This is a genomic window from Citrobacter sp. CK198, from assembly GCF_030333295.1.
GTDB classification, from domain to species: Bacteria; Pseudomonadota; Gammaproteobacteria; order Enterobacterales; family Enterobacteriaceae; genus Citrobacter_B; species Citrobacter_B koseri.
Genome location: NZ_JAOWGE010000027.1, coordinates 1 through 115,343, shown reverse-complemented (window position 1 = coordinate 115,343; position 115,343 = coordinate 1). Strand labels below are relative to the sequence as shown.

General features: G+C 54.4%; 105 protein-coding genes, 1 other RNA gene and 3 pseudogenes (1 of these 109 running past the window's edge). 68 read left to right on the top strand and 41 right to left on the bottom strand.

The features are described 5' to 3' along the window. The 3 genes from uhpC to OGY62_RS05580 form a co-directional block, all read right to left on the bottom strand. Positions 1–568, bottom strand: the 5' portion of a protein-coding gene (uhpC, locus tag OGY62_RS05590; RefSeq protein ID WP_024130613.1) for an MFS transporter family glucose-6-phosphate receptor UhpC. It extends 737 nt beyond the left edge of the window; only the first 568 of its 1,305 coding nucleotides appear in the window; it begins with the start codon at positions 566–568; the stop codon falls past the left edge of the window. Between the two features lie 85 nt (positions 569–653). Next, positions 654–2,195 carry an MASE1 domain-containing sensor histidine kinase gene (locus OGY62_RS05585; RefSeq protein ID WP_012133636.1) on the bottom strand — a complete coding sequence of 514 codons (1,542 nt, stop codon included), beginning with the start codon at positions 2,193–2,195 and terminating at the stop codon, positions 654–656. Then, positions 2,195–2,824 (bottom strand): response regulator transcription factor, encoded by a 630-nt coding sequence (locus OGY62_RS05580; protein ID WP_230011876.1) that lies wholly within the window; start codon positions 2,822–2,824, stop codon positions 2,195–2,197. The genes OGY62_RS05585 and OGY62_RS05580 overlap by 1 nt, the downstream gene beginning before the upstream one ends. Positions 2,825–3,167: 343 nt before the next feature. On the opposite strand from OGY62_RS05580, the gene tauA reads away from it, so the two are divergent. From tauA to tauD, 4 genes are read left to right on the top strand one after another with little or no spacing between them, the layout of a single operon-like run. Further along, positions 3,168–4,130: a taurine ABC transporter substrate-binding protein gene (tauA, locus tag OGY62_RS05575; protein WP_012133631.1), complete on the top strand. Its 963-nt coding sequence runs from the start codon at positions 3,168–3,170 to the stop codon at positions 4,128–4,130. Positions 4,131–4,140: 10 nt separating this feature from the next. After that, positions 4,141–4,908 (top strand): taurine ABC transporter ATP-binding subunit, encoded by a 768-nt coding sequence (tauB, locus tag OGY62_RS05570; protein WP_012133630.1) that lies wholly within the window; start codon positions 4,141–4,143, stop codon positions 4,906–4,908. Further along, complete coding sequence (gene tauC / locus OGY62_RS05565; RefSeq protein ID WP_199976779.1) at positions 4,905–5,732, top strand: taurine ABC transporter permease TauC; 828 nt, start codon at positions 4,905–4,907, stop codon at positions 5,730–5,732. The genes tauB and tauC overlap by 4 nt, the downstream gene beginning before the upstream one ends. Continuing rightward, positions 5,729–6,580 carry a taurine dioxygenase gene (gene tauD, locus OGY62_RS05560; protein ID WP_286459300.1) on the top strand — a complete coding sequence of 284 codons (852 nt, stop codon included), beginning with the start codon at positions 5,729–5,731 and terminating at the stop codon, positions 6,578–6,580. Before tauC ends, tauD begins: the two co-directional genes overlap by 4 nt. Positions 6,581–6,688: 108 nt before the next feature. Here the strand turns inward: tauD and olsF are convergent, their stop codons facing one another. Continuing rightward, positions 6,689–8,404 (bottom strand): bifunctional ornithine lipid synthase OlsF, encoded by a 1,716-nt coding sequence (gene olsF, locus OGY62_RS05555; RefSeq protein ID WP_115609559.1) that lies wholly within the window; start codon positions 8,402–8,404, stop codon positions 6,689–6,691. Between the two features lie 168 nt (positions 8,405–8,572). Continuing rightward, positions 8,573–9,547, bottom strand: coding sequence for a porphobilinogen synthase (gene hemB, locus OGY62_RS05550; protein WP_012133626.1), 975 nt, complete (start codon positions 9,545–9,547; stop codon positions 8,573–8,575). Positions 9,548–10,041: 494 nt separating this feature from the next. Here hemB and ehaB point away from each other — a divergent pair, with 494 nt between their 5' ends. Next, complete coding sequence (gene ehaB / locus OGY62_RS05545; protein ID WP_012133624.1) at positions 10,042–12,963, top strand: autotransporter adhesin EhaB; 2,922 nt, start codon at positions 10,042–10,044, stop codon at positions 12,961–12,963. A gap of 86 nt (positions 12,964–13,049) precedes the next feature. Continuing rightward, the gene (gene iprA / locus OGY62_RS05540) at positions 13,050–13,673 is read left to right on the top strand and encodes a hydrogen peroxide resistance inhibitor IprA (RefSeq protein ID WP_047458555.1); all 624 of its coding nucleotides are present in this window, start codon (positions 13,050–13,052) and stop codon (positions 13,671–13,673) included. Here the strand turns inward: iprA and ampH are convergent, their stop codons facing one another. Continuing rightward, positions 13,674–14,831 (bottom strand): D-alanyl-D-alanine-carboxypeptidase/endopeptidase AmpH, encoded by a 1,158-nt coding sequence (gene ampH / locus OGY62_RS05535; protein ID WP_049011959.1) that lies wholly within the window; start codon positions 14,829–14,831, stop codon positions 13,674–13,676. A gap of 392 nt (positions 14,832–15,223) precedes the next feature. Here ampH and sbmA point away from each other — a divergent pair, with 392 nt between their 5' ends. Both sbmA and OGY62_RS05525 read left to right on the top strand, forming a co-directional pair. Further along, the gene (gene sbmA, locus OGY62_RS05530; RefSeq protein WP_049011958.1) at positions 15,224–16,444 is read left to right on the top strand and encodes a peptide antibiotic transporter SbmA; all 1,221 of its coding nucleotides are present in this window, start codon (positions 15,224–15,226) and stop codon (positions 16,442–16,444) included. An 18-nt stretch (positions 16,445–16,462) separates the two neighbouring features. Beyond that, positions 16,463–17,557, top strand: a complete 1,095-nt coding sequence (locus OGY62_RS05525) for a DUF1615 domain-containing protein (protein ID WP_012133619.1) — start codon at positions 16,463–16,465, stop codon at positions 17,555–17,557. Between the two features lie 36 nt (positions 17,558–17,593). Here the strand turns inward: OGY62_RS05525 and OGY62_RS05520 are convergent, their stop codons facing one another. Then, on the bottom strand, positions 17,594–17,902 hold the full coding sequence (locus OGY62_RS05520; protein WP_024130611.1) for a YaiY family protein: 309 nt from the start codon (positions 17,900–17,902) through the stop codon (positions 17,594–17,596). Between the two features lie 267 nt (positions 17,903–18,169). Between OGY62_RS05520 and OGY62_RS05515 the strand changes: the two genes are divergently transcribed. Next, positions 18,170–18,382 carry a DUF2754 family protein gene (locus tag OGY62_RS05515; RefSeq protein ID WP_024130610.1) on the top strand — a complete coding sequence of 71 codons (213 nt, stop codon included), beginning with the start codon at positions 18,170–18,172 and terminating at the stop codon, positions 18,380–18,382. A gap of 105 nt (positions 18,383–18,487) precedes the next feature. Here the strand turns inward: OGY62_RS05515 and ddlA are convergent, their stop codons facing one another. After that, positions 18,488–19,585, bottom strand: coding sequence for a D-alanine--D-alanine ligase (gene ddlA, locus OGY62_RS05510; RefSeq protein WP_047458545.1), 1,098 nt, complete (start codon positions 19,583–19,585; stop codon positions 18,488–18,490). 106 nt (positions 19,586–19,691) lie between these two features. Here ddlA and OGY62_RS05505 point away from each other — a divergent pair, with 106 nt between their 5' ends. The 9 genes from OGY62_RS05505 to adrA all read left to right on the top strand — a co-directional run bounded on the left by OGY62_RS05505 (position 19,692) and on the right by adrA (position 28,798). After that, the gene (locus OGY62_RS05505; RefSeq protein ID WP_286459299.1) at positions 19,692–20,375 is read left to right on the top strand and encodes an extensin-like domain-containing protein; all 684 of its coding nucleotides are present in this window, start codon (positions 19,692–19,694) and stop codon (positions 20,373–20,375) included. Positions 20,376–20,544: 169 nt separating this feature from the next. After that, a complete protein-coding gene (locus OGY62_RS05500) occupies positions 20,545–21,738 on the top strand; it encodes a multidrug efflux MFS transporter (protein ID WP_286459298.1) in 1,194 nt (397 codons plus the stop codon). Between the two features lie 172 nt (positions 21,739–21,910). Further along, on the top strand, positions 21,911–22,675 hold the full coding sequence (idnO, locus tag OGY62_RS05495; RefSeq protein WP_112002465.1) for a gluconate 5-dehydrogenase: 765 nt from the start codon (positions 21,911–21,913) through the stop codon (positions 22,673–22,675). Between the two features lie 23 nt (positions 22,676–22,698). Then, on the top strand, positions 22,699–23,988 hold the full coding sequence (locus tag OGY62_RS05490) for an MFS transporter (RefSeq protein ID WP_024130608.1): 1,290 nt from the start codon (positions 22,699–22,701) through the stop codon (positions 23,986–23,988). 83 nt (positions 23,989–24,071) lie between these two features. Next, a complete protein-coding gene (gene idnR, locus OGY62_RS05485; protein WP_024130607.1) occupies positions 24,072–25,064 on the top strand; it encodes a DNA-binding transcriptional regulator IdnR in 993 nt (330 codons plus the stop codon). 230 nt (positions 25,065–25,294) lie between these two features. Beyond that, complete coding sequence (gene iraP / locus OGY62_RS05480) at positions 25,295–25,555, top strand: anti-adapter protein IraP (protein ID WP_012133608.1); 261 nt, start codon at positions 25,295–25,297, stop codon at positions 25,553–25,555. Positions 25,556–25,714: 159 nt separating this feature from the next. Next, positions 25,715–27,130 (top strand): alkaline phosphatase, encoded by a 1,416-nt coding sequence (gene phoA, locus OGY62_RS05475; RefSeq protein ID WP_286459297.1) that lies wholly within the window; start codon positions 25,715–25,717, stop codon positions 27,128–27,130. Positions 27,131–27,272: 142 nt separating this feature from the next. After that, on the top strand, positions 27,273–27,593 hold the full coding sequence (gene psiF, locus OGY62_RS05470) for a phosphate starvation-inducible protein PsiF (protein WP_012133606.1): 321 nt from the start codon (positions 27,273–27,275) through the stop codon (positions 27,591–27,593). Positions 27,594–27,700: 107 nt separating this feature from the next. Then, positions 27,701–28,798 carry a diguanylate cyclase AdrA gene (gene adrA / locus OGY62_RS05465; RefSeq protein WP_286459296.1) on the top strand — a complete coding sequence of 366 codons (1,098 nt, stop codon included), beginning with the start codon at positions 27,701–27,703 and terminating at the stop codon, positions 28,796–28,798. Positions 28,799–28,813: 15 nt separating this feature from the next. Here adrA and proC read toward each other — a convergent pair whose 3' ends face one another. Continuing rightward, positions 28,814–29,623 carry a pyrroline-5-carboxylate reductase gene (gene proC / locus OGY62_RS05460; protein ID WP_047458533.1) on the bottom strand — a complete coding sequence of 270 codons (810 nt, stop codon included), beginning with the start codon at positions 29,621–29,623 and terminating at the stop codon, positions 28,814–28,816. Between the two features lie 138 nt (positions 29,624–29,761). On the opposite strand from proC, the gene OGY62_RS05455 reads away from it, so the two are divergent. From OGY62_RS05455 to ppnP, 5 genes are all read left to right on the top strand, one after another. Further along, positions 29,762–30,220 carry a YaiI/YqxD family protein gene (locus OGY62_RS05455; protein ID WP_012133603.1) on the top strand — a complete coding sequence of 153 codons (459 nt, stop codon included), beginning with the start codon at positions 29,762–29,764 and terminating at the stop codon, positions 30,218–30,220. 181 nt (positions 30,221–30,401) lie between these two features. After that, complete coding sequence (gene aroL, locus OGY62_RS05450) at positions 30,402–30,947, top strand: shikimate kinase AroL (RefSeq protein WP_114847702.1); 546 nt, start codon at positions 30,402–30,404, stop codon at positions 30,945–30,947. A 26-nt stretch (positions 30,948–30,973) separates the two neighbouring features. Then, positions 30,974–31,165: a protein YaiA gene (gene yaiA, locus OGY62_RS05445; RefSeq protein WP_012133601.1), complete on the top strand. Its 192-nt coding sequence runs from the start codon at positions 30,974–30,976 to the stop codon at positions 31,163–31,165. Between the two features lie 261 nt (positions 31,166–31,426). Continuing rightward, the gene (locus OGY62_RS05440; protein WP_012133600.1) at positions 31,427–32,104 is read left to right on the top strand and encodes an AroM family protein; all 678 of its coding nucleotides are present in this window, start codon (positions 31,427–31,429) and stop codon (positions 32,102–32,104) included. A 70-nt stretch (positions 32,105–32,174) separates the two neighbouring features. Next, positions 32,175–32,459 (top strand): pyrimidine/purine nucleoside phosphorylase, encoded by a 285-nt coding sequence (ppnP, locus tag OGY62_RS05435; RefSeq protein WP_024130605.1) that lies wholly within the window; start codon positions 32,175–32,177, stop codon positions 32,457–32,459. 37 nt (positions 32,460–32,496) lie between these two features. Here ppnP and rdgC read toward each other — a convergent pair whose 3' ends face one another. Next, entirely contained in the window at positions 32,497–33,408 is a 912-nt protein-coding gene (gene rdgC, locus OGY62_RS05430; protein ID WP_024130604.1) for a recombination-associated protein RdgC, read from the bottom strand. 125 nt (positions 33,409–33,533) lie between these two features. Between rdgC and mak the strand changes: the two genes are divergently transcribed. Continuing rightward, positions 33,534–34,442, top strand: a complete 909-nt coding sequence (gene mak, locus OGY62_RS05425; protein WP_047458524.1) for a fructokinase — start codon at positions 33,534–33,536, stop codon at positions 34,440–34,442. 278 nt (positions 34,443–34,720) lie between these two features. Here mak and sbcC read toward each other — a convergent pair whose 3' ends face one another. Together sbcC and sbcD are read right to left on the bottom strand one after the other, a co-directional pair. Continuing rightward, positions 34,721–37,864 carry an exonuclease subunit SbcC gene (sbcC, locus tag OGY62_RS05420; protein ID WP_286459295.1) on the bottom strand — a complete coding sequence of 1,048 codons (3,144 nt, stop codon included), beginning with the start codon at positions 37,862–37,864 and terminating at the stop codon, positions 34,721–34,723. Further along, entirely contained in the window at positions 37,861–39,069 is a 1,209-nt protein-coding gene (gene sbcD, locus OGY62_RS05415; RefSeq protein WP_049009678.1) for an exonuclease subunit SbcD, read from the bottom strand. The genes sbcC and sbcD overlap by 4 nt, the downstream gene beginning before the upstream one ends. 187 nt (positions 39,070–39,256) lie before the next feature. Between sbcD and phoB the strand changes: the two genes are divergently transcribed. From phoB to malZ, 5 genes are all read left to right on the top strand, one after another. Then, positions 39,257–39,946, top strand: coding sequence for a phosphate response regulator transcription factor PhoB (gene phoB / locus OGY62_RS05410; protein WP_012133591.1), 690 nt, complete (start codon positions 39,257–39,259; stop codon positions 39,944–39,946). A 67-nt stretch (positions 39,947–40,013) separates the two neighbouring features. Then, entirely contained in the window at positions 40,014–41,309 is a 1,296-nt protein-coding gene (gene phoR, locus OGY62_RS05405; protein ID WP_012133590.1) for a phosphate regulon sensor histidine kinase PhoR, read from the top strand. A gap of 408 nt (positions 41,310–41,717) precedes the next feature. Beyond that, positions 41,718–43,037 carry a branched-chain amino acid transporter carrier protein BrnQ gene (gene brnQ, locus OGY62_RS05400; protein WP_012133587.1) on the top strand — a complete coding sequence of 440 codons (1,320 nt, stop codon included), beginning with the start codon at positions 41,718–41,720 and terminating at the stop codon, positions 43,035–43,037. A 76-nt stretch (positions 43,038–43,113) separates the two neighbouring features. After that, positions 43,114–44,487, top strand: a complete 1,374-nt coding sequence (gene proY, locus OGY62_RS05395) for a proline-specific permease ProY (RefSeq protein ID WP_049009677.1) — start codon at positions 43,114–43,116, stop codon at positions 44,485–44,487. Positions 44,488–44,677: 190 nt separating this feature from the next. After that, a complete protein-coding gene (malZ, locus tag OGY62_RS05390; protein ID WP_048902404.1) occupies positions 44,678–46,495 on the top strand; it encodes a maltodextrin glucosidase in 1,818 nt (605 codons plus the stop codon). On the opposite strand, the gene OGY62_RS05385 is transcribed toward malZ, so the two are convergent. Beyond that, entirely contained in the window at positions 46,489–47,391 is a 903-nt protein-coding gene (locus tag OGY62_RS05385) for a LysR family transcriptional regulator (RefSeq protein ID WP_024130600.1), read from the bottom strand. The two genes, malZ and OGY62_RS05385, sit on opposite strands and share 7 nt — an antisense overlap. A gap of 304 nt (positions 47,392–47,695) precedes the next feature. Between OGY62_RS05385 and OGY62_RS05380 the strand changes: the two genes are divergently transcribed. Together OGY62_RS05380 and OGY62_RS05375 are read left to right on the top strand one after the other, a co-directional pair. Beyond that, the gene (locus OGY62_RS05380) at positions 47,696–50,326 is read left to right on the top strand and encodes a DUF2339 domain-containing protein (protein ID WP_286459294.1); all 2,631 of its coding nucleotides are present in this window, start codon (positions 47,696–47,698) and stop codon (positions 50,324–50,326) included. Further along, positions 50,323–51,717 carry a DUF3999 domain-containing protein gene (locus OGY62_RS05375; protein ID WP_248622856.1) on the top strand — a complete coding sequence of 465 codons (1,395 nt, stop codon included), beginning with the start codon at positions 50,323–50,325 and terminating at the stop codon, positions 51,715–51,717. Before OGY62_RS05380 ends, OGY62_RS05375 begins: the two co-directional genes overlap by 4 nt. Positions 51,718–51,868: 151 nt before the next feature. On the opposite strand, the gene OGY62_RS05370 is transcribed toward OGY62_RS05375, so the two are convergent. Further along, positions 51,869–52,471: a peroxiredoxin gene (locus OGY62_RS05370; protein WP_286459292.1), complete on the bottom strand. Its 603-nt coding sequence runs from the start codon at positions 52,469–52,471 to the stop codon at positions 51,869–51,871. 149 nt (positions 52,472–52,620) lie between these two features. Then, positions 52,621–53,202, bottom strand: coding sequence for an ACP phosphodiesterase (acpH, locus tag OGY62_RS05365; protein WP_049009713.1), 582 nt, complete (start codon positions 53,200–53,202; stop codon positions 52,621–52,623). Positions 53,203–53,438: 236 nt separating this feature from the next. On the opposite strand from acpH, the gene queA reads away from it, so the two are divergent. The 6 genes from queA (at position 53,439) to yajD (ending at position 59,415) form a co-directional block, all read left to right on the top strand. Beyond that, positions 53,439–54,509: a tRNA preQ1(34) S-adenosylmethionine ribosyltransferase-isomerase QueA gene (gene queA, locus OGY62_RS05360; RefSeq protein WP_012133575.1), complete on the top strand. Its 1,071-nt coding sequence runs from the start codon at positions 53,439–53,441 to the stop codon at positions 54,507–54,509. A gap of 53 nt (positions 54,510–54,562) precedes the next feature. Continuing rightward, positions 54,563–55,690, top strand: coding sequence for a tRNA guanosine(34) transglycosylase Tgt (gene tgt, locus OGY62_RS05355; protein ID WP_012133574.1), 1,128 nt, complete (start codon positions 54,563–54,565; stop codon positions 55,688–55,690). Between the two features lie 22 nt (positions 55,691–55,712). After that, on the top strand, positions 55,713–56,045 hold the full coding sequence (yajC, locus tag OGY62_RS05350; protein WP_012133573.1) for a preprotein translocase subunit YajC: 333 nt from the start codon (positions 55,713–55,715) through the stop codon (positions 56,043–56,045). A gap of 27 nt (positions 56,046–56,072) precedes the next feature. Continuing rightward, positions 56,073–57,920, top strand: coding sequence for a protein translocase subunit SecD (secD, locus tag OGY62_RS05345; protein WP_102987559.1), 1,848 nt, complete (start codon positions 56,073–56,075; stop codon positions 57,918–57,920). A 10-nt stretch (positions 57,921–57,930) separates the two neighbouring features. Beyond that, complete coding sequence (gene secF / locus OGY62_RS05340) at positions 57,931–58,902, top strand: protein translocase subunit SecF (protein ID WP_024130598.1); 972 nt, start codon at positions 57,931–57,933, stop codon at positions 58,900–58,902. A gap of 165 nt (positions 58,903–59,067) precedes the next feature. Then, positions 59,068–59,415 carry an HNH nuclease YajD gene (gene yajD, locus OGY62_RS05335; RefSeq protein WP_047458501.1) on the top strand — a complete coding sequence of 116 codons (348 nt, stop codon included), beginning with the start codon at positions 59,068–59,070 and terminating at the stop codon, positions 59,413–59,415. Positions 59,416–59,492: 77 nt separating this feature from the next. On the opposite strand, the gene OGY62_RS05330 is transcribed toward yajD, so the two are convergent. Both OGY62_RS05330 and OGY62_RS05325 read right to left on the bottom strand, forming a co-directional pair. Further along, complete coding sequence (locus OGY62_RS05330; RefSeq protein WP_012133569.1) at positions 59,493–60,347, bottom strand: nucleoside-specific channel-forming protein Tsx; 855 nt, start codon at positions 60,345–60,347, stop codon at positions 59,493–59,495. A gap of 300 nt (positions 60,348–60,647) precedes the next feature. Next, entirely contained in the window at positions 60,648–61,187 is a 540-nt protein-coding gene (locus OGY62_RS05325) for a SadB/YajI family lipoprotein (RefSeq protein ID WP_024130597.1), read from the bottom strand. A gap of 152 nt (positions 61,188–61,339) precedes the next feature. On the opposite strand from OGY62_RS05325, the gene nrdR reads away from it, so the two are divergent. The 6 genes from nrdR (at position 61,340) to pgpA (ending at position 65,437) form a co-directional block, all read left to right on the top strand. Further along, positions 61,340–61,789: a transcriptional regulator NrdR gene (nrdR, locus tag OGY62_RS05320; protein ID WP_012904816.1), complete on the top strand. Its 450-nt coding sequence runs from the start codon at positions 61,340–61,342 to the stop codon at positions 61,787–61,789. A 3-nt stretch (positions 61,790–61,792) separates the two neighbouring features. Next, positions 61,793–62,896: a bifunctional diaminohydroxyphosphoribosylaminopyrimidine deaminase/5-amino-6-(5-phosphoribosylamino)uracil reductase RibD gene (gene ribD / locus OGY62_RS05315; protein ID WP_286459288.1), complete on the top strand. Its 1,104-nt coding sequence runs from the start codon at positions 61,793–61,795 to the stop codon at positions 62,894–62,896. An 85-nt stretch (positions 62,897–62,981) separates the two neighbouring features. Then, positions 62,982–63,452, top strand: coding sequence for a 6,7-dimethyl-8-ribityllumazine synthase (gene ribH, locus OGY62_RS05310; RefSeq protein WP_001021161.1), 471 nt, complete (start codon positions 62,982–62,984; stop codon positions 63,450–63,452). A 19-nt stretch (positions 63,453–63,471) separates the two neighbouring features. Further along, positions 63,472–63,891 (top strand): transcription antitermination factor NusB, encoded by a 420-nt coding sequence (gene nusB, locus OGY62_RS05305; protein WP_000801129.1) that lies wholly within the window; start codon positions 63,472–63,474, stop codon positions 63,889–63,891. Positions 63,892–63,966: 75 nt separating this feature from the next. Continuing rightward, positions 63,967–64,944 (top strand): thiamine-phosphate kinase, encoded by a 978-nt coding sequence (gene thiL, locus OGY62_RS05300; RefSeq protein ID WP_012133565.1) that lies wholly within the window; start codon positions 63,967–63,969, stop codon positions 64,942–64,944. Continuing rightward, a complete protein-coding gene (pgpA, locus tag OGY62_RS05295; RefSeq protein WP_012133564.1) occupies positions 64,922–65,437 on the top strand; it encodes a phosphatidylglycerophosphatase A in 516 nt (171 codons plus the stop codon). The genes thiL and pgpA overlap by 23 nt, the downstream gene beginning before the upstream one ends. Before the next feature lie 93 nt (positions 65,438–65,530). On the opposite strand, the gene yajO is transcribed toward pgpA, so the two are convergent. From yajO to xseB, 4 genes are read right to left on the bottom strand one after another with little or no spacing between them, the layout of a single operon-like run. Continuing rightward, a complete protein-coding gene (yajO, locus tag OGY62_RS05290) occupies positions 65,531–66,505 on the bottom strand; it encodes a 1-deoxyxylulose-5-phosphate synthase YajO (RefSeq protein WP_104868998.1) in 975 nt (324 codons plus the stop codon). A gap of 56 nt (positions 66,506–66,561) precedes the next feature. Then, positions 66,562–68,424 carry a 1-deoxy-D-xylulose-5-phosphate synthase gene (gene dxs / locus OGY62_RS05285; protein ID WP_112002118.1) on the bottom strand — a complete coding sequence of 621 codons (1,863 nt, stop codon included), beginning with the start codon at positions 68,422–68,424 and terminating at the stop codon, positions 66,562–66,564. Positions 68,425–68,456: 32 nt separating this feature from the next. Then, complete coding sequence (gene ispA, locus OGY62_RS05280; RefSeq protein WP_286459286.1) at positions 68,457–69,356, bottom strand: (2E,6E)-farnesyl diphosphate synthase; 900 nt, start codon at positions 69,354–69,356, stop codon at positions 68,457–68,459. Further along, the gene (gene xseB / locus OGY62_RS05275) at positions 69,357–69,599 is read right to left on the bottom strand and encodes an exodeoxyribonuclease VII small subunit (protein WP_012133560.1); all 243 of its coding nucleotides are present in this window, start codon (positions 69,597–69,599) and stop codon (positions 69,357–69,359) included. It lies immediately after the preceding gene. 195 nt (positions 69,600–69,794) lie between these two features. Here xseB and thiI point away from each other — a divergent pair, with 195 nt between their 5' ends. Next, positions 69,795–71,243 (top strand): tRNA uracil 4-sulfurtransferase ThiI, encoded by a 1,449-nt coding sequence (thiI, locus tag OGY62_RS05270; RefSeq protein ID WP_049008398.1) that lies wholly within the window; start codon positions 69,795–69,797, stop codon positions 71,241–71,243. A gap of 105 nt (positions 71,244–71,348) precedes the next feature. Here thiI and yajL read toward each other — a convergent pair whose 3' ends face one another. Both yajL and panE read right to left on the bottom strand, forming a co-directional pair. Further along, positions 71,349–71,939 (bottom strand): protein deglycase YajL, encoded by a 591-nt coding sequence (gene yajL, locus OGY62_RS05265; protein WP_286459285.1) that lies wholly within the window; start codon positions 71,937–71,939, stop codon positions 71,349–71,351. Then, positions 71,902–72,813 carry a 2-dehydropantoate 2-reductase gene (gene panE / locus OGY62_RS05260; protein WP_012133557.1) on the bottom strand — a complete coding sequence of 304 codons (912 nt, stop codon included), beginning with the start codon at positions 72,811–72,813 and terminating at the stop codon, positions 71,902–71,904. The genes yajL and panE overlap by 38 nt, the downstream gene beginning before the upstream one ends. 124 nt (positions 72,814–72,937) lie before the next feature. Here panE and OGY62_RS05255 point away from each other — a divergent pair, with 124 nt between their 5' ends. After that, positions 72,938–73,429: a YajQ family cyclic di-GMP-binding protein gene (locus OGY62_RS05255; RefSeq protein WP_012133556.1), complete on the top strand. Its 492-nt coding sequence runs from the start codon at positions 72,938–72,940 to the stop codon at positions 73,427–73,429. Between the two features lie 91 nt (positions 73,430–73,520). Here OGY62_RS05255 and OGY62_RS05250 read toward each other — a convergent pair whose 3' ends face one another. The 8 genes from OGY62_RS05250 to OGY62_RS05215 all read right to left on the bottom strand — a co-directional run bounded on the left by OGY62_RS05250 (position 73,521) and on the right by OGY62_RS05215 (position 82,495). Further along, positions 73,521–74,885: an MFS transporter gene (locus OGY62_RS05250; RefSeq protein WP_115626434.1), complete on the bottom strand. Its 1,365-nt coding sequence runs from the start codon at positions 74,883–74,885 to the stop codon at positions 73,521–73,523. 253 nt (positions 74,886–75,138) lie between these two features. After that, positions 75,139–76,029, bottom strand: coding sequence for a heme o synthase (gene cyoE, locus OGY62_RS05245; RefSeq protein WP_072025291.1), 891 nt, complete (start codon positions 76,027–76,029; stop codon positions 75,139–75,141). Positions 76,030–76,040: 11 nt separating this feature from the next. Beyond that, a complete protein-coding gene (locus OGY62_RS05240) occupies positions 76,041–76,370 on the bottom strand; it encodes a cytochrome o ubiquinol oxidase subunit IV (protein WP_012133553.1) in 330 nt (109 codons plus the stop codon). Beyond that, positions 76,370–76,990, bottom strand: a complete 621-nt coding sequence (locus OGY62_RS05235) for a cytochrome o ubiquinol oxidase subunit III (protein WP_115609541.1) — start codon at positions 76,988–76,990, stop codon at positions 76,370–76,372. The genes OGY62_RS05240 and OGY62_RS05235 overlap by 1 nt, the downstream gene beginning before the upstream one ends. Continuing rightward, entirely contained in the window at positions 76,980–78,971 is a 1,992-nt protein-coding gene (gene cyoB, locus OGY62_RS05230) for a cytochrome o ubiquinol oxidase subunit I (protein ID WP_012133551.1), read from the bottom strand. The genes OGY62_RS05235 and cyoB overlap by 11 nt, the downstream gene beginning before the upstream one ends. A gap of 19 nt (positions 78,972–78,990) precedes the next feature. Then, positions 78,991–79,938 carry a cytochrome o ubiquinol oxidase subunit II gene (gene cyoA / locus OGY62_RS05225; RefSeq protein WP_012133550.1) on the bottom strand — a complete coding sequence of 316 codons (948 nt, stop codon included), beginning with the start codon at positions 79,936–79,938 and terminating at the stop codon, positions 78,991–78,993. Between the two features lie 458 nt (positions 79,939–80,396). Then, positions 80,397–81,872 (bottom strand): muropeptide MFS transporter AmpG, encoded by a 1,476-nt coding sequence (gene ampG / locus OGY62_RS05220; protein WP_286459281.1) that lies wholly within the window; start codon positions 81,870–81,872, stop codon positions 80,397–80,399. Between the two features lie 44 nt (positions 81,873–81,916). Continuing rightward, positions 81,917–82,495: a lipoprotein gene (locus OGY62_RS05215; RefSeq protein ID WP_012133548.1), complete on the bottom strand. Its 579-nt coding sequence runs from the start codon at positions 82,493–82,495 to the stop codon at positions 81,917–81,919. Between the two features lie 304 nt (positions 82,496–82,799). Between OGY62_RS05215 and bolA the strand changes: the two genes are divergently transcribed. The 9 genes from bolA (at position 82,800) to fadM (ending at position 93,168) form a co-directional block, all read left to right on the top strand. Then, complete coding sequence (gene bolA / locus OGY62_RS05210; protein WP_012133546.1) at positions 82,800–83,117, top strand: transcriptional regulator BolA; 318 nt, start codon at positions 82,800–82,802, stop codon at positions 83,115–83,117. 347 nt (positions 83,118–83,464) lie between these two features. Beyond that, the gene (gene tig, locus OGY62_RS05205; RefSeq protein ID WP_012133545.1) at positions 83,465–84,763 is read left to right on the top strand and encodes a trigger factor; all 1,299 of its coding nucleotides are present in this window, start codon (positions 83,465–83,467) and stop codon (positions 84,761–84,763) included. Positions 84,764–85,009: 246 nt separating this feature from the next. Then, a complete protein-coding gene (gene clpP / locus OGY62_RS05200; protein ID WP_003021624.1) occupies positions 85,010–85,633 on the top strand; it encodes an ATP-dependent Clp endopeptidase proteolytic subunit ClpP in 624 nt (207 codons plus the stop codon). Between the two features lie 129 nt (positions 85,634–85,762). Next, positions 85,763–87,037 (top strand): ATP-dependent protease ATP-binding subunit ClpX, encoded by a 1,275-nt coding sequence (gene clpX / locus OGY62_RS05195; protein WP_012133543.1) that lies wholly within the window; start codon positions 85,763–85,765, stop codon positions 87,035–87,037. Between the two features lie 184 nt (positions 87,038–87,221). Next, positions 87,222–89,576, top strand: coding sequence for an endopeptidase La (lon, locus tag OGY62_RS05190; RefSeq protein ID WP_012133542.1), 2,355 nt, complete (start codon positions 87,222–87,224; stop codon positions 89,574–89,576). Positions 89,577–89,785: 209 nt separating this feature from the next. Next, complete coding sequence (gene hupB / locus OGY62_RS05185; RefSeq protein WP_003021629.1) at positions 89,786–90,058, top strand: nucleoid-associated protein HU-beta; 273 nt, start codon at positions 89,786–89,788, stop codon at positions 90,056–90,058. 223 nt (positions 90,059–90,281) lie between these two features. Further along, positions 90,282–92,153 carry a peptidylprolyl isomerase gene (gene ppiD, locus OGY62_RS05180; RefSeq protein WP_286459279.1) on the top strand — a complete coding sequence of 624 codons (1,872 nt, stop codon included), beginning with the start codon at positions 90,282–90,284 and terminating at the stop codon, positions 92,151–92,153. A gap of 149 nt (positions 92,154–92,302) precedes the next feature. Then, positions 92,303–92,677, top strand: a complete 375-nt coding sequence (locus OGY62_RS05175; protein ID WP_049008409.1) for a helix-hairpin-helix domain-containing protein — start codon at positions 92,303–92,305, stop codon at positions 92,675–92,677. Between the two features lie 92 nt (positions 92,678–92,769). Then, entirely contained in the window at positions 92,770–93,168 is a 399-nt protein-coding gene (gene fadM / locus OGY62_RS05170) for a long-chain acyl-CoA thioesterase FadM (RefSeq protein ID WP_012133539.1), read from the top strand. 82 nt (positions 93,169–93,250) lie between these two features. Here the strand turns inward: fadM and queC are convergent, their stop codons facing one another. Beyond that, the gene (gene queC, locus OGY62_RS05165) at positions 93,251–93,946 is read right to left on the bottom strand and encodes a 7-cyano-7-deazaguanine synthase QueC (RefSeq protein ID WP_286459277.1); all 696 of its coding nucleotides are present in this window, start codon (positions 93,944–93,946) and stop codon (positions 93,251–93,253) included. 27 nt (positions 93,947–93,973) lie between these two features. Then, positions 93,974–95,710 carry an SgrR family transcriptional regulator gene (locus OGY62_RS05160; RefSeq protein WP_286459275.1) on the bottom strand — a complete coding sequence of 579 codons (1,737 nt, stop codon included), beginning with the start codon at positions 95,708–95,710 and terminating at the stop codon, positions 93,974–93,976. Positions 95,711–95,810: 100 nt separating this feature from the next. Between OGY62_RS05160 and cof the strand changes: the two genes are divergently transcribed. After that, complete coding sequence (gene cof, locus OGY62_RS05155; RefSeq protein ID WP_024130593.1) at positions 95,811–96,629, top strand: HMP-PP phosphatase; 819 nt, start codon at positions 95,811–95,813, stop codon at positions 96,627–96,629. Positions 96,630–96,681: 52 nt separating this feature from the next. Here the strand turns inward: cof and OGY62_RS05150 are convergent, their stop codons facing one another. Next, on the bottom strand, positions 96,682–97,737 hold the full coding sequence (locus OGY62_RS05150) for a PLP-dependent cysteine synthase family protein (RefSeq protein WP_114847714.1): 1,056 nt from the start codon (positions 97,735–97,737) through the stop codon (positions 96,682–96,684). Between the two features lie 112 nt (positions 97,738–97,849). Between OGY62_RS05150 and decR the strand changes: the two genes are divergently transcribed. The 5 genes from decR to amtB all read left to right on the top strand — a co-directional run bounded on the left by decR (position 97,850) and on the right by amtB (position 103,809). Beyond that, positions 97,850–98,308, top strand: coding sequence for a DNA-binding transcriptional regulator DecR (decR, locus tag OGY62_RS05145; protein WP_012133534.1), 459 nt, complete (start codon positions 97,850–97,852; stop codon positions 98,306–98,308). A 44-nt stretch (positions 98,309–98,352) separates the two neighbouring features. Beyond that, on the top strand, positions 98,353–100,125 hold the full coding sequence (locus OGY62_RS05140) for a SmdA family multidrug ABC transporter permease/ATP-binding protein (RefSeq protein WP_024130591.1): 1,773 nt from the start codon (positions 98,353–98,355) through the stop codon (positions 100,123–100,125). Next, positions 100,118–101,896, top strand: coding sequence for a SmdB family multidrug efflux ABC transporter permease/ATP-binding protein (locus tag OGY62_RS05135; RefSeq protein ID WP_286459271.1), 1,779 nt, complete (start codon positions 100,118–100,120; stop codon positions 101,894–101,896). Before OGY62_RS05140 ends, OGY62_RS05135 begins: the two co-directional genes overlap by 8 nt. 256 nt (positions 101,897–102,152) lie before the next feature. Further along, entirely contained in the window at positions 102,153–102,491 is a 339-nt protein-coding gene (gene glnK, locus OGY62_RS05130; protein WP_012133530.1) for a P-II family nitrogen regulator, read from the top strand. Between the two features lie 31 nt (positions 102,492–102,522). Further along, complete coding sequence (amtB, locus tag OGY62_RS05125; RefSeq protein ID WP_024130590.1) at positions 102,523–103,809, top strand: ammonium transporter AmtB; 1,287 nt, start codon at positions 102,523–102,525, stop codon at positions 103,807–103,809. 48 nt (positions 103,810–103,857) lie between these two features. Here amtB and tesB read toward each other — a convergent pair whose 3' ends face one another. Continuing rightward, positions 103,858–104,718: an acyl-CoA thioesterase II gene (tesB, locus tag OGY62_RS05120; RefSeq protein ID WP_286459269.1), complete on the bottom strand. Its 861-nt coding sequence runs from the start codon at positions 104,716–104,718 to the stop codon at positions 103,858–103,860. Between the two features lie 215 nt (positions 104,719–104,933). Between tesB and OGY62_RS05115 the strand changes: the two genes are divergently transcribed. After that, entirely contained in the window at positions 104,934–105,503 is a 570-nt protein-coding gene (locus OGY62_RS05115; RefSeq protein WP_012133527.1) for a YbaY family lipoprotein, read from the top strand. Between the two features lie 35 nt (positions 105,504–105,538). Here OGY62_RS05115 and OGY62_RS05110 read toward each other — a convergent pair. Beyond that, positions 105,539–105,928 (bottom strand): annotated as a pseudogene (locus OGY62_RS05110) (MGMT family protein). Positions 105,929–106,012: 84 nt separating this feature from the next. On the opposite strand from OGY62_RS05110, the gene ffs reads away from it, so the two are divergent. Next, positions 106,013–106,109, top strand: an RNA gene (gene ffs, locus OGY62_RS05105) — signal recognition particle sRNA small type. A gap of 109 nt (positions 106,110–106,218) precedes the next feature. Then, on the top strand, positions 106,219–107,307 hold the full coding sequence (locus tag OGY62_RS05100) for a site-specific integrase (protein WP_058668704.1): 1,089 nt from the start codon (positions 106,219–106,221) through the stop codon (positions 107,305–107,307). Between the two features lie 45 nt (positions 107,308–107,352). On the opposite strand, the gene OGY62_RS05095 is transcribed toward OGY62_RS05100, so the two are convergent. Beyond that, positions 107,353–107,745, bottom strand: coding sequence for a hypothetical protein (locus OGY62_RS05095; protein ID WP_130028814.1), 393 nt, complete (start codon positions 107,743–107,745; stop codon positions 107,353–107,355). 1 nt (position 107,746) lies between these two features. After that, positions 107,747–109,180 (bottom strand): PAAR domain-containing protein, encoded by a 1,434-nt coding sequence (locus OGY62_RS05090; RefSeq protein ID WP_286459265.1) that lies wholly within the window; start codon positions 109,178–109,180, stop codon positions 107,747–107,749. Positions 109,181–109,557: 377 nt separating this feature from the next. Here OGY62_RS05090 and OGY62_RS05085 point away from each other — a divergent pair. The 3 genes and pseudogenes from OGY62_RS05085 to OGY62_RS05075 form a co-directional block, all read left to right on the top strand. Next, positions 109,558–109,854, top strand: a pseudogene (locus OGY62_RS05085) (hypothetical protein); the annotation flags it as partial. A 349-nt stretch (positions 109,855–110,203) separates the two neighbouring features. Further along, on the top strand, positions 110,204–110,455 hold the full coding sequence (locus OGY62_RS05080; protein ID WP_012133525.1) for a hypothetical protein: 252 nt from the start codon (positions 110,204–110,206) through the stop codon (positions 110,453–110,455). Continuing rightward, positions 110,452–110,667, top strand: a complete 216-nt coding sequence (locus OGY62_RS05075; RefSeq protein WP_012133524.1) for a hypothetical protein — start codon at positions 110,452–110,454, stop codon at positions 110,665–110,667. The genes OGY62_RS05080 and OGY62_RS05075 overlap by 4 nt, the downstream gene beginning before the upstream one ends. 20 nt (positions 110,668–110,687) lie before the next feature. On the opposite strand, the gene yczR is transcribed toward OGY62_RS05075, so the two are convergent. After that, on the bottom strand, positions 110,688–112,115 hold the full coding sequence (yczR, locus tag OGY62_RS05070; RefSeq protein WP_286459263.1) for a MocR-like transcription factor YczR: 1,428 nt from the start codon (positions 112,113–112,115) through the stop codon (positions 110,688–110,690). A gap of 86 nt (positions 112,116–112,201) precedes the next feature. Between yczR and yczE the strand changes: the two genes are divergently transcribed. Next, positions 112,202–112,816: a membrane protein YczE gene (yczE, locus tag OGY62_RS05065; protein ID WP_112002130.1), complete on the top strand. Its 615-nt coding sequence runs from the start codon at positions 112,202–112,204 to the stop codon at positions 112,814–112,816. Between the two features lie 79 nt (positions 112,817–112,895). After that, positions 112,896–113,249 (top strand): DUF1428 domain-containing protein, encoded by a 354-nt coding sequence (locus OGY62_RS05060; RefSeq protein WP_012133521.1) that lies wholly within the window; start codon positions 112,896–112,898, stop codon positions 113,247–113,249. A 39-nt stretch (positions 113,250–113,288) separates the two neighbouring features. Here OGY62_RS05060 and OGY62_RS05055 read toward each other — a convergent pair. Together OGY62_RS05055 and OGY62_RS05050 are read right to left on the bottom strand one after the other, a co-directional pair. Next, positions 113,289–114,026, bottom strand: a pseudogene (locus tag OGY62_RS05055) (EAL domain-containing protein); the annotation flags it as partial. 25 nt (positions 114,027–114,051) lie between these two features. Then, positions 114,052–115,253 (bottom strand): IS3 family transposase gene (locus OGY62_RS05050; RefSeq protein WP_096913407.1). Its coding sequence is split into 2 segments (ribosomal slippage): positions 114,052–114,938 and positions 114,938–115,253, totalling 1,203 coding nucleotides; the frame shifts between segments, so codons are not numbered across the junction. Positions 115,254–115,343: the final 90 nt, after the last annotated feature.

Genomic DNA, 115,343 nt, shown 5'->3' with positions numbered 1-115,343 from the left:
GCCAGATACCTAATGCCATGCTGATGATCCCCGGCGCCAGCATCGCCGCCTGCCAGCCCCACCAGTGGGCGGCGAAAGCGCTAATCAGCGGGATAATCGCCCCGCCGATGTTGATCGACATATTCCAGCAGCCCCACCAGAAGCCGCGCTCGTTGCGCGAATACCAGTGGGTCAGCAGTCGGGCGCAGGGCGGCCATCCCCAGCCCTGAAAGAAACCGTTCAGCGTCCAGACCGCCAGCAGCAGCGTCAGCGACTCGCCAAAGGCGAACACCACATTCAGCAGGCCGGTGGCGAACAGGCCAACGCCCATAAACCAGCGCTGCCCGTGGCTGTCGTGCCACAGCCCGGCGGTAAACTTCGACAGGCCGTAGGTCAGGTAAAACAGTGAACCCAACAGGCCGATATCGCCTTTATCGAGTCCCAGATCCGTTTGCAGCGCCGGAAGCACGTAATTCACGCTTTTTCGCGTCAGGTAAAACGCGGCGTACCCGATGACCATGCACATCAGCAACCGCAGGCGTAGCGCCCGGTATCGTTGGTCTGTTTCGTTTACTGGGCGTGGATGCATGGCCGTCTCCGTTTGTGCTGACTATAGGAAAGTGAAAACCAAAGGGGATGAGAGAAAGTCCGCAGTGACTAAGACTTTTTCCTGGTCAGGACGTGGTTTGTTGCAAAATTGTGGGCAAGTTAACAATTACCCGCGTGCCGTGCAGCGATTCGAGCGTCAGTTCGCCGCCCAGCGCGCTGACCCGTTCGCGCATCCCCTGAATACCGAATCCCGGCATTTTTTCAGGCTGGATGCCGGTGCCGTTGTCCCGAACTTCCAGATGGAGGGTCTGTTTCTGCTGGCTTAACAGAATCGTGACCTCGCTGGCTTCGGCATGTTTACAGACGTTGTTCAGCAGTTCCTGCAACAGGCGGTAGAGAGTAAACCTGACGGTTTCATTTTCCGGGGTAAGCGTAAGGCGATACTCAAACTGGCAGCGAATCCCACGTTCGGGGAACGCGAATTCGTTGACCAGATGATGCAGCGCCTCTTTGAACGACAGCTCATCCAGCGCGGGGGGACGTAGCTGGCGTAACAGCTGGCGGGTAGAGTGGTGAATACGGCGGGCGAGATCGTTTATCTGGCTGGCGGCGGCCTGCGTCTGCGCCGGATCGCGCGCGCGTTTCACGAGCTGTGACTGGATCTGAATGGCGGTGATGTTCTGCCCGATCTCGTCGTGTAGCTCGCGCGCCAGGTTTTTGCGCGTATCCTCTTCGGTATGGATCAGCTTTTCGGTCAGCGCCCGGCGCGCCGCCAGCTCCGCCTCCAGACGCTGGCGATAGTGGTGCAGGTTTTGCGCCAGATGCTGCTGGCGGCTGATGGCGATCCCAAGACCTATGCCGAGTAGCGCCTGGGTGGCGAGGAAAATCTCCAGCTCGACCAGGTTGTTAAACCCGACGCCGACCTGGCGGGCGATGGTGATCATCATGCTGCCCAGCAGCCCGGAGAGCACGCCGCCCTGCCAGCCAAACTTCCACGCCATCACTACGTTAGGCAGGAACACCACGATCAGCAGCAGGCGTTCAATTTCCGGCGACAGCACCATTTGCGTGCCGATGCCGATAATAAAGAACAGGCTGCACCAGATGATCAGCGAGGTGCGCAGCGGCGGGTTGTTGGTATCCAGCCCCAACAGGTGATAACGGTGCTGCTGGCGTAAAAATTCAAATACCAGATAAACAAAGGGGGTGAGCAGCACGCCGCCGGTAAACGACGCCAGGCCAGTCAGCATTGCCGGGCTTTTTATAAAGGGCGACAGCAGGGCGGTATTCAGCAGCGAGGCCAGCGTGACGGCGGCCAGCAGCAGCGTGAGACGCTGCCAGTACAGGGGAAAACGGTGCCAGAATTTTTGTCCGATGCTGGCCGGGATCAGGCAGATCAGCGGCGCCGCCAGCAGGACGTAGCCGCTGAGCAGTTGCTCGCTATGGAGCCATAACGGCATCAGCACCGGCGGCAGTATCAGCGCGGGCCAGTAACGGCGGGAGAGTAAAATCAACAGCGCAAGATAAACGCCGTGCGGTAAAAAGAGCGCCGCCTGTTGGCCGTTATGGGTCAGGTAAAAGCCCAGCGTCCATAGCATCAGCCAACCTGTTCCCCAGGCCAGCAGGATAAACAGTGAGATCACCCAGTAACGCACGCCGCGAGACATCAGTGCCCCGTCAGCAACTGGTGGTCGAGGGCGAAATGCACCAGCTCGATGGTACTGTGGCACTGCAATTTACCCAGTACGTTAGCACGGTGGACGTGAACGGTTTTATGGCTGAGGTCGAGCTTAAATGCGATCTCTTTGACGCTGTCGCCTTTGACCAGTAAATCAAAAACTTCTCGCTCACGGGGGGTTAATACCTCCAGAACTTGCGCCGGCCGTTCACCGCCGCGCAGCGCCCGTAACGCATCGGCGCACAGATAGTGGCCGCCCATACCGACGGAACGCACCGCCTGAACCAGCTCTTCCGGCCCGCAGCGTTTGGTCAGATAGCCGCTGGCGCCTGCATCCAGCGCGCTTTGCACAAACGCTGGCGTGTCGTAAATGCTGAGGACGATGGCGCGAAACGTGGGTTTTTGCGCGCGTAGCCGCTTTAACAGACTCAGCCCGTTTTCGTCCGGCATCGCGATATCCAGCACCGCGACGTTAACGTCATCGCGCAATAATGCGGGCCAGGCTTCCGCCGCGCTGCTGTACTGGCCTGCTACGTCCAGATCGTCTTCAAGACTTAATAATTGCGCAAAGCCGGAACGCACCACCACATGGTCATCAACCAGCACCACACGAATCATATGCTTACTCTCTTGCCGAATAATGCCTCTATGATGCCTACCCCCGCTGCGCTGGCAATCATCCGGGTGTGGTTATGGAATGAATGTAACAAAATCGCAATAATTTGCAGGGTGTTGTTGTCGTGGTAGGCCTGATAAGCGTAGTGCCATCAGGCATGGATTGCCGGATGGCGGCGCAAGCGCCTGATCCGGCCTGCAACTCAATGCTAAATACATTTCCACACTAACCATTCCCGTTTTTTTTCTAAAAACGCTTTGCTATTAGCAAGAATTTTTAATTCCTTTATCAAACACGGCCGCAACGAAATACTGCCCCCATAACAAGACAGGGGAGCAGACAATAATGGGTATTTCATCGCGTAACACACTTCTCGCCGCACTGGCGTTTATTGCATTCCAGGCGCAGGCGGTTAACGTCACCGTCGCGTACCAGACATCCGCCGAACCGGCGAAAGTGGCGCAGGCGGATAACACCTTCGCCAAAGAGAGCGGGGCGACCGTTGACTGGCGTAAATTCGACAGCGGCGCGAGCATCGTGCGCGCGCTGGCTTCCGGCGATGTACAGATCGGCAACCTTGGCTCCAGCCCACTGGCGGTCGCCGCCAGCCAACAGGTGCCGATTGAGGTTTTCCTGCTGGCGTCAAAACTGGGGGAATCCGAAGCGCTGGTGGTGAAGAAAACGATCGCTAAGCCAGAGGATCTCATCGGCAAACGCATTGCGGTGCCGTTTATCTCCACCACCCATTACAGCCTGCTGGCGGCGCTGAAACACTGGGGCATTAAGCCCGGGCAGGTCGAAATCATCAATCTGCAACCACCGGCGATCATTGCCGCCTGGCAGCGTGGCGATATTGACGGCGCTTACGTCTGGGCGCCCGCCGTTAACGCGCTGGAAAAAGACGGGAACGTGCTGACAGACTCGGGGAAAGTCGGCGAATGGGGCTCGCCGACGCTGGATGTGTGGGTAGTGCGTAAAGACTTCGCGGAAAAACATCCAGAGGTGGTCAAGGCATTCGCGAAAAGCGCCATCGACGCGCAGCAACCCTACATTGCCAATCCTGAGGCGTGGCTTCAGCAGCCGGATAACATCAGCAAACTGTCGCGCTTAAGCGGCGTGCCGGAAACGGACGTGCCGGGGCTGGTGAAAGGCAATACCTACCTGACGGCGCAACAGCAGGCCGTTGAGCTGAACGGGCCGGTCAATAAAGCGATTATCGACACCGCGCAGTTCCTGAAAGAGCAGGGCAAAGTGCCCGCCGTCGCGACGGATTATAGCCAGTACGTCACCGATCGCTTTGTGCAATAAGGAGGCGCGGATGCTGCAAGTTTCCCATCTCTTTGCTGATTACGCCGGTAAACCGGCGCTGGAAGATATCAATCTGACGCTCGACAGCGGTGAGCTGTTAGTGGTGCTGGGCCCGTCAGGGTGTGGGAAAACCACGTTGCTGAATCTGATCGCCGGTTTTTTGCCTTATCAGCACGGCACGATCCAACTGGCGGGCAAACGGGTCGATGGGCCGGGTGCGGAGCGCGGCGTCGTTTTTCAGAACGAAGGGCTGCTGCCCTGGCGCAACGTGCAGGATAACGTCGGACTTGGCCTGCAACTGGCGGGAGCGGACAAAACCCGGCGTCAGCACGTTGCGCAGCAGATGCTGAAAAAAGTCGGGCTGGAAGGGGCGGGAAAACGCTTTATCTGGCAGCTTTCCGGCGGGCAGCGCCAGCGTGTCGGCATCGCCCGCGCGCTGGCGGCCAATCCTCAACTCCTGCTGCTGGATGAGCCTTTCGGCGCGCTGGACGCTTTCACCCGTGAGCAGATGCAAACGCTGCTGCTGAAACTCTGGCATGAGACCGGCAAGCAGGTATTGCTCATTACGCATGATATTGAAGAGGCTGTGTTTATGGCGACGGAGCTGGTGCTGCTTTCTCCTGGCCCCGGTCGCGTGCAGGAGCGGCTGTCGCTTGATTTCGCCCGCCGCTTTGTGGGGGGCGAATCCTGCCGCAGCATTAAATCCGATCCGCAGTTTATCGAGACGCGGGAGTATGTGTTAAGCCGCGTCTTTGAACAACGGGAGGCCTTCTCATGAGCGTGGTCATCAACGATAAGCTGCGTCAACGCGGGTTGAAATGGCGCTGGCCGTTCTCTCGTCGCATTACCCTGAGTATCAGCACATTAGCGGTGATTCTGGCCGTGTGGTGGAGCGTAGCGGCGTTGCAGTTAATCAGCCCGCTGTTTCTGCCGCCGCCGGGGCAGGTGCTGCAAAAACTGATCGCCATCGCCGGGCCGCAAGGGTTTATGGACGCCACGCTGTGGCAGCATCTGGCGGCGAGCCTGACGCGCATTCTGCTGGCGCTTCTGGCCGCCGTGATTATCGGCATTCCGGTGGGCATTGCGATGGGGCTAAGCTCAACGATACGCGGCATTCTCGATCCGATCATTGAACTCTACCGACCAGTCCCGCCGCTTGCGTATTTACCGCTGATGGTGATCTGGTTCGGGATTGGCGAGACCTCCAAGATCCTGCTGATCTATCTGGCGATTTTCGCCCCGGTCGCCATGTCGGCGCTGGCGGGCGTCAAAAGCGCGCAGCAGGTTCGCATTCGTGCGGCGCAGTCGTTAGGCGCCGGACGAGTACAGGTATTGTGGTTTGTGATTCTGCCCGGCGCGCTGCCGGAGATCCTCACCGGATTACGCATTGGCCTGGGCGTGGGCTGGTCAACGCTGGTGGCGGCTGAGCTGATTGCCGCCACCCGGGGTTTAGGGTTTATGGTGCAGTCCGCCGGGGAATTTCTGGCAACCGACGTGGTGCTGGCGGGGATCGCGGTGATTGCGGTGATCGCGTTTATTTTAGAACTGGGTCTGCGTGCGCTTCAGCGCCGCCTGACGCCCTGGCATGGAGAAGTACAATGAGTGAACGTCTGAGCATTACCCCGCTGGGGCCGTATATTGGCGCGCTGGTTTCCGGCGCGGATCTGACCCGCCCGCTGAGCGATAATCAATTCGAACAGCTGTATCACGCGGTGCTGCGCCACCAGGTGGTTTTTCTGCGTGAACAAGCCATTACGCCACAGCAACAGCGCGCGCTGGCACAGCGTTTTGGCGATCTGCATATTCATCCGGTCTATCCCCACGCCGAAGGCGTCGAAGAGATTATCGTGCTGGATACCCATAACGATAACCCGCCGGATAATGATAACTGGCACACCGATGTGACCTTTATTGAGACGCCGCCAGCAGGGGCGATTCTGGCGGCAAAGGAACTGCCCTCTACCGGCGGGGATACGCTATGGGCCAGCGGTATTGCCGCATATGACGCGCTTTCCGAACCGTTTCGCCAGTTGCTGAGCGGTTTGCGGGCGGAGCATGATTTCCGTAAATCGTTCCCGGAATACAAATACCGCAAAACTGACGAGGAGCATCAGCGCTGGCTTGAGGCGGTAGCCAAACATCCACCTTTGCCGCATCCGGTGGTGCGTACCCATCCGGTGAGCGGCAAACAGGCGCTGTTTGTGAATGAAGGCTTTACCACGCGGATTGTCGATGTGACGGAAAAAGAGAGCGAGGCGCTGCTTGGATTCTTGTTTGCGCACATCACAAAACCGGAGTTTCAGGTGCGCTGGCGCTGGCAGCCTGATGACGTAGCCATCTGGGATAACCGCGTCACTCAGCATTATGCCAACGCTGATTACCTGCCGCAGCGGCGCATTATGCACCGGGCGACGATTCTGGGAGATAAGCCGTTTTATCGCACACCGTAATAGATAATCACACTATTCGGTTAGGGAACGGTTAGGGAAATGCAGGCCTGGTAAGCGCAGCGCCATCAGGCACGATGTGGCACCGTGCCGGATGGCGGCGTAAACGCCTTATCCTGCCTGGAAACCCAAATGCGCGCCAATATAGCGCTGATACCTGTTTGCCTTCAGATAGGTTAAATCGACCAGCACCAGACCATCCACGCAGTTGCTGAACGCCGGATCGTTACCGAAATCAATAAACTGTACGCCGCCGGGGTCGCAAAGTTCGGAGTACTGTTTGTAGAGCGGGGGAATACCGCAGCCCAGATTGCCGAGCAGCGATTTCAGCCGCGTCAGATCGTCGTTGTAGCTTTTGCCTTCAAACTGCGCCAGTACGTCCGGCAATGACGCGGGGTAGGGCTGGCGTGATATCGCCAGCGGGTGCGTCGGCGGGAACCACAGGCGATAAAAGGCCACCAGTAAATCCCGCGCATCCGCAGGCAGACCGCCGGAAATAGACACCGGGCCGAACAGGTATCGGTATTGCGGATAGCGCGCCAGATAAGCGCCAATGCCAGACCAGAGATAGTCCAGCCCGCGACGTCCCCAGTAACGCGGCTGGATAAAACTGCGACCCAGCTCAATGCCGTGCTGCATCACTTGCGCCATCTGCTCGTCGTAATGGAACAAACTGTAGCTGTAAAGCCCTTCTATGCCGCGTTTTTCCTGCTGCTGCGCGCAGGGAATGAACCGATAGGCGCCAACAATTTCCAGATCGTCTTCGTCCCATAAAATCAGGTGCAGATAGTCGTCATCATAGCGGTCGGTGTCCCGACGCTTTCCGCTGCCTTCGCCAACCGCGCGAAAGGCGATTTCACGCAGCCGCCCCAGTTCCCGCAGGATGGGGACATCCTCTTTGCCGTTGCGCTGCCAGAGGTAAATGTGCTTCCCGTCGGCGGTGTGCCCAAGGCATTCCGCCTGGGCGAGATCGCGTTTGAGGTGCGCTCTGTCTTCTGCGCGGGCTATCGTACTTTCGGTGGTGAATAACCCAGGGCGTCCTTTACCTAATGCCGCGACGTGCTGACGGCATTTTTCGGCCTGCTCGCGGACGTTGGTTTTCGTGGCGGACCACTGTGTCCAGGCGATTTGTTGGCCGATGCGGAGCGGCAGGCTGCTGCGACGCCGACGAAACATCTGCTGCATCAGGAGTAGCAATGCGAAGGTGGGGGACACCAGGCTGCTGGCGTAAAACAGCGAGCTGTTACGCGCGTTGATATGTACGGGAAGCAACGGCGTGCGGTATTTCTCCGCCACCCGGATAAACCCGGAATGCCATCGGCCTTCCCTGATTCCCTGCGTTGTGAAGCGCGCCACTTCGCCCGCCGGAAAGAAAATTAACGCTCCGCCAGCCTGTAAATGCGCATCTATCTGTTGTAGCGATGATTTTGGCGTGCGCCCGCCGATGTTGTCCACGGGAATGAAAAGTGAGCTGAGCGGTTGCAGATGCGAGAGCAGGCGGTTGGTCACTACTTTCACGTCACGGCGCACACGCGAGATGGCATACAGCAGGGCCAGCCCATCAAGCGTGCCTGTCGGGTGGTTGGCAATGATGACCAGCGGGCCATGTGCGGGGATGTTTTCGAGGTCGTGTGCGGGGATATCGCAGCGTATTTCAAGGTGTTCGAGAACCTGTTCCACCATGTCCACCCCTTTCAGATGGGGATGGCGGGATGCAAATTGCTGAAATTCTTCTTCATACAGCAACCGCCTGAGCAGATTTTTTTGCCAGGGTGTCGGCCTCGCCTGAGGCCACAGGTCGTCGAGTACGTTATCGAGACTAAACATAGCGGCTCCTCCTCCCGTCCTGTGCTGACAGTAGAAGGTACAAATGTCGTTTGTATGACGATGAGGTGACGTTTTGTGACAGTGCCGGATGGCGGCACCCGGCCTACAGATGTCAATCCCGTAGGCCGGATAAGCGCGGCGCCAGCAGGCACCGCAGGTCAGAAAGGATTAACGCAGGATTTTTTTCTCCGCCAGATCCAGCGCGAAGTAGCTGAAGATCAGATCCGCGCCCGCGCGTTTGATCGAGCCTAAGCTTTCCAGCACCACTTTCTCTTCGTCGATTGCGCCCGCCATCGCGGCGAATTTGATCATGGCGTATTCGCCGCTGACCTGATACGCGCCGAGCGGTAATTCGGTACGATCGCGGATATCACGCAGAATATCCAGATAAGCGCCAGCAGGTTTCACCATCAGGCAGTCCGCGCCCTGCGCTTCGTCGAGCAACGACTCGCGAATCGCTTCACGGCGGTTCATCGGATTCATTTGATAGGTCTTACGATCGCCTTTCAGTGCCGTACCGGCCGCTTCACGGAACGGGCCGTAGAAAGAGGAGGCGAACTTGGTGGAGTAGGACATGATGGCCGTATCCGTAAAACCGGCGGCATCCAGCGCCTGGCGAATAGCCTGCACCTGACCGTCCATCGCGGCGGAAGGGGCAATAAAATCAGCGCCCGCAGCGGCGGCGACCACCGCTTGTTTACCGAGGTTCGCCAGGGTTGCATCGTTGTCGACGCCGTGTTCGCACAGCACGCCGCAGTGGCCGTGGGAGGTGTACTCACAGAAACAGGTGTCAGACATCACGATCATTTCTGGCACGGTTTGCTTGCAGATGCGCGACATGCGCGCCACCAGGCCGTCTTCTTTCCAGGCATCGCTGCCGGTGTCGTCGGTATGGTGGGAAATGCCGAAGGTCATCACTGAACGAATGCCAGCGTTGGCGATGCGTTCAATCTCGCGTGCCAGATGTTTTTCAGGAATGCGCATGACGCCAGGCATGGCGTCGATCGCTTTGTAGTCGTCGAGTTCTTCTTCAACAAAAATCGGCAACACCAGGTCGTTTAAACTGAGTGTTGTCTCTTCAAACATGGCGCGCAGCGCAGCGGATTTGCGCAGGCGACGGGGGCGTTGGATTAGGTCTGTCATGGTATGCCTGATGTTTGTGGAATCGAAACGTCGAGTATACCTGAACCTGCCGCGAGGTGTTTTACGAAAGTTGTCCTTATGTGAAGTATTGCGGGTTGCTGTTAATGAAGCGATTAAATATTCGCAATTAGTATTTCTATGAATAAGATTATTTTTGTTAGTGATACATTTATTTCTGGTTTTAATTTTATTAAATGTTGTTTTAAGCTCTTCTGTCCTTTATTTATTGGTGATTTCTTTATTTCTTCATCATATATCATTCAGTTAAATAAGTAACTTCTATTTCCCTTTCTAATTTATTGAAAACTGGCGATTTAAAAAATATCTGTGATTTTGCTGGTGGTTTTTTAATTGTCCGCTTTCGGACATTAAACAAAGAATAATTGAACCTTTCAATGCTGACGCCGCATAATCGACCTGCGAAACATAAAATGTTTTCTATGCATTGATAATTGATGGATCAACTATATTACGTCCCTGAGGAGGGATGACAAATGCACTCCTGGAAAAAGAAACTTGTAGTCTCACAATTAGCACTGGCCTGCACTCTGGCAATCACCTCTCAGGCAAATGCTTCTACGGATATTTCTGGAACCACCTACACAACATTCAACCACTATAACGACGCAACCTACGCTGATGGTGTTTATTATGATGGTTACGTAGGCTGGAACAACTACGCGACCGATAGCGTTTATAACGGTGATATTTATCCGGTTATCAACAACGCTACCGTTAACGGCGTAATCTCAACCTACTATCTGGATGATGGTCTTTCTACCAACACCAACAGTAATAGTCTGACAATCAAAAACAGCACCATTCACGGGATGATCACCTCTGAGTGCATGACCACCGATTGTGTGGGTCGTGATGCGACCGGTTATGTTTATGACCGTCTGGCGCTGACTGTTGATAACTCAACCATCGATGATAACTACGAGCATTATACCTATAATGGCACGTACACTGATGGTACGGCGGATACGCATGTTGTTGACGTTTACAACCTGGGTACTGCGATTACGCTGGATCAGGAAGTTGACCTGGTCATCAAAAATAATTCCCACGTTGCGGGTATTACGCTGACTCAGGGTTATGAGTGGGAAGACATTGACGATAATACCGTTAGCACCGGCGTCAACAGCGCTGAAGTGTTCAACAACACCGTCACGGTGACTGACTCTACGGTGACCTCTGGCTCATGGTCAGATGAAGGGACTTCCGGTTGGTTCGGTAACACCAACAACGCGAGCGATTACAGCGATTCTTATACTGCTGATGACGTGGCGATTGCGGCGATTGCGCATCCGAATGCGGATAACGCAATGCAGACCACTGTTAACCTCAGCAATTCTACCCTGATGGGCGACGTTGTTTTCTCCAGCAACTTTGACGAAAACTTCTTCCCGAACGGGGCGGATACTTATCGCGATACGGACGCTGACCTGGACACCAACGGCTGGGATGGTACTGACCGTATGGATGTTACGCTGAACAACGGCAGCAAGTGGGTTGGCGCGGCAATGTCCGTACATCAGGTTGATTCTGATGGTGACGGCGTGTACGACAGCTTTGCTGCGGGCACCGATGCCACTGCGACGCTGATCGACATTGCGGCTAACAGCCTGTGGCCTTCCTCTACTTACGGCATTGACAATAATGACACCGCGTATGGCGAAGATGGTCATGTTGTTGGTAACGAAGTCTATCAGAGCGGCCTGTTCAATGTGACGCTGAACGGTGGTTCACAGTGGGATACCACGAAAACCTCGCTGATTGATACGCTGAGCATCAACAGCGGTTCCGTCGTGAATGTGGCAGACTCTGATCTGGTTTCTGACAGCATCTCCCTGACCGGCGGCGCGGCCTTGAATATCAATGAAGATGGTCATGTTGCAACTGATGAACTGACAATCAACAACAGTACCGTCACGATTGCTGATGATGTGTCTGCTGGCTGGGGCGTGTACGATGCCGCACTGTATGCAAACACCATCAACGTCACCAACAACGGCGTTCTGGATGTGGGCAACAGCACCGCGTATGCGCTGCAAGCTGATACCCTGAATCTGACCAGCTACACCGATGCTAACGGTAACGTGAATGCAGGTGTCTTCAACGTTCACAGCAACAGCTTTGTGCTGGATGCCGATCTGACTAACGATCGTACTAACGACATCACTAAGTCTAACTACGGCTACGGTGTGATCGCGATGAACTCTGATGGTCACCTGACCATCAACGGTAATGGCGATGCCTGGACTGGCGATCAATCTGAAGTCGATAACGCGGGTGATAACGTTGCTGCGGCAACCGGTAACTACAAAGTGCGTATCGATAACGCGACCGGTGAAGGTTCTGTCGCTGATTACAAAGGCAAAGAGCTGATCTACGTTAACGACAAGAACAGCAAAGCCACCTTCTCCGCAGCGAACAAAGCTGACCTGGGGGCATACACCTATCAGGCTCAGCAGGAAGGCAACACTGTTGTTATGCAACAGATGGAACTGACCGACTACGCGAACATGGCGCTGAGCATCCCGTCTGCAAACACCAATATCTGGAACCTGGAACAAGACACCGTTGGTACTCGTCTGACCAACTCTCGTCATGGTCTGGCTGATAACGGCGGCGCATGGGTGAGCTACTTTGGCGGTAGCTTCGATGGCGACAACGGCACCATTAACTACGATCAGGATGTGAACGGCATCATGGTCGGTGTTGATACCAAAATTGACGGTAACAATGCTAAATGGATTGTCGGTGCGGCGGCTGGCTTTGCGAAAGGTGACATGAGCGACCGTACCGGTCAGGTGGATCAGGACAGCCAGTCTGCCTATATCTACTCTTCCGCTCGCTTTGCCAACAATGTCTTTGTTGATGGTAGCCTGAGCTATTCTCACTTCAACAACGATCTGTCTGCCAACATGAGCAACGGCCAGTACGTTGATGGCAACACCTCTGCGGATGCGTGGGGCTTTGGTCTGAAACTGGGTTATGACTGGAAACTGGGCGACGCTGGCTATGTCACGCCGTACGGTAGCGTATCCGGCCTGTTCCAGTCCGGCGACGATTATCAGCTCAGCAACGACATGAAAGTTGACGGTCAGTCTTATGACAGCATGCGTTATGAACTGGGTGTTGATGCAGGTTATACCTTCACCTACAGCGAAGATCAGGCGCTGACGCCTTACTTCAAGCTGGCCTATGTTTATGACGACGCGAATAACGACGCCGACGTAAATGGCGATTCCATCGATAACGGCGTAGAAGGTTCTGCGGTACGTGTTGGTCTGGGCACTCAGTTCAGCTTCACCAAAAACTTCAGCGCTTATACCGATGCCAACTACCTCGGTGGTGGTGATGTCGATCAAGACTGGTCCGCGAATGTGGGCGTTAAATACACCTGGTAATTGTTTTTCATGATGAAAACGCAGGTGATTTAATCAAAGGAAATGCCCGTCATGGATATGGCGGGCATTAATGCAAGGATGCGCATATGCTGTCTCTGAATAAACCACTTCAGGAATTTAGTAAGCTCGATAAGTGCCTGTCTAAATACGGCACGTACTTTGAATACGCCGATGAAAAGCAGGTTGTCTATTCGAATGATGCCAATCAAGGCGATACGTTTGTCATTTTAGACGGTCTCATCTCTTTGCGCAGAGGGGAGAACGTGCTTATGGGGATAACGCAGGCTCCCTTTATTATGGGGATTGCTGATGGCGTGATGAAAAATGATATCGAATATAAATTAGTCACGGAAAGTCGTTGTACCGGTTATTTTCTTCCTTCTTCCCACGCGATAAAAATCCTTGAGCAACACCAGTTATGGCGTGAAGCCTTTTGCTGGCTGGCATGGGAAAACAGAACTCTGGAACTGCGCGATCTGCAATTAATTGGCAATAACTCGTATGATCAAATTCGGGCGACGTTGATCGCGATGGTTGACTGGGATGAAGGGTTGCGAGCGCGTATTGGCGTGATGAACTACATTCATCAGAGAACGCGAATTTCCCGTTCCGTAGTGGCTGAAGTGCTCGCCGCGTTACGCAAAGGGAACTACATCGAAATGAAAAAAGGCAAACTGGTCAATATCAACCATTTGCCTTCAGAGTATTGATCAGGACGCTGGCACGATCAGCGGTTTATTTCCGCTCAATTCTGTTACCAGGTCGTTGATGCCATCGCTCATATTAGTAAATCGCGTAAGCGGTGAGCGAGTGACGACCACAAAAGCGCCAACGTTGTGTTGCGGAATCATCGCCATATAGGTGATGAAACCACCGCCGCCGCCGGTTTTTTGAATAATCCCCGGGCGTCCGTTTTTAGGCGCCATATAGACCCAGCCTAAGCCCAGCGCATCGGCTTTGCCCGGCACGTCCATACCTGTCACCCGTGTGAGCTGAGTTCGCTGATAAATCAGCGTCTGCATACGATCGGCCTGATTACTGCGATGATAAAAGTCGGATGAGAGATATTGCTGCATCCAACGCATCATATCTCCCGGCGTGGAATAGACGCCGCCGCTGCCAATTGCCGCCAGCGTGTTGTTACAGGGACTGGCCCCTTTCTCCGCCACCATCAGGCGCTTGCACTGATCGGGGGAGGGGGTAAAGGTTGTGTCTTTCATCCCCAATGGGCGCGTAATCTGTTCTTCAAATAACTGCGTGTAGGGTTTGCCGGATGCGGTTGCCAGCGCGTCAGCCAACAGGTCAAACGCAAGGTTGGAATAAGACGCCTGCGAGCCAGGAGCCGCTTTTAGCGTTGCGGTAGAGAGGTAGCTCCAGCGCTGTTCGCGGGTTGGCCAGACAAATACCGGGCGATGCGGCGCGCCGCCGGGTTGCTCACGCGGCAGGGCGCTGGTATGGGTCGCCAGATTCACCAGGGTGATAGGCGTTCCGTTGTAGGTCGGTACGCGCGCACCGGGCGGGGCATACTTGCTCAGCGGGTCGTGTAATTTCACCGTCCCCTGATCGAGCAGTTTGACCAGCATCTCGCTGGTCATGAGTTTCGTGATAGACGCAATGCGAATAACGGAGTCCAGTTGAGGATGTACGTTATTGCCGGGGCGAGTCTCCCCGAAACTGCGGAACACGCGTTGATTACCATCAATCACCACCAGCGCCATTCCCGTCGCGCCGCTGCCGTAAAAGATATGGTTGGCATAACGATCAACGATATCGGAAGCGAAAACCGGATCGGTGATTGGCTGTGCCGCCTGGACAGATGTCAATGACGCCGCGCACAGCACGGCAGAAAAAAGCAGACTACGTTTCAACGGTTGTGTCCATCAGTTAAATGAAAAAACTATGCGTATTTATACTACCTGGCGGCGCGTTGCAAAGCGCTAAAAAGACAATAATAGTGTGAAAAACGTAACGACGAGTAAACAGGGCATTTTTTCCCAATCGCGAATGTCCGCTTTTGTGATCCCGCGCTTGTGGTAACCTTGGTCGGTTTTTGGGTTTCGCCTTCCTGTTGCCGTTGAAGGGAGCCGAAACTCGCTGAAACAATTCTGAAAAAACGATGTGCGAACTAAGCTGGCGAATACGGGTCACAATGCTCGGTTTCCGTCGCGGTTTTGTTGGGTCAGGCCCGTCTTGTCGCGCTCAGCGCTGCGGCAAAAGCACAGCAGTCGTCATAACGATAAGAAGTTAGCAGGAGAGCATCATGTTTAAGTCTTTTTTCCCAAAGCCGGGGCCGTTTTTTATCTCGGCGTTTTTTTGGGCGCTTGTCGCCGTCATTTTCTGGCAAGCGGGTGGAGGCGCCTGGGTTGCGCATCTTACTGGCGCTTCCGGTGATGTTCCCATCAGTGCCGCACGCTTCTGGTCGCTGGATTACCTGATTTTCTACGCGTATTACGTCCTTTGCGTCGGATTGTTTGCGATGTTCTGGTTTATTTATAGCCCGCATCGCTGGCAATACTGGTCGATTCTGGGCACTTCGTTGATCATCTTTGTGACCTGGTTTTTGGTGGAAGTAGGCGTGGCGGTCAACGCCTGGTACGCGCCGTTTTACGACCTGATCCAGACGGCGCTGAGCTCGCCGCATAAGGTCACTATCGAACAGTTTTACCGTGAAGTCGGCGTGTTCCTCGGGATAGCGCTGATTGCCGTAGTGATTGGCGTGATGAACAATTTCTTCGTCAGCCATTATGTGTTTCGCTGGCGTACCGCGATGAACGAGCACTACATGGCGCACTGGCAGCATTTGCGCCATATTGAAGGCGCCGCGCAGCGTGTGCAGGAAGATACGATGCGTTTTGCCTCTACGCTGGAGAATATGGGCGTAAGCTTTATCAATGCCATCATGACGTTGATCGCCTTTTTACCCGTACTGGTTACGCTGTCTGCGCACGTACCGGACCTGCCGATCGTCGGGCATATTCCTTATGGGCTGGTTATCGCGGCTATCATCTGGTCGCTGATGGGAACAGGATTGCTGGCCGTGGTGGGGATCAAACTGCCGGGGCTGGAGTTTAAAAACCAGCGGGTTGAGGCCGCTTACCGTAAAGAGCTGGTCTACGGTGAAGACGACGCCAGCCGCGCTACGCCGCCCACCGTGCGTGAGTTGTTCAGCGCGGTGCGCCGGAACTATTTCCGCCTCTACTTCCACTATATGTACTTCAACATTGCGCGCATTCTCTATCTACAGGTGGATAACGTTTTCGGTCTGTTCCTGCTGTTTCCGTCGATTGTTGCCGGTACGATTACGCTGGGCCTGATGACGCAGATTACCAACGTGTTTGGTCAGGTGCGCGGTTCCTTCCAGTATCTGATTAACTCCTGGACCACGCTGGTGGAACTGATGTCCATCTATAAACGTCTGCGCAGCTTTGAGCGCGAACTGGATGGGCAGGATATCCAGGAAGTAACGAATACATTTAGCTAACAAACAAAAGGAAACGTTATGTCGGCGGCGTCCCGTCTTTACCCTTTATCATTCCTGGCTGCGTTGGTGCTGGCAGGGTGTAGTAGCCAGCCTTCGCAACCGCTGAAAAAAGGGGAAAAACCTGTCGATGTGGCAAGCGTGGTGCGCCAGAAAATGCCCGCCAGCGTAAAAGACAGGGACGCGTGGGCGCAGGACATCGCAAAGACCTTCGAAAGCCAGGGGCTGGCGCCAACGGTTGAGAATGTTTGCTCGGTGCTGGCGGTGGCGCAGCAGGAGTCTAACTATCAGGCGGACCCGGTGGTGCCGGGGTTGAGCAAAATCGCCTGGCAGGAGATCGACAGGCGTGCTGAGCGGATGCATATCCCCGTTTTTCTGGTGCATACCGCGCTGAAAATTAACTCCCCGAATGGAAAAAGCTACAGCGAACGTCTGGACGCGGTGAAAACGGAAAAACAGCTCAGCGCGATTTTTGATGATTTTATTAATATGGTGCCGATGGGGCAGACGCTGTTCGGTTCGCTTAATCCGGTGCATACCGGCGGGCCGATGCAGGTCAGCATCGCCTTTGCTGAACAGCACACAAAAGGTTATCCGTGGACCATGAACGGGACGGTTCGCCAGGAGGTCTTTAGCCGCCGTGGCGGACTGTGGTTTGGAACCTGGCATCTGTTGAACTATCCGGCGAATTACAGCGCGCCTGTATTTCGTTTTGCTGATTTTAATGCCGGTTGGTACGCCAGTCGTAATGCGGCATTTCAGAATGCGGTCAGTAAAGCCAGCGGCGTTAAGCTGGCGCTGGACGGCGACTTGATTCGTTATGACAGCAAAGAAGCCGGGAAAACGGAACAGGCAATCCGTAAGCTGGCGGGCAAGCTGGACATGAGCGACAGCGCGATTCGACGTCAACTGGAAAAGGGAGACAGCCTCGCTTTTGAGGAGACGGCGTTGTACGAGAAAGTGTATAAGCTGGCGGAAGCCAAAACCGGTAAGGCATTACCGCGCGAGATGTTGCCAGGTATTCAGCTGGAAAGTCCGAAGATCACCCGTAATCTCACTACCGCGTGGTTTGCTAAACGTGTGGATGAGCGTCGGGCGCGTTGTATGAATTTGTAGGCCGGATAAACCTGGCGTCATCCGGCACAGGGAGGGTTACTGATGACGGTGACGCCAGCGCAAAATTACGGCAATGACGCCAAAAATCAGGCAACCTGTCAGGAAAGGCACCAGTCCGAAAATGGTGCCGACGCCTAATCCAATTTCCACGCGGGGGCGTCCGGTCTCTTGCATCTGCATCAGATGTTCATAAACGCCAGGCGCGTGAACCAGAAGGTTCAGGATCTGCGCCCCTGCCCAAAAGCAAAACAGCACAAACACGGCATAGGCGATATTACCTGGCGTGGAGGAGGTATCTCGATGTTTCCCGCTAAACAGGGATTTTGAGAGGGTAAAGTCAGCCATAAAGACCTCCGGGATAGTCTTCTGCACGAATCTGGCGTCATGCCAGCGGCTTATCGTGAAGTCTGACAGGTCATCGTGTTTGTCAATATCAGAATGATGGTAATTTCACTCAGGGATGACTCCAGGATTGCGGATTTTTTGTCTTATGTCACAATTTTGTTACCTTAATCTAAATTGATTAACATTTGAGAAATTCCGCACAGGCCACAGACGCTCAGGCAGAAATGTGCGAGGATGATTTTTTATTGTTTTAGCGTCGGAGCTGTCATGAACCTGCCTGTAAAAATTCGCCGTGACTGGCACTATTATGCTTTCGCCATTGGGCTGATCTTTATTTTGAATGGCGTGGTGGGGTTGTTGGGCTTTGAAGCAAAAGGATGGCAAACCTACGCGGTAGGCCTGGTGACGTGGGTATTCAGTTTCTGGCTTGCCGGGCTGATTATTCGTCGCCGTGAGGATGATAAAACCGAAGAAGCTTAATGCGGTAGTGTGCCGGATGGCGGCATCGGCCTACGGGCGCAAAACGTCGTAGGCCTGATAAGCCAAAGCGCCATCAGGCGGTCAACACCAGATGGCGCATCGTCATCATGACATGCTGGTTTTCAGGGCGTTATCCGCCGCATGACGTTCCAGCGCCAGTTCAATCAGACGGGTAATCAAATCGGTATACCCTAAGCCACTTGCCTGCCAGAGTTTCGGGTACATGCTGATGTTGGTGAATCCCGGCAGCGTATTGATCTCGTTAATCACCACCTCGTTTTCCGCCGTTAAGAAGACGTCCACGCGCGCCATTCCCGCACAACCTAACGTCTGGTACGCCTGAATGGCGATCTGGCGGATCTTGTCGTTCACCTCTTGCGGGATTTGGGCGGGAACCACGACCTGCGCCCCGTTGTCGTCGATATATTTGGTGTCGTAAGCGTAAAAATCACTGTTCAGGACGATCTCGCCGCAGGTGCTGGCCTGCGGGTGATCGTTGCCCAGCACGGCGCACTCGATCTCACGGCCTTTGATCCCTTGCTCAACAACCACTTTGTGATCGAATTCGAACGCCAGCGCAACGGCCTGTTCATATTGCGCTTCGCTGGTGACTTTGCTGACGCCCACAGAGGAGCCCTGATTTGCGGGTTTCACAAACAGCGGCAGACCCAGCCGGGACGCCACTTCCGCAAAACGGATCGCATCACGATTCGCGCGAGTCAGCGTAATAAACGGCGCGATGTTCAGCCCGGCATCGCGCAGCAGACGTTTGGTGACGTCTTTATCCATGCAGGCGGCGGAACCCAGCACATCGGAGCCGACAAACGGTAAATTCGCTACGCGCAGCATCCCTTGCAGCGAGCCGTCTTCCCCCAGCGTGCCGTGTACGATCGGGAAAATGACGTCCACCGTCGGCAACGGCTGGCCGTTCTGTGCGTCAATTAACTGGTGTTCGTGTTTGCCCGGAACCTGCGCCAGGCTGGTAGAAGAGGGGCGCAGCGTAATGTGCGCGGGGTCGTTTGCATTCAGCAGATAGTTTTCGGCATCGCTGACATGCCATTGCCCTTGTTTATCAATGCCTAACAGCACAACGTCAAAGCGGGCTTTGTCGATGGCATCGACAATATTTTTTGCCGATTGCAAAGACACTTCATGTTCCGCTGATTTACCACCAAATACGATACCTACCCGCAATTTTGCCATCTTAAAAACCCATTCCATCGAACGCAAAGCGTATACATTACCACGACAAAACGTCGGATTCGCGGGCTTCTGCCATAATGTTTAAGGGAATCAGAGAGGAGGGGGCGTGAAAGGTAAGGGTTGGCTTGCGATTGTGCTGCTGGGGGCCGTGGGGGTGGTGGGTTACCGCTCTCTTCCGTCGTATTACAATCCTTTTGTTCCTCTGCGACTGTCCGACCCTCCGGGCTGGCTCACCAAATTCAAACTACAGCGTCTGACGCCGCAACAGTGCCAGGGATTACTTGAGCAGGCCAATCGCCAGGGAATGATCTCGTCGCAACCCGTTGCCGACAGCGCGGGCGAATGTCCGCTGTCAGACGTGGTACGGGTCAGGCATTTTGGCTCCGTGTCGTTGAGCAGCAGTTTCCTGGCCTCTTGCCCGCTGGCGCTGAGTTCTGCGCTGTTTGTGGCGCGCCAGGCGAAACCGCTAACCCAGTCGTTTATGGGCAGTCAACTGACCCGTATTGAGCACCTTGGCAGCTATGCCTGTCGCAATATCTATCACCGGGCGGATGCGCGTCGCAGTGAACATGCCAGCGCACAGGCGTGGGATATCAGCGGTTTTCAACTGGCGGACGGTCGAAAAGTTACGGTTCTGCGGGGATGGAAGGATGAGAAAACCGCCCCCTGGCTGCGTGCGATGCTTAACGGCAGTTGCACTTATTATGGCAATGGACTGGGGCCGGAGTACAACGCCGCGCATGCCAACCATTTCCATCTCGGTATGCGCGGATACGGGCTTTGTCGTTGAAGCATAAATCCCTGTTCTGAGCGGGTATATAATGTGACATATTTCACAAATCTGATGAACGGGGAGATAAAATAGCAAAATAGAGGTTACCGCATCTCTGGAACCGCTTCTGCTGGCGCAACTTGCTAAGCTGGTGAGCGTTTTCAGCTATTTATCGTTATGAGCACTTATGGAATCCTGGAAGGTTAATCTTATCTCCGTCTGGTTCGGCTGCTTTTTTACCGGGCTGGCGATCAGTCAGATCCTGCCATTTTTACCGCTGTATATCTCGCAAATGGGCGTCACTTCGCATGAAGCGCTCTCCATGTGGTCTGGCTTAACCTTCAGTATCACCTTTCTCATCTCCGCGATTGTTTCGCCCATGTGGGGCAGTCTGGCTGACCGTAAAGGCCGCAAACTGATGCTACTGCGCGCATCGCTCGGCATGGCGATCGCGATTTTACTTCAGGCGTTTGCGACCAATGTCTGGCAACTGTTTCTTTTGCGCGGCGTCATGGGGCTTACCTCCGGGTACATTCCTAACGCGATGGCGCTGGTGGCTTCGCAGGTGCCGAGAGAGCGTAGCGGCTGGGCGCTCAGCACGCTTTCCACCGCCCAGATCAGCGGGGTGATCGGCGGGCCGTTAATGGGCGGAGTTATTGCCGATCATATCGGGCTGCGGGCGGTCTTTTTTATTACCGCCACGTTGTTGATGGTGAGCTTTCTGGTAACGCTGTTTTTAATTAAAGAGGGCGTTCGTCCGGCTCTCAAAAAGAGTGAACGACTGAGCGGCAAAGCGGTTTTTGCCTCATTGCCCTATCCGGGTCTGGTGATTAGCCTGTTTTTTACGACGATGGTGATCCAGCTCTGTAACGGTTCGATCAGCCCCATCCTGGCGCTGTTTATCAAATCCATGCTGCCGGACAGCACGAACATTGCCTTTTTGAGCGGGTTAATTGCGTCGGTGCCCGGCGTTTCAGCGCTCATTTCCGCCCCCCGCCTTGGCAAACTTGGCGACAGGATCGGGACGGAAAGGATTCTGATGGCGACGCTGGTCTGTGCCGTGGTGCTGTTTTTCGCCATGTCGTGGGTGACGACGCCGTTCCAGTTGGGGGTTCTGCGTTTTCTGTTAGGTTTTGCCGATGGCGCGATGCTGCCTGCCGTACAGACCTTATTGGTGAAGTATTCCAGCGATCGAATAACCGGCCGTATCTTTGGTTATAACCAGTCGTTTATGTATCTCGGAAATGTGGCCGGGCCGCTGATGGGGGCGTCCGTATCGGCGATGGCGGGCTTTCGCTGGGTATTTGTCGCGACGGCGCTCATTGTGCTGGTGAATATCTGGCAACTGGCGATTGCGTTGCGCCGCCGTTACGCTGCCTGAGATCCGCTGCTAATCGTGATCATGTGCAGAAAGCATTCTGTACATGATCCTTTCTTTGCTGCCAAATCCAATGTAGATCACAAATTGACCATTAGTTGTGTAAGAGAACTTCTTTTTTCTACTGTTACGCGTATACAGTTACGCGTAACAGCTATCGAAAAAGAGGTTTTTGATGAAAAATATTTTTAGTCTTGCAGGTAAACGCGCATTGATTACGGGGTCAGCGCAGGGAATCGGTAATTTGCTGGCAAGGGGGCTGGCAGAGCATGGCGCCAGCCTGGTGATTAACGACATTACGCAGCAGCGGGCGGAACAGGCCGCGAGCACACTGACGGCTCTGGGTTATGACGCCGTGGGTTATGGGTTTGATGTCACTCACGCGGCGGAGGTGGAAAAAGCGATTGCGCATATTGAGCAGGAAATTGGGGCGATTGATATTCTCATCAATAATGCCGGTATCCAGCGTCGTTACCCCCTGACGGAATTTCCTGAAGCAGAGTGGGATCGCGTTATTGATGTCAATCAGAAATCCGTCTTCCTTGTTTCTCAACAGGTAGCCAAATATATGATGGCGCGCCGGGAAGGGAAGATTATTAATATTTGTTCCATGCAGAGTGAATTAGGCCGGAAAACAATTACACCCTACGCTGCCTCAAAAGGCGCGGTGAAAATGTTGACGCGAGGAATGTGCGTGGAACTGGCGGAATATAATATTCAGGTTAACGGCATTGCGCCGGGCTATTTTGCCACAGAGATGACGGAAGCGCTGGTGAACGACGACGCCTTTTCTGCCTGGCTGTACCAGCGCACGCCTGCCGCGCGTTGGGGAAAGCCGGAGGAGTTGATTGGCGCGGCAGTTTATCTTGCGGCCCCGGCCTCGAATTTTGTTAACGGTCATATTCTCTTCGTCGACGGCGGAATGTTAGCTGCGGTATAGACTCATTATCAAAAGGAATGTGTATGAACGCTCTTGCTAAATTACCAGCCCGGCGCTGGTGGTATTTAATGCCGATTATTTTTATTACTTACAGCTTAGCGTATCTCGATCGCGCCAATTATGGTTTTGCCGCCGCGGCAGGTATTGAAACCGATCTGGGTATTACGAAAGGAACTGCATCCTTAATTGGCGCGCTTTTTTTCCTCGGGTATTTCTTTTTTCAGGTGCCGGGAGCTTTGTACGCCGTTAAACGCAGCGTACGGAAAATGATCTTTTTCAGCCTGATTCTGTGGGGAATATGTGCCGCCGCGACGGGGTTTGTCAGTAATATTCCCATGCTGATGGCGATCCGTTTTACTCTTGGCGTGGTTGAGGCGGCGGTGATGCCAGCCATGCTGATTTATATCAGCAACTGGTTTACGAAAACCGAGCGCTCGCGGGCGAATACCTTTTTGATTTTGGGTAATCCGGTCACCGTGTTGTGGATGTCGATTGTCTCCGGTTATCTGATTCAGGCCTGGGGATGGCGCGAGATGTTCATTATTGAGGGCATCCCGGCGGTACTGTGGGCATTTTGTTGGTGGGTGCTGGTTCGTGATAAACCGGCCGATGCCAGCTGGCTGACGGCGGAGGAAAAAGAGACGCTGCAACAGGCGATGGATCGTGAGCAAACCCATATTAAACCGGTACGTAACTACGGCGAAGCCATGCGCTCGCGTAACGTTGTCATGCTGTGCGCGGTACATGCTTTGTGGAGTATCGGCGTGTACGGATTCATGATGTGGATGCCATCCATCCTGAAATCAGCGGCCCAAATGGATATCGTATCCGTCGGCTGGCTGGCCGCCGTGCCTTATCTGGCGGCGATCTGTCTGATGCTTACCGTATCGTGGTTATCGGATAAGTTTCAGAACCGTAAGCTGTTTATCTGGCCGTTGCTGCTGATTGCCGCCATCGCTTTCTTATGTTCCTGGCTGTTGGGGAGCAACGCTTTCTGGCTCTCTTATGGATTGCTGGTGGTTGCCGCAGCCTGCATGTACGCGCCTTACGGCCCGTTTTTTGCCTTAATTCCTGAACTGTTGCCGCGTAATGTGGCGGGCGTGTCGATGGGCTTAATCAACAGTTTCGGCGCGTTAGGGGCATTCCTCGGCGCATGGCTGGTGGGGTATCTCAATGGTCTGACGGGCGGGCCGGGCGTTTCGTACACCTTTATGGCGATTTCCCTGCTGGCCTCGGTGGTATTGATGTATAACGTGCGCGCTAACCAGGCGCCGTCGTCCACATCCTTACAAACCGGGAAAGCGGTGGGCTAATCCGGTCGGATAAGATGCAGTCCCTCGCTGGCTGTGTTAAGGTTCTCTGCGAATTGATCACGCTGTCTTTCGCAGAGAACTTCATGAAAAACAATCGGATGACCTTGCAGGATATCGCCACGCTGGCTGGGCTAAATAAGATGACGGTAAGCCGTTATCTTCGCGATCCCAATCAGGTCTCGCAGCGTAGCCGCGAGCTGATTTCGAAGATCATGGAGGAGAATAATTATATTCCCAATCGCGCCCCCGAGATTTTGCTTAATGCGCGCAGTAAAACGATCGGGGTGCTGATTCCCTCCTTTCGCAACCAGATTTTTGCCGATGTCCTGGCGGGGATTGAATCGGTGACTTCCGCTCACCAATACCAGACGCTGATCGCTAACTATGAATATGACCCGGAGCGGGAAGAGCGCGAAGTGCTTAACCTGCTCTCCTACAACATTGATGCGCTGATTCTGACCGGAAAACAACATACTGAACGTATGGTGCAGTATGTGCGCGCCAGCGGTATCCCCGTGGCGGAGTTAATGGATATCACCGAGCATTGTCTGGATATGCAGGTTGGTATTGATAACGAAAAAGCCGCGTGGGATATGACTCAGGCGTTTCTGGAGGCGGGAAAACGCGCCGTGGCGTTTTTCGGCTCAATGGACGACCCGCGTGATGTCAGTCGCTATCGCGGCGTTGAGCGTGCGCTGAACGAACAGGGGTTACAGCCTTACCATGTGGTGCCAAAAGCCATTTCGTCACTGGCCTTAGGTCGTCAGTTGTTTTTGCAGACGATGCGCGACAGACCGGATATTAACGCGATTTTTTGCACCAATGACGACTTAGCCGTTGGCGCGCTGCTGGAGTGTCAGTCGCAGCAGATCCCCGTTCCGCAACAGGTTGCTATTGCCGGATTTCATGGCCTGGAAATCGGCCGCGCACGTTTGCAAAAAATAGCGAGCGTGATTACCCCCCGCTACGATATGGGAAGCGTAGCCGCAGATATGCTGATTAAACGTCTGGGCGGAAAAGAGACGCTGGACAGGGTCAATCTGGGATATCAAATATATTATGGCGATACGCTTTAAGTTAAATTTTGGCGTATTTACCATAACTTTAATTTATGCAATGGCGTGACTATATATACCCTGATTTTTTACGGTTGAATTATTTTCTCGCGAGAAACGTTTCGCTCCATTTTGTCAGCGCATTATTTACAGAAAGTCTTTCCTTTATCATAAAAATACTACTTTTACCCTCTAGGCAGTCGTGAACCATAATGATAACGTCAGCATTCCTCGGATAAGGAAATACGGTCATGAAAAATCTCATTTCAGAGTTGTTGCTGAGGCTCGCCCAAAAAGAAGAAGAGTCGAAAGAACTGGTTGCTCAGGTAGAAGCGTTAGAGATTATTGTCACGGCGATGCTGCGTAATATGGCGCAAAATGAGCAGCAGAAGCTCATTCATCAGGTTGAGGATGCGCTCGACGGCGTAAAGCCGGATGCCAGCGTTCCAGATTACGATACGGAATTGCTGCGCCAGTATGTAAAAAAGTTACTGAGGCATCCTCGTAGCTGATCGTATTCAGAGTAAACACTGTCATAACCTTGTCACGTCAGTTACCTATAGTCGCTTTGTTTTTATTTTACTGTATTTATACCCGTTGTACTTCAGGTTGCATATGTATTGGCTTTCTGTAACCCGAATTATTTAGGGTAGGCACATGGAGAAAATAAAGTGAAACAAAGCGCTATTGCTATTGCCCTGTTACCTCTGCTGTTTACCCCCATTACGCATGCCAGGACGTCCGCGATGACGGTGCTGGATAATCGTGCCGCACAGGGAGATATTACCACGCCAGGCGGGGCGCGCCGATTAGCGGGCGATCAAACGGCGGCGCTGCGAGATTCGCTGAGCGATAAACCGGCCAAAAATATTATCCTGCTGATTGGCGACGGTATGGGGGATTCTGAAATCACTGCGGCGCGAAATTATGCGCAAGGGGCCGGCGGCTTTTTTAAAGGAATTGATGCTTTACCGTTGACCGGGCAATACACCCATTACGCGCTGGATAAAGAAACGGGCAAACCGGATTACGTCACAGATTCCGCCGCGTCGGCAACGGCGTGGTCGACGGGAGTTAAAACCTATAACGGCGCGTTAGGCGTCGATATCCACGAAAAAGATCACACCACGATCCTGGAGATGGCCAAAGCGGCAGGTCTGGCGACGGGCAACGTCTCGACCGCAGAATTACAGGATGCGACACCCGCCGCGTTAGTCTCCCATGTAACCTCACGCAAATGCTACGGCCCCAGCCTTACCAGCACTCTTTGCCCGACAAACGCGCTGGAGAAGGGTGGAAAAGGGTCGATCACCGAGCAACTGCTGAATGCGCGGGCGGACGTTACGCTTGGCGGCGGTGCGGCCACCTTTGCTGAAATGGCGACAGCAGGCGAATGGCAGGGGAAAACGCTGCGTGAGCAGGCGCTGGCGCGGGGATATCAGCTGATGAACGATGCCGCCTCGCTGAAGGCGGTAACGGCGGCAAATCAGGATAAGCCGCTGCTGGGCTTGTTCTCCGACGGCAACATGCCGGTTCGCTGGGAAGGCCCGAAAGCCTCTTATCACGGCAACCTTGAACAACCTGCGGTGACCTGCAAGGCAAACCCGCAGCGTGATGATACCGTGCCTACGCTGGCGCAAATGACGGACAAAGCGATTGAGCTGTTGAGTAAGAATGAAAAAGGCTTCTTCTTGCAGGTTGAAGGCGCATCCATCGATAAACAGGATCACGCCGCCAACCCATGCGGGCAGATCGGCGAAACGGTCGATCTGGACGAAGCCGTACAGCGTGCGCTCGCATTCGCTAAAAAAGAGGGCAATACCCTGGTTGTGGTGACTGCCGATCATGCGCATTCCAGCCAGATTATCGCGCCGGAAAGCAAAGCGCCGGGACTGACGCAGGCGTTAAATACCAAAGATGGCGCGGTGATGGTCATCAGCTACGGCAACTCGGAAGAGGAGTCGCAGGAACATACCGGCAGCCAGTTGCGCATTGCCGCATACGGCCCGCATGCGGCGAATGTCGTCGGATTAACGGACCAGACCGATCTGTTTTACACCATGAAAGCGGCGTTGGGACTGAAGTAAACGGACTCCTGACGGCAATACTTTTGCCGTCAGGTGGTATTTTCGTCGTCAGCAGCCAGACTTAGAGTTAGCCTCCTTCGGTTACGGCGCACGTAACCAGAAGGATGACGTGTAGTGTCAATACTCACAGAAGGATGGTGCTATGAAAATAACATTACTGGTTACCCTGCTGTTTGGGCTGGTTTTTTTAACCGCCGTCGGCGCTGCCGAGAAGACATTAACCCCGCAACAACAGCGTATGACGAGCTGCAATCAGCAGGCGACGGCGCAGGCGTTAAAAGGGGATGCGCGTAAGACCTACATGAGCGATTGCCTGAAAAACAGTAAATCCGCCCCTGGTGAGAAAAGCCTGACGCCGCAGCAACAGAGAATGCGTGAGTGCAACCAGCAGGCGACGGACCAGTCGCTGAAAGGCGACGATCGCAGCAAGTTTATGAGTGCCTGTCTGAAAAAATCCGCATAGTGCTAACGGGTGAGCTGAGAAAATCACTCACCCGAAATTTCATACTTCCTTCACAATCCCCCTCTCTATAATTTGGGAAAATTGTTTCAGAATGTTCCCAAAAAATAATGAATGATGAAAACTTTTACAAAAAAGCGGTCGCACAGAGTGAGCCACCTCACTCTCCTCAAAATGACCATCAACGCTCCGGGCTGCGATTCGCCAGGCGGGTGAGACTGCCGCGTGCGGTAGGACTGGGATGGATGTTTCTCCCGATCGCCGCCGTACTGGCTTCACAACCGATTACGGGAGGATGGTGGTTGTTTCTGGTCGGCTGGTCTTTCGTCTGGCCGCACCTGGCGTGGCAACTGGCGAGTAAAGCCATCGATCCTTTAAGCCGGGAAATATACAACTTAAAGGCGGACGCCATTCTTGCTGGCGTCTGGGTTGGGGTGATGGGCGTCAACGTGCTGCCCTCCACGGCTCTGCTGATGATGATGTGTATGAATTTGATGGGCGCGGGAGGGCTGCGGCTCTTTATTGCCGGTATGGTGTTAATGGTTGTGTCATGTCTGGTGACGTTACAGCTGACCGGAATTACCGTGGCTTTTCGCAGCGCGCCGCTGGAGTGGTGGTTCTCCCTGCCGGTGATTGTGATTTATCCCTTGCTGTTTGCCTGGGTGAGTTACCAGACGGCGACCAAACTGGCGGAACATAAACGCAGGCTACAGGTGATGAGCATGCGGGATGGCATGACCGGCGTCTATAACCGGCGTCACTGGGAAATATTGTTGCGTAATGAATTTGATAACTGTCGCCGCTACCACCGGGACGCCACGTTGCTCATCATCGATATCGATCACTTTAAGAGCATTAACGATACCTGGGGGCACGATGTCGGAGATGAGGCGATTATTGCCCTGACGCGCCAGTTGCAGATGACGCTGCGCGGCAGCGATGTGATAGGACGTTTTGGCGGCGACGAGTTTGCGGTGATCATGTGCGGTACGCCAGCGGATAACGCGATTGCCGCGATGTCGCGGGTTCATGAGCGATTAAACGCGTTACGCCTGCCGTGCGCGCCACAGGTTATTTTGCGCATCAGCGTGGGCGTTGCGCCATTGACCACGCAAATCGGACACTACCGGGAATGGCTGAAATCGGCGGATATGGCGCTTTATAAAGCAAAGAACGCCGGACGTAACCGTACCGAAGTGGCGGCCTGACGTCCGGCAACTGGCTCAGGATTTACTGAGTTTCTCTGATTTTTCCATACACTTCGCCATCGCTTCGATAATCGACGCCCGGAACCCTCGCTCCTCCAGCACGCGAACGGCTTCAATGGTCGTCCCGCCAGGCGAGCACACCATATCTTTCAGTTCACCCGGATGTTTACCCGTTTCGAGCACCATTTTGGCGGAGCCCATTACGGCCTGCGCGGCGAATTTATAGGCCTGCGCGCGAGGCATTCCGCCCAGCACCGCAGCATCGGCCATCGCCTCAATAAACATGAAGACATAAGCCGGAGCGGAACCGCTGACCCCAACGACGGGGTGGATCATCGACTCGGCAATCACTTCCGCTTCGCCAAAGCAGCGGAAAATGTTCAGCACGTCAGCGGTATCTTCCGGCGTGACCAGCGCATTTGGCGTTATGGAGGTCATGCCCGCGTTGACTAAAGACGGCGTGTTTGGCATCGCGCGAACAATTTTGCGATCGTGCCCCAGCGCGCGCGCCAGCTGATCGAGCGTGACCCCCGCAGCGATAGAGACGACTAATGAGTCTTTGTTCAGGCTGGAGCTGATTTCGCTCAGCACTTTAATCATGATGCCCGGCTTCACGGCGCCGAAAACGATATCCGCAACCTGCGCGACGTCCTGCGCACTCTGCGCCGCATTGATGCCGTACCGATCGTGCAGCGCGGCGACGTTATCCGGGGACGGGGTATAGACCCAGATTTGCCCGGGGAGAACCTGACCGCTGGCAATCAGGCCGCCCAGAATGGCTTTTCCCATATTACCGCAACCGATAAAACCGATTTTCTTCTCCATTTCGTCACTCCCTATGCGTATTTTTAGTTGGGGTTATTAGCTTAACGTGGATTGAAAGTCTCATGAAGGAGAAACAGCACTTTGACGGAAGACAAAAGCACGAGACAATAGACGATTGCACATGAGCCTGGAGCGGTTATGACAATATGGGTGGATGCGGATGCGTGTCCGAATGTGATTAAAGAGATTTTGTACCGTGCGTCTGAACGTATGCAGATGCCGCTTATTCTGGTGGCAAACCAGAATTTACGCGTACCGCCTTCGCGTTTTATCCGTACACTGCGCGTACCCGCCGGATTTGATGTCGCTGACAACGAGATTGTGCGTCAGTGCGAAGCCGGAGATTTGGTCATTACGGCGGATATCCCGCTGGCCTCTGAAGTGCTGGAAAAAGGGGCGGCGGCGCTGAATCCACGCGGTGAACGCTATACGGAGTCAACGATCCGCGAACGCCTGACAATGCGTGATTTTATGGATACCCTGCGCGCCAGCGGGATTCAGACGGGCGGGCCGGACAGCCTTTCTCCGCGCGATCGCCAGCATTTCGCCGCCGAGCTGGATAAGTGGTGGCTGGAAGTCCAGCGCAGAACGCGCTAAATGTAATGTTATTTTTACACTTTGCTGCTGATGATTTCTTGTTATAGTAAGCGCGTACAATCTTTCACGGTTTTTGTGGAATGATTTATTTACATTTAACGATGTACTAGTTTGGTGGTATGATTATTACTTTGATGACATCAGATCCCGCACCTTTGCGGCTCTCTGGGGAAAGCCCGCTATGACGCAACCTCTCTTTCTTGTTGGCCCTCGCGGCTGTGGTAAAACAACAACCGGTATGGCGCTTGCGCAGGCAGTGGATTTCCAGTTTGTCGATACCGATCGGTGGTTGCAATCGCACGTCCAGATGACGGTTGCGGAGATTGTTGACCGGGAAGGGTGGGACAGCTTTCGCGCCAGAGAAACAGCAGCGCTGAAGGCGGTTACCGCGCCGTCAACGGTGGTTGCGACGGGGGGAGGGATCATCCTCACCGAATACAATCGTCGCTATATGCGCGAAAATGGCATTGTGATTTATTTAAGCGCGCCAGTGTCCACGCTGGTGAACCGGCTGGAGGCTGCGCCAGAAGAGGGACTGCGCCCGACGCTAACCGGCAAGCCCTTAAGTGAAGAGGTGCAGGAAGTGCTCGAACAGCGCGACGCGCTGTATCGTGAAGCCGCGCATTACATCATCGATGCGAGCCATGCCCCTGACCAGGTTGTTTCTGAAATTCTTACCGCGTTGTCGCAGGCGGCGCAACGATTGCAGGGCGGCGTCTATAATTAAAGTTCATCCAGTAAAAAGGAAGAACTATGCCAACAAAACCGCCTTATCCCCGGGAAGCGTATATCGTCACCGTTGAGAAAGGAACGCCAGGTCAGACGGTGACCTGGTATCAGCTTCGCGCCGACTATCCCGAACCTAACGCACTGATCAGCGAGCATCCTTCCGCGCAGGAAGCGATGGATGCCAAAACGCGCTATGAAGATCCCGATAAAAGCTGATAAATCCTGAAGTGTGGAACGCCCGGCAAGGCGACTGAGTCACGTCACAACGTACTTGCATCACACTTTTCACTCATTGCCGCATTCTGCTAAAACTGAAAATTAAACGATAACAATATACTACTGGAGTGATTTGGAATCTTTACACAATGCATTGCCGATCTCCTGCTACGCTTTTCTGCATTTGTAGCGCAGGGCAGGTAAGTGTCCAGGCATTTACCCGGGAATTAACGACGAAGTAAAAAGAAGGTGGAACAGAAAATGAGTGCGTCGTTGGCTATCCTCACGATCGGCGTTGTGCCAATGAGCGAAGTGCTGCCGCTTCTGACGGAGTATATCGATGAGCAACATATTACCCATCATAGTCTGTTGGGTGAGATCAGCCGTGAAGAGGTGTTGGCGGAGTACGCCGTCGAGGCCGGAGACGATCCGCTATTAACGTTGCTCAGTGATAACCAAATCGTCCATGTTTCGCGCCAGAAAGTGGAGCGCGACCTGCAAAGTATTATCGAAGTGCTGGATAACCAGGGCTACGATGTCATTTTATTGATGAATACCGCCGCGATTAACAGTATGACCGCGCGTAACACGATCCTGCTGGAGCCGTTGCGTATTATCCCGCCGTTAGTGGCGTCGATTGTTGATGGCCACCAGGTGGGCGTGATTGTGCCGGTTGAAGAGTTACTGGATGTGCAGGCGAGAAAATGGCAGGTCTTACAACGTCCTCCGGTCTTTTCTTTGGCGAATCCCGTTCAGGGATCGGAACAACAACTGATTGATGCCGGTAAAGATTTGCTGGAACAGGGCGCGGATGTGATCATGCTGGATTCCATTGGATTTAATCAGCGTCATCGTGATTTATTGCAAAGAGCGCTGGATGTTCCGGTCTTGCTCTCTAATGTCTTGATTGCACGGCTGGCTTCGGAATTACTCGGTTAATTTTGCGTGACAGGCAGAAGGTCGCGACCCTATATTGGTGCTTAACGTAACCATGAGAAAGGGCCAGTTTATGCTACAAAGTAACGAATACTTTTCCGGCAAAGTGAAATCAATCGGCTTTACCAGCAGCAGTACTGGCCGCGCCAGTGTCGGCGTGATGGCGGAAGGCGAATATGCCTTTAGCACTGCCGCGCCGGAGGAGATGACGGTGGTCAGTGGCGCGTTGAACGTACTGCTTCCGGGGGAAACCGAGTGGAAAGTCTACGCGGCGGGCGAGGTGTTTAACGTCCCTGGCCAAAGTGAGTTCCATTTGCAGGTGGCTGAACCGACGTCCTATCTTTGCCGCTATTTATAATGGCGCTTCCCTCTCCTGGCGGAGAGGGAATATTCACTTAGCGTTGCGCTTCGCCGCCCAGACCTTCAACCAGGCTTTGAATTAACGCCGCCAACTCACCCGTCATCAGAATGAAATCGGCATCAAAACGCTGAGCGTAGTCTTCGCGATCGATATCTTCGTTTTGATCGCGCAGTTCATCGCTGAACTTCAGGCGTTTGATCGAACCGTCATCGCAGATCAAAAACTGAATGCGCTGCTGCCAGTCGAGCGCCAGTTTCGTGACCACTTTACCCGCTTCAATGTGCACGGCGATCTCGTCGCTGACCAGATCCTGTTTCTTCGCGCGGATCACGCCGCCGTCTTCCAGCATTGCTTTCAGCTCTGCTTCGTCCAGCAACTGGAATCCCTGCGCCACCGTACCGGAACGCACCCATTCGGTGAGCGTCAGCTCGATAGGATTTTCCAGCGCCAGCGGAACCACCGGCAGCGAGCCGAGGCTTTTACGCAGCAGCGCCAGCGTATCTTCCGCTTTTTTAGCGCTTGCGCAATCGACCATGATCAGACCGTTAACGGTGTCGATCCACATCATTGTCTGACTAAAACGGCTAAAGGCGCGCGGCAACAGTGAGTGCAGCACTTCATCTTTCAGCGAGTCTTTTTCCGTTTTTTTCAGCTTGCGCCCCTGGTCAGCTTCCAGTTTGGCGATTTTCGCTTCCAGCGCTTGCTTGATTACCGGCGACGGCAGAATCTTCTCTTCTTTACGCGCGCAGATAATAATTTGGCCATTGGCGGTATGCGTTAACGCATCGCTGTGCGAGCCCATTGGCGGAACCCAGCCCATTTTTGCCATATCCTGGCTGCCGCAAGGGGTAAACGTCATCGAGGCTAGCTGTTTTTCCATCTCCTCGGCGCGCAACGAAATATCGCGGCTAAGACGGTAAACCATTAAATTTTTGAACCACAGCATGATAATTTCCACGGCCTTGTCGTTAAATCCAGCGGGTATAATAACGAATTGTCGGCGGGCTTGCATTGCCAACCAGAACACCCGCCTCTACTCTGTTGATATTCCCTAAAAATGAGGAGCGATGTGTGCGTATAGGTATTGATTTAGGCGGCACGAAAACGGAAGTGATTGCGCTCGGCGATGCGGGGGAACAGCTGTTTCGCCATCGTCTGCCTACGCCGCGGGATGATTATCGACAAACGATAGAGACCATCGCTTCGCTGGTCGAGATGGCGGAAAAGGCGACGGGCCAGACGGGTACGGTAGGGATGGGTATTCCCGGTTCGATCTCGCCTTATACCGGCGTGGTAAAGAACGCCAACTCAACCTGGCTTAACGGTCAGCCGTTCGATAAAGATTTGAGTGCGCGTTTGCAGCGGGAAGTGCGCCTGGCGAACGACGCCAATTGTCTGGCGGTGTCCGAAGCGGTGGATGGCGCGGCGGCCGGAGCGCAGACCGTTTTTGCGGTGATCATCGGCACCGGGTGCGGGGCTGGCGTGGCGCTGAACGGTCGGGCGCATACCGGCGGCAACGGTACGGCAGGCGAGTGGGGGCACAATCCCTTGCCGTGGATGGATGAAGATGAACTACGCTACCGTGAAGAAGTGCCCTGCTATTGTGGCAAACAAGGCTGCATTGAAACCTTTATCTCAGGAACCGGGTTTGCCACGGATTACCATCGTCTGAGTGGTCATCCGCTGAAAGGGAATGACATTATCCGTCTGGTTAACGAGCAGGACGCGCTGGCGGAACGGGCGCTTAGTCGTTATGAACTGCGCCTGGCGAAATCGTTAGCCCATGTGGTCAACATCCTCGACCCGGACGTTATCGTGTTAGGCGGCGGGATGAGCAATGTCGATCGGTTGTACAACACCGTGCCATCGTTGATTAAACCGTTTGTTTTTGGCGGCGAATGCGAAACGCCGGTCCGTAAGGCGTTACATGGCGATTCCAGCGGCGTTCGCGGCGCGGCATGGTTGTGGCCGCAGGAGTAAATCGTTTTTTGCCGGATAAGGCATAATGCCCGGTGGCGCTACGCTTACCGGGCCTACAACGTACTCCCTGTAGGCCGGATAAGGCGGTTACGCCGCCATCCGGCGTAATGCCCGGTGGCGCTACGCTTACCGGGCCTACAACGTGCACTCTGTAGGCCGGATAAGGCGTTTACGCCGCCATCCGGCATAGTGCCCGGTGGAGCTATGCTTACCGGGCCTACAACGTGCTCCCTGTAGGCCGGATAAGGCGTTTACGCCGCCATCCGGCAAAACAACCGTCATTCCACAGCAAACATCTTATCCAGTTTGCTGTAACCCAGCCCGTTGATTTTCTTCACCTTAATTTGCACAGGAATGCGTTCTTTCATCGCTTCCACATGGCTTATTACGCCAATCGTCTTACCGGTGGCATTCAGCGCGTCCAGGGCATCCAGCGCGGTATCCAGCGTCTCGCTGTCCAGCGTGCCGAACCCTTCATCAAGGAACAGGGAGTCGATGCGCGTTTTGTGGCTGACCAGATCGGACAACGCCAGCGCCAGCGCCAGACTGACCAGGAAACTTTCGCCGCCGGACAGCGTGCGGGTATCGCGAACGGCATCCGCTTGCCAGGTATCGACCACCTCCAGTTCCAGCGCTTCGCTGGCCTTGCGCTGGAGCAGGTAACGACCATGCAGGCGAGTCAGCTGATTGTTCGCCAGCCAGACCAGGTTATCCAGCGTCAGTCCCTGAGCAAATTTGCGGAATTTATCGCCCTCTTTAGAGCCGATTAACGCGTTCAGATAACCCCAGTCCTCCACCTGCTGCGAGGCGTTTTCAATCTCCAGCATCAGAGACTGCTGCTGTTGGCGGTTACCCGCATCCTGTTTGAGCTGCTGGCGGATCTCCCCCTGACGCGTCGTATTGTCCCGCAGTTGTCCGGTTAATTGCGTCACGGCCTGCTGAATGTGTTCAGGCGTGAGCGTGAGATCCAGCCCTTCGGGCGGATGTTGTTGATGTTCTGCCAGCGCCTGGCTCGCCTGAGCGGCTAAGGCCTGCGCCTGCTGTAACTGGTTTTCCAGCGCCTGGCGATGTTGTTCGAGGCGGGCGATGGCCTCATCATCCAGCAGCGCGGCAAGGAAGGCGGCGCGATCGTCAAATACGCTGGCCTTGAGCGCGGCGTCAAAGTGCGCCTGCGCCTGTGCTATCCGCTGCATTTCCTGCGCTTCCTGCTGCTGCAAGGTCTGCCACTGGCTCTGTAGCGAAACGCAATCATCATGTACCTGCCGCCAGTTATCCAGCGCCACGCGCTCATCGCTCTCCGGGAGAATATTTGTTTCCGGTAGTGTCTCCAGCAGGGGAGTCAACTGCGCGATGCGCGTTTGTAGCTCGCCCAGTTCCGTCTGGCGCTGTTGCCATGTTTGCGCGTCATCCGCGCGGGCGTTTAACCACGACGCTTCTTCTCCGTCGGCGGGCAGGGATAACCCGTAGCGGCGTAGTTCAGACAGCAGCGTGGTTTGACGCTGGTCGATTTGCTGCTGAAATTGCGTAACCTGCCCGGTATGGGCGGCGATCTGCGCCTGCAACATATGGCGCTGGCTGAGCTGATACAGCTGTTGTTCATAGTCCTGCCGGGCGGTCAGCCACGGTGAAATATCGTCCTGAGGGTGCAGCGTAACGTTCAGCGCGTCACACAGCGTTTGCCATTCTTGAGTGAGCGCTTGCTCCTCTTTTACCAGTGCCTGCGCTTCGCTTTCGTCGCGGTGTAGCTGCTGCGTTAATGTTTCCAGTTGCCCGCGTAAGGCGGCGCCTTCTTCCGCCAGCGTCTTGACCTCTTTTTCCAGTGCATCGCGCCGCGCCTGATTCACGCCGGGTTCGAGTGCCTGATAGGATGCAATCGCCGGATGCGAGGTCGAGCCGCAGAGCGGGCATGGCTGGCCGGATTGCAGCAGCGCTCGCTGGCTTTCCAGATCTTTGATGCGCGCCTCCTGCTCGCAAATCGTTTTCACATCCATGAACTGCTGATTTTTTTCTTTATATTTCTGTCGCTTATCCTCCAGCGCCGCACTGCGTCGGGCCAACTCCTGCTGACTATTCTGGATCGCGGTTTGCAACTGTTCCCGTCGTTTTTGCTTAGGCGCTATCTGCCCATGCAGGCTGGCGAGCCGCTGACGCAGCGGCTGCTGTTGCGTATGCTGCGCCAGCGCTGCCGTGGCCTCTTCTGGCGTAAGCGTCAGAGGATTCGGTGGAAGCGCGTCACGCTTGCGGATATCGCTTGCACACTGCTGCTGCCATTTAAGCAACTGCGCTTTATCGCTGGACTGTTGAGCAAACAGCGCACGCCAGCCTGCCAGTTCACTGCTCCACAAGCGGAAGCGTTCATGTTCGGTGAGCCACCCGGTCAGCGTCTGCATGGTGGCGCGCAGTTCGGCGGATTGTTGTTGAGCGCTGTGTCGAATGCGGCTGCGCAGGTGTAATACGCTTTGTAAGCGAGTATTTACTTCCTGAATTTGCTGGCGTGTGCGCCCGGCGGCAGCGGTTTGTTCCTCAATGCGTTCCCAGTGTGGACGTAACTGCCGGGCAGGATGCGCCAGGTTCAGCGCGGCCAGCTGCGGCTGCGCGTTTTCCTGTTCTTCCTGGGCAACCCGCAGCGCCTGCTGGCGGCGATTCATTTCAGCCTGCAACTCATTCTGACGGGTCAGCCAGTGCAGATGTTGCTGGTGAAGCTGCTGGCGGGCGAGCAGCTGTTTTTCTTCGTCAGTGAGCGCCTGCAAACTTTCATTGAGGGAATGCTGCTGCTCCGGCGCTAACAGCGAGAGGCCGCTGGCCTGCGCCTGAAGCTTTTCCAGGTCGGTGCGGGCGGTCTTGTGCTTTTCAAACACCAGCGCGGAGATCTGCCCGTAGATTTCGGTTCCGGTCAGCTCTTCCAGAAGCTCGGCGCGTTCTTTCGGCTTCGCATTGAGAAACGCAGCGAACTGCCCCTGCGACAGCAGCATGGAGCGGGTAAAGCGTCCGTAATCCAGCCCGGTGAGCGATGCCGTCATCTCCAGCTTATCTTTGACCTTATCGGCGAGGATTTTTCCGTCGGCGCAGCGCGCCAGCTCCACGCGCGGCACTTGCAGGTTTCCGTCCGGCTGATTGCGGGCGCGGTTCTGGCTCCAGAAAGCGCGGTAAGAGTCGCCTTTAACCTCGAACTCCACTTCGGCGAGGCATTCGGCCGTATCGCGGGTCATCAGATCGTTTTGCGATTGCGAAACGGTGCTCAGGCGCGGTGTCTCGTGATAGAGCGCAAGACAGATGGCGTCGAGCAGCGTGGTTTTCCCCGCGCCGGTCGGCCCGGTGATGGCAAACAGCCCGTTGCTGGCAAAAGGTTCTGCCGTGAAATCGACTTTCCATTCTCCCTTCAGGGAGTTGAGGTTTTTCAGGCGCAGGCTGAGAATCTTCATGCGTCATGCTCCCCGGACAGCGAATGTAGGGTGGTGGTAAAAAGCTGCGTCAGACGTTCACGCTGGGGTTCATCCAGCTCTTCCAGCGCCAGACGGCGGGTAAAAACGTCTTCCACGCGCAGTTCGCTCAGGGTTTCACGTCGTTCGTTAGCCATAATGCGTTCGCGATTTTCCCGACTGCGGCGCACCAGTAAAACCTCAACGGGCAGCGACTCCGTTAATGCCTGAATTTTGCGCTGCATATCGTGAAGGTATTCGTCGGTGGTGATTTCAATATCCAGCCAGACGGGAGGCTCCTGGTGAACATCGCGCCATTGCTCAAGTTGTTCGGTGATGGAGGCCAGATCGCCTTTCAGCACCGCCAGCGGTTGAGTGACGGGAACGGTGAGGTTCTCTACTTGATGTAATTTGCCGTTTGCAAAACTGACCAGATGGACGCATTTGCTTTTGCCGCACTCATCAAAGCTCAGCGCGATCGGAGAGCCGCAGTAGCGGATGTGTTCCGTGCCGCCAATGATCTGCGCCCGGTGAATGTGTCCCAGCGCGATATAATCGGCAGGAGGGAAGTTTTGCGCCGGGAAGGCGTCCAGCGTGCCGATATAGATGTCACGTACCGCGTCACTTTTACTGGCGCCGACGGTGGTCAGGTGCCCGGTGGCGATAACCGGCAGAGTTTGATCGCCGTCGCCGCGCAGCTTACAGGCTTCCTGATACTGTTGTTGGTAGTAATCCGTGATCGCCCCGAGCAGATGCTGCTGTTTTTCATTGCCCGAAAGCCCCGCCTGGCTGGTGATGATGTCGCGCGGGCGTAAAAACGGAATCGGGCAAAGCACGGCGCCCGGCGTACCATCGCGACGGTAAAGGTACTGCGGCGCGTGGCCTGCGCTGGCGACCACGGTGGTGTTGAGAAACGCCAGAATATCGCGGGATTCGTTGAGCGTGGCGACGGAGTCATGGTTTCCGGCCAGCACCACCAGATGACAGCCGGTTTGCTGTAAATTGACAACAAACCGGTTATACAACTCGCGGGCATAGCTTGGCGGCGATCCTGTATCAAAAATGTCACCCGCGACAATAATCGCATCCACCTGGTGAGATTGCGCGGTTTCCAGCAGCCAGTCGAGAAACGCCTGGTGCTCGGCGGCGCGGCTTTTGCTGTAGAAGTTTTGTCCCAGATGCCAGTCAGAGGTGTGAAGGATGCGCATAACGGTTCCATGACGAAAAAGCGTGGGCAGGATTATAACCCGTCGGGAACGGTAATATCTTGTTTCGTGACTGTCATAAATCAATAACCTGAGCCGAATGTCGACTATCTTTTTCATAAATCTGTCATAAATCTGACGCATAATGGCGCCGCATTGATGACAACGACTTATTTAAACAGGGCAAATCATGGCGAGACGTATTCTGGTCGTAGAAGATGAAGCTCCAATTCGTGAAATGGTCTGCTTCGTGCTCGAGCAAAATGGCTTTCAGCCAGTAGAAGCCGAAGATTATGACAGTGCTGTGAACCAACTGAATGAACCCTGGCCGGATTTAATCCTCCTTGACTGGATGTTGCCCGGCGGGTCGGGCCTTCAGTTTATTAAACACCTCAAGCGTGAAGCGATGACCCGGGATATCCCTGTGGTTATGCTGACGGCAAGAGGCGAAGAGGAAGACCGCGTGCGCGGGCTGGAAACCGGGGCGGATGACTATGTCACCAAGCCGTTTTCCCCTAAAGAGCTGGTGGCGCGTATCAAAGCTGTGATGCGCCGCATTTCGCCGATGGCGGTAGAAGAGGTGATTGAGATGCAGGGGCTTAGCCTCGATCCAACCTCGCACCGCGTGATGACCGGGGAAAATCCGCTCGATATGGGGCCGACCGAATTTAAATTGTTACACTTCTTTATGACGCACCCTGAGCGCGTCTACAGTCGCGAGCAGCTCCTCAACCATGTCTGGGGAACGAATGTGTATGTTGAAGACCGTACGGTCGATGTGCATATTCGTCGTTTGCGTAAAGCGCTGGAGCACAGCGGTCACGATCGTATGGTGCAAACGGTACGCGGAACCGGGTATCGCTTTTCGACCCGTTTTTAATACCTTGCCGCCAGACCGGCATCTCGGTGTGGCGGGCGGGTTTACTATTCTGAAGGGAGTGTGACGCGTGCTGGAACGGCTGTCATGGAAAAGGCTGGTGCTGGAGCTGATCCTCTGCTGCATCCCCGCTTTTATCCTCAGTGCTTTTTTTGGTTATCTGCCCTGGTTTTTACTGGCGTCGGTAACGGGATTGCTGATCTGGCATTTCTGGAATTTATTGCGCCTCTCCTGGTGGCTGTGGGTCGATATGAGTATGACGCCGCCGCCGGGACGCGGGAGCTGGGAGCCGCTGCTGTACGGTCTGCACCAGATGCAGTTGCGTAATAAAAAGCGGCGTCGCGAACTGGGAAACCTGATTAAACGCTTTCGCAGCGGGGCGGAATCCCTCCCCGACGCGGTGGTGCTGACAACCGAAGACGGCGGGATTTTCTGGTGTAACGGGCTGGCGCAACAGGTGCTTGGGCTGCGCTGGCCGGACGACAACGGGCAAAACATTCTGAACCTGCTGCGCTACCCGGAATTTACGCAGTATCTCAAAACACGCGATTTTATCCGGCCGCTCAACCTGGTGCTCAACACCGGGCGGCATCTGGAGATCCGCGTGATGCCCTATACCGATCAGCAACTGTTGATGGTCGCGCGCGACGTGACGCAGATGCACCAGCTTGAAGGCGCGCGGCGCAATTTCTTCGCAAACGTCAGCCATGAACTACGCACGCCGCTCACCGTCTTGCAGGGCTATCTGGAGATGATGCAGGAGCAGCCTCTGGAAGGCGCGACGCGGGAGAAGGCGCTGCATACGATGCGTGAGCAAACGCACCGGATGGAAGGGCTGGTGAAACAACTGCTGACGCTGTCGAAAATTGAGGCGGCGCCCGCGCTGCTGTTGAACGAAAGGGTGGACGTGCCGATGATGCTGCGCGTTGTTGAGCGTGAGGCGCAGGCGCTCAGCCAGCAGAAACACACCTTTACGTTTGAAGTGGATGCCCGGCTGAGCGTATTGGGCAACGAAGAACAGTTGCGCAGCGCGATTTCGAACCTGGTCTATAACGCGGTAAATCATACGCCTGCGGGAACGCATATTACCGTGCGCTGGCAGCATGTGACCCACGGTGCGGAGTTCAGCGTGGAAGATAACGGGCCGGGGATTGCGCCTGAGCATATTCCGCGTCTGACGGAGCGTTTCTACCGTGTGGACAAAGCGCGGTCGCGGCAAACCGGGGGAAGCGGATTAGGTCTGGCGATTGTGAAACATGCGCTGAATCATCACGAGAGTCGATTGATTATCGACAGTTCGCCGGGTAAAGGGACGCGCTTCAGCTTTGTGCTGCCGGAACGATTAATTGCCAAAAATTGCGCTTAATTGTGGTTCGTAAGGTTAGCTTTCCATAAGCCAGCGGATGCTGGCTTATTTTCTTTGCAGTAAAGAAGACTCCGCTGAATTTTTCAACGTCTGATGCTTTTTTGTTCGCATGATTAGCCATGACTTTTTCTTATGGATAGCGTTTTGTACTGGTTGCTAATTTCATATCGCTATATTCTTCTGGTTTTTGGATCTCACCTTGCTTTAAAACGTTATAAGCGTTTAAATTGCGCTCCAGATGCTGTCATACCGACTGCATTTACGCGGTAAATCGAAAAACTATTCTTCGCCGCGCCAGCCCAGGAGCATATCCCGCTGGAATTGCTTAAAAATGCCGCTGTATCGTCCCGCAGGGAAGGGCAGAAAATTTAACGTTTTCAACACCACATCCACAGGCAGTAAAACTTTATGACCCATCAGTTAAAATCGCGCGATATTATCGCTCTGGGCTTTATGACATTTGCGCTGTTCGTTGGCGCAGGCAATATTATCTTTCCGCCGATGGTCGGTTTGCAGGCAGGCGAACACGTCTGGACTGCGGCGTTCGGCTTTCTGATTACTGCCGTTGGTCTTCCGGTACTTACCGTTGTGGCGCTGGCGAAAGTCGGCGGCGGCGTTGATAGCCTGAGCACCCCGATTGGTAAAGTGGCTGGCGTTCTGCTGGCGACCGTCTGTTATCTGGCGGTGGGGCCGTTATTCGCAACGCCGCGTACGGCGACCGTCTCCTTTGAAGTCGGGATTGCGCCGCTGACCGGCGATTCCGCACTGCCGCTGTTTATCTACAGCCTGGTGTATTTCGCCATTGTGATTCTGGTATCGCTCTATCCGGGCAAACTGCTGGACACGGTGGGTAACTTCCTGGCGCCGCTGAAAATCATCGCGCTGATTATTCTCTCCGTTGCGGCAATCATCTGGCCTGCCGGCCCGATTAGCGACGCGATGGATGCCTACCAGAACGCGGCGTTCTCTAATGGCTTTGTGAATGGCTATCTGACGATGGATACGCTGGGCGCAATGGTGTTTGGTATCGTTATCGTCAATGCGGCGCGCTCGCGCGGCGTTAAAGAAGCGCGTCTGCTGACCCGTTATACCGTCTGGGCGGGTCTGATGGCGGGTGTGGGTTTGACGCTGCTGTACCTTGCGCTGTTCCGTCTGGGATCGGATAGCGCGACGCTGGTCGATCAGTCTGCTAACGGCGCGGCAATTCTGCACGCTTACGTTCAGCATACCTTCGGCGGCGCGGGTAGCCTGCTGCTGGCGGCGCTGATTTTCATCGCCTGTCTGGTGACGGCGGTTGGCCTGACCTGCGCATGTGCGGAGTTCTTTGCGCAGTACGTCCCACTCTCTTATCGCACGCTGGTGTTTATTCTGGGCGGCTTCTCAATGGTGGTATCGAATCTGGGTCTGAGCCATCTGATTCAGATTTCTATTCCGGTGCTGACAGCCATCTATCCGCCGTGTATCGCACTGGTTGTATTAAGCTTTACCCGCTCATGGTGGCATAATTCTTCCCGCGTCATTGCTCCGGCGATGTTTATCAGCCTGGTTTTTGGTATCCTTGACGGGATTAAAGCCTCTGCGATTGGTGACATCTTACCGGCCTGGACCCAGCGTTTACCGCTGGCGGAACAGGGGCTGGCGTGGTTGATGCCAACAGTGGTGATGGTTGTTCTGGCAATTATCTGGGATCGCGCAGCAGGTCGACAAGTGACCTCCAGCGCTCACTAAGATCACTGACAGTATGTTTTAACCACGGGGCTACAGGCCCCGTGGTTTTTTTATTATTTTGATGGGTTCGGAATTGATGGAAAGCAATAACAAGCTAAAGCGTGGGCTGAGCACCCGGCACATTCGCTTTATGGCATTGGGATCGGCAATTGGCACCGGATTATTTTATGGCTCGGCAGACGCCATCAAAATGGCCGGGCCAAGCGTGTTGCTGGCCTACATTATCGGCGGGGTCGCGGCGTACATTATTATGCGCGCGCTGGGCGAAATGTCCGTGCATAACCCCGCCGCCAGCTCGTTCTCGCGCTATGCGCAGGAAAACCTCGGCCCGCTCGCCGGTTACATTACCGGCTGGACTTACTGTTTTGAAATTCTGATTGTCGCCATTGCTGACGTGACCGCCTTCGGTATCTATATGGGAGTCTGGTTCCCTGCGGTGCCGCACTGGATCTGGGTGCTGAGCGTGGTGCTACTTATCTGCGCCATCAACCTGATGAGCGTGAAGGTATTCGGCGAACTGGAATTCTGGTTCTCGTTCTTTAAAGTCGCCACTATCATCATCATGATTGTCGCCGGCTTCGGCATCATTATCTGGGGGATTGGCAACGGCGGGCAGCCGACCGGGGTCCACAACCTGTGGAGCAACGGTGGGTTCTTCAGCAATGGCTGGCTGGGGATGGTGATGTCGCTGCAAATGGTGATGTTCGCTTACGGCGGGATTGAAATTATCGGCATCACCGCCGGAGAAGCGAAAGACCCGGAAAAATCTATTCCGCGCGCCATCAATTCCGTGCCGATGCGTATTCTGGTGTTCTACGTGGGCACGCTGTTTGTCATCATGTCTATCTACCCGTGGAACCAGGTTGGCACCAACGGCAGCCCGTTCGTCCTGACCTTCCAGCATCTTGGCATTACGTTTGCCGCCAGCATCCTGAACTTTGTGGTGCTGACCGCTTCGCTGTCGGCGATTAACTCCGACGTGTTCGGCGTGGGACGTATGCTGCACGGTATGGCGGAGCAGGGCAGTGCGCCGAAAGTGTTCGCTAAAACGTCGCGTCGCGGTATTCCGTGGGTGACGGTTATGGTGATGACCATTGCGCTGCTGTTCGCGGTTTACCTGAACTACATCATGCCGGAAAACGTCTTCCTGGTGATTGCTTCGCTGGCGACCTTTGCCACGGTATGGGTATGGATTATGATCCTGCTGTCGCAGATTGCGTTCCGCCGCCGTCTGCCGCCGGATGAGGTGAAGGCGCTGAAATTTAAAGTGCCGGGCGGCGTGGCGACAACCGTTACGGGCCTGATCTTCCTGGTCTTTATTATCGCGCTTATCGGCTACCATCCAGATACCCGTATTTCGCTGTACGTCGGTTTCGCCTGGATCGCACTGCTGTTGGTCGGCTGGATGTTTAAACGCCGCCGCGACCGCCAACTGGCTGAAGTGGGGTGATTCCCCGCCGGATGGCGCTAACGCTTATCCGGCCTACGGTTGCCTGTAGGCCGGGTCAGGCGAAGCCGCCGCCCGGCAGTATCAAACAATATCCTCCCCCGGACTCCTCCCCCAATAAACATTAAGATGATGAGTTATCCTTGATGTCGCTATGGCAAGGTGGCTTCATTTTCATCAAAGGGGATACGTGATGTTGAACGCCTGGCACCTTCCGGTTGCCCCATTTGTTAAGCAAAACAAAGAACAACTGACCATAACGTTATGGCTGAGCGGGGAAAACCCGCCCCAGCGTGTGACGCTACGCGCTGAGAACGATAATGAAGAAATCTCGCTGGCGATGCATCGGCTGCGCAGTCAACCGCAACCGGGCGTCACGGCGTGGCGGGCGGCGATCGATCTCGCCAGCGGACAGCCGCGCCGTCGCTACAGCTTTAAGCTGCTCTGGCACGATCGCCAGCTGTGGTTCACGCCGCAGGGATTTAGCCGTTTCCCGCCCGCGCGGCTGGAGCAGTTTGCCGTCGATGTGCCGGATAATGGCCCACAATGGGTCGCCGATCAGATTTTCTATCAAATCTTCCCGGATCGCTTTGCCCGCAGCCAGCCGCGCGAAGCGGAACAGGATAATGTCTATTACCATCATGCCGCCGGTCAGGATATCGTCTTGCACGACTGGGACGATCCGGTGACTGCGCAGGCCGGGGGATCGACGTTCTACGGCGGCGATCTGGACGGGATCAGCGAGAAACTGCCGTACCTGAAAAAACTGGGGGTGACGGCGCTGTACCTGAACCCGGTCTTTAGCGCGCCAAGCGTCCATAAATACGATACGGAAGATTATCGTCACGTTGATCCGCAGTTTGGCGGCGATCGGGCGCTGTTGCGCCTGCGGCAGCATACGCAGCAGCAGGGAATGCGCCTGGTGCTGGACGGCGTCTTTAACCATAGCGGCGACTCGCACGCCTGGTTTGACAGGCATAATCGGGGAAGCGGCGGCGCATGCCACAACCCGGATTCGCCCTGGCGTGACTGGTACTCTTTCTCCCCGGAGGGCGTGGCGCTGGACTGGCTGGGGTATCCGAGTCTGCCCAAGCTGGATTTCCAGTCGGAAAGCCTGGTCAATGAAATCTACCGCGGTGAAGACAGCATTGTGCGTCACTGGCTGAAAGCGCCGTGGCATATGGACGGCTGGCGGCTTGATGTGGTGCATATGCTGGGCGAGGCCGGAGGCGCGCGCAATAACCTGCAACACGTTGCCGGCATTACGCAGGCGGCAAAAGAGACGCAGCCTGACGCCTATATCGTTGGCGAGCATTTTGGCGATGCACGGCAATGGCTCCAGGCGGATGCGGAAGACGCCGCCATGAACTATCGCGGCTTCACTTTCCCGCTGTGGGGATTTCTCGCCAATACCGATATCTCTTACGATCCGCAGCACATTGACGCGCAAACCTGCATCGCCTGGATGGATAACTACCGTGCTGGTCTGTCGCATCAGCAGCAGTTACGGATGTTTAACCAACTGGACAGCCACGATACCGCCCGTTTCAAATCGCTGCTGGGCAAAGACGTGGCGCGTTTGCCGCTGGCGGTCGTCTGGCTGTTTACCTGGCCTGGCGTTCCCTGCATCTATTACGGCGATGAAGTGGGGCTGGACGGCAATAACGATCCGTTCTGTCGTAAGCCGTTCCCGTGGCAGGTTGAAAAACAGGATGCCACGCTGTTGGCGCTGTACCAGCGTCTGGGGAAACTTCGCCAGCGCACGCAGGCGCTACGTCACGGCGGTTGCCAGGTGATTTATGCCGAAGAAGATGTGGTGGTCTTTGTGCGAGTCTATCACCAGCAGCGCGTACTGGTGGCGATCAACCGGGGCGAGGCCTGTGAGGTCGTATTGCCTGCCTCACCGTTGCTTAACGTCAGCGAATGGCGAGGCAAAGAGGGGAAAGGCCAACTGGCTGAGGGCGTTCTCAGCCTGCCTGCCATTTCCGCTACGGTCTGGGTGAATCACTGATAGAGCTGCGCGACTTCCGGGCTGGCGAGCAGAGCTTCTCGCCACCAGCGCTGCGCCAGACCGTCGCTGTGGTTGCGCCATGCCATATAGGCGACATCTTTCTGCCGAAAAGAGATGACGGATTTTTCCACCAGCTCGCCGGTGGCAAGCCACGGTCTGACAATATGGCGGGGGAGGAATCCACACCCTAAACCGGCGCGCAGCAGCGTCACTTTGCTGTCGAAGTCATCCACGCGAATTTGCGGCTGCTCATCCATTAAATTGGATTGCAGGGGATGGCAGAAGCGGGCGCTGTCGCTGATCACCACCGCCCGGTGCAGACAGAGTTGCTCATTGGTCAGACCGTCCGTGGCGGCGGCCAGCGGGTGCGAAGGCGCGACCACAAATACGTTGTCCAGGGTGCCGAGCATTTTATATGACCAGGCGGCGGAGGTCGGAGGCTCGTTAATTGCGCCGAGAATGATGTCCGCGCCGTTGTGCGTCAGCTCTTCCCACGATCCCGCCAGCGTATGGTGTGTAAAATTGAGGCGCGTTTGCTTATTCAGCGCATAAAACGCATCAATAACGGGCAGCAGCGTCTCGAAAGGGAAGGAATCATCCAGCGCTATCGCCAGTTCTTTTTCCCAGCCAGAGCTTAACTGCACGGCTTGTTTCTCCAGGTCTTTTGCGGCGTTGAGCAGCAGACGTCCTTTTTCCAGCATCATTCGTCCGGTATCGGTAAATTTCGCCCGGTGGCCGGAGCGATCGAGAAGCTCAATATCGAGATCGTTTTCCAGTTTCTGAATCATATAGCTAAGCGCCGCGGGGGTTTTAAACAGCGACCCGGCCGCAGCGGCAAACGAGCCGTGTTTGTCGATAGCATCAAGAATGAGCAGAACGTCCAGATTGATTCGCATGATCTGAAAATATCCTGAAAATGAAATAAGTACGTTGTACAGACTGTCGAAAAACAATGCCAGTGAATAATTTAGACCAAAGCATGGCATTTTTTTGAGGGTGTCTGTTATGCAAAATAAGATGAAATAACCACGTCATTAGCATGGTTCATTTCCTCAATAATGCATTAAAAATGGTCGGCTCTATTCGCCCCGAAGCCGCGTTCTGGTTTACGCCGCGATCCGGCATTTTCACCTTCAGGGATGGCAAAAATGTAATAATCTATGTCATTCTGGTCTGTCCTTGTACAGTGAAGGTGGAAACATGGATGAGCTTTTAATCCTTGGCTGCATTGTTTTATTCTTCGCGCTGGTGGTGGTTCCCATTCTCGCGATTGTCGCGCTCAACCGCAGCGCGGCGGTTCGCTTTGAACTGGCGGTGTTGCGCCGACGGGTTGAGCAACTTGAACAGCAGCGTGCGGGAGAAGCGCCTGCGGTACAGGTGACGGCGGAACCTTCGCTACCTGCGAAAGAGCGTGTCGCGCCATCGCCGCCTGATGCCATCGAAGCGGCCATACCTGAGCCGGAAAATCCCTGGGCTGCGCAGGAAACCCTCGCAAAACCGCTCCCGGCGCCTGCGAAAACGGCGAAACCTTCCGCGTTCGGCGGCGTTTTCACCTCGCTGGCGCGCTGGTTTATGCAGGGAAATCCGCTGGCGAAGCTGGGCATTCTGCTCCTCTTTTTCGGTTTATCCTTCCTGTTGCGTTATACGGTTGAACACGCGCTGTTTCCGCTTGAACTGCGTCTTGTCACTGCGGCGCTGTGTGCCGTAGTGCTGCTCGCGACAGGCTGGCGTTTGCGACGCAAACAGCCGGTCTATGCGCTGATCCTGCAAGGCGGCGCGACAGGCGTGCTCTATCTGACCGTCTTTGGCGCATTCCGGCTGTGGCAAATGCTGCCGATGACGCTGGCGTTTGCGCTGCTGGTGCTGATTTGCGCCGCAAGCGTAGGGCTGGCTATTTTGCAAAAAGCGCTTAGCCTGGCGATGCTGGCCAGCCTGGGTGGTTATCTTGCGCCGCTGCTGCTGTCGACGGGCAGCGGGAACTATGTGGCGCTGTTCTCGTTCTATCTCCTGCTGTCGGCAGGCATTCTTGCCATAAGCGTCTGGCAGCACTGGCGTGAGCTTAATCTGCTGGGGTTATTATTCACTTTCGGGGTCGGCGGCCTGTGGGGTGTCAGTGACTACCGGCCTGAATACTGGCTCAACTGCCAGCTTTTCCTGATTGCCAATATCATTATTTTCGGTGTGCTGAGCGTGGCGCTGTCGCTGCGGGCGCAGGAAAAAGGCAAACATATTGTTGATGGCGTGCTGTTGTTTGCGCCGCCGCTGGTTGGGTTTGGCATGCAGTACGCCATTACCCAACATATGGATTATGGTCCGGCGCTCAGTGCGCTGGGCTACGGCGCGTTCTATATGGCGCTGGCGTGGCTGGCGCTGCGCCGCTACCCGTCGATGGGAAGGCCGCTGGTGCTGGCGGCGCTCGCGTTGGGCGGCGCGTTTACCACCCTTGCCATCCCGCTGGCGCTTTCGGCGCGCTGGACGGCAATGGCCTGGGCGCTGGAGGGGCTTGGCGTATTGTGGCTGGGTATGCAGCAACAGCAGCGGCGGATGAGCTATAGCGGCACTGCGCTCATGCTACTGGCTGTGGGCAGCGCGCTGTGGGCGCTGGCCGATGACGCCGCGCCGCTGACGGTGATGATGATCTTCGCCGTGCTGAGTTTGTGCTGGCTGGGCGGCGCGTGGCTGTGGCGCAGCGAGAAGAAGGAGGTCGGTTGGGCGCTGCTGGCGGGCGGCATCGCCTTCTGGATCGTCGCGCTGACGGGCGCCTCGCAACTGGCGCTGGCGCGTTATGCTGCCGAATGGTCTGGCGTGCTGGCGCTACTCGCCGCGTCCGCCTGGCTATGGCGTTATCTGAGCGGGCGGCTCGCCTGGCGGGCGTTAGGTTACAGCCCCTGGCTGCTGTGGCCTGCGATGCTGCTGGCATTGCTGTACCAGATTGAAGAACGCCAGATTTTTGCCGCAGGCTGGCAAAATTTGGCGTGGTGCGTGGCGCTGCCTTGTGCGGTGCTCATGCTTTATCGTGATGATGCGCATCTGCCGCCGCGCATCTCCCGGACGCTGCATTTATCCTTGTTCTGGATGGTGCTTTTAGCGCTCGGGATGGAGCTGTTCTGGTTTGTGCAGTCGTTGCCGTGGGGAATGGACGCCTGGCGCAGCGGGTTGATGATGGCGGCGGGCGGAATCGTCATACTGCTGGTACACGCCGCGCTGCGCCGCGATTTGTGGCCGTTCAAATGCTGGCCTGCGTTGTACGGCGCGCTGGCGCTGGCGCCCGTGGCAGTGATCCTGCTGTTGCTTCTGGTGCTGGCGAATTTACAGGATGGCGTGGTTTTCCAACAGCGCTATCTGCCAGTGGTGAACCCGCTTGAGGAGGGAGCCGCTTTCGCCTTGCTGGGATTGTTCCTCCTTGCGCGTTTCTCTCGTCGTTTTCTGCCGTCGCCGTTAGTGAAATATCACGCATGGGCGCCTGTGGTGCTGGCGGCGCTCGCATTCTGGTGGTTGAACGGAGGGCTGATGCGGGCGCTGGCGTGGTATGGCGAGGTGGCGTGGAGCATGGAAACATTGTGGCATTCGCGGTTGATCCAGACCTGCTTCGCCCTGTTCTGGATGCTGACGGCGTTAATTATGATGTTGCTCGCGACCCGTCGCCGTTCGCGGCGGGAATGGTTATGCGGCGCGGTGCTTTTGGGGATCGTCATTGTTAAACTGATGCTGGTGGATAGCGCGCGCGGCGGCGGGCTGGCGCGCGCCATCGCTTTTATCGGCGTGGCGATCCTGGTACTTATCGTCGGGTATTTCTCACCGTTACCGCCCAAAGCAGGAGAAGAAAAATGAAATGGATGAAAGCGGTAGTCTGGAGCGCGTTGCTGAGTGTGGCGTGGCCGGCGTTCAGCCGTGATGAAGCCCCGGAAACGCCGCAGGATTACGCCACCGGCATGATGCTGGAAGCGACGGGTTCATCGCCGTGGTATCGCGTTTCGCTGCCGCTGGCGCTTTACCAACAAAGCGCCTGGCCGGATTTACGCGATGTGCGGGTTTTTAACCGCCAGGGCGATACGGTGCCCTTTGCGCTGACGGCGCAGAAAACGCCGTCTGTCACGCCAGAGACGGTGGCGCTGCGGCTTTTTCCTCTGGATATGTCGCCAGTATCACCGCGGGAAGGGGAGCGCCGTGGAAGCGAATCCTTTGTCTTGCGTTCAAAGACCGGCGTGGAAATTCATCTGGAAAGCGATGACGTTAACGCGGTTGGGCAGAGCTATTTACTGACTTTGCCGGAAGAGATGACGGCGGCCTTTTCGCTGGCGCAACTGCGCCTGAACTGGAACACGCCTGCGGGCAACTGGCAGGGGAAGGCGTCCGTTTATGCCAGCCGTGATTTACGTTACTGGCAACCCGTGCAAGAAGACGCGCCGCTGATGGATCTGACGCGCGATAACGATCGGCTGAAAATGGACACCATCAGCGCCAGCCTGACGCTCTCTGCGGAAGGCCGTCGCTACCTGCTGGTGATTCTCGATTCGCAAAGTCCGCCGCTGACGTTAAACAGCGTAAGCGCCATTGCGGACAGCGGAGAACCGGCATCGGAGCGTATTGCGCTGGAGGCCCACGCAAAGAAAGTGTCAGAAACAGAAGCCGTATGGCGCTGGAATCAGCCGCAGCCGCTGACGTCGCTCAGAATTGCGCTGGAAAACGAGGGCGTTTTACCGGTTGAGCTGGCATGGCGCGGCGGGGAAAAAGAGGCGTGGCGTCCGCTGACGAAAACGATCCTGTACCGCCTTGACGGGAAGCGTTCGGAGGATATTCTTCTTTCAGGTCAACAGGTTGAAGCTATCCGTATGACCACCATCAACGCCAGATTGCCGGAGACGCTGCCTGCGCTGAGCGGCGCGCGGGACAGTTATCAACTGGTGTTCAATACGCAGGGGAAAGGCCCGTATATGCTGGCCTGGGGAAACCGGGCGGCGGAAAAAGCCGATGTTGAGCTGGATATGCTGATCCCGGCGTCGCTGCGCAAAACGCAGGATGTTAACGACCTGCCCTGGGCGATGACGCAGCAGCGCGTAACGCTGGGCGGTGAGGCGCGGCTGACGGCAACGTCGGCTGCGGAGCAGCAAAGCCGCTGGAAAACGTTACTGGTGTGGGGGGCATTGATTGCTGGCGTCGCGGTACTGTTGGTGATGGCGTGGCGAATCTGGCGCGAGGTGAAAAAGGACGGCGCGGCGTAAACGCGACATGTTTGTAGGCCCGGTAAACGGCGTGCCACCGGGCACTACGCCGGATGGCGGCGGAACGCCTTATCCGGCCTACAAAAATCCATAGGCCTGATAAGCGCAATAAAAAAGCTCGCCATAGCGAGCTTTTTTCAATTCGAGCCGATTACAGGCTGGCGACGTTTTCAGTCAGGTATTTTGCCACGCCGTCTGGAGAGGCGTTCATCCCTTCTTTGCCTTTTTCCCACTGTGCCGGGCACACTTCGCCGTGCTCTTCGTGGAACTGCAACGCGTCAACCATACGCAGCATTTCGTCGATGTTACGGCCCAGCGGCAGATCGTTAACCACCTGGTGACGAACCACGCCGTTGGCGTCGATCAGGAAAGAACCGCGCAGGGCAACGCCCGCTTCCGGGTGTTCGATACCGTAGGCTTTCTGGATTTCACGCTTCACGTCAGCAACCATTGCGTATTTCACTGCACCGATGCCGCCTTTATCGACAGGGGTGTTACGCCATGCGTTGTGGACGAATTCAGAGTCAAAAGAAACGCCGACAACTTCTACGCCACGCGCCTGGAACTCTTCATAACGTTTGTCGAAAGCAATCAGTTCAGACGGGCAAACGAAGGTGAAGTCCATCGGCCAGAAGAACAGAACGGTTGCTTTGCCGTTGGTGTGCTGTTTGAAGTTGAAGTTTTCAACGATCTCACCGCTACCCAGTACGGCGGCTGCTGTGAAGCCCGGGGCCTGACGAGTAACCAGTACCATATAAATACTCCTGCAAAGTTAAGGGGTTTGGAACGCAACGCGGGCAAGTATAGGGAGGGGAAGAGGGCAACTCAACGCGGTGCTGACAATCAATGAGACAGGTTTCACCTATCAATTTTTTGCCTGATGGCGTTACGCTTATCAGGCAACTAAAGCGATTTCTGACGCGCCTGTGCCATCATGCGCGGGTAGAAGCGCCAGAAGCGCGCTTCTAACGCATCGTAGTGCGCATCCAGATCATACCAGGAGTCGCGCAGGGCATCGAGGCGTGGGCGGCGATTCGCCATCCCGTTGAGGACATTCTGGATAAAATCCATATCGCGATAACGCTCCAGCCACTTTTCCGACCACAGATAATCGTTCAGATTCACAAAACGCGGCGGCGAGTCGGGCAAAATAGTGCTGACCTGCGCATGGGCGTAGCCCACGAACGCCTGCAACGGGAAATCGGGAGATATTGTCGCCCAGTGGCGCGACAGGAAGTGGTCCCACATCACATCCAGAGTGATGGGGGCTACACGACGGGTTTCGCTGCGAAACCATTCCCGCGCTTCACGCACTTCCGGCAGATTATCGGTCATGACGTCAATCCGCCGATGCATATAAATCCCTTCCACCACGTCAGGGGGAAAATTCGCCTCCGGGTTTCCCCGAACAAAATCAGCCAGTAAATTGCCGGAAAGCGAGCTGTCGGCGAGATGCGCTAAGTGCAGGTGTGCAAGAAAATTCATATCCACTTCATCCTTCAAACTGCCTCTTTGTTGGCTGCGAGTTACTCGGCCCATCCCCGGGCCTCACCCCAGCGACTTACTTGAGTAAGCGCCTGGAGACTCATTCAGTTGCCGCCTCGATGCATCCTGAATGATTTTGTCTATAGCTTATATCTCTTAACTTGAGGGGTAACGGTTGCAGGGAGCGCGCCCCGGCACTAGACTACCCGCCTCTTATTTTAGTCTGAGTCAGTGTCATGCGCGTTACCGATTTTTCCTTTGAATTACCCGAATCCCTGATTGCCCACTATCCGCAGCCTGAGCGCAGTCGTTGCCGCTTGCTGTCACTGGACGGGCCGACGGGCGCGCTGACGCACGGTACTTTCACCGATCTGCTCGATAAGCTCAACCCTGGCGATCTGCTGGTCTTTAATAATACCCGCGTCATCCCGGCGCGTCTGTTTGGCCGTAAAGCCAGCGGCGGCAAGATTGAAGTGCTGGTTGAGCGGATGCTGGATGACAAACGTATTCTGGCGCATATTCGTGCTTCCAAAGCGCCGAAACCGGGCGCGGAACTGCTGTTGGGCGATGACGAAAGCATTAACGCCACCATGACCGCACGTCATGGCGCGCTGTTTGAAGTTGAGTTCAACGACGCGCGCCCGGTTCTGGAGATTCTCAACGCGATCGGCCATATGCCGCTGCCGCCGTACATCGACCGCCCGGATGAAGACGCCGACCGTGAGTTGTATCAGACGGTCTACAGTGAAAAACCGGGGGCCGTTGCCGCGCCAACCGCAGGTTTGCACTTTGACGATCCGCTGCTGGCCGCGCTGCGCGAAAAAGGCATTGAGATGGCGTTTGTGACGCTGCACGTCGGCGCGGGGACGTTCCAGCCGGTGCGTGTGGAGACCATTGAAGATCACATCATGCACTCGGAGTACGCCGAAGTCCCGCAGGAGGTGGTTGATGCGGTGCTGGCGGCAAAAGCGCGGGGCAATCGGATCATCGCGGTGGGCACCACCTCGGTACGCTCGCTGGAGAGTGCGGCGCAGGCGGCGAAAAACGACCTGATCGAACCGTTCTTCGGCGATACGCAAATCTTCATCTACCCAGGTTATCAATACAAAGTGATTGATGCGCTGGTGACCAATTTCCACCTGCCGGAATCGACGCTGATTATGCTGGTGTCCGCTTTTGCGGGTTATCAGCACACGATGAATGCGTACAAGGCTGCGGTAGAACAAAATTATCGCTTTTTTAGCTACGGGGACGCGATGTTTATCACGTACAATCCGCAGGCTTTGAATGAGCGTGTCGGGAAGTAGGTTCGCGGCACAGGTTTAAACGTCAGACTGTTTTTCTGGCGTATGGAGAGAAAATGAAATTCGAACTGGATACTACCGACGGACGCGCTCGCCGTGGCCGCCTGGTGTTTGATCGTGGCGTAGTGGAAACGCCTGCTTTTATGCCCGTCGGTACGTATGGCACCGTTAAAGGTATGACGCCGGAAGAAGTTGAAGCCACCGGCGCACAAATTATTCTCGGTAACACCTTCCACCTGTGGCTGCGCCCGGGTCAGGAAATCATGAAACTGCATGGCGATCTGCATGATTTCATGCAGTGGAAAGGCCCGATCCTGACGGACTCCGGCGGTTTCCAGGTGTTCAGCCTCGGCGATATTCGCAAGATCACCGAGCAGGGCGTGCATTTCCGCAACCCGATCAACGGCGATCCGATTTTCCTCGATCCTGAAAAATCTATGGAGATTCAGTATGATCTCGGTTCCGATATCGTCATGATTTTCGACGAATGTACGCCGTATCCGGCGGACTGGGACTATGCTAAACGCTCTATGGAGATGTCTTTACGCTGGGCGAAACGCAGCCGCGACCGTTTTGATGGTTTGGGCAACAAAAATGCGCTTTTTGGCATCATTCAGGGCAGCGTTTACGAAGATTTACGCGATATCTCCGTCAAAGGTCTGGTAGAGATTGGCTTTGATGGCTACGCTGTCGGCGGTCTGGCTGTGGGTGAGCCGAAGGAAGACATGCACCGCATTCTGGAGCATGTCTGCCCGCAAATCCCGGCGGACAAACCTCGTTACCTGATGGGCGTCGGCAAACCGGAAGATCTGGTGGAAGGCGTGCGTCGTGGTATCGATATGTTTGACTGCGTTATGCCAACACGCAATGCCCGTAATGGTCACCTGTTCGTGACTGACGGCGTGGTGAAAATTCGTAATGCGAAGCATAAAAGCGACACCAGCCCGCTCGATGCCGAGTGTGATTGCTACACCTGTCGCAATTATTCGCGTGCCTACTTGCATCATCTCGACCGTTGCAACGAAATATTGGGCGCGCGACTCAACACGATTCATAACCTGCGTTACTACCAGCGTTTGATGGCGGGTTTACGCAAGGCTATTGAAGAGGGTAAATTAGAGAGCTTCGTGACCGATTTTTACCAACGTCAGGGTCGACCTGTTCCACCTTTGAACGTTGATTAATTTTAATAATGAGGGAAATTTAATGAGCTTTTTTATTTCTGATGCGGTAGCGGCAACAGGTGCTCCGGCGCAGGGCAGCCCGATGTCTCTGATTTTGATGCTGGTGGTGTTTGGTCTGATTTTTTACTTCATGATCCTGCGTCCACAGCAGAAGCGCACCAAAGAACACAAAAACCTGATGAGCTCCATCGCAAAAGGCGATGAAGTGCTGACTAACGGTGGCCTGGTGGGTCGCGTAACGAAAGTAGCGGAATCCGGCTACATCGTTATCGCGCTGAATGACACCACTGAAGTGGTTATCAAACGTGACTTCGTAGCTGCCGTTCTGCCGAAAGGCACTATGAAGGCGCTGTAATCTATTGTTTTCCCAAAGGGAACTGCCGTGTTAAACCGTTATCCTTTGTGGAAGTACATCATGCTGGTCGTCGTGATTGTCGTCGGCCTGCTTTACGCACTTCCCAACCTGTATGGTGAGGATCCGGCTGTTCAAATCACTGGCGCGCGCGGCGTCGCCGCCAGTGAGCAAACGCTGATCCAGGTCCAGAAAACGTTACAAGAAGAAAAAATTACCGCTAAGTCTGTGGCTCTGGAAGAGGGCGCTATTCTTGCGCGCTTCGACACCACCGACATCCAGCTGCGCGCCCGTGAAGCGCTGGTTGGCGTGCTGGGTGATAAATACGTCGTGGCGCTTAACCTTGCTCCGGCAACGCCTCGTTGGCTGGCGGCCATTAAAGCCGAGCCGATGAAACTTGGCCTTGACCTGCGTGGCGGCGTTCACTTCCTGATGGAAGTGGATATGGACACCGCGTTAGGTAAGCTTCAGGAGCAAAATATCGATAGCCTGCGCAGCGACCTGCGTGAAAAAGGCATTCCTTATACCACTGTTCGCAAAGAAGATAACTACGGTCTGAGCATCACGTTCCGCGATAACAAAGCGCGTGATGAAGCGATCTCTTATCTGAGCGGGCGTCACCGCGATCTGGTGATTACCAGCCAGGGCAATACGGCGCTGCGTGCGGTCATGTCTGATGCGCGTCTGAGCGAAGCGCGTGAATATGCCGTTCAGCAGAACATCAACATTCTGCGTAACCGTGTAAACCAATTGGGCGTGGCTGAGCCGGTTGTCCAGCGTCAGGGTGCGGATCGCATCGTCGTTGAGCTGCCGGGTATTCAGGATACCGCGCGTGCGAAAGAGATTCTGGGCGCTACCGCGACCCTCGAATTCCGTCTGGTAAACACCAACGTTGACCAGTCTGCGGCGGCATCCGGGCGCGTACCGGGTGACTCGGAAGTGAAACAGACGCGCGAAGGCCAGCCGGTTGTGCTGTACAAACGCGTGATCCTGACCGGTGACCATATCACCGACTCCACTTCCAGCCAGGACGAATACAACCAACCGCAGGTTAACATCTCGCTGGATAGCGCAGGTGGCAACATCATGTCTAACTTCACCAAAGACAATATCGGCAAGCCGATGGCGACCTTGTTTGTGGAGTACAAAGACAGCGGTAAGAAAGATGCCAACGGTCGTGCGGTACTGGTGAAGCAGGAAGAGGTGATTAACATCGCCAACATCCAGTCTCGCCTGGGCAACAGCTTCCGTATTACCGGTATCAACAACCCGAACGAAGCTCGCCAGCTCTCTCTGCTGCTGCGCGCCGGTGCGCTGATTGCGCCGATTCAGATTGTTGAAGAACGGACTATCGGCCCGACGCTGGGTATGCAGAACATCAAACAGGGCCTGGAAGCGTGTCTGGCCGGTCTGGTGGTCTCCATTCTGTTCATGATCTTCTTCTACAAGAAGTTCGGTCTGATTGCGACAAGCGCGCTGGTGGCCAACCTGGTATTGATTGTCGGTATCATGTCGCTGCTGCCGGGGGCCACGCTGAGTATGCCGGGGATTGCCGGTATCGTGCTAACCCTTGCGGTGGCGGTCGACGCCAACGTACTGATCAACGAACGTATTAAAGAAGAGTTGAGCAATGGGCGTACGGTTCAGCAGGCGATTGATGAAGGTTATAAAGGCGCGTTCAGTTCCATCTTCGATGCGAACATCACCACGCTGATTAAAGTCATCATCCTGTACGCAGTCGGCACCGGGGCAATTAAAGGGTTCGCGATTACTACCGGTATCGGTGTGGCGACGTCGATGTTTACCGCGATTGTCGGTACGCGTGCCATCGTAAACCTGTTGTATGGCGGCAAACGCATCAACAAGCTGTCAATCTGAGGAGTGCGATGTGGCACAGGAATATACTGTTGAACAATTGAACCACGGCCGTAAAGTCTATGACTTTATGCGCTGGGACTACTGGGCTTTCGGCATCTCTGGTTTCCTGCTGATTGCGGCCATCGTGGTGATGGGCGTGCGCGGTTTTAACTGGGGTCTCGATTTTACCGGTGGTACGGTTATCGAAATCACGCTGGAAAAACCGGCCGAAATGGACGTGATGCGCGATGCGCTGGAAAAAGCGGGCTTTGCCGAGCCGCTGTTGCAGAACTTCGGTAGCAGCCACGACATTATGGTGCGTATGCCGCCGACGGAAGGTGAAGACGGTGGTCAGGTGCTGGGTAGCAAGGTGCTGAGTGTCATTAACGAAGCCACCAGCCAGAACGCTGCCGTGAAGCGTATTGAGTTTGTCGGTCCGAGCGTGGGCGCCGATCTGGCGCAAACCGGTGCGATGGCGCTGATTGTCGCGCTGATCTCTATCCTCATTTATGTCGGTTTCCGCTTTGAGTGGCGACTGGCGGCGGGGGTGGTTATCGCGCTGGCGCACGACGTGATTATCACCTTAGGGATTCTGTCGTTGTTCCATATTGAGATCGACCTGACGATCGTTGCATCGTTGATGTCGGTTATCGGTTACTCGCTGAACGACAGTATCGTGGTATCTGACCGTATTCGTGAAAACTTCCGCAAAATTCGTCGCGGGACGCCTTACGAAATCTTTAACGTGTCGTTGACCCAGACGCTGCACCGTACGTTGATCACCTCCGGGACGACGTTAGTGGTGATTCTGATGCTGTACCTCTTCGGCGGGCCGGTACTGGAAGGCTTCTCTCTGACCATGCTGATCGGTGTTTCTATCGGTACGGCATCGTCGATCTACGTGGCCTCGGCGCTGGCGCTGAAGCTGGGCATGAAGCGCGAGCATATGTTGCAGCAGAAAGTTGAGAAAGAAGGGGCGGATCAGCCGTCTATTCTGCCTTAATCACGCAGTCACGTTATTACTGGAATCCCGGTCGCATGGCCGGGATTTTTTTATCGCTAAAAAAGCCTGCGGTTAAGCGGGCTTCTGCATCCTTCACGGGCAATGGGGTACGCAGAGTGTTAAACTTGCTAATAACCCTACATTCAACGCAGATACAGAGTCACTATGGCGATTATCCCTAAAAACTATACGCGGCTGGAAAACGGCTATCGTGAAAAGGCGCTCAAATTATTTCCGTGGGTATGCGGGCGATGCTCTCGCGAATTTGTTTACTCTAACCTGCGCGAATTAACCGTCCATCATATCGATCACGACCATACCAATAACCCGGAAGACGGCAGTAACTGGGAGTTGCTGTGTCTGTACTGTCACGATCATGAGCATTCGAAATATACCGAAGCCGATCAGTATGGCTCAACCGTTATTGCCGGGGAGGATGCGCAGAAAGATGTCGGTGCTGCGATGCATAACCCTTTCGCTAATTTGAAAGCGATGATGGATCAGAAGAAATAAAAAAAGCACCGGCGCGTTGCGCGTTCGGTGCTCTTTCTGTGCCCGGCGTTGTACTGGCCGGGCGGCAAATAAACCGCTTAGAAGTTGTAACCGACAACCAGGTAGCCACCCCAACCGGTAGCTTTAACCGTTTCGGATTGCCATACCGGCTGAGCGCCGTTTTCCCACTGTCCGCCGTTATGGAAGTAACGAGCCACCACAGAGTAGTGCCAGTGATCGTAGTTCAGCGCCAGGATGTGGCTGGATGCGATAGAGTTGCTGGTACGGTACTGAGAGTCTCCCAGATCGGAGCCCCAGTCAAAGTTAGTGAAACCGATGTAGCTCAGGTTGCCGCCCCACAGCTCGGTGAGTGGCACGAAGTATTTCACTTTGAAACGGTAGCCGTCCCACTCGTTTTCGTTATCAGCCAGGTAGTTCTGCCACTGGTACTTCGCATAGACGTTCAGAGACAGGCTCATCGGCAGACCGGTTTCGATGTCAGTACCCAGACCCATGTACCAGGTGCTCTGACGGCCAGACTTGTTACGACCCATGTCATAGATGTAGTTGTTAGCGAAATACCACTCTTTGAACGGGCCAAAGCTCAGGTCGGCTCCGGTCAGTTTGTCGATAGAGAAACGCGGTTCAATTTCCATGAACAGCGGGGAACCGTGGTTCCAGATACCCTTCGCGTTGGTGTTACCGCCGAAGAATACCGGCGCATCCATATAGCCGTAGAAATCGAACCAGTCTTTTTTCGCGAATGCTTCATATTCCAGATAGGTATCGTTACGGAGCTGCGGTCCGAAACGGGTATGGTAGCTGCCTACGACGTTAACGCTCTGGTGCCACCAGTCTGAAAGGTATTGCGGTTTGTCATTTTCTGCTGCGTTAACAGTAAAGGACGATGAGAGCGCCAGCACTGCACCGGCTGCAAGTAATGTTTTTTTCATATTGTATGCCACTGTTTGAAATCCCTTGAAGGGAATGAAAAAGGCGCAATTTGCGTTTCTAAATATTTCGTGTTTCTGCGGAGCCTATTATAGAAATCATTGCTCACAAAAATATGTCTTGTTTCACAGATCTATCATCTACGTAATCGATTGCGTTCACGTTTGCGTACTTTAAGCGCGGCGATTGTACTGACTTTCATGAATGTTGCCAACTTTTAGCAAAAATTGCGGTGATGTCAGGGGAGTAACAAAAAGCCGGGGAGGGATGTTGCGGAACGCACAAAACGCTCCGCCGGAGGTTTATTGATTAACAGGCTGGATATCGTGAACGCGGACAAAACCTAACTGGTCGGGCGTCAATCCGTTTAATTGTAACGGGATGTCCACATCGCTCGGCGCCAGGATGCTGGCCGGGGCGTTAATCAGTTGATTCTGGACATTCACTTCCTGATAGTTATCCGTGGTGCCCTGAATCTGCCCGTATTCGACAGTACCGCTAAACGCCGGTAACGGATCGTTGGACTCACCCTGAATGCGCAGCGTCACGCGTGTGCCGTCGGCATTGGGCGCAATATTCACCAGGGACATACGCAGCGTACCGATCTGACTGTTCAGACGGGCAGGCGTTTTTGAACCCGGCAGCAGATAGACCCCGCTGGTGGATTTCGCATTCAACATATTTTGCTGAGTAATCTTCACGGTTTCCTGGTTTAACTGCGCCATTTCCGTATTCAGCGTGCTGACGCTTTGGTTCATCTGGCGAACTTCGCTCTGCTGCGCGCAGGCGCTCAGGCTAAAGAGGCTTCCCACCAGGAGAATTCTTAGGTAACGTCTTGTCATGTAGATTATTTCCTTCATGGTCGCGATACCCTAATGGTAGATCGCAAAGGGGTGTAAGGTATCGATCCTTTGTCTCAAAAGTGCTCCGCCTTTGTTGTCGCGCCAGTTCAGGGTAAAATAGATTTCTGTTAACCACCTGGTCAGGACGCCGTATGCATTGCCCATTCTGTTTCGCCGTAGACACTAAGGTTATTGACTCTCGTCTCGTGGGTGAGGGCTCTTCCGTACGCCGCCGTCGGCAGTGTCTGGTCTGTAATGAACGTTTCACTACCTTTGAAGTGGCAGAGCTTGTTATGCCGCGCGTAGTGAAAAGTAACGATGTGCGTGAACCTTTCAACGAAGAGAAGTTGCGCAGCGGTATGCTAAGAGCGCTGGAAAAACGCCCTGTCAGCTCTGATGACGTCGAAATGGCGTTGAATCACATCAAATCACAATTGCGAGCCACCGGGGAACGCGAAGTTCCCAGCAAAATGATTGGCAACCTGGTGATGGAGCAACTGAAAAAGCTCGATAAAGTGGCTTACATCCGCTTTGCCTCCGTCTATCGGAGTTTCGAAGACATCAAAGAATTCGGCGAAGAGATTGCTCGCCTACAGGATTAAGCCATGCTGGATGAGTTTTACATGGCGCGTGCGCTGAAGCTGGCGCAGCGCGGGCGTTTCACCACGCACCCGAACCCGAATGTAGGCTGTGTGATCGTCAAAGATGGCGAAATCGTTGGCGAAGGCTACCATCATCGCGCGGGTGAACCGCATGCTGAAGTTCATGCGCTGCGTATGGCGGGAGACAAAGCCAAAGGCGCGACCGCGTATGTCACGCTTGAACCGTGCAGCCATCATGGCCGTACGCCGCCGTGCTGCGATGCGTTGATTGCCGCTGGCGTGGCGCGGGTCGTTGCGGCGATGCAGGACCCCAATCCGCAGGTCGCGGGACGTGGGCTGTACCGTTTGCAGCAGGCGGGGATCGACGTCAGCCACGGGCTGATGATGAGCGAAACGGAACAGCTGAACAAAGGTTTCCTCAAGCGGATGCGCACCGGCTTCCCGTATGTGCAGCTCAAGCTCGGCGCATCGCTGGATGGCCGCACGGCGATGGCCAGCGGTGAAAGTCAGTGGATTACCTCCCCGCAGGCGCGGCGCGATGTGCAGCGTTTACGGGCGCAAAGCCATGCGATTCTGACCAGCAGCGCGACGGTGCTGGCCGACGACCCGGCGTTAACGGTTCGGTGGCCTGAACTGGATGCCTCAACCCAGACTCTCTATCCGCAGGAAAACCTGCGTCAGCCGATTCGCATTGTCCTCGACAGCCAAAACCGCGTGACGCCGGAGCACCGTATTGTGCAGCAGCCGGGAGAAACCTGGTTTGCCCGCACACAGGACGATTCCCGCATCTGGCCTGAGACGGTTCGCAGCCTGCGGGTGCCGGAGCATAACGGTCATCTGGATCTGGTGGTGCTGATGATGCTGTTGGGTAAACAGCAGATTAACAGCATCTGGGTGGAGGCCGGGCCGGTGCTTGCGGGCGCGTTGTTGCAGGCGGGCGTGGTGGACGAGCTTATCGTCTATGTTGCGCCTAAACTGTTAGGAAGTGATGCGCGAGGATTATGTGTGCTGCCGGGGCTTGAGAAACTGAGCGAGGCACCCCATTTTAAATTCAACGAGATACGCCATGTAGGCCCGGATGTTTGCCTGCATTTGATTCCCACGTAAAGGCTTCGAAATAGAGAAGCGGCGCGTCGAGTATTATGATAAAATCCGCCCCCCTGCGGGGCCATATCGAACCCGAAGGAAGAATATGAACATTATTGAAGCTAACGTTGCTACCCCGGACGCTCGCGTCGCCATCACCATTGCGCGTTTCAACAATTTTATCAATGACAGCCTGCTGGAAGGCGCGATTGACGCCCTGAAGCGTATTGGTCAGGTAAAAGATGAAAATATTACCGTGGTTTGGGTTCCTGGCGCGTATGAACTGCCGCTGGCGGCTGGCGCATTGGCAAAAACCGGTAAATATGACGCGGTGATTGCGCTGGGTACAGTGATTCGTGGCGGTACCGCGCACTTTGAATATGTGGCTGGCGGTGCAAGCAACGGCCTGGCGCACGTCGCCCAGGACAGCGAAATCCCGGTAGCCTTTGGTGTTCTGACCACTGAAAGTATTGAACAAGCCATCGAACGTGCTGGCACTAAAGCTGGCAACAAAGGTGCGGAAGCCGCACTGACCGCGCTTGAAATGATTAATGTATTGAAAGCCATCAAGGCCTGATTTTTGTAAGGGGAAATCCGTGAAACCTGCTGCTCGTCGCCGCGCTCGTGAGTGTGCCGTTCAGGCGCTCTACTCCTGGCAGTTGTCCCAGAACGACATCGCTGATGTTGAATACCAGTTCCTGGCGGAACAGGACGTAAAAGATGTCGACGTTCTGTATTTCCGTGAACTGCTGTCCGGGGTGGCGACTAACAGCGCGTACCTGGACGGATTGATGAAACCGTACCTGTCTCGTCTGCTGGAAGAGCTGGGTCAGGTAGAAAAAGCTGTGCTGCGTATTGCGCTGTTTGAACTGTCTAAACGTAGCGATGTGCCATATAAAGTGGCCATCAACGAAGCGATTGAACTGGCGAAGACCTTCGGCGCCGAAGACAGCCACAAGTTCGTCAACGGCGTACTGGACAAAGCAGCACCTGTGATTCGCCCCAACAAAAAGTAATCTCCAGGTCGGCTGGTGGCGGGATGTATTCCCGCTATCTCCGGCCTTTTCTTTTTTTCTGCTGAGGCATAACGTATGGCATGCGGCGAGTTCTCCCTGATTGCCCGTTATTTTGACCGTGTTAGAAGCTCTCGTCTCGACGTCGAAACCGGTATCGGTGACGATTGCGCTCTCCTGAATATTCCTGAAAAACAGACGCTGGCGATCAGTACCGATACGCTGGTGGCGGGCAACCATTTCCTGACTGATATCGATCCTGCCGATCTGGCCTGGAAAGCGCTGGCGGTTAACTTAAGCGATCTGGCGGCGATGGGGGCCGATCCGGCCTGGCTGACGCTGGCCCTGACTCTGCCGGACGTTGACGAAGCGTGGCTGGAAGCGTTTAGCGACAGCCTGTTTGACCTGCTGAATTACTACGATATGCAGCTGATTGGCGGCGACACCACGCGTGGGCCGCTGTCGATGACGCTGGGTATTCATGGCTATGTGCCCGTGGGACGCGCGCTCAAGCGTTCCGGGGCAAAACCTGGCGACAGGATTTACATCACCGGCACGCCGGGGGACAGCGCCGCTGGGCTGGCGATTTTACAACATCGCTTACAGGTGGCGGATGCGAAAGACGCAGACTACTTGATTAAGCGGCACCTGCGCCCGACGCCGCGTATTTTGCAGGGGCAAGCCCTGCGCGACCTGGCGAATGCGGCGATCGATCTTTCCGATGGCCTGATTTCTGATTTGCGGCATATCGTTAACGCCAGCGGCTGTGGCGCGCGGGTGGATGTGGATGCGCTGCGGTATTCTGAGGCGGTTACCCGTCATGTTGATCCCGGGCAGGCGCTGCGCTGGGCGCTTTCGGGCGGTGAAGATTATGAATTATGCTTCACTGTACCGGAGTTGAACCGTGGCGCGCTGGATGTGGCGCTGGGGAATCTTGGCGTACCGTTTACCTGCATCGGACAAATGAGTGCGGATGTGGAAGGCATCAGCTTCATGCGTGACGGAAAGCCTGTCACTTTTGACTGGAAAGGATATGACCATTTTGCCACGCCATAAAGATGTTGCCAAAAGTCGGCTGAGCCTGCGTAACCCGTGGCACTTGCTGGCTACCGGGTTTGGCAGCGGCCTCAGCCCGATTATTCCGGGAACAATGGGGTCGTTAGCGGCGATCCCATTCTGGTATCTGATGACATTTCTGCCCTGGCAGCTCTACTCGCTGGTGGTAATGTTGGGGATCTGTATTGGCGTTTATCTTTGCCACCGAACGGCGAAGGATATGGGCGTTCACGATCACGGTAGCATTGTCTGGGATGAGTTTATCGGGATGTGGATCACCCTGATGGCGCTCCCTACGATGGACTGGCAGTGGGTTGCCGCCGGATTTGTGATTTTCCGTATTCTGGATATGTGGAAACCTTGGCCGATTCGCTGGTTCGACCGTAACGTACACGGCGGAATGGGAATAATGGTTGACGATATCGTCGCAGGGGTTATTTCCGCCGGTCTGCTTTATTTCATCGGGCACCATTGGCCCATCGGGTTGTTTTAAATCGTAGGCCCGATAAGCCTAGCGCCATCAGGCGTGGTATGGCCGGATGGCGGCATACATGCCTTATCCGGCCTACATGCTCATCGGGCAATATTATTTAAACCCGACCACCGGATGCTGTTTATATGGCGTTTCCAGCTCGGCAATCTGCTCTGGCTTCAACGTCAAATCCACCGCGCCGAGCAACTCATCCAGCTGTTCTTCCCGCGATGTACCGATAATCGGCGCAGCGATGCCTGGTTTACTCAATAGCCATGCCAGCGCCACCTGCGCACGCGTTGCGCCAAGATCCTCACTGACGCCCGTCAGACGCTCTGCAATCCGTGCGTCATTCTCATCGCTCTCGCTGTACAGCGTCTTGCCGAACTCATCGGATACCGAACGTGCGGTGGCTTCTCCCCACGGGCGCGTCAGTCGTCCTCGTGCCAGTGGGCTCCACGGAATCACCGCGATCCCTTCGTGATAGCACAGCGGCAGCATCTCGCGCTCTTCTTCGCGATAGATGAGATTGTAATGATCCTGCATACTGACAAACTGCGCCCAGCCGTGCTGTTTTTGCAGCGCCAGCGCCTGGGCAAACTGCGCGGCGTGCATGGAGGAGGCGCCGATATAGCGCGCCTTACCGGCCTTCACCACATCATTCAGCGCTTCCAGCGTCTCTTCTATCGGCGTGTTGTAATCCCAGCGGTGAATTTGCAGGATATCCACATAGTCCATACCCAGACGTTTCAGGCTGTCATCAATGGAACGCAGGATTTGCGCGCGGGATAATCCTTCTGGCAGGTCGCCGACGCGATGAAAAACTTTGGTGGCGACCACCACTTCTTCGCGGCGGGCGAAATCACGCAGCGCGCGACCCACAATCTCTTCGCTGCTGCCTGCGGAATAGCTATTGGCGGTATCAAAAAAGTTAATACCGCCTTCAAGCGCGCGCTTAATGATGGGGCGGCTGCTTTCTTCCGGTAGCGTCCAGGCGTGATTGCCGCGATCCGGTTCACCGAACGTCATGCAGCCCAGACAAAGGCGAGAAACCCGTAGATCTGTTTTTCCTAAGGTGTTGTATTGCATTGTTCCGCTCCTGTTATACCCGTTATTGATTAAGCATAGCAGGAGCGAGGAGGGGATTATGCCAGCCAGTCCTTGATTTTGGCCTCAATTCCGGCGGCATCCAGACCGAGTTCCGCGCGGGCCTCGTCCTGTGTACCCTGCGGGATAAAGAAGTCCGGCAGGCCGATATTCAGTACCGGAACGACTTTACGATGCGCCATCAGCACTTCGTTAACGCCGCTGCCTGCGCCGCCCATAATGGCGTTCTCTTCAAGCGTGATCAGCGCTTCGTGACGTTCAGCCATCTCCAGAATCAACGTTTCATCCAGCGGCTTCACAAAGCGCATATCGACTAAGGTCGCGTTCAGGGATTCGGCGACTTTTGCCGCTTCCGGCAGTAGCGTACCAAAGTTCAGAATCGCCAGTTTTTCCCCCTGACGTTTGACGAGTCCTTTGCCGATCGGCAGTTTTTCCAGCGGCGTCAGTTCCACGCCAACGGCGTTGCCACGCGGATAACGCACTGCCGTTGGGCCATCATTATAGTGATAGCCGGTGTACAGCATCTGGCGGCACTCGTTTTCATCGCCCGGCGTCATAATGACCATTTCCGGGATGCAGCGCAGGTAAGAAAGATCGAATGCACCCTGGTGCGTTTGCCCGTCAGCGCCGACGATACCGGCGCGGTCGATAGCAAACATCACCGGCAGTTTTTGGATCGCGACGTCATGCAGCACCTGATCGTAGGCGCGTTGCAGGAAGGTGGAGTAGATCGCCACGATCGGCTTATAACCACCGATCGCCAGACCGGCGGCAAAGGTCACTGCATGCTGCTCGGCAATCGCCACGTCAAAGTAACGGTCGGGGAATTTACGTGAAAACTCCACCATGCCGGAACCTTCGCGCATTGCCGGGGTGATCGCCATCAGCTTGCTGTCTTTGGCGGCGGTTTCGCACAGCCAGTCGCCAAAGATCTTTGAATAGCTCGGCAGGCCGCCGCTGCTTTTTGGCAGGCAGCCGCTGGACGGATCGAATTTTGGCACCGCGTGGAAGGTGATTGGATCTTTTTCCGCCGGTTCATAGCCACGACCTTTTTTGGTCATGATATGCAGGAACTGCGGGCCTTTCAGATCGCGCATGTTCTTCAGCGTGGTAATCAGCCCCAGCACGTCGTGACCATCGACCGGGCCGATATAGTTAAAGCCCAGCTCTTCAAACAGCGTGCCTGGCACGACCATGCCTTTGATATGTTCTTCGGTACGTTTGAGTAGCTCTTTGATTGGCGGCACGCCGGAGAACACTTTCTTCCCGCCTTCACGCAGGGACGAGTAGAGCTTGCCGGAAAGCAGCTGCGCCAGGTGGTTGTTCAGCGCGCCGACGTTTTCCGAGATCGACATTTCGTTGTCGTTGAGAATGACCAGCATGTCCGGCTTGATATCGCCCGCGTGGTTCATCGCTTCGAACGCCATCCCGGCGGTGATCGCCCCGTCACCAATGACGCAAACGGTGCGGCGGTCTTTGCCTTCTTTTTCTGCGGCGACCGCAATGCCAATGCCTGCGCTAATGGAGGTAGAGGAGTGGCCGACGCTCAGTACGTCGTATTCGCTTTCACCGCGCCACGGGAAGGGGTGCAAACCGCCTTTCTGGCGAATGGTGCCTATTTTATCCCGACGCCCGGTGAGAATTTTGTGCGGATAAGCCTGATGCCCCACGTCCCAGATTAACTGGTCAAACGGGGTGTTATAGACATAGTGCAGCGCCACGGTGAGCTCCACCGTGCCCAGCCCGGAGGCGAAATGTCCGCTGGAACGACTGACGCTGTCGAGTAAATAGCGGCGCAGTTCGTCGCAGAGTTTCGGCAGACTCTCTTTTGGTAGCAGGCGTAACTCCGAAGTGGAGTCGACCAGTGCCAGGGTCGGGTATTTGGCTATATCAAAACTCATCAGAGGCCTATTAAGTAAGACTTGTTGTTTGTTTATTTATCACGCTGGATTATGTAGTCCGCTAGCGCTTCCAGTGCCGAGGTATCGAGTGAGAGGCCTGCCAGCTGCGTTAACGACTGGCGGGCGTCTTCGATCAGATCCCGGGCTTTATTCCGGGCTTGCTCAAGGCCCAGAAGTGCAGGGTAGGTACTTTTGCCAAGTTGCTGGTCAGCACCCTGACGTTTACCCAACGTTGCAGTATCGCCCACCACATCCAGAATGTCATCCTGGACCTGGAAGGCAAGGCCGATACTTTCTGCGTACTTATCGAGTATCGGCAAGGCGTTTCGTCCGTTTTCTCCGGCACTTAGCGCGCCAAGACGAACCGCAGCGCGAATCAGCGCGCCCGTTTTATGACGATGGATACGCTCCAGCGCCTCCAGCGGCACCTGTTTCCCTTCGGCATCAAGATCCAACGCCTGGCCACCGCACATTCCGGCGATGCCGCTGGCGTTCGCCAGTTCAGAAATCATAGCAATGCGGTCGCGGTCGGCCACTTCCGGCATCGGGGCATCGCTAATGATAGAAAACGCCAGCGTTTGCAGGGCATCTCCGGCCAGAATGGCATTCGCTTCGCCAAATTTGACGTGGCAGGTCGGCAGACCGCGACGCAGGTCGTCGTCGTCCATCGCGGGTAAATCGTCATGAATCAACGAATAAGCGTGAATGCACTCAACGGCGGCTGCCGGAGCATCCAGCGTGGACAGGCTTACGCCAAACATCCTGCCCGTTGCGTAAACCAGGAACGGGCGCAGACGTTTACCGCCTAATAATGCGCCATACTGCATGGTTTCGACCACGGGAGTGTTCTGAAAGGGCAGTGGTGCGATAAAACGGCTCAGCGCCTGGTTGGCCTGCTCGACGCAGGCCTGTAGCTGCTGCGAAAAATCCATTTACTCATTATCCGGTGTAAAAGGCTCAGGAGATGCATCTTCATTGTCAGACAGCAGAATCTGCACACGCTGTTCGGCCTGTTGCAACTTTGCCTGCCCCTGACGCGCCAGCTGCACGCCACGTTCAAATTCGTTCAGCGCCTCTTCCAGCGGCAGGTCGCCGCTTTCCAGACGGGTAACAATCTGTTCCAGCTCGCTCAGCGCTGTTTCAAAGCTGGCGGGCGCCTCATTTTTCTTCGGCATAATGAATATCTGACTCTCAATATTTTCAGCTCTGATATGGTAACGGACTCAGAGCAATTATCAAATAACGCGCAATGTGCACAGGACGACCATGATGGTGGTATACTTCCGCGCCTGGATGCAGCTCCATGTATGGGCTGCTGTACTCTTTTCTCCACGACAAGCCTTGATGCTTGCTTAAGAACCATTGCCGCCATGAAGTTTATCATTAAATTGTTCCCGGAAATCACTATCAAAAGCCAATCTGTGCGTTTGCGCTTTATAAAAATTCTGACCGGGAACATCCGTAACGTGTTAAAGCACTACGATGAGACCCTCGCCGTTGTTCGCCACTGGGATAACATTGAAGTTCGCGCCAAAGATGAAAATCAACGCCTGGCGATTCGCGACGCGCTGACCCGTATTCCGGGCATCCACCATATTCTCGAAGTCGAAGATGTGCCGTTCACTGATATGCACGATATCTTTGAGAAAGCGCTGGTGCAGTATCGCGATCGGCTTGAGGGCAAAACCTTCTGTGTGCGCGTTAAACGTCGTGGTAAGCATGAGTTTAGCTCCATTGAGGTGGAACGTTACGTCGGCGGCGGTTTAAATCAGCATATTGAATCGGCGCGCGTGAAGCTGACCAACCCGGATGTGACGGTACATCTGGAAGTGGAAGACGATCGTCTGCTGCTGATTAAAGGCCGTTACGAAGGTATCGGCGGTTTCCCGATCGGCACCCAGGAAGATGTCCTGTCGCTGATCTCCGGCGGTTTTGACTCCGGCGTTTCCAGCTATATGCTGATGCGTCGCGGCTGCCGCGTACACTACTGCTTCTTTAACCTTGGCGGCGCGGCGCATGAAATCGGCGTTCGTCAGGTGGCGCATTACCTGTGGAACCGCTTTGGCAGTTCGCATCGCGTGCGTTTTGTCGCCATCAACTTTGAACCGGTGGTCGGCGAGATCCTCGAAAAAGTCGATGACGGTCAGATGGGCGTGGTGCTGAAGCGCATGATGGTGCGCGCGGCGTCGAAAGTGGCGGAGCGCTACGGCGTCCAGGCGCTGGTGACGGGGGAAGCGCTGGGGCAGGTTTCCAGCCAGACGCTGACTAACCTGCGTCTTATCGACAACGTTTCCGATACGCTGATCCTGCGCCCGCTGATCTCTTATGACAAAGAGCACATCATCAATCTGGCGCGCCAGATTGGTACGGAAGATTTTGCCCGCACGATGCCGGAATACTGCGGCGTTATCTCGAAAAGCCCGACGGTGAAAGCGATCAAGGCGAAGATTGAAGCGGAAGAAGAGCACTTCGACTTTAGCATTCTCGATAAAGTGGTTGAGGAAGCGAGCAATGTCGATATTCGCGAAATCGCCCAACAGACCGGGCAGGACGTGGTGGAAGTGGAAACCGTCAGCGGCTTTGGCCCGAACGACGTGATTCTGGATATTCGCTCCGTTGATGAGCAGGATGACAAACCGCTGAAAATCGAAGGCGTGGATGTGGTTTCTCTGCCGTTCTACAAGCTGAGTACGAAGTTTGGCGATCTTGACCAGAGCAAAACCTGGCTGCTGTGGTGTGAACGCGGCGTGATGAGCCGTTTGCAGGCGCTCTATCTGCGTGAGCAGGGCTTCCAGAATGTGAAGGTGTATCGTCCGTAATTGTTAGCACGATTACAGGCCTGATATGCATCGCGCTATCAGGCGCAACGTATTGCCGGATGACGGCGTAACCGCCTTATCCGGCCTACGCACCGCCATCCGGCGCTATTCGTAGTAATTATAAATTCCCGCCGCCATCACCAGCTGTGACGCCACTTCATGGGCTTTTTCACGGCCAACCAGCAGATCGATAATTTTCAGTCCGAAGTCAATCGACGTTCCTGGCGCCTGGCTGGTCAGCAGCTTCACGCGCGGGTCCCACACCACACGTTTATCCTGCCACTGTTCGGCGGGAATGTTGTCTTTCAACGCCGGGAATCCGGTCATATTGCCGATGGGAAAGATATCGTGCGGAACGAGAACCGTGGCGGCCGCTGCGCAAATCGCGGCGACAATACGCCCGGAACGGTGGAACTGCTTAACGGCTTCGACCAGCAACGGGCTGTCGCGAAAACACTCCGCCCCCTTAATGCCGCCAGGCAATACAATGATGTCGTAATCGCCGTCGGCCACCTCGACCAGCGGCGCATCCGCCAGCAGTTTTACGCCACGCGAACAGACTATGGTGAGATTTCCGTCGCTGGCGACGCTCGCGGTCGTGACCTGAATACCGCCACGAACCAGCAGATCGATAGTGGTGACCGCTTCGGTCTCTTCACTACCAGGGGCGAGGCATACCAGTGCCGATGCGCTCATACTCACTCTCCTTTCGCTTTACCATTTCAAACAGACGGGCATTTTCCGGGACGGCGATGCCATGCGCGCGGGCGCGTTTTAACAAATAACCCGTAATATAGTCGATCTCGGTATGACGCAGGGCACGCATGTCCTGCAACATAGACGAGATATTTTCTGCCGTACTCTCAATCACTTGATCGACATAATAACGTAAATCATCCGCCGACGTATGGTGTCCTTCGCGCTCGATAACCGCAGCGACCTCCTGACATATCGCCATTACCGCTTCCGGGTGGTGGCGTAATTCGCCGTTGGGGCAGTCCCATAGCGCGGTAAGGGGATTAATCACACAGTTTACCGCCAGTTTGCGCCACATCTCTGCGCGAATGTTGTTGTGCCAGGCGACGTCAGGCAGCACGCCCTGCAAAATATCGGCCAGATAGCTGTAATCCCCGTCCTGCTCACGCGCCGGGCCAATATGGGTAGTGCCGTTGGCGACATGAATGATGACATTCCCGTCGCGTCTGGCGGCATGCGTCGTGGTGCCCATCAGTAACGGCTGCGGGATGTTTTGCAACTCTTCGATTGTGCCCATCCCGTTGTGAATCAGCAGGATCGGCGTGGTTTCAGGCAGAATGGCGACCAGACCTCTTACGGCATCGTAGACCTGCCAGGCTTTCAGCGTGACCAGCAGCAGATCGCTGTTGGCCAGAAAATCAGGATCGTTCGCCGTCAGGGATTCGTTAAATATTGAACCGTCCGTCTCTATCAGATTCACGCTGCAATAGGGTTGCGGTACGCGCAGCCAACCCTGTACTTCATGTCCATGTTTGCACAGCGCTGTAAGCCAAAGTTGCCCTAAGGCTCCGCATCCCAGTACGGTAATTTTCATTGTTCCTCCTCACCTGCAACAGCGCCAGGTGTTATGGCCTAAGTATAGCGCCATCAGCTAAGCTTCTCGTTATGTCTCGTTACGGGTATTATGCTTCGCATCAAAAACGAAGGGAGAGGAAAAGATGCCATCTTTCGATATTGTCTCTGAAGTCGATCTTCAGGAAGCGCGTAACGCAGTAGATAATGCGACTCGCGAAGTTGAATCACGCTTTGATTTTCGTGGCGTTGAGGCCACGTTTGAATTAAACGACGCGAACAAAACCATCAAAGTACTGAGCGAATCGGATTTCCAGGTGAATCAGCTGCTGGATATTCTGCGCGCGAAGCTGCTCAAGCGCGGCATTGAAGGCAGTTCGCTGGATGTGCCGGAAGCATTTGTCCACAGCGGTAAAACCTGGTTTGTGGAAGCGAAGCTGAAGCAGGGCATTGAAAGCGCGGTTCAGAAGAAGATCGTGAAGCTGATTAAAGACAGCAAGCTGAAAGTGCAGGCGCAAATTCAGGGGGAAGAGATCCGTGTGACCGGAAAATCCCGTGACGATCTGCAATCCGTCATGGCGCTGGTGCGCGGCGGGGATTTGGGACAGCCGTTCCAGTTCAAAAACTTCCGCGATTAAGTTGTGATGCCTGATGGCGCTGCGCTTATCCGGCCTACGGACAATGCGGTCTTGTAGGCCGGATAAGGCGGTAGCCGCCATCCGGCATTTCTCACGCCAGCCTGATCGCCTGCTCAACCTCAAAACGGTTGGTCACTTTGCTGTCGATCTTCACATAGGCGGAATGCTCTTTCTCTGCGATCAGCACCTCACTCACACCTTCAGTCGCCAGCAGACGCTGTTTCAGCGCGTCATCGGCGGCAATCTCCGGCGGAATTTCCACGCGTAAGCTGCTGACATACGGCGGTTCTTTCATCGTACTTGCTACCGCCAGCCAGACGACGGTCAGCAATGCGCCAGCCAGAAATACCGCCTGACCGTCGAACAGACCATTCACCCAGCCGCCCAGCGAGCCGCCAATCGCGACGCCGAGGAACTGGCTGGTGGAGTAAACGCCCATCGCAGTGCCCTTATAACCGGCAGGAGACTCTTTGCTGATCAGCGAGGGGAGGAGGGCTTCCATCAGGTTAAAAGCGAGGAAGAACAGCTGTACCCCGGCAATTAACCCCCAGAAGTGCACGCCTGCGCCCCACAGCACGACTTCGGCAATCAGTATCAACGCGACGCACAGCAGAAAGACCCGCTTCATCCGGCGTTTGACTTCGGCGTAGATAATGAACGGGACTACGGAGCCAAATGAGATCAGCATTGTGACCAGATAAATCTTCCAGTGTTCGGCGGCGGGGAAACCGGCAGCGGCAAGCTGGCCGGGGAGGGCGACGAAGGTCGACATCAGCAGAATATGCAGACACATGATGCCGAAGTTAAGCTTCAACAGCTTAGGTTCGGCCAGCACTTTGCTGAAACTGCCTTTCACCATGCCGGATTCACGGTTCAATACGTGGGTTGTGCTGTTGGGGACAACCCAAACGGTCAGGGCGATGCCGAGCGCGGCGAGTGCGGCAATCATCCAGAACAGGGCGTTCAGTCCCAGTTTGTGGGTGACGATCGGCCCAAGCACCATCGCAATGGCGAAGGTAATACCAAAACTGACGCCGATAAACGCCATCGCTTTGGTTCGGTTTTGCTCGCGGGTTAAGTCAGACAGCAGCGCCATGACGGCGGCGGCGATTGCGCCAGAACCTTGCAGCGCGCGGCCAAGAATAATCCCCCAGATGGAGTCAGACAGCGCGGCGATCACGCTACCCAGCACGAACACGGCCAGACCGCCGATAATTAACGGCTTACGCCCGACGCGGTCTGAGAGTAACCCAAAGGGGATCTGGAAAACGGCTTGCGCCAGGCCGTAAATACCGATAGCAATGCCGATCAAGGCTTCGCTGGCACCCTGAAGCGCCATACCATAGGTGGTCAGAACCGGCAGGACCATAAACATGCCAAGCATGCGCAAAGAAAATACAGTCCCTAAACCCCAGGTGGCGCGCAACTCACCCGGCGTCATTTTGTAATCGTTCATTCCCACCTCTGTATAAAATCCGCGACTAGTGTAAAGCGGTAAACGGGTGGGGTAAATACGTGCTTAATGAACAAATGTTGCGTTTGTGAGGGGGATTTTATCAGGCAATAAAATGCCGGATGGCAACGCGAAAGCGTTTTATCCGGCCTACTTGTTGAGCGCGTTGCGTAATGCCCGATGGCGCTATGCGGTTTCCGTAGGCCGGATAAGGCGTAAGCCTCCATCCGGCAGAAGATTTGTTGCGGGGCGGGTGTTACCAGACCGAAGCCAGCAGGCTGTGTGAGTCCGGCACCATAAAGTCGACGGACATCATCACGCTTAACGCAGTGATGGCAATGATGGAAAAGCCGAACAGCTTACGCGCCCAGACTTTGTCATCTTCCACTTTGTAACCGCGCAGAGCCATACCGAGCCACCAGACGCTCACGGCTGCCGCGACCACCAGATATTTATATCCGGCATAGCCGCCCAGGGAGAGCATCAGCGTCGCAACGGCAAAGGCGATGATATACAGCGTGATATGGTTCTTCGCCACCGAGATGCCTTTCACCACCGGCAGAACCGGAATGTTGGCAGCCTGATAATCCTTGAAGCGGAAAATCGCGATGGCGTAAGAGTGCGGCATCTGCCACAGGCTAAAGATCGCCAGCAGAATCAGCGCGCCGCTGTCGAACTCGCCCGTTACGGCGCAGTAGCCAATCACCGGCGGCGCAGCGCCGGAGAGAGAACCAATCAGCGTGCCGTAAACGGAGTGGCGTTTCATGTACAGACTATAAATGCCGACATACACCACGAAGCCCATCACCCCCAGCCAGCAGGCCAGAGGATTCGCGCCAAACCACAGCAGCATAAAGCCAGCAATACCCAGCAAGGTGGCGTACACCAGCGAGACAGCAGGAGAAATCAGGCCTTTGACCAGCACCCGATTCTTGGTCCTTTCCATCTTCCTGTCGATATCCCTGTCGATGTAGTTGTTAAATACACAACCCGACGCCACAACCAGTGACACCCCGACCAGCGTATAGATAAACAGGGGATAGTCGATGCTGCCTTTAGAAGCCAGCAGGAATCCCCCAATCACCGAGATCAGGTTGCCAAAGATGATGCCTGGTTTCGTTACTTGCAGGTATTGCTTAAACATCATAACCGCCGCTCTTAGTGCATCATCATATTGTAGTTCAGGTTCCACATAATCCAGATGGAGCCCACCACCAGAATGGCAATGATCAGCACGGTAAAGACAAAGGCCGTCATGTTCCAGCCTTCGTCAGATTTCGTATTCATGTGCAGGAAGCACACCAGATGCACCAGAATCTGCACCACTGCCATCGCCAGGATAGTCCCCAGAATCACGGCCGGGGAACCTGTACCCGTCATCACCATCCAGAACGGAATGACCGTCAGGATGATCGACAGAATAAAACCTGTCATGTAGGTTTTTACGCTGCCGTGGGACGCGCCGCTGTGATCGGTAGAATGACTCATTACATCGCCCCCATCAGATAAACAACAGTGAACACACAGATCCACACCACATCCAGGAAGTGCCAGAACAGGCTCAGGCACATGATGCGGGTACGGTTAGTGCTGGTCAGGCCGCGACGGGCGATCTGCACCATCAGCACCGCCATCCAGATAAGACCGGAGGTGACGTGCAGACCGTGCGTACCGACCAGCGCGAAGAACGCAGACAGGAAGCCGCTGCGATCCGGGCCCATGCCTTCAACAATCAGGTGATGGAATTCGTAGATTTCCATCCCGATAAATCCGGCACCGAACAAGAAGGTCAACGCCAGCCAGGAGACAACCTGGCTCTTGTTGTTCTTGTGCATGGCGATAGCCGCCATGCCGTAGGTGATGGAGCTGAACAACAGCAGGAAAGTTTCAACCAGAACGAACGGCAGTTCAAAAATGTCCTTACCTGTCGGGCCGCCTGCGGTGCCGTTCACCAGAACGGCATAGGTTGCGAACAGAATAGAGAACAGAATGCAGTCGCTCATCAGGTAGATCCAAAATCCGAAGATTTTGGTCTGGCCTGCATCGTGGTGCCCGTGTTCGTGCGCGTGGGCAGTCGCGTGCGTTTGCGCTAAAGTATCAGTTGCCATTTTTCAGCCCTGCCTTAGAAATCTCATCGAAATGCTGGTTTTCCAGTTTTTCGACTTCCGGGACTGGTACGTAGTAGTCCACGTCCTCGTCAAAGCTCTTAACAATCCAGCTGATGATCATGCCTGCGAAGCTTGCAATCGCCAGCCACCAGATATGCCAGATCATGGCGAAACCAAAAATAGTGGAGAAGGCGGCGATAACGATGCCCGCACCGCTGTTTTTCGGCATATGAATTTCTTCATAATGCGCAGGCTGTTTGTACGCTTCGCCTTTTTCTTTCATTTCCCAGAAGGCATCACGCTCGTGAACGTGCGGCACAACGGCAAAGTTATAGAACGGAGGCGGAGAAGAGGTTGCCCACTCCAGCGTACGCGCGCCCCACGGGTCGCCGGTCAGGTCGCGGTTCTGCTCGCGGTCGCGAATAGAAACGAAGATCTGAATCAGCTGGCACAGGATGCCCAGTGCAATCAGCGCGGCGCCACAGGCGGCAATCAGCAGCATTGGATGGAACTGCGGGTCAATCTGCTGGCTGAGACGACGGGTCATCCCCATGAAGCCCAGCACGTACAGCGGCATAAACGCCACGAAGAAGCCGATGATCCAGAACCAGAATGCGCGTTTACCCCAGGTCTCGTTCAGCGTGAAGCCGAACGCTTTTGGCCACCAGTAGGTCATACCGGCGAAGCACCCGAAGACCACACCGCCGATGATAACGTTATGGAAGTGCGCAATCAGGAACAGGCTGTTGTGCAGAACAAAGTCCGCGCCCGGAACCGCCAGCAGAACGCCAGTCATACCACCGACCGAGAAGGTCACGATAAAGCCGATCGTCCACAGCATCGCTGAGTGGAAGACGATACGCCCCTGGTACATGGTGAACAGCCAGTTGAAGATCTTAACCCCGGTCGGGATTGCGATAATCATCGTGGTAATACCGAAGAAGGCGTTTACGTTCGCGCCCGCACCCATGGTGAAGAAGTGGTGCAGCCAAACGATGAACGACAGAACGGTGATACACACGGTCGCCCAAACCAGCGAGGTGTAACCAAACAGGCGTTTACGCGAGAAGGTTGCAGCGATTTCGGAGAACACCCCGAAGACCGGCAGAACCAGGATGTACACTTCCGGGTGGCCCCAGGCCCAAATCAGGTTGATGTACATCATCATGTTGCCGCCCATATCGTTGGTAAAGAAATGGGTGCCCAGATAGCGATCCAGGGTCAGCAGCGCGATGGTGACAGTCAGAATTGGGAAGGAGGCGATAATCAGGATGTTCGCGCACAGCGATGCCCAGGTAAATACCGGCATCTTGAACATGGTCATGCCCGGCGCACGCATCTTCAGAATCGTCACGAAGAAGTTGATACCTGTCAGCGTCGTACCGATACCGGATAGCTGGAGACTCCAGATCCAGTAATCGACCCCGACACTCGGACTGTACTCTATTCCCGAGAGCGGTGGATAAGCCAGCCAGCCGGTCTGTGCGAACTCACCAACGCCCAGAGACAGGTTAACCAGGATAACGCCGACAACGGTGAACCAGAAGCTCAGGTTGTTCAGGAACGGGAACGCAACGTCACGCGCGCCGATCTGCAACGGAACCACCAGGTTCATCAGACCGATAACGAATGGCATTGCCACGAAGAAGATCATGATCACGCCGTGAGCGGTGAAGATCTGATCGTAGTGATGCGGCGGCAGGAAGCCCGCTTCACCCGCAGAAGCCAGCGCCTGCTGGCTACGCATCATGATGGCGTCGGCAAAGCCGCGTATCAACATAACAATTGCGACGATGACATACATGATGCCAAGACGCTTGTGGTCAACCGAAGTAAGCCACTCTTTCCATAGGTAGGTCCACTTACCGAAGTAAGTGATCAAGGCTAAAAGCGCCAGACCCCCGACGATAATGGCAGCGATCGTAACCATGACGATAGGTTCATGGAACGGGACTGCATCCAGTGTCAATTTTCCGAACATCGTTTTCTTCCTCGGCCCCTTAGTGAGCGGATTCCGCGTGGCTCATGTCCATGCCTTCCATGCCTTCATGCGAGCTGTGCTCACCTTCCGGTTGGGTCATGTCCATGCTCTTACCGTGAGCCATAAATTTGTTAATGACGTCTTTAAACAAATCCGGTTTCACGTTGGAGAAATATTCCACCTGGTTGTATTCGCTTGGCGCAGCCACTTTCTCGAACGCAGCCATGTCGCTCATGGTGTTCGGTGACTGTTTAGCTTTAGCAACCCACTGGTCGAATGTGGCGCGGTCCGGCGTGGCGATAGCTTTGAACTTCATACCGGAGAAACCAGGGCCGCTATAGCTTGCGGAAATACCATCATAGGTACCGGCTTCGTTGGCGATCAGATGCAGTCGAGTCTGCATACCGGCCATGGCATAAATCTGGCTACCCAGACGCGGGATAAAGAAGGAGTTCATCACGGAGTTGGAGGTCACTTTGAAATAAACCGGAGTGTTCGCCGGGAAGGCGATTTCATTCACGGTTGCAATGCCCTGTTCCGGGTAGATGAAGAACCATTTCCAGTCCATGGAAACCACTTCGATGGTAATGGGCTTCTCGTCATGCGCCAGCGGCTTGCTTGGCTCAAGAGCGTGAGTGGTTTTCCAGGTAAGTACAGCAAGGAAAATGATGATCAGAATCGGCACCGTCCAGACCACAGCTTCCACTTTATTGGAGTGTGACCAGTTCGGGCTGTACTTCGCATCTTTATTGCTCGCACGGTACTTCCAGGCGAAACCAACAGCCATCAAGATGGCGGGAATAACGACAATCAACATCAGGCCAAAAGCCGTCAGTATCAGTGAACGTTGTTCCAGTCCAATCTGTCCTTTGGGGTCAAGAAGTGCAGAATTACAGCCACTGAGTAATGCAGTGCCTGCAATTAATGACAACCATCCCAAACTTTTATTGTATTTCCTGAGTCTCATTTAACGACCTCAATTCCACGGGACCTGGTGGCGTTTAAAGTGTGTGGGCATTTTACGGGAAGGTTACATTACTGTAAACATGATTGGATCTGTGTTACTGGGTTCTGCCGGGCATGTCACATATGTTGCAGGATATGTCGCGTTGACTTTAAGAACCTGTTGCAACATCACGTTATAACGAAAGAGGGCAGGAAAGCAGGGCTTACAGGGTAATTGGTATAACCAATGCGAAATTAAAACAATTGTTTAACAATTAATTATCAACAAAGAGACAAATGAAAAACAAAAAATAAAACTATATTGGCTGAATCGAGTAAGGAAAATAAAATCTATAAAAGGCGTCAATAATTTCCAGATGCTATTGCGCACAAAACAACAAATATTATTTTTCGCAACTGCTGCTTATTTAGCCGTTATAATTTCGCTCTGTTATTACAACGGCAAATAACGTTGCCCGCTTACACAAGACGTGTTTTGCGTAGCGCCAGATAATCCAGCACCCCGCCGAACAAAATGCCGCATATCGCCACCATGACCCCTGCCTCAAGCAGTTCGGGCAGGAAGGAGAAGCGAGTGTAGTCCACGGCGTTCATCGTCAGCAGCAACAGCCATACCGCCAGCAGGCCGCAACCGACCATTAGCGTCAGCAGCGCCAGACCATACGCCCCGCGAAATTCCGTACGGGGGATGAAGCTTTCGCTTTCCCAACTGTGTTCAAGGGTTTGACGACAAACCAGCAGAAGCAGAAGGCCAGGCACGGCCGCTGCGACGGAGAAGAGATAAAACGTGGGCCAGCCATGCGCTTCGACAAACCATCCGGCAACGGGGCCGACATACACGCGTCCCACCGCAGAGAGCGCGGAGAGCAGGGCAAACTGGGTGGCGGAAAACGATTTGTTGCACAGCGTCATTAACAATGCGACAAAGGCCGCCGTTCCCATCCCGCCGCACAGGTTCTCGAAGAAGACCGCTGCGGCCATGCTGAACATATGTTTGTCCGTCACGGAAAGCAGCCAGTAACCGGCGTTGGAAACGCCTTGCAGAATGCCGAAAATCAGCAGCGCGCGGAAAAGGGAAAGGCGCTGCATCAGGATGCCGCCGTACAGCGCGCCGACAATCGTCGCCAGCAGTCCCAGCGTTTTATTGACCACGCCGACTTCACCGGCATCAAAACCAACGCCGCGAATCAAAAAGGTGGTGGTCAGACTCATGGCGAACGCATCGCCCAGCTTATACAGCACGATTAACAACAAGATCAGCCAGGCGTTGTTGCGGCCAAAAAAGTCGCGCAGCGGAGCGGCGACCGCCTGTTCCAGCGTTTTAGGCACTGGAATGGAATCTTCAGGTTCAGGGGCCAGGAGCGTGGCGATAATACAGGGCACAAGCAGCGCCGCCATCAGCCAGTACATCCCCTGCCAGCCGAGCCAGCGATCCGCCAGCCACAGCGCCAGCCCACCGGAGACCAGCATTCCTAGCCGATAGCCCAGTACGCTAATCGCCGCTCCGGTGCCGCGTTCTTCCGCAGGCAGAACATCCGTTTTCCACGCGTCAAAGACAATGTCCTGAGATGCGGAACAGAAGGCGATGATAACCGCCAGCGCCGCCATCCAGCGCAGCTGCGTGCCGGGTTCCAGAAAACCCATCGCCGCAATGGCGAGCAGCAGCAGAATCTGCGTGGTAATCAGCCAGCCGCGACGACGACCTAAAAAAGGCGGCGTGTAACGGTCCATGACCGGAGACCAGAGGAATTTAAAGACGTAGGCCTGGCCCACCAGAGAGAAGAAACCAATGGTTTTGAGATCGATATTCTCAACGGTCATCCAGGCCTGTAGCGTGCCGGAGGTGAGCGCGAGGGGTAAACCTGATGCAAACCCCAGAATCAACAGGATAGCTGAGCGCGGTTGCTGAAAAATACGTAAATATTGGTTGGGCATGGGCATCTACAGGCCCGACAAGCGCCGGGCCATCTGGACAGAAATTAACGTGCGTTCTGCTTAATGAATTCGTGAATGCTGGTGTCCTGAGACATATCAGCGATGGTGTCGGTCAGGACGCTGTTAACCGCGTTGGCGATATTCTGGTTGGACGCCTGGAATGCGCCTTCAACAGAGTAGCTCGCACGGTAGTTTTTCGTCATCTTGTTGCCGTTTGCCGCCGTCGCGATGATGGCGATATCCGCTTTGGTGGCGATGTTGTAGCGAACGTTACCCTGAGATACATCGGCATACAGCTGATTTACGATGATTTGCAGGTTAACAGCGCCGTTTGGCCCCACCATATAACCGCGTGCGGTCATCTGTTTTTCCAGCACTTCTTGCAGCAGGAAGCGCAGATCGCGGGAGGCGGTCAGAGTAACCAGTTGGTTATTACGCGTAACTTTCGCCAGCGCCTGATCCTGACGCTGGTCGGCGCCGTTGATGCTCACAGTAACGCCCATCAGGCTTGGATCTTGTTGCGGCAGTGTGATTTTCGGCGATACGTCAATGGTTGTCGGCGGTGTTGCGCACCCTGCCAGCATAACCAGAGCAATTAATGGAAAGAGGATTTTCTTTAACATGTTCGGGCTCTCAGTGACTCTTAAGCGTGATAGATAAAAATTCCCGCCATCATAACATTGCCAACGGCGAGGGGAAGTGGTCAACGCATGTAAATTCATCGCGTTGTCTGTTTTCTGACCCTCGGTACACCTTACTTCGGGTTTTCGCAACCAAATGAATGGATAAGTCAGTAAACTTCATACGTTTGAATGAAAATATCAGACGAACGCTAAATTTTTGTTGTCATGATGTAATGTAAACGGTAAAAGCGGCTAGTATTTAAAGGGATGGGTGACATCTCAGCGTTGTCGGAGGAGATATTTCATGATGATACGTGAGCAAATAGAAGAAAAATTAAGGGCAGCGTTCGAACCCGTGTTCCTCGAAGTTGTGGATGAAAGCTATCGTCACAATGTTCCGGCAGGCTCTGAGAGCCACTTTAAGGTTGTGCTGGTCAGCGATCGCTTCACTGGCGAACGTTTTCTTAATCGCCACCGGATGATTTACGGTACGTTAACGGCAGAACTCTCCACAACCGTACATGCGCTGGCCCTGCATACCTATACCATTAAGGAGTGGGAAGGATTGCAGGATACGATCTTCGCATCGCCTCCTTGCCGTGGCGCAGGAAGCATCGCGTAGAAAAACGCATTTGCAACTGTTGGCGCTTTTCCAGTATGTTGCTACAGATTATGTGAAAACGGCCTGCGGGCCGTTTTGTTTTGTCTGAATTTTGAGCGAGATGTACAGTATTCAGACCAAAATTAGCCGGGAATTGTGAAAAAAGCCGCAGCAACGCGCGATAACCGTTCTCGACTCATAAAAGTGATGCCGCTATAATGCGGCGTCTTATTTTTCGGAATGTCTTCGGGATGATTCTGACGACAGGGAATGTGATTGATTATGAGAACATCCCGGTTCCGCGAAGCCAACAACCTGTGCTTGCGGAGTAGAGTTGACCGAGCACTGTGATTTTTTGAGGTAACAAGATGCAAGTTTCAGTTGAAACCACTCAAGGCCTTGGCCGCCGTGTAACGATTACTATCGCTGCTGACAGCATCGAGACCGCTGTGAAAAGCGAGCTGGTCAACGTAGCGAAGAAAGTGCGTATTGACGGCTTCCGCAAGGGCAAAGTACCGATGAATGTTGTTGCTCAGCGTTATGGCGCTTCTGTTCGCCAGGACGTTCTGGGTGACCTGATGAGCCGTAACTTCGTTGACGCGATCATCAAAGAAAAAATCAACCCGGCTGGCGCACCGAACTATGTTCCGGGCGAATACAAACTGGGCGAAGACTTCACCTACGCTGTAGAATTTGAAGTCTACCCGGAAGTTGAACTGACCGGTCTGGAATCCATCGAAGTTGAAAAACCGGTTGTTGAAGTGACCGACGCCGATGTTGACGTGATGCTGGACACCCTGCGTAAACAGCAGGCAACCTGGAAAGACAAAGATGGCGCTGCTGATGCAGAAGACCGTGTAACCATCGACTTCACCGGTTCTGTTGACGGTGAAGAGTTCGAAGGCGGCAAAGCGTCTGACTTCGTACTGGCGATGGGCCAGGGTCGTATGATCCCGGGCTTTGAAGACGGTATCAAAGGTCACAAAGCAGGCGAAGAGTTCACTATCGACGTGACCTTCCCGGAAGAATATCACGCTGAAAACCTGAAAGGTAAAGCCGCTAAATTCGCTATCAACCTGAAGAAAGTTGAAGAGCGCGAGCTGCCGGAACTGACCGAAGAATTCATCAAGCGTTTCGGCGTTGAAGATGGTTCTGTTGCTGGTCTGCGTACTGAAGTGCGTAAAAACATGGAACGCGAGCTGAAAGGCGCTGTGCGTAATCGCGTGAAGTCTCAGGCGATTGAAGGCCTGGTGAAAGCGAACGACATCGACGTTCCATCTGCGCTGATCGACAGCGAAGTTGACGTTCTGCGTCGTCAGGCTGCACAGCGTTTCGGCGGCAACGAGAAACAAGCGCTGGAACTGCCGCGTGAACTGTTCGAAGAACAGGCTAAGCGTCGCGTTGTTGTCGGCCTGCTGCTGGGCGAAGTGATTCGCACTCAGGAACTGAAAGCTGACGAAGAGCGCGTTAAAGGTCTGATCGAAGAGATGGCTTCTGCGTACGAAGATCCGAAAGAAGTTATTGAGTTCTACAGCAAAAACAAAGAGCTGATGGACAACATGCGTAACGTCGCTCTGGAAGAGCAGGCTGTTGAAGCCGTTCTGGCGAAAGCGAAAGTGACTGAAAAAGCCACTTCCTTCAACGAACTGATGAACCAGCAGGCGTAATTCGTCGCTTAATTAGCACGAAATTCGCACAAGAGCCCGTCACCTCCAGGTGGCGGGCTTTTTTTTGTCACGCATTTTGCATGGAAGAGTGCGAAAACAGCGTTTCAGTGTTAGCGTTACAACAAAAGATTGTTATGCTTGAATTATGGCGATGCCGTACCCATAACAGAGGGACTAGCTGATAATCCGTCCATAAGGTTACAATCGGTACAGCAGGTTTTTTCAATTTTTATCCAGGAGACGGAAATGTCATACAGCGGCGAACGAGATAACTTTGCACCCCATATGGCGCTGGTGCCGATGGTCATTGAACAGACCTCACGTGGTGAGCGCTCTTTTGATATCTATTCTCGTCTACTTAAGGAACGTGTCATTTTTCTGACCGGCCAGGTCGAAGACCATATGGCTAACCTGATTGTGGCGCAGATGCTGTTCCTGGAAGCGGAAAACCCGGAAAAAGATATCTACCTGTACATTAACTCCCCAGGCGGAGTTATTACCGCAGGGATGTCTATCTACGACACCATGCAGTTTATTAAGCCGGACGTTAGCACGATTTGTATGGGCCAGGCGGCTTCTATGGGCGCGTTCCTGCTGACTGCTGGCGCAAAAGGCAAACGTTTCTGCCTGCCTAACTCTCGCGTCATGATTCACCAGCCTCTCGGCGGTTATCAGGGCCAGGCGACAGATATTGAAATTCATGCCCGTGAAATCCTGAAGGTGAAAGGGCGCATGAATGAACTTATGGCGCACCATACGGGTCAGTCTCTTGAGCAGATTGAACGTGATACCGAGCGCGACCGCTTCCTCTCCGCGTCTGAAGCGGTGGAGTACGGTCTGGTCGACTCGATTTTGACCCATCGTAATTGATGCCCAGGGCGCAGGTGTGCCGCTATAATACTATCCAGGGGCGGCACAACGCTGACAAGCGACTTGCGCCTGAGAATGGCATTTGCGTCGTCGTGTGCGGCACAAAGAACAAAGAAGAGGTTTTGACTCATGACAGATAAACGCAAAGATGGCTCGGGCAAATTGTTGTACTGCTCTTTTTGCGGCAAAAGCCAGCATGAAGTGCGCAAGCTGATTGCCGGTCCATCCGTGTATATCTGCGACGAATGTGTTGATCTATGTAACGACATCATTCGCGAAGAGATTAAGGAAGTGGCACCGCACCGTGAACGCAGTGCGCTGCCGACGCCACATGAAATTCGCAACCATCTGGACGATTATGTTATCGGCCAGGAGCAGGCGAAAAAAGTGCTGGCGGTCGCGGTATACAACCACTACAAACGTCTGCGCAACGGCGACACCAGCAATGGCGTTGAGTTGGGCAAAAGTAACATTCTGCTGATCGGGCCGACCGGTTCCGGTAAAACGCTGCTGGCCGAAACGCTGGCGCGCCTGCTGGACGTACCGTTCACCATGGCGGATGCCACCACCCTGACCGAAGCCGGTTATGTGGGCGAAGATGTTGAGAACATCATTCAGAAGCTGTTGCAAAAATGCGATTATGATGTGCAGAAAGCGCAGCGCGGTATTGTCTACATCGATGAAATCGACAAGATTTCCCGTAAGTCTGACAACCCGTCCATTACCCGTGACGTTTCCGGTGAAGGCGTACAGCAGGCGCTGTTGAAACTGATCGAAGGGACGGTTGCCGCCGTTCCGCCGCAGGGAGGACGCAAGCATCCGCAGCAGGAGTTCTTGCAGGTTGATACCTCTAAGATCCTGTTTATCTGTGGCGGCGCGTTCGCCGGTCTGGATAAAGTGATTGCTAACCGTGTTGAAACCGGCTCCGGCATTGGTTTTGGCGCAACGGTTAAAGCGAAATCCGACAAGGCCAGCGAAGGCGAACTGCTGGCGCAGGTTGAGCCGGAAGATCTGATCAAATTTGGTCTGATTCCTGAGTTCATTGGTCGTCTGCCGGTTGTGGCGACGCTGAATGAGCTGAGTGAAGAAGCGCTGATCCAGATCCTGAAAGAGCCGAAAAACGCCCTGACCAAACAGTATCAGGCGCTGTTTAACCTGGAAGGCGTCGATCTGGAATTTCGTGACGAAGCGCTGGATGCTATCGCGAAGAAAGCGATGGCGCGTAAAACCGGCGCCCGTGGTCTGCGTTCCATCGTTGAAGCGGCGCTGCTTGATACCATGTACGATCTGCCTTCTATGGAAGACGTCGAAAAAGTGGTTATCGACGAGTCCGTCATCGGCGGTCAGAGCAAGCCGTTGCTGATTTACGGCAAGCCGGAAGCGCAGCAGGCATCTGGTGAATAATTAACCAACTCATACAATCAGTTAACGAAAAAGGGGGGATTTTATCCCCCCTTTTATTTTTCCGTAAACATGGCGTTGAATGTGTGGGAAACATCCCCATATACTGACATACATGTTAATGGCTGCGTGAAGCACAGTCGCGCAGTCTGATTACCTGGCGGACACTAAACTAAGAGAGAGCTCTATGAATCCTGAGCGTTCTGAACGCATTGAAATCCCCGTATTGCCGTTGCGCGATGTGGTGGTTTATCCGCACATGGTCATACCCTTATTTGTAGGGCGGGAAAAATCTATCCGTTGTCTGGAAGCGGCTATGGACCATGATAAAAAAATCATGCTGGTCGCCCAGAAAGAAGCATCAACGGATGAGCCGGGTGTAAACGATCTTTTCACCGTCGGGACCGTGGCCTCAATTTTGCAAATGCTGAAACTGCCTGACGGTACTGTCAAAGTGCTGGTTGAGGGGTTGCAGCGCGCGCGTATTTCTGCGCTGTCAGATAACGGCGAACACTTTTCCGCTAAGGCGGAATACCTTGAATCGCCAGCGATTGATGAGCGCGAGCAGGAAGTGCTGGTGCGCACTGCCATCAGTCAGTTCGAAGGCTACATCAAGCTGAACAAAAAAATTCCACCGGAAGTGCTGACGTCGCTCAATAGCATTGACGATCCTGCGCGTCTGGCGGACACCATCGCTGCCCATATGCCGCTGAAACTGGCGGATAAGCAGTCCGTGCTGGAGATGTCCGACGTTAACGAACGTCTGGAATATCTGATGGCGATGATGGAATCTGAAATCGATCTGTTGCAGGTTGAGAAGCGTATTCGCAACCGCGTTAAAAAGCAGATGGAGAAATCTCAGCGTGAGTACTATCTGAATGAGCAAATGAAAGCCATTCAGAAAGAACTGGGCGAGATGGACGACGCGCCGGATGAAAACGAAGCGCTGAAGCGTAAAATCGATGCGGCAAAAATGCCGAAAGAGGCAAAAGAGAAAGCGGAAGCAGAATTGCAGAAGCTGAAAATGATGTCTCCGATGTCGGCGGAAGCGACGGTTGTACGCGGCTACATCGACTGGATGGTGCAGGTGCCGTGGAACGCGCGTAGCAAGGTCAAAAAAGACCTGCGTCAGGCACAGGAAATTCTCGACACAGACCATTACGGTCTGGAGCGTGTGAAAGATCGCATCCTTGAATATCTCGCGGTACAAAGCCGTGTAAACAAAATCAAAGGGCCGATCCTGTGTCTGGTTGGGCCGCCGGGGGTAGGTAAAACCTCTCTGGGCCAGTCCATCGCCAAAGCGACCGGGCGTAAATATATCCGTATGGCGCTCGGCGGCGTGCGTGATGAAGCAGAAATCCGCGGCCACCGCCGGACATATATCGGCTCTATGCCGGGTAAACTGATCCAGAAAATGGCCAAAGTGGGCGTTAAAAACCCGCTGTTCCTGCTCGATGAGATCGACAAAATGTCTTCCGACATGCGTGGCGATCCGGCCTCTGCGCTGCTTGAGGTGCTGGACCCTGAGCAGAACGTGGCGTTCAGCGATCACTACCTGGAAGTGGATTACGATCTCAGCGACGTGATGTTCGTTGCCACCTCCAACTCCATGAACATTCCGGCGCCACTGCTGGATCGTATGGAAGTGATTCGTCTGTCCGGTTATACCGAAGACGAGAAGCTGAACATTGCTAAACAGCACCTGCTGCCGAAACAGATCGAGCGTAACGCGCTGAAGAAAGGCGAGCTGACGGTTGAGGATAGCGCCATTATCGGCATTATCCGTTACTACACCCGTGAAGCGGGCGTGCGTAGCCTGGAGCGTGAAATCTCCAAACTGTGCCGCAAAGCCGTGAAACAGCTGCTGCTGGATAAGTCGCTGAAACACATTGTGATCGATGGCGATAACCTGCATGACTATCTCGGCGTACAGCGCTTTGACTACGGCCGCGCGGACAACGAAAACCGTGTGGGTCAGGTAACGGGTCTGGCATGGACGGAAGTGGGCGGCGACCTGCTGACCATCGAAACCGCCTGTGTGCCGGGTAAAGGCAAACTGACTTACACCGGTTCTCTCGGTGAGGTTATGCAGGAATCTATTCAGGCTGCGCTGACCGTGGTGCGTGCGCGTGCGGAAAAACTGGGTATTAATCCAGACTTTTACGAAAAACGTGACATCCACGTTCACGTACCGGAAGGGGCGACGCCGAAAGACGGCCCGAGCGCCGGTATTGCGATGTGTACCGCGCTGGTCTCCTGCCTGACGGGTAATCCTGTTCGCGCTGATGTGGCGATGACCGGGGAAATTACCCTGCGAGGCCAGGTACTGCCTATCGGCGGCCTGAAAGAGAAACTGCTGGCGGCGCACCGTGGCGGGATCAAAACCGTGTTAATTCCGTTTGAGAATAAACGCGATCTGGAAGAGATTCCAGACAACGTTATTGCCGATCTGGACATTCATCCGGTGAAACGCATTGAGGAAGTTCTGACTCTTGCGTTGCAAAATGAGCCGTCCGGCATACAGGTTGTCACCGCAAAATAGTGACCTCGCGCAAATAGCGCTAAGAAAAACAGGGCTGGCAGGGCATTTCGTGCTTGCCAGCCTTTTTTTGTATAGCTAATTTAGATGACGGATCGGGCTTGCCATCATTAACGGGTGTTGTAAGGGCATGGCAGGCCTGATATAACTGCTGCGCGGTCGCACTTTGAAGGATTCCGGTGCGATATAAATTATAAAAGAGGAAGAGAAGAGTGAATAAATCTCAACTGATCGACAAAATTGCTGCAGGGGCTGATATCTCTAAGGCTGCGGCTGGACGTGCGTTAGATGCAATTATTGCTTCTGTCACTGAATCACTGAAAGAAGGTGATGATGTAGCGCTGGTAGGTTTTGGTACTTTTGCTGTTAAAGAGCGTGCTGCCCGTACTGGTCGCAACCCGCAAACAGGTAAAGAGATCACCATCGCCGCCGCTAAAGTGCCGGGTTTCCGTGCAGGTAAAGCGCTGAAAGACGCGGTAAACTAAGAGCTTCTCCCCCTGGGGATGTGACAAAGTACAAGGGCGCATCATCTGATGTGCCTTTTTTATTTGTCCAGTACTACTTTATTTGAGTTTATGCTGGTTGTGGGCTGACAATTACCCCGGTTTCTTGTCACAATACAGCTTTCCGCGCAGCGTTCAGAAAACGCTATGCTGCGTGAAGTATGAATACGCAAAACAGTCACCTACAGCGGAGTGTGGTTACACCATGATGGACAGCTTACGCACGGCTGCTAACAGTCTCGTGCTCAAGATTATTTTCGGTATCATTATCGTGTCGTTCATTTTGACCGGCGTGAGTGGTTACCTGATTGGCGGAAGCAATAACTACGCCGCAAAAGTGAATGACCAGGAAATCAGCCGCTTGCAGTTTGAGAATGCGTTTAACAGCGAACGTAATCGTATGCAGCAGCAGCTGGGCGATCAGTATTCTGAACTGGCGGCGAATGAAGGCTACATGAAAACGCTGCGTCAGCAGGTACTGAATCGTCTTATCGATGAAGCCTTGCTGGATCAATACGCGCATGAGCTTAAACTCAGCATCAGCGACGAACAGGTTAAGCAGGCCATCTTTTCAACGGCGGCTTTCCAGGTTGACGGCAAATTTGATAACAACCGCTACAACGCGATTGTGAATCAGATGGGGATGACAGCCGATCAGTATGCTCAGGCATTGCGTAACCAGCTCACCACCCAGCAACTGATTGCTGGCGTTGCCGGTACTGATTTCATGCTGAAAGGTGAAACGGACGAGCTGGCGGCGTTAGTTGCGCAGCAGCGTGTGGTGCGTGAAGCGACGATTGACGTGAACGCACTGGCTGCGAAACAGCAGGCTACCGATCAGGAAGTGTCCAGCTACTACGAGCAGAACAAGAACCTCTTTATGACCCCGGAGCAGTTCCGCGTGAGCTACATCAAGCTGGATGCGGCTGCTATGCAGGAAACGGTCAACGATGCGGATATCCAGTCTTACTATGACCAGCATCAGGATCAGTTCACCCAGCCGCAGCGTAACCGTTACAGCGTCATTCAGACCAAAACGGAAGATGAAGCGAAAGCGGTGCTGGACGCGTTGAACAAAGGCGGTGATTTTGCCGCGCTGGCGAAAGAGAAATCCGCAGACATTATCTCTGCGCGCAACGGCGGCGATATGGGCTGGCTGGAAGACGCCACCACGCCGGACGAACTGAAAAATGCCGGCCTGAAAGAAAAAGGCCAGCTGTCTGGCGTGATTAAATCCTCTGTTGGCTTCCTGGTCGCGCGTCTGGATGATGTTCAGCCTGCGAAAGTGAAACCGCTGAGCGAAGCGCGTGATGACATTGCCGCGAAAGTGAAGCAGGAAAAAGCGCTGGATGCCTATTACGCGCTGCAACAAAAAGTCAGCGATGCGGCGAGCAACGATACCGAATCTCTGGCGGGCGCTGAACAGGCCGCTGGCGTGAAAGCGGTTGAAACCGGCTGGTTCAGCCATGACAACCTGCCAGAAGAGCTGAATTTTAAACCGGTTGCCGATGCTATCTTCAACGGTGGTCTGGTTGGCGAGAACGGTACGCCGGGCAGCAACTCCGATATCATCACCGTGGATGGCGACCGCGCATTCGTGCTGCGCATCAGCGAGCATAAACCTGAAGCGGTTAAGCCTCTGGCTGACGTGAAAGAGCAGGTGGCTGCGCTCGTTAAGCACAACAAAGCAGAGCAGCAGGCAAAACTGGATGCTGACAAACTGCTGGTTGAGCTGAAAGCGGGTAAAGGCGCAGAAGCGATGAAAGCGGCCGGTCTGAGCTTTGGCGAAGCGAAAACGCTGAGCCGTACCGGGCAGGACCCGGTAAGCCAGGCTGCGTTTGCGCTGGGTCTGCCAGAGAAAGATAAGCCGAGCTATGGCGTCGCTAACGATATGCAGGGCAACGTTGTGCTGCTGGCGCTGGACGACGTGAAAGCGGGCTCTATGCCGGAAGAGCAGAAAAAAGCGATGGTTCAGGGTATTACCCAGAATAACGCGCAGATTACCTTTGAAGCGCTGATGAGTAACCTGCGTAAAGCGGCGAAAATCAAAGTCGGCGATGCGCTGGAACAGCAGTAATCACCGAGACGCTTCGCAAAAAACTGCAAAAAGTTGTAACCCTCAAAGGCCGCCTTCGCGGCCTTTTCCATTTCTGATATTTGCTATTTGTTTGCCTTTCGCCGCCCCGCTATCGTGATGCCACTGTTAACACACAAGGAGAAAACAGTATGAAACATGGAATCAACGCACTGCTGGTCACGATGACTCTGGCTTGCGCAGGCATGACGCACAACGCGCTGGCTGCCGGAACGGTAGAGAAAAATCAGGCGGTACAAACAAAGGCGGATTCGTCTGCGTCCGCGCAGACTAAAGCCTCCGTGCCAGCAAAGGCCAGCGATGATGAAGGCGCGAGGGTCAGTATCAACACGGCTTCAGCGGAAGATCTGGCGCGGGTGATGAATGGCGTCGGGCTGAAAAAAGCGCAGGCGATAGTCAACTATCGGGAAGAGTATGGGCCGTTTAAAACGGTGGATGATTTAAAGCAGGTTCCGGGGATGGGGAGTTCTCTGGTGGAACGCAATCTGGCGGTGTTGACGCTGTAATAACTTGCACTGTGGCAAAAGTTTGCCAGGATAATGAGGTCATACCAGTTATGGCCTCTGTTCCTATAACAACAACGTAAGGTTATTGCGCTATGCAAACACAAATCAAAGTCCGTGGTTATCACCTTGATGTTTATCAGCACGTTAATAATGCCCGCTATCTTGAGTTTCTTGAAGAAGCACGCTGGGATGGGCTGGAAAACAGTGACAGCTTTCAATGGATGACGGCCCGCAACATCGCTTTTGTGGTGGTGAATATTAATATTAACTACCGTCGCCCCGCCGTGCTGAGCGATCTGCTGACCGTCACCAGTCAGGTGCAGCAGTTAAACGGGAAGAGCGGCATTTTAAGCCAGGTCATTACGCTTGAGCCGGAAGGGCAGGTTGTGGTGGACGCGCAGATTACTTTTGTCTGTATTGATTTGAAAACGCAGAAAGCATTGCCGCTGGAAGGTGAGTTACGCGAGAAACTGGAGCAGATGGTGAAGTAACGGAAAGTTGCTTGATGGCGCTTCGCTTATCAGGCCTGCGGGCGACATTGACCACGGTGAATGTCGCCATCCGGCAAAACGATCACTTTAACCCTGTTTTCTGCTTCATTGCCGCCATCACTGCCGGTTTATCCGCCAGATAATGGTTCAGGCCGTTGGCGCGCAGATTACAGGCGGCGCACTGCCCGCAACCGTCACCTTTGATGCCGTTATAACAGGTCAGCGTCTCTTCGCGCACCAGATCCAGCTTGCCCCAGTAATCAGCGAGTGCCCAGGTTTCGGCTTTATCAATCCACATCAGCGGGGTTTCAAAGCGAATATCCTTCGCCATACCCAGGGTGACGGCATGATTCAGCGCTTTGACAAACTCATCGCGGCAGTCCGGGTAGCCGGAGAAATCCGTCTCGCAAACGCCGGTGATCACCGCTTCGGCTTTCACCTGATAAGCGTAAATCGCCGCCAGAGTCAGAAACAGAATATTACGCCCAGGGACAAACGTATTCGGAATACCGTCGGCATCCGGTTTATAGTCCGGTACGGGAATGTTATCGCGCGTCAGGCTACTGACCGCCAGTTCGCTCAGCAGCGTTACGTCCAGCACCTTATGCGCACGCGCGCCGAGTTTTAAGGCCAGATTACGTGCAACATCAATCTCAGCGCGATGGCGCTGACCATAATCAAAGGTGACGCAGTGCACTTCATCATACTGATGCAGCGCTTGCGCCAGACAGGTTGTGGAGTCCTGGCCTCCACTGAATACAACGACGGCACGTTTCATAACTTATCCTGACAAAAACGAAAAACGCTATGGTAGCGCCTGCGGATGGCTGCGACCAGCTTCTTCACCGCGTGGCGGCGGTAGCCATGCTTTCTCAAACTCAAACCAGCCGCGTGGATTGAGTTGAACGCCATTGACGCCCGGCGGCGCGCTAATACGGTAGTGATAGTTAAAAAGCGGCGTAAGCGTGGCGTCATTCATCAGACTCGTGAATACCTGTTGTAACGCAGTATAGCGGTCGTTTTCACCGGGCTGCGTTTGTAAGGCATCCAGCGTGGCCTGAAGATGGGCGAAAGCAGGGGCATCCAGCACATGCGGCCAGAGTTGATCGCAGCGTAGCCACTGCTCAAGCGTATATTCCGGCGCTTCGCCAATCAGCCTGTCGCCCATCATGAGATCCGCTTTTGCCAGCGAAGGGCAGTTATCCCAGTTTTTCGCGTTGTGGAAAATCAACGTTAATTCACAGCCGAGCGTTGCCAGATATTGCTGGAGTTGCTCCGCCATGGTGTGCAACTCAACGGGAAGGTGGTAGACCAGCGTCAGTTTTTTCGGTAATTCAACGGATTCCAGCCCCTTCCATTGCGGCATTACCCAGCCTGGCAGCAGCGCGTTGCTGGGCGTGATCAGATTTTCATCTACCGGCAGCGTCTGTAATAACGACGTATGATGAATGATGTCTACCAGGCGACGCGCCTGTTGCAGGCTGAGTTTCGAGCCTTTTTTAAGCGTCAGGTAGCAAAATCCCAGGCTAATACCGCTGCTCACCTGGCTAAGTGAGGCCAGTTCTTCAGGGTTGCCAATGGCAATCTGTACCGGATGACGGCAGCTGGTGCCTAAATCCTGGTCAAAAAGCTGAGGCGTGATCCAGTATTCAATCGCCTTTAGCAGCGGGTGGCAAAGGTGGTAATTGTCGTGGCTTTCCAGGCGTACCAGCTCCGGCGTAAATAACGTCAGCCGAAAAGGTCCGGTGCCTGACAGCGGCTGATGCGGGTGCGCCAGGTGGCTACAGTAGCTTGCCAGACGGTGCGCCAGCCAGTAATCAGGGCGATGGAGAATGAACGTCAGGCATTGCGGATGGGTGACTTCAATACGCTTGACGCTGATAAACAATTTATTGAGGGCTGGCAGGTCAAGCAGCATCAGCAGGCGCGCGTGCAGCTGCGCAGTTTCTACCGTATCGCCATTATGCCAGTGCAGGGTAGAGCGAATATAAAAATCCCAGCGCATACCGTCGGCGGAGATATCCCAGTGATGTGCTAAATCCCCGCATGGGCGCTGGCTGGTGTTGTCAAAGCGGGTGAGGCCGGAGAAAATTTGTCCCGCAAGATGCTGTTCTGCGCGACCGGGCAGAAATCCCGGATGCAACGGGTCCAGCGGACGATAGTAGGGAATACGCAGGGTCGGCGTGTCGTTTTGCCACTGACCGCCCATAAACGGTTGCAGCATGGTACGCAGTTCGCCTGGCGCCAGCTGTGCCAGCTCCAGCACATTAAGCTGCTGACCTTTTTCCAGCGCTTGTTCCATCATGGTATTGCGCAGTGACTCCGGCGTGACCAGAAATTGCAGTTTACCGCGCTTACCTCGCCCGGATTGCGCCTCCCATGTTAACCAGCCGGCTTCCTGCGCCTGACGTAGTAGCGTACGGACGTGGCGTTCGCTACAAAAACAGCGCTCCGCCAGTTCCCCAACGGTGACCGACTGAGGTTCTCCGGCCGAGGGCTGCCAGAGACGTTGATATTGTTTTAAACGGTTGAGAAGTCGCATTGAAACCCGGAACAATTCATTTTATCTATTCACTATTACTTCCGTATATCTCAGGTGATACTCAATCACAAGTTAATTGCGTCACAGTGTGGAGAAAGAGATGGCTCGTCTGGCTGCATTTGATATGGATGGCACGCTTTTGATGCCAAACCACCATCTGGGTCATGAGACCCTTGCAACGCTGGCGCGCCTGCGTGAACGCGATATCACTTTGACGTTTGCGACCGGTCGGCATGTGCTGGAAATGCGGCATATTCTGGGGGCCATCTCAATGGATGCGTTTTTGATAACCGGCAACGGGACGCGCATTCATTCGCAGGAAGGCGATATGCTGCATCGCCAGGATCTGGACCCCGCCATTGCGGATCGCGTATTGCACCAGGCGTGGGATACCCGGGCCAGTATGCACGTATTCAACGATAACGGCTGGTTTACGGGGAGCGCGATCCCCGCGCTATTACAGGCGCATGTCTACAGCGGGTTCCACTATCAGATCGTGGATGTCAAACGTATCCCGGCCCACCAGGTCACTAAGATCTGTTTCTGTGGCGATCACGACGATCTGATCCGGCTGCGTATTCAACTGAATGAGGCGCTGGGCGAGCGGGCGAATCTCTGCTTTTCCGCTGTGGATTGCCTGGAAGTGCTGCCGCTCGGCTGTAATAAAGGTTCCGCGCTGGCGGTATTAAGCGACCATTTGGGGCTGTCGCTGACGGAATGCATGGCGTTTGGCGATGCGATGAACGATCGCGAAATGCTGGAGAGCGTGGGACGTGGTTTGATTATGGGCAACGCGATGCCGCAACTGATCGCTGAACTGCCTCATCTTTCAGTGATTGGCCATTGTCGTAATCAGGCGGTCTCTCACTTTTTAACGCATTGGCTGGATAATCCGCATCTACCTTATTCCCCCGAATGAGCGATCCTTTCCAGCAAGCCAGGCCCGTAAAGCCTGGCTTTTTTTATGCCGCTTAACGGACGTTCAGCAGTTGGGCTATTTCCGCCTGCCACGGCGCTAAATCGCCAATGTGATCGTTAACCCACTGGGGATTGTAATAGGTGTCGAGATAGCGTTCGCCGCTGTCACACAGCAGCGTGACGAGAGAACCGGTCTCTCCGGCGTCGCGCATTCTGGCCGCAATCTGCAACGTTCCCCACATATTAGTGCCGGTGGAGGCGCCCACTTTACGGCCCAGCTGCGTTTCCAGCCAGTGCGCGGTCGCGACGCTGGCGGCGTCGGGTACGCGCAGCATTTCGTCCACCACATCCGGGATGAAGGAAGGTTCCACGCGCGGGCGGCCAATCCCCTCAATTTTGCTGCCCACCGGGCTGCGCAATGTGGCGTCGCGATCCTGCCAGTAGGGCAGGAAGACCGAGTTTTCCGGGTCAACCACCATCAGGCGCGTGTCATACCCATGACAGCGAATATAGCGGCCAATTGTCGCTGACGTGCCGCCTGTCCCCGCGCTCATCACGATATGCTTCGGCACCGGATTCGGCTCACGCTGCATCTGATGGAAAATACTGTCGGCGATATTATTATTGCCGCGCCAGTCGGTGGCGCGTTCGGCATAGGTGAACTGATCCATATAGTGACCGTTCAGCTCGCGCGCCAGCTGCTCAGAGGCGGCGTAAATCTCGCAGGCGCTTTCGACAAAGTGGCAGCGACCGCCATAAAACGCAATTTGTTCAATTTTGCGTTTTGCCGTGCAGGAAGGCATTACCGCAATAAACGGCAGGCCGAGCAGTCGGGCGAACCAGGCTTCGGAAACCGCCGTTGAACCGGAGGAGGATTCAATAATGGTTGTGTTTTCTTTAATCCAGCCGTTACACAACCCATACAGGAACAATGAACGCGCCAGACGGTGCTTCAGGCTGCCGGTCGGATGGGTGCTTTCATCCTTCAGGTAGATCTGGATGCCCGGAAACGCCGGTAGCGACAACCGGATCAGGTGCGTGTCGGCTGAACGCTGATAGTCAGCGTTAATTTCATTAATGGCGTTTTTAACCCAGGTGCTATTCATCATTAATTTCCATTTGTCATTTTGTGCCCAGATTAGCGAAAAGCACGGAAAAAATTGTTGCCATTTCACCTTTAAAATAGAATGTAAGGAGAAAAATCTTCTCTGTGGGGTGGGTATGTTAGATAAAATTGACCGTAAGCTGCTGCTTTTGTTGCAGCAGGACTGCACCCTCTCTTTGCAGGCGCTGGCCGATGCCGTTAATCTGACCACCACACCCTGCTGGAAACGGCTGAAACGTCTGGAAGACGACGGCATTCTCCTCGGTAAAGTCGCGCTGCTGGACCCAGAGAAATTGGGTCTGGGGTTAACGGCGTTCGTACTGATCAAAACCCAGCATCACAGCAGTGAATGGTACAGCCGCTTCGTGACGGTGGTCACCGAAATGCCGGAAGTGTTGGGGTTCTGGCGTATGGCCGGGGAATACGACTATCTGATGCGGGTTCAGGTAGCAGATATGAAGCGTTATGACGACTTCTACAAACGTCTGGTGAACAGTGTTCCGGGATTGTCAGACGTAACGTCGAGCTTTGCGATGGAACAGATTAAGTACACAACCGCTCTGCCTATTGAATAATTCTCCCGGAAAATATTGCCGGAAATCATGTCAGGATATAACGCGTGCGATTATTTGCTCAATTAAGCTGGTACTTCCGTCGGGAGTGGCGTCGCTATCTCGGCGCCGTGGCCTTGCTTATCATTATCGCTGTCCTTCAGCTGATCCCGCCCAAAGTGGTCGGGATCGTTGTGGATGGCGTCACTGCGCAACATTTCACTACCGGTCAGGTATTGATGTGGGTGGGCACGATGGCCATGATTGCGGTAATCGTCTATTTGTTGCGCTATGTCTGGCGCGTGCTGCTGTTCGGCGCCTCTTATCAACTGGCGGTTGAACTGCGTGAAGATTACTACCGCCAGCTCAGTCGCCAGCACCCGGAATTTTATCTGCGACACCGCACCGGCGACTTAATGGCGCGCGCGACTAACGACGTCGATCGTGTCGTCTTTGCCGCCGGGGAAGGGGTGCTCACGCTGGTGGATTCGCTGGTGATGGGCTGCGCCGTGCTGATCGTGATGTCAACGCAGCTCAGTTGGCAACTGACGCTGTTCGCGCTGCTGCCTATGCCGATTATGGCGCTGATGATCAAGCGCTACGGCGACCGTCTGCATAACCGCTTCAAACTGGCGCAGGCGGCGTTTTCCAGTCTGAACGATCGTACCCAGGAGAGCCTGACCAGCATTCGCATGATCAAAGCTTTTGGCCTTGAAGATCGACAGTCGTCGCTGTTTGCGGCGGACGCGGAAGATACCGGGAAGAAAAATATGCGGGTAGCACGTATCGACGCCCGTTTTGATCCCACGATTTATATTGCCATCGGCATGGCTAATCTGCTTGCCATCGGCGGCGGAAGCTGGATGGTAGTGCACGGTACGCTGACGCTTGGGGAACTGACCAGCTTTATGATGTACCTCGGGCTGATGATCTGGCCTATGTTAGCGCTGGCCTGGATGTTTAACATTGTGGAACGCGGTAGCGCAGCGTACAGCCGTATCCGCGCGATGCTGGCGGAAGCGCCGGTCGTCAACGACGGAACGGAGGCGGTGCCGGAAGGGCGGGGAGCGCTGACAGTCTCCATTCGTGAATTCAGCTACCCGCAAACCGCGCATCCGGCGCTGGAAAATGTGCAATTCCAGCTTGAGCCAGGGCAGATGCTGGGGATCTGCGGGCCGACGGGCGCGGGGAAAAGCACTCTTCTTTCGCTTATTCAGCGCCATTTCGATATTACGCAGGGGGATATCCGTTTTCATGATATTCCGCTGACGCGCTTGCAGCTTGATAGCTGGCGCAGTCGCCTGGCGGTCGTCAGCCAGACGCCGTTCCTGTTCTCCGACACGGTCGGCAATAACATCGCGCTGGGGCGCCCAAACGCGACGCAGGAAGAGATTGAACAGGTGGCGCGGCTGGCCAGCGTGCATGAGGATATTTTGCGTCTGCCTCAAGGATATGACACTGAAGTGGGCGAACGCGGCGTCATGCTGTCCGGCGGGCAAAAACAGCGCATTTCTATTGCGCGCGCGTTACTGCTCAATGCGGAAATCCTGATTCTGGATGATGCGCTGTCGGCGGTGGATGGCCGTACCGAACACCAGATTCTGCATAATTTACGCCAGTGGGGAGAGGGGCGCACCGTGATTATTAGCGCGCACCGCTTATCCGCTCTGACGGAAGCCAACGAGATTATCGTGATGCAGCATGGCCACATCGCCCAGCGTGGCGATCACGATGAATTAGTGCTGCAAACGGGCTGGTATCGCGATATGTATCGCTATCAGCAACTGGAGGCGGCGCTGACTGACGCTCCTGAAATCAACGAGGAGACGGCAGATGCGTAGTTTTGGACAGTTATGGCCGACCCTGAAAAGGCTGCTGGCGTATGGTTCGCCGTGGCGTAAACCGCTTGCCATCGCCGTGGTGATGCTGTGGATCGCGGCGGCGGCGGAAGTCAGCGGCCCATTACTTATCAGCTACTTTATCGACAATATGGTCGCGAAGAGCCACCTGCCGCTGGGCATGGTCGCGGGGCTGGTGGCGGCGTACATTGGCTTACAGTTTCTGGCGGCGGGACTGCATTATGCGCAGTCGCTGTTGTTTAATCAGGCGGCCGTCGGCGTAGTGCAACAGCTGCGTACCGATGTGATGGATGCCGCTTTGCGCCAGCCACTGAGCGCCTTTGACACGCAGCCGGTGGGGCAACTGATCTCTCGCGTGACCAATGATACGGAAGTCATCCGCGACCTTTACGTTACGGTCGTGGCGACGGTGCTGCGTAGCGCGGCGTTAATTGGCGCGATGCTGGTCGCCATGTTCAGCCTCGACTGGCGGATGGCGCTGGTCGCGATGGCGATTTTCCCGGCGGTGCTGGTGGTGATGGTGATTTACCAGCGCTATAGCACGCCGATTGTGCGCCGCGTGCGGGCATATCTGGCGGACATCAATGATGGCTTCAATGAAGTCATTAACGGCATGAGCGTCATTCAGCAGTTCCGCCAGCAGGCGCGGTTTGGCGAGAGAATGGGGGAGGCCAGCCGCTCGCACTATATGGCGCGGATGCAGACCCTGCGACTGGACGGCTTTTTATTGCGCCCGCTGCTCAGCCTTTTTTCCGCGCTGATCCTCTGCGGATTACTGATGCTGTTTAGCTTTACCTCGCGCGGCACCATTGAAGTCGGGGTGTTGTACGCCTTTATCAGCTATCTGGGGCGTCTGAACGAGCCATTGATTGAACTGACGACCCAACAGTCGATGTTGCAGCAGGCTGCGGTGGCGGGGGAGCGCGTATTCGAACTGATGGACGGCCCACGCCAGGATTATGGTCGGGATGAGCGCCCGTTGCAGTCGGGCAGGATTGACGTTGATGACGTCTCCTTCGCCTACCGTGACGACAATCTGGTGCTGCAAAACATTACGCTCTCCGTTCCGTCGAGCAGCTTTGTGGCGCTGGTCGGGCATACCGGCAGCGGCAAGAGTACCCTCGCCAGCCTGCTGATGGGGTATTACCCGCTTACACAGGGAGACATTCGCCTTGACGACCGTTCGCTGTCAACGTTGAGCCACGGGGTTTTACGTCAGGGAGTCGCGATGGTGCAGCAGGACCCGGTGGTGATGGCGGATACGTTCCTGGCAAACGTCACGCTGGGGCGCGATATTTCTGAGGAACAGGTCTGGCAGGCGCTGGAAACCGTGCAACTGGCGGAGCTGGCGCGTAGTCTGAGCGAGGGTATCCACACCCGGCTGGGCGAGCAGGGCAATAATCTGTCCGTCGGGCAGAAACAACTGCTGGCGCTGGCGCGGGTGCTGGTTGATACGCCGCAGGTTCTGATTCTGGATGAAGCCACCGCCAGCATTGACTCCGGTACTGAGCAGGCGATTCAGCAAGCGCTGGCGGCAGTGCGTGAACACACCACGCTGGTGGTGATTGCACACCGCCTGTCAACCATTGTCGATGCGGACACCATTCTGGTGCTGCATCGCGGGCAGGCGGTCGAGCGCGGTACGCATCAACAACTGCTCGAAGCGCAAGGGCGTTACTGGCAGATGTACCAACTACAGCTTGCCGGTGAAGAGCTGGCGGCCAGCGCGCGTGAGGAATCGCTCAGCGCCTGATGGCGCTGCGCTTATCAGGCCTACGGACAATGTGCTCTTGTAGGCCGGATAAGGTGCTTACGCCGCCAACCGGCAATCAACAATCTGGTGCAAAAATGTAACGTACCATGCACCGTTATAGTGCGTTTTTTCTTTTCCTTCCCCAGCCGCACCCTACAAGCCTGAATTATCCCGCGTTTTTCATTTCTGGCACACCCCTTGCAATATCCCTGTCGTGAAGCGGCAGACATTATCGAATTCTGACAGGAGGGGATCTATGAAGCTGGTTACCGTGGTAATCAAACCGTTCAAACTGGAAGACGTCCGTGAAGCACTGTCTTCGATTGGTATTCAAGGGCTGACAGTCACCGAAGTGAAAGGCTTCGGGCGTCAGAAAGGCCATGCCGAGCTGTACCGCGGTGCGGAATACAGCGTCAACTTCCTGCCCAAAGTGAAGATTGATGTGGCGATTGCCGACGACCAGCTTGATGAAGTCATTGAGGTCATCAGCAAGGCGGCCTACACCGGAAAAATTGGCGACGGCAAAATTTTTGTCGCTGAGCTGCAACGTGTCATTCGTATTCGTACCGGCGAAGCCGACGAAGCGGCACTGTAACTCCTGGCACACAGTGATAGGGAACGAAAAGATGAAGATAGCAACGATGAAAACTGGCCTTGCTTCACTGGCTTTGCTTCCAGGTCTGGCAATGGCGGCTCCGGCGGTTGTGGATAAAGCCGACAATGCCTTTATGATGATTTGCACCGCGCTGGTGCTGTTCATGACCATTCCGGGCATTGCTCTGTTCTATGGCGGATTGATCCGTGGAAAGAACGTGCTGTCGATGTTGACGCAGGTTGCCGTCACCTTCGCGCTGGTCTGTATTTTATGGGTTGTTTACGGTTATTCGCTGGCCTTTGGCGAGGGGAACAACTTCTTTGGCGACTTCAACTGGGTGATGCTGAAAAATATTGAGCTCACGGCAGTGATGGGCAGTTTCTACCAGTATATTCACGTTGCTTTCCAGGGCTCTTTCGCCTGCATTACCGTCGGGCTGATCGTGGGGGCGCTGGCTGAACGTATCCGCTTCTCTGCGGTACTGATTTTCGTGGTGGTGTGGCTGACGCTCTCCTATATCCCGATTGCGCATATGGTCTGGGGCGGCGGTTTGCTGGCTTCTCACGGCGCGCTGGATTTTGCGGGCGGTACGGTCGTGCATATCAATGCGGCGATTGCTGGTCTGGTGGGGGCTTATCTGATTGGCAAGCGTGTCGGCTTTGGTAAAGAGGCGTTCAAACCCCATAACCTGCCGATGGTTTTCACCGGCACCGCGATCCTCTATATCGGCTGGTTTGGTTTTAACGCCGGGTCGGCAGGGATGGCGAACGAGATTGCTGCACTGGCCTTTGTTAACACCGTGGTGGCAACGGCTGCCGCTATTCTGGGGTGGATTTTCGGCGAGTGGGCGCTGCGCGGTAAACCGTCTTTGCTGGGCGCCTGCTCCGGCGCTATCGCGGGACTGGTCGGCATAACGCCAGCCTGTGGTTACATTGGCGTCGGCGGCGCGTTGATTCTCGGTGTCGTTGCGGGGCTGGCGGGTCTGTGGGGCGTGACGATGCTTAAACGTCTGCTGCGTGTGGACGATCCTTGCGATGTGTTTGGCATCCACGGCGTTTGCGGCATCGTTGGGTGTATCCTGACCGGGATCTTTGCATCCACCACCCTCGGCGGTGTAGGGTTTGCCGAAGGCGTGACGATGGGGCATCAGCTGCTGGTACAGCTGGAGAGTATCGCTATCACCATCGTCTGGTCTGGCGTAGTGGCGTTTATCGGCTACAAACTGGCAGATATCACCGTTGGGCTGCGCGTACCGGAAGAGCAGGAGCGCGAAGGTCTGGACGTCAACAGCCACGGCGAGAATGCGTATAACGCCTGATTATCAACAGGCCGGAGGCGACGCTTTTGCGTCGCCATTCGGCCATTTTCAATTGCGATTGCGCATCACGCCTTCCTGAACGGTCGATGCGACCATCACGCCATCCCGCGTGTAAAACTCCCCACGAACAAAACCACGGGCGCTGGAAGCCGAGGTGCTCTCTACGCTGTACAGCAACCATTCGTTCATGTTGAAAGGACGATGGAACCACATTGAATGGTCGATCGTGGCAATTTGCAGACCTTTCTCCAGAAAGCCGATGCCGTAGGGTTGCAGCGCGACGGGCAGGAAATTCAGATCGGAAGCATAACCCAGCAGATACTGATGAATGCGGATATCATCCGGTATCGTACCGTTGGCGCGGATCCAGACCTGGCGCGTCGGGTTCGCAACGTGGCCTTTTAACGGGTTGTGGAACTCTATCGGGCGGATCTCCAGCGGGCGGTCGCTGATAAATTTCTCTTTCAGCACGGGCGGCAGCAGATGCGCCAATGAGCGGGCGATCTCCGTCTCCGATTGCAGCGTTTCCGGCGCAGGGGCGTCCGGCATGGTTTTCTGATGCTCAAATCCCTCTTCCGGCGCCTGGAAGGAGGCTGTCATATAGAAAATAGGCTTCCCGTTCTGGATGGCGGCGACGCGACGCGCGCTGAAACTGTTGCCGTCGCGCAGAACTTCCACATCGTAAATAATGGGCTTCAGGCTGTCGCCGGGGCGCAGAAAGTAGCTGTGAAAAGAGTGAACCAGACGTTGTTCAGGTACGGTCTCTTTGGCGGCATACAGCGCCTGACCGACCACCTGACCACCAAAAACCTGACGTAATCCTAAGTCTTCACTTTGGCCCCGAAAGAGTCCTTCTTCAATTTTTTCCAGATCTAACAATGACAGCAAATTATTCAGTGCCTGACTCATACGTGCTCTCCAGGTAACAACGGCGCCGAAGCGAGGTAGGCAGAGTATAACGCAATTTTGAAAGTGGTCCGATGGGTGCAATAGTCTGAATTACGGACTAATTCCAGGCAAAAATAAGTGAGATATGCCACACTTAGTCACGTTATGTCTTTGTTAACCACTCTTCCGGCGGGTAAAGCACCTCCCGCTGATGCATTGATGATAAGGAGAATTTAATGAAACTCGTGCACATGGTAAGTGGTTTAGCGGTTGCGGTTGCTCTGGCAGCCTGCGCAGACAGAAGCGCAGATATCCAGACGCCTGCGCCTGACCCAAATACTTCTGGCGTGGCTACACAGTCAACTATTCAGCAACCTAATGTCTCCGGTACTGTCTGGATCCGTCAGAAAGTGGCCCTGCCACCGGATGCCGTACTGACCGTGACGCTGTCTGATGCCTCACTGGCGGATGCGCCGTCGAAAGTGCTGTCGCAGAAAGCGGTGCGCACCGAGGGGAAACAGTCGCCATTTAGCTTTGTACTGCCGTTTAACCCGGCTGACATCCAGCCAAATGCGCGGATTCTGTTGAGCGCCGCCGTGACGATTAATGACAAACTGGTCTTTATCACCGATACCGTACAGCCAGTCATTAATCAGGGCGGCACGAAAGCGGATCTGACGCTGGTGCCGGTTCAGCAAACGGCAGTGCCTGTTCAGGCCAGCGGCGGCGCAGCGACAACCGTACCGTCAACGTCACCGACGCAGGTGAACCCGTCTTCCGCCGTACCGGCGCCGACACAGTACTAAGCTCTCACAGGACAACCCTCTCCGGCCGGAGAGGGTTAATAAATCCAGCGATATCGTTGCATATCGATTTGCCCACTCCCCGAGACCACCACGCCTTCTGACAGTAACGCCTGACGTTGGCGTTGCAGGTCTGGCCCGGTCAGGGAGATGGCGCCATGACGATTCACGACCCGATGCCAGGGGAGGGTGCTGCCTTCCGGCAATCGTTTTAATACGCCGCCGACCTGACGCGCGGCACGAGGTGAACCGGCGAGGCGGGCGACGTCGCCATAAGTCGTGACAAACCCTTCGGGGATTGAGGCCACGATTTGCCAGACGCGTTGGGGGAAAGTGTCTTGTCTGTCCATCATTCATTCCTGCGATAATCTCCCAGCATAATCGTGAACCGCCGGGGAGTGAAGTCTCATTGCGCAAGAAAACAGCATCCGATGTTGGATGGGTTGCATTTACAGGGGCCAGCAGTGATAATGCGCCTGCGCGTTGGTTAACAACGCTCTCAATGGGGGCTCTGTTGGTTCTCCCGCAACGCTACTCTGTTTACCAGGTCAGGTCCGGAAGGAAGCAGCCAGAGCAGATGACGTGTGTGCCGGGATGTAGCTGGCAGGGCCCCCACCCAATTCTGCTAAGTGCATGATATCCATCATGTAACCCTCTTTTTTTCGTGCATTGAAACGGCGGTGATACAACTTTTATGTATCACTTAGGACGCTAATCAATGTCGCATCTTATGCTTTCCCGTCACGGGATCTGGTACTACCGCAGGGTCTACCTGACACCTCGGAAACGCCGTGCAATTCGCATTTCTCTTCGTACACGTTCCAGGCGTGAAGCCTTGCTCCGTGTGGAGAAATATTTCACCTCGCAGCCTTTCCACTGTGTTCCGCAGTCCATCCCGGCACACACTGCAACCCCGTCTGCTTCCTTCCAACAACCACAACAGAAAAAGCCTTTCAAGAGCTTGAAGAGTGAACTTGATAAGTATACGAAAAGCAAAGCGGGATCTGTTGGTGTGCGTGAAATACTGACGATCAACAGGTGCGTGAGTGCATATTTGAATTCCACAACGGAGCCTTTCAGCAAGAGAAGCGCGGCGGCGTTTGTTGATGGTCTTGAAGGATCTGCATCTACCAGGAATCGTTACATCAAGAAGAACTCAGCATTTTTCAAATGGCTTGCTACTCGTACTGATGAAGATATTCGAAACCCATTTGAAGGAATGGGAGTGAAGGAAACCACATCACCAATGGATCGCCTTCTTGCGTATACACTCGACGATCTGAAACGATTGCACATTGCTTTACATAGTGTGAGAGACTGGAAACGCTGGATCATTTTAATCGGTCGCTATTCTGGCATGAGGCAGAATGAAATCTGCCAGCTTTACCACAATGACGTGATGAAGGTAGACGGAATCTGGTGCTTTCGTGTTGATAACTTGAACCCTAATCAGACGCTTAAAACGGACAGTTCGCGGCGGTTCGTTCCGATCCATTCGAAACTGCTGACGCTTGGTCTGCTTGATTTCATCGAAGACAGAAAAGGGCATTTATTCCCTGAGCTAACCTTGCACCTTGGCAGTTATGGTCACTACTTCAGCCGCTGGTTCACACGGTTCCGGGGCAGGCATGGTTTACCTGAATACCATTCGTTGCGACACTATGCAGCCACCACATTTAAACCGCCGGGATTCTCAGAGCAGTTTGCGTCCCAGGTGCTCGGATACTCGAATGCCACGATCACGTACAACCGATACGGGAAGGGCGTTGATGCCTCGCGGTTGGTTGAAGTGATAGAAACTCTTTGAGCCCTGTATCAAGTGGGAGCCAGCATTAACGCTGGCTAATAAAGATCAATGTGCGTTTTTTATAAACAGGGAAAAAATGGCATAGTCTGCTATTAAAATAAGAGCACCAGAGATCAGGAGAAAAAACTTGATTTTTATCCAGGATGTTTTTTGTTTTGGCTGTTCACGAATGAACTTATACAAATCTTTGTTTATGTTTCGAACAAAAAAACTATTCTCTTTGAATAACAAAGCTAATAAAAAATGAATATCTTTCTGAAATGTTAATAATAAACCACCTCTTTCATATGCAGAAATGTCATCAGGATAATATCCGTATTCTTTATAGAAATCTGCGCATAATATTTTATGCTGATTATTTTTCAATGTCGAATACATGAATGACATAAAAATAACCAGTATTCCTACTGGCGTTAATAACATAAAAAGAGTATGCATGTTATTTACCTACGGATTCATATATAGAATCGCCGAAACTTTGGCCTAAATCAGCTCCTTCTTGACCTAACCAATAGCCTCCACCTGTACCCAGTATTACGCCACAAGCTAATGCACCAGCCCCACCAACTTCTACTGTTGCGCCACCTAAGATGAGAGTACATAACCCCATACCTATTGCGCCTCCTGCATATCCTCCAGCAAGACCTCCAGTGAAACTACCGATCTCAGTATATTTTTTCTTAGTACATTCAGCTTCACGACCAGTTGAGCAAGCCTCATTTATCTCATTGATTGAGTGAACCGCACTAAACGCTATTCCAACGTAACCAGTATAACTCATCACCTTGGTATATTTAGCTGCTCGCTCGATATGCGTTGCGTAACCTTCAATATCACTGATCCCTGTCTCATTCCATTTATGAGTGATTGAACTGGTAGATAAACCAAGCACATTTTTTATTTTCGTATACTTACCAAAATTCATGAACTTATTTAGGAAGCCAACTTTTAGCACACGTTCAAGCTCTTTGAATAACTGAGTACGCCTCACATAAAACTGTTCACCAATTAATGCACCTCGTGTCATGTACGTATTTTTGTAAGTTTCTTGGATCTCTTTGAGAATCTTTTCAATATTCTCAAAATACTTCCCAACCGGATCGGCTGCAAGGCCAATACCTTTATCGGCAATATTAGAGAAGTTGGCTATGGTAGCGTAATGTTTATGCAGGAAGTTAGCTTCCTGGATTGTCAGCGGTTCTAACGCCGCATCGACTCGCGCTTTCGCGGCTTTCATGTGGGCGATCTGTTCGTCGTCCTGCTTATCAGGATCAACCAGCAGCAGAATAGAACCTGCCTTGTATTCCTTACCTGCACCATTCAATGAGCGGTAAAGTTCGCGTGTTCCTTCCGGCTGACCGCCAGCAAACAGGATGCTTCCGAAAGATTCGGTTGTCGATTGTTCAGGAACTACGCAGAAACCAGCATCAACGCCAGTACGTTTCTTTTTAGCTGCCCGTGCGTGTTGTTCTGGCTCAGGTATATCACCACTGAGCATCGGGGATAGGCCCAGTAACGGTGAACGTTGCAGTGCCGCTCGCTTGCCGCACTCATGTACCGGGGACTTAAATGTCGCATTCCCGATGGTGACATTACCGCTGCCGGAGATAACCACCCCGCCACAGCTAATGCCGCACCCCACACTGACCGCTGGCTTGCCATTGATGAATACAGTGGCAGATCCTTCGGCTATGGAGCGGGAGTGGGTTCCACAACCATTTCCGCAGGTGCAAGTATGTGGTGCAGCCGCATCGCCAACTCGGGCGGCAGGCTGACCGTTGATAAAAACATTCGGACTGCCTTCGATAATCGGGGTATCAGGAAAACACCCGTGGCCCTTTGCTATGTCTCCTTTCCTTGCCGCTTCAGGCATAATACATCCTTATATGACAGTTGATTTTTTTAGGTTTTCCTCGTTTGTGACCGTTGCAGAGGTAGGGCTGTTTAGCTTTTGTAGGGAAAGCGAAATTCACTGTTTAAAGTGGTGCTCCGTAGATGTTATACCGCGCAACTCACTATTTTAGATGTGGAAATAACCACGGAGGTCATTTTACAAGCAATAACTACATGCACAACAAGTATTAGACTTAAGTAAAACTACATTTCGTAACAACCAGTTAAGGGGGCTAATCTTCCTCGAAAGACCTGGTGTATTTGCACTCCTGGGATTGCTTGATCTGCATTGTCTCTCGTTTCCCTGATTGGTTTGCTGACAAAGATAAGCCAGCGGCCCTGGCTCTCTATGATGGTGCTGTGGACGGTTCTGCTAATGCTACGGCGGATTGGATTCAGGATAAGACGGGGTTTGATACTCGAAGCGTTGATCCTGCGATCATGGATTGGTTGGGGGTTGGTGGTAATGCGCCAGTATACACGGTGAATCCTACATTCAATTTGAATCTTGAAGCATCCGTACCGCTCACTATTGCCAGCGATTCGAGCAGACTTGCGGATTATGTCGATTTCATGGCTAAAGCAAGTCAGGCGAGCTTTATGCAATCGCTCACGTTATCAGCGTTAAGCGGTCAGAGCAGCACAGGCGGGTGATGGTATTGCGTGACAGAGATGGACTGTTGCGCAATGAATGGAAGGAGAAGTTGCTGGCGGTAAACCTGCTTGCTCATTCTCATTTCAGGTGGTACAAATAATGTGTTCCACTTGCCTCCATTGCATTGAAAAATAAGGTTTATAGTTGACTGGCAGGGCCCCACCAATTCTGCCGTCCGGCAACCTCTTCATTTTCCTCCTCTTGTCATATTAACGTCATTATTTTGTCATCAAATGCTGGCAGAGTGTTATCGGGACGTTATTAATCAGTTTGTGCCCTGATATTCACGCGGTGACGATAGCTGTGTCGCACACGACGTGTTTTGCCTGTTTACAAGGACTCTTTACGATGGCTACTGCCGTACTAAATGTCAAAATAGATGAGACGTTAAAAGAGAAGCTTCGCCATTATGCCGAAGCAAATAATGAGAACTTAAGTATCACCACAGAAAAACTGCTGCTGATTGCATTTGAGGCCGCAGAAGAGGCGGGAGTCTCGGCGAGTGATATCGACAGTCAGCATACGGAAGAATCCGTGGATGAGCCGCTTACTCCTAAAGAAATCAAAGCATTACGCAGATTACTCAAGAAGAAAAAATGAAACAACAACTCTCAATCGCCAGTAATTATGGCGAAGCCTGCGAATTACTGCGTTCCGGCTATGTGAAGCATGTTCGTCTTAACTGGAATGTTGGTAGTGATGAATTCTTTCGTATTGCCTCCGACTGGTGCGATGCCGGGGCAAAAATAAAGAAAGACGGCGAGAACTTCATTATTTCCCTGAAAGGTTTCCCCGTCCCACGCCAGCAATAAAACGACGATGACAGGCCATATTAGATAATTTTGCGTATTTTCCCTGCGCTGTTTTGTGAGCGCAGGTTGTCCCATATCGGCTGTAATGTCTGAAAAGCCGATCGCAGTGTTTCATCCGGCAGGGTGAACGGCATACGTAAGAAACGATCAAACGCACCCGCGAGACCAAAACGCGTACCGGTGCCCAGTTGAATCCCTTCGCTTTCGGCGCGCGTTGCAAAGAGCGTGGCCAGCGTGTCGGGTAACTCCACCCAAAAAGAGAGCCCGCCCTGCGGCTGCCTGAAGCGCCATTCAGGAAAATGCGCGTGCATCAGTTCACAACACAGGTCGCGTCGTTGGGACAGCAACTGCCGTCTGTCAGGAAGAAAGCTGGCGGCATTATCAAGCAGCCAGCCGGTCGCTAACTGCTCCAGTACCGGCGATCCTAAATCAAACGTATCCCGGGTTTGTACCAGCGCGGCGATTGTCCGTGATGAGGCGCGAACCCACCCCAGACGTAACCCGCCCCAGAAACTTTTTCCTGCCGATCCCAGCATAATAATCGGCGCGTTGGCGTTGTAATGCGCGAGTGGGGGCGGCGGCGGGGCGTCGTACCACAAATTAACCATCGTCTCGTCCACAACCAGCGTGGTATGCGTTCTGGCGGCAATATCCGCGACCGCTTGCCGCGTGGCGGCATCCATACAGCGCCCGGTGGGATTATGGAAATCCGGCATCAGATAAGCCATTCTCGGCGCGGTTTGCGCAATGGTCGCCATCAGACCGGCGGTGTCCCAACCCTGTTCGGGCAATGAGACGCCAACGGGGCGACAGGAGGCTCCCTGAATCGCGGCGATTGCGAGCGGGTAGGTCGGGTGATCCACCACCACGCGATCGCCCGGGCCCGTCAGGAGTCGCAGGAGCAGCGCCAGCCCGCTCACGGCGCCATTGACCACCATGATTTCATCAGGGCGGGTTGGCAAGCCGCGCTCGCAATAGTGCCGGGCGATAGATTCACGTAAAGAGAGCAGGCCTTGCGGCAGATACCCGGAACTCAGCAGATGCTGCGGCATTGCGCAAAGCGCCTGCTGGTAAGCCTGGTGAATTTCAGGGCCTGCGCTGAGCGCGGCGGTAGAGAGATCCAATGCCATATTGGCTCCACCGCGCGTGGGCACAGGGTGAATGGCATCCGGTAAGATCACCCGCGAGCCGCTACCCTGACGGCTTTCCAGATAACCTTCTTCCCGAAGTTGCGCCATTGCGCTGGCGACGGTGGTTCGGCTGATCTTCAATACGGCGGCCAGTTCGCGTTCGCCGGGCAGTCGGCTATCGAGCGCCAGTCGGCCATCAAGAATCAGCAGACGCAGGGCCTCCGCCAGCTGACGCCAGACAGGAGTACGTGAGGGAGTCTCCTGCCAGTGCCCAAGCAGGCGCTGAAGAGACTGGCTTCCATAGCGGCGTGATGACATAGCAGTCCACTTTTTTAAAACTGGACATTAATCATAGTGCCAATTGCGGTGAAGATGAAAGGTATCTGAACGGGGAGAATGGAAGAATGCTGCGTCGTCTGATTCAACTGTATACCGGTCTGGCTCTTTATGGCGTATCGACTGCAATGTTTGTGCGTGCGGACTTAGGGGCCGATCCGTGGAACGTTTTCCACCTTGGCGTGGCGAATTTGCTGTCAATGAACATTGGCATGGTGATTATCGCCGTTGGCGTGCTGGTGTTATTACTGTGGATTCCGCTGCGCCAACGACCGGGTCTTGGTACCATCAGCAACGTGATCGTTATTGGGCTGGCGGCGGATGTTGCGCTGGCCGTACTGCCCGCTTTTGAGTCGTTGCTGGTCCGCAGTGTTCTGTTGATCTCCGCTGTAGTGGTCAACGCGCTGGCGACCAGCATGTATATTGGGGCCGGTTTCGGCGCAGGCCCGCGAGATGGCCTGATGACCGGGATTCACGCGCGCACCGGTTGGTCGGTACGCGCCATCCGTACGGCGATTGAAGTTTCGGTATTGCTGAGCGGCTGGTTGCTGGGGGGGACGCTGGGCGTCGGTACGGTATTGTATGCGCTGGCTATCGGGCCGCTGATTCAGATCTGCTTGCCGTGGTTTCGCTATCAGCCCCGGGCCCGCATTCGGGTTCGTCATTCGCCCACAGCAGAGTAACGCGATGGCGACTAGACTTAACAACGACTGACGCGGCCAGAATTGGCTTGCCGCGCAGTACGCTTCGGAGGTTTTTCTCATGAAGTATGTTGATGGTTTTGTGGTTGCCGTACCTGCTGAAAACAAGGAGGCGTATCGGGAAATGGCGGCAAAAGCGGCTCCTCTCTTTAAAGAGTTTGGGGCGTTACGCGTCGTTGAGTGTTGGGCTGATGATGTGCCGGACGGCAAATTGACCGACTTTCGCATGGCGGTGAAAGCGGAAGATCACGAAGAGGTGGTGTTTAGCTGGATTGAATACCCTTCGAAAGAGGTTCGCGACGCGGCGAATCAGAAAATGATGTCAGACCCACGAATGAAAGAGTTTGGCGATGCCATGCCTTTTGATGGCAAGCGCATGATTTACGGCGGATTCTCTCCCATTCTGGATGACTGAAGCGACAGGCTGTGCGGCGTGCCGCCAGCCATCCCCATTCTAAATCCGTTTTTCCGCCCACAAAATAAATTCTGCGGCGGGCAGCGCTTTGCTGTAAAGCCATCCCTGACCATACTGCACGCCGTGCTGGCGTAACCAGTCCTCCTGATGCGTCGTTTCAATACCTTCCGCCACCATTTTCAGCTTCAGCGTTTTCGCCATTTCAATAATATGCGGCGTCACATTTTTGTAGGCCAGCGCATCAACAAAGGACTTGTCGATCTTCAGAATATCCACGTCCAGATTCTGTAAGTAGCAAAGACTGGAATAGCCAGTGCCAAAGTCATCAAGATAAATCGCGTGACCAGCTTTGCGGTATCTGGCAATGACTGGCGCGCTGGTTTTGGGATCGGCAAACTCACGCTCGGTCAACTCCAGCGCGATTTGCGACGGTGAAACCTGACTCCGGTTAAGCAACTGGCTGAGATGTACCGGAAGTTTCTCTGACGCAAGGGTCGTTGCCTCAATATTGATAGAAATGTGCTGCTCAGGGTGTTGTCGCAGCCATGTTCCCATCTCCTCAAAAACGGTCTCTAAAATCAGGTGGGTGAGCGGTTCGGAAAGCCCCGTTTGTTCTGCGAGGGGAATAAATATTTCTGGCGAAAGGTAGCTGCCGTCGGTTTGCGGCCAGCGAGCCAGTGCTTCCGCTCCTGCTATCTTCCCGCTACTCAGCGAAATAATCGGCTGATAATGCACCTTAATATCACGGTTATGGATGGCGTCCATGGATTGGCCCCTATATTTCCAGACACTTTTTATCGCTTTACCCATTACTGGTTCGCCGCCGCAGATATTCCCGTGGCGAACGATATCCCAGTGCACTGTGCGGATGCCATTCGTTGTAATGTTCGAAGGCCTCCGCAAGGTTCTTTGCCGCTGTTAACCCGTCAGGTTTTGGCATGATGCTGATGTAGTCGCGCTTCATCGTTTTCACGAAGCTCTCCGCCATTCCGTTGCTTTCTGGACTACGTACCGCCGTATGTTTTGGCTCCAGTCCTACCATTCTGGCGAACTGACGCGTCTGATGAGAACGGTAGGCTGAACCGTTGTCTGTCAGCCACTCAACGGGGGATGTCGGCAGCCTGTTACCGAAGCGACGCTCTACTGCACCCAGCATGACGTCCTGCACGGTTTCACTGTCATATCCACCGGTACTTGCCGCCCAGTGAAGTGCCTCGCGATCGCAACAGTCCAGTGCGAACGTGACCCGCAGTTTTTCACCGTTATCACAGCTGAACTCGAAGCCGTCGGAGCACCACCGCTGGTTACTTTCTCCAACGGCCACTTTCCCTCTATGCGCCCGCTTCGAGGGCGGTATTGCCGGTTTACGCTCAAGCAGCAGCGCATTCTGACGCATGATGCGGTATACGCGTTTGGCATTGATCACCGCCATGTCGTCAGTTTCTGATTGTCTGCGCAGCAGTGCCCATACACGACGATAACCATAGGTGGGCAGATCGTCGATAACGGTATGGATACGAGCCAGCGCTTCAGTATCATCAGGCTTGCGCTTGCACCGACGATCCTGCCAGCCCTTCGACCGACGGGCCATGGCATGCAGTTGCGCACGTGAGACCCGGAGGCAACGACTGACAAGGCTTATTCGCCATCCTCCGGCAACAAGGGCACGTGCGCTATCCACTTTTTTTGTCGGCCATATTCAACGGCTTCTTTCAGCAGCTCGTTTTCCATGGTTTTTTTGCCCAGCAGGCGCTGTAACTCTTTAATTTGCTTCATTGCAGATGCCAGCTCCGACGCGGGTACAACCTGTTCACCCGCGGCAACCGCAGTGAGACTGCCTTCCTGATATTGCTTACGCCACAGGAACAGCTGACTGGCAGCAACGCCATGCTGACGGGCGACCAGCGACACGGTCATTCCGGGCTCAAAGCTCTGCTGAACAATGGCGATTTTTTCCTGAACGCTGCGCCGTCTGCGCTTCTCTGGACCTAGAACATCAATCATTCGGACTCCAACGACTAGTCTAAAACTAGTATTAAGACTATCACTAATTTAAGTGATACCAACTGTCTGGAGATTCATGGGGCCAGTCTA

Coding starts and splice junctions, on each gene's coding strand:
- proC (WP_047458533.1), bottom strand. CDS start 29,623: ATGGAGAAGAAAATCGGTTTTATCGGTTGCGGTAATATGGGAAAAGCC.
- olsF (WP_115609559.1), bottom strand. CDS start 8,404: ATGTTTAGTCTCGATAACGTACTCGACGACCTGTGGCCTCAGGCGAGG.
- sbmA (WP_049011958.1), top strand. CDS start 15,224: ATGTTTAAGTCTTTTTTCCCAAAGCCGGGGCCGTTTTTTATCTCGGCG.
- clpX (WP_012133543.1), top strand. CDS start 85,763: ATGACAGATAAACGCAAAGATGGCTCGGGCAAATTGTTGTACTGCTCT.
- OGY62_RS05215 (WP_012133548.1), bottom strand. CDS start 82,495: ATGTTAAAGAAAATCCTCTTTCCATTAATTGCTCTGGTTATGCTGGCA.
- OGY62_RS05240 (WP_012133553.1), bottom strand. CDS start 76,370: ATGAGTCATTCTACCGATCACAGCGGCGCGTCCCACGGCAGCGTAAAA.
- yczE (WP_112002130.1), top strand. CDS start 112,202: ATGCTGCGTCGTCTGATTCAACTGTATACCGGTCTGGCTCTTTATGGC.
- OGY62_RS05330 (WP_012133569.1), bottom strand. CDS start 60,347: ATGAAAAAAACATTACTTGCAGCCGGTGCAGTGCTGGCGCTCTCATCG.
- OGY62_RS05150 (WP_114847714.1), bottom strand. CDS start 97,737: ATGATGAATAGCACCTGGGTTAAAAACGCCATTAATGAAATTAACGCT.
- OGY62_RS05370 (WP_286459292.1), bottom strand. CDS start 52,471: ATGGTACTGGTTACTCGTCAGGCCCCGGGCTTCACAGCAGCCGCCGTA.
- ppnP (WP_024130605.1), top strand. CDS start 32,175: ATGCTACAAAGTAACGAATACTTTTCCGGCAAAGTGAAATCAATCGGC.
- yczR (WP_286459263.1), bottom strand. CDS start 112,115: ATGTCATCACGCCGCTATGGAAGCCAGTCTCTTCAGCGCCTGCTTGGG.
- queA (WP_012133575.1), top strand. CDS start 53,439: ATGCGCGTTACCGATTTTTCCTTTGAATTACCCGAATCCCTGATTGCC.
- OGY62_RS05440 (WP_012133600.1), top strand. CDS start 31,427: ATGAGTGCGTCGTTGGCTATCCTCACGATCGGCGTTGTGCCAATGAGC.
- yaiA (WP_012133601.1), top strand. CDS start 30,974: ATGCCAACAAAACCGCCTTATCCCCGGGAAGCGTATATCGTCACCGTT.
- OGY62_RS05060 (WP_012133521.1), top strand. CDS start 112,896: ATGAAGTATGTTGATGGTTTTGTGGTTGCCGTACCTGCTGAAAACAAG.
- bolA (WP_012133546.1), top strand. CDS start 82,800: ATGATGATACGTGAGCAAATAGAAGAAAAATTAAGGGCAGCGTTCGAA.
- lon (WP_012133542.1), top strand. CDS start 87,222: ATGAATCCTGAGCGTTCTGAACGCATTGAAATCCCCGTATTGCCGTTG.
- yajO (WP_104868998.1), bottom strand. CDS start 66,505: ATGCAATACAACACCTTAGGAAAAACAGATCTACGGGTTTCTCGCCTT.
- cyoA (WP_012133550.1), bottom strand. CDS start 79,938: ATGAGACTCAGGAAATACAATAAAAGTTTGGGATGGTTGTCATTAATT.
- OGY62_RS05160 (WP_286459275.1), bottom strand. CDS start 95,710: ATGCGACTTCTCAACCGTTTAAAACAATATCAACGTCTCTGGCAGCCC.
- thiL (WP_012133565.1), top strand. CDS start 63,967: ATGGCATGCGGCGAGTTCTCCCTGATTGCCCGTTATTTTGACCGTGTT.
- OGY62_RS05515 (WP_024130610.1), top strand. CDS start 18,170: ATGAACCTGCCTGTAAAAATTCGCCGTGACTGGCACTATTATGCTTTC.
- dxs (WP_112002118.1), bottom strand. CDS start 68,424: ATGAGTTTTGATATAGCCAAATACCCGACCCTGGCACTGGTCGACTCC.
- OGY62_RS05255 (WP_012133556.1), top strand. CDS start 72,938: ATGCCATCTTTCGATATTGTCTCTGAAGTCGATCTTCAGGAAGCGCGT.
- OGY62_RS05090 (WP_286459265.1), bottom strand. CDS start 109,180: ATGCCTGAAGCGGCAAGGAAAGGAGACATAGCAAAGGGCCACGGGTGT.
- tauB (WP_012133630.1), top strand. CDS start 4,141: ATGCTGCAAGTTTCCCATCTCTTTGCTGATTACGCCGGTAAACCGGCG.
- OGY62_RS05325 (WP_024130597.1), bottom strand. CDS start 61,187: ATGACAAGACGTTACCTAAGAATTCTCCTGGTGGGAAGCCTCTTTAGC.
- OGY62_RS05135 (WP_286459271.1), top strand. CDS start 100,118: ATGCGTAGTTTTGGACAGTTATGGCCGACCCTGAAAAGGCTGCTGGCG.
- cyoB (WP_012133551.1), bottom strand. CDS start 78,971: ATGTTCGGAAAATTGACACTGGATGCAGTCCCGTTCCATGAACCTATC.
- nrdR (WP_012904816.1), top strand. CDS start 61,340: ATGCATTGCCCATTCTGTTTCGCCGTAGACACTAAGGTTATTGACTCT.
- malZ (WP_048902404.1), top strand. CDS start 44,678: ATGTTGAACGCCTGGCACCTTCCGGTTGCCCCATTTGTTAAGCAAAAC.
- panE (WP_012133557.1), bottom strand. CDS start 72,813: ATGAAAATTACCGTACTGGGATGCGGAGCCTTAGGGCAACTTTGGCTT.
- OGY62_RS05235 (WP_115609541.1), bottom strand. CDS start 76,990: ATGGCAACTGATACTTTAGCGCAAACGCACGCGACTGCCCACGCGCAC.
- xseB (WP_012133560.1), bottom strand. CDS start 69,599: ATGCCGAAGAAAAATGAGGCGCCCGCCAGCTTTGAAACAGCGCTGAGC.
- tig (WP_012133545.1), top strand. CDS start 83,465: ATGCAAGTTTCAGTTGAAACCACTCAAGGCCTTGGCCGCCGTGTAACG.
- aroL (WP_114847702.1), top strand. CDS start 30,402: ATGACGCAACCTCTCTTTCTTGTTGGCCCTCGCGGCTGTGGTAAAACA.
- idnR (WP_024130607.1), top strand. CDS start 24,072: ATGAAAAACAATCGGATGACCTTGCAGGATATCGCCACGCTGGCTGGG.
- OGY62_RS05250 (WP_115626434.1), bottom strand. CDS start 74,885: ATGAACGATTACAAAATGACGCCGGGTGAGTTGCGCGCCACCTGGGGT.
- acpH (WP_049009713.1), bottom strand. CDS start 53,202: ATGAATTTTCTTGCACACCTGCACTTAGCGCATCTCGCCGACAGCTCG.
- OGY62_RS05380 (WP_286459294.1), top strand. CDS start 47,696: ATGGATGAGCTTTTAATCCTTGGCTGCATTGTTTTATTCTTCGCGCTG.
- proY (WP_049009677.1), top strand. CDS start 43,114: ATGGAAAGCAATAACAAGCTAAAGCGTGGGCTGAGCACCCGGCACATT.
- sbcC (WP_286459295.1), bottom strand. CDS start 37,864: ATGAAGATTCTCAGCCTGCGCCTGAAAAACCTCAACTCCCTGAAGGGA.
- psiF (WP_012133606.1), top strand. CDS start 27,273: ATGAAAATAACATTACTGGTTACCCTGCTGTTTGGGCTGGTTTTTTTA.
- OGY62_RS05375 (WP_248622856.1), top strand. CDS start 50,323: ATGAAATGGATGAAAGCGGTAGTCTGGAGCGCGTTGCTGAGTGTGGCG.
- OGY62_RS05075 (WP_012133524.1), top strand. CDS start 110,452: ATGAAACAACAACTCTCAATCGCCAGTAATTATGGCGAAGCCTGCGAA.
- OGY62_RS05585 (WP_012133636.1), bottom strand. CDS start 2,195: ATGTCTCGCGGCGTGCGTTACTGGGTGATCTCACTGTTTATCCTGCTG.
- OGY62_RS05580 (WP_230011876.1), bottom strand. CDS start 2,824: ATGATTCGTGTGGTGCTGGTTGATGACCATGTGGTGGTGCGTTCCGGC.
- queC (WP_286459277.1), bottom strand. CDS start 93,946: ATGAAACGTGCCGTCGTTGTATTCAGTGGAGGCCAGGACTCCACAACC.
- ribH (WP_001021161.1), top strand. CDS start 62,982: ATGAACATTATTGAAGCTAACGTTGCTACCCCGGACGCTCGCGTCGCC.
- OGY62_RS05455 (WP_012133603.1), top strand. CDS start 29,762: ATGACAATATGGGTGGATGCGGATGCGTGTCCGAATGTGATTAAAGAG.
- tgt (WP_012133574.1), top strand. CDS start 54,563: ATGAAATTCGAACTGGATACTACCGACGGACGCGCTCGCCGTGGCCGC.
- adrA (WP_286459296.1), top strand. CDS start 27,701: ATGAATGATGAAAACTTTTACAAAAAAGCGGTCGCACAGAGTGAGCCA.
- OGY62_RS05080 (WP_012133525.1), top strand. CDS start 110,204: ATGGCTACTGCCGTACTAAATGTCAAAATAGATGAGACGTTAAAAGAG.
- OGY62_RS05385 (WP_024130600.1), bottom strand. CDS start 47,391: ATGCGAATCAATCTGGACGTTCTGCTCATTCTTGATGCTATCGACAAA.
- cyoE (WP_072025291.1), bottom strand. CDS start 76,029: ATGATGTTTAAGCAATACCTGCAAGTAACGAAACCAGGCATCATCTTT.
- OGY62_RS05520 (WP_024130611.1), bottom strand. CDS start 17,902: ATGGCTGACTTTACCCTCTCAAAATCCCTGTTTAGCGGGAAACATCGA.
- hemB (WP_012133626.1), bottom strand. CDS start 9,547: ATGACAGACCTAATCCAACGCCCCCGTCGCCTGCGCAAATCCGCTGCG.
- glnK (WP_012133530.1), top strand. CDS start 102,153: ATGAAGCTGGTTACCGTGGTAATCAAACCGTTCAAACTGGAAGACGTC.
- thiI (WP_049008398.1), top strand. CDS start 69,795: ATGAAGTTTATCATTAAATTGTTCCCGGAAATCACTATCAAAAGCCAA.
- clpP (WP_003021624.1), top strand. CDS start 85,010: ATGTCATACAGCGGCGAACGAGATAACTTTGCACCCCATATGGCGCTG.
- ddlA (WP_047458545.1), bottom strand. CDS start 19,585: ATGGCAAAATTGCGGGTAGGTATCGTATTTGGTGGTAAATCAGCGGAA.
- ribD (WP_286459288.1), top strand. CDS start 61,793: ATGCTGGATGAGTTTTACATGGCGCGTGCGCTGAAGCTGGCGCAGCGC.
- OGY62_RS05100 (WP_058668704.1), top strand. CDS start 106,219: ATGTCGCATCTTATGCTTTCCCGTCACGGGATCTGGTACTACCGCAGG.
- OGY62_RS05115 (WP_012133527.1), top strand. CDS start 104,934: ATGAAACTCGTGCACATGGTAAGTGGTTTAGCGGTTGCGGTTGCTCTG.
- OGY62_RS05095 (WP_130028814.1), bottom strand. CDS start 107,745: ATGCATACTCTTTTTATGTTATTAACGCCAGTAGGAATACTGGTTATT.
- iraP (WP_012133608.1), top strand. CDS start 25,295: ATGAAAAATCTCATTTCAGAGTTGTTGCTGAGGCTCGCCCAAAAAGAA.
- OGY62_RS05490 (WP_024130608.1), top strand. CDS start 22,699: ATGAACGCTCTTGCTAAATTACCAGCCCGGCGCTGGTGGTATTTAATG.
- iprA (WP_047458555.1), top strand. CDS start 13,050: ATGCTGTCTCTGAATAAACCACTTCAGGAATTTAGTAAGCTCGATAAG.
- ehaB (WP_012133624.1), top strand. CDS start 10,042: ATGCACTCCTGGAAAAAGAAACTTGTAGTCTCACAATTAGCACTGGCC.
- yajL (WP_286459285.1), bottom strand. CDS start 71,939: ATGAGCGCATCGGCACTGGTATGCCTCGCCCCTGGTAGTGAAGAGACC.
- OGY62_RS05500 (WP_286459298.1), top strand. CDS start 20,545: ATGGAATCCTGGAAGGTTAATCTTATCTCCGTCTGGTTCGGCTGCTTT.
- tauD (WP_286459300.1), top strand. CDS start 5,729: ATGAGTGAACGTCTGAGCATTACCCCGCTGGGGCCGTATATTGGCGCG.
- OGY62_RS05525 (WP_012133619.1), top strand. CDS start 16,463: ATGTCGGCGGCGTCCCGTCTTTACCCTTTATCATTCCTGGCTGCGTTG.
- ppiD (WP_286459279.1), top strand. CDS start 90,282: ATGATGGACAGCTTACGCACGGCTGCTAACAGTCTCGTGCTCAAGATT.
- fadM (WP_012133539.1), top strand. CDS start 92,770: ATGCAAACACAAATCAAAGTCCGTGGTTATCACCTTGATGTTTATCAG.
- ispA (WP_286459286.1), bottom strand. CDS start 69,356: ATGGATTTTTCGCAGCAGCTACAGGCCTGCGTCGAGCAGGCCAACCAG.
- OGY62_RS05175 (WP_049008409.1), top strand. CDS start 92,303: ATGAAACATGGAATCAACGCACTGCTGGTCACGATGACTCTGGCTTGC.
- sbcD (WP_049009678.1), bottom strand. CDS start 39,069: ATGCGCATCCTTCACACCTCTGACTGGCATCTGGGACAAAACTTCTAC.
- idnO (WP_112002465.1), top strand. CDS start 21,911: ATGAAAAATATTTTTAGTCTTGCAGGTAAACGCGCATTGATTACGGGG.
- phoB (WP_012133591.1), top strand. CDS start 39,257: ATGGCGAGACGTATTCTGGTCGTAGAAGATGAAGCTCCAATTCGTGAA.
- tesB (WP_286459269.1), bottom strand. CDS start 104,718: ATGAGTCAGGCACTGAATAATTTGCTGTCATTGTTAGATCTGGAAAAA.
- ampG (WP_286459281.1), bottom strand. CDS start 81,872: ATGCCCAACCAATATTTACGTATTTTTCAGCAACCGCGCTCAGCTATC.
- amtB (WP_024130590.1), top strand. CDS start 102,523: ATGAAGATAGCAACGATGAAAACTGGCCTTGCTTCACTGGCTTTGCTT.
- decR (WP_012133534.1), top strand. CDS start 97,850: ATGTTAGATAAAATTGACCGTAAGCTGCTGCTTTTGTTGCAGCAGGAC.
- tauC (WP_199976779.1), top strand. CDS start 4,905: ATGAGCGTGGTCATCAACGATAAGCTGCGTCAACGCGGGTTGAAATGG.
- pgpA (WP_012133564.1), top strand. CDS start 64,922: ATGACCATTTTGCCACGCCATAAAGATGTTGCCAAAAGTCGGCTGAGC.
- rdgC (WP_024130604.1), bottom strand. CDS start 33,408: ATGCTGTGGTTCAAAAATTTAATGGTTTACCGTCTTAGCCGCGATATT.
- tauA (WP_012133631.1), top strand. CDS start 3,168: ATGGGTATTTCATCGCGTAACACACTTCTCGCCGCACTGGCGTTTATT.
- yajC (WP_012133573.1), top strand. CDS start 55,713: ATGAGCTTTTTTATTTCTGATGCGGTAGCGGCAACAGGTGCTCCGGCG.
- cof (WP_024130593.1), top strand. CDS start 95,811: ATGGCTCGTCTGGCTGCATTTGATATGGATGGCACGCTTTTGATGCCA.
- yajD (WP_047458501.1), top strand. CDS start 59,068: ATGGCGATTATCCCTAAAAACTATACGCGGCTGGAAAACGGCTATCGT.
- brnQ (WP_012133587.1), top strand. CDS start 41,718: ATGACCCATCAGTTAAAATCGCGCGATATTATCGCTCTGGGCTTTATG.